This window comes from Streptomyces sp. NPDC015220 (assembly GCF_043079345.1).
Lineage (GTDB): Bacteria > Actinomycetota > Actinomycetes > Streptomycetales > Streptomycetaceae > Streptomyces.
In genome coordinates this window covers 1-113,175 of the sequence record NZ_JBIBUK010000003.1, presented here as the reverse complement: position 1 = coordinate 113,175, position 113,175 = coordinate 1, and the positions used below count along the sequence as shown (strand labels likewise).

General features: G+C 71.5%; 96 protein-coding genes, 4 tRNA genes, 2 pseudogenes and 1 riboswitch (1 of these 103 only partly in view). Of the genes and pseudogenes, 48 read left to right on the top strand and 54 right to left on the bottom strand.

Annotation, left to right across the window (positions count from 1 at the left end; genetic code table 11):
• On the bottom strand, window positions 1-1,326 hold the 5' portion of the coding sequence (locus tag ACF061_RS09665) for a DUF6049 family protein (protein WP_392266284.1). 1,107 nt of this gene lie to the left of the window's left edge; only the first 1,326 of its 2,433 coding nucleotides appear in the window; it begins with the start codon at window positions 1,324-1,326; its stop codon lies off the left edge, out of view.
• Between the two features lie 320 nt (window positions 1,327-1,646).
• On the opposite strand from ACF061_RS09665, the gene ACF061_RS09660 reads away from it, so the two are divergent.
• Window positions 1,647-3,116, top strand: coding sequence for a CCA tRNA nucleotidyltransferase (locus ACF061_RS09660; RefSeq protein ID WP_392266283.1), 1,470 nt, complete (start codon window positions 1,647-1,649; stop codon window positions 3,114-3,116).
• 122 nt (window positions 3,117-3,238) lie between these two features.
• On the opposite strand, the gene ACF061_RS09655 is transcribed toward ACF061_RS09660, so the two are convergent.
• The 4 genes from ACF061_RS09655 to ACF061_RS09640 all read right to left on the bottom strand — a co-directional run bounded on the left by ACF061_RS09655 (window position 3,239) and on the right by ACF061_RS09640 (window position 7,104).
• Window positions 3,239-3,787: a hypothetical protein gene (locus ACF061_RS09655; RefSeq protein ID WP_392266282.1), complete on the bottom strand. Its 549-nt coding sequence runs from the start codon at window positions 3,785-3,787 to the stop codon at window positions 3,239-3,241.
• 126 nt (window positions 3,788-3,913) lie between these two features.
• On the bottom strand, window positions 3,914-5,176 hold the full coding sequence (locus tag ACF061_RS09650) for an MFS transporter (RefSeq protein WP_392266281.1): 1,263 nt from the start codon (window positions 5,174-5,176) through the stop codon (window positions 3,914-3,916).
• A 117-nt stretch (window positions 5,177-5,293) separates the two neighbouring features.
• Window positions 5,294-6,376, bottom strand: coding sequence for an inositol-3-phosphate synthase (locus ACF061_RS09645; protein WP_392266280.1), 1,083 nt, complete (start codon window positions 6,374-6,376; stop codon window positions 5,294-5,296).
• A gap of 44 nt (window positions 6,377-6,420) precedes the next feature.
• Window positions 6,421-7,104 carry a PadR family transcriptional regulator gene (locus ACF061_RS09640; RefSeq protein WP_392266279.1) on the bottom strand — a complete coding sequence of 228 codons (684 nt, stop codon included), beginning with the start codon at window positions 7,102-7,104 and terminating at the stop codon, window positions 6,421-6,423.
• A gap of 398 nt (window positions 7,105-7,502) precedes the next feature.
• On the opposite strand from ACF061_RS09640, the gene ACF061_RS09635 reads away from it, so the two are divergent.
• Both ACF061_RS09635 and ACF061_RS09630 read left to right on the top strand, forming a co-directional pair.
• A complete protein-coding gene (locus tag ACF061_RS09635) occupies window positions 7,503-10,235 on the top strand; it encodes a transglycosylase domain-containing protein (RefSeq protein WP_392266278.1) in 2,733 nt (910 codons plus the stop codon).
• Between the two features lie 107 nt (window positions 10,236-10,342).
• On the top strand, window positions 10,343-11,851 hold the full coding sequence (locus tag ACF061_RS09630; protein WP_392266277.1) for a glycosyltransferase family 87 protein: 1,509 nt from the start codon (window positions 10,343-10,345) through the stop codon (window positions 11,849-11,851).
• A 71-nt stretch (window positions 11,852-11,922) separates the two neighbouring features.
• Here the strand turns inward: ACF061_RS09630 and ACF061_RS09625 are convergent, their stop codons facing one another.
• The 3 genes from ACF061_RS09625 to ACF061_RS09615 all read right to left on the bottom strand — a co-directional run bounded on the left by ACF061_RS09625 (window position 11,923) and on the right by ACF061_RS09615 (window position 14,693).
• The gene (locus ACF061_RS09625) at window positions 11,923-12,954 is read right to left on the bottom strand and encodes an alanine racemase (RefSeq protein WP_392266276.1); all 1,032 of its coding nucleotides are present in this window, start codon (window positions 12,952-12,954) and stop codon (window positions 11,923-11,925) included.
• Window positions 12,955-13,037: 83 nt separating this feature from the next.
• Window positions 13,038-14,159: a peptidoglycan bridge formation glycyltransferase FemX gene (femX, locus tag ACF061_RS09620; protein WP_392266275.1), complete on the bottom strand. Its 1,122-nt coding sequence runs from the start codon at window positions 14,157-14,159 to the stop codon at window positions 13,038-13,040.
• Between the two features lie 210 nt (window positions 14,160-14,369).
• Window positions 14,370-14,693 carry a hypothetical protein gene (locus tag ACF061_RS09615; protein WP_392266274.1) on the bottom strand — a complete coding sequence of 108 codons (324 nt, stop codon included), beginning with the start codon at window positions 14,691-14,693 and terminating at the stop codon, window positions 14,370-14,372.
• A 308-nt stretch (window positions 14,694-15,001) separates the two neighbouring features.
• Here ACF061_RS09615 and rpsF point away from each other — a divergent pair, with 308 nt between their 5' ends.
• From rpsF to rplI, 4 genes are all read left to right on the top strand, one after another.
• Window positions 15,002-15,292, top strand: coding sequence for a 30S ribosomal protein S6 (gene rpsF, locus ACF061_RS09610; protein WP_004985983.1), 291 nt, complete (start codon window positions 15,002-15,004; stop codon window positions 15,290-15,292).
• A 77-nt stretch (window positions 15,293-15,369) separates the two neighbouring features.
• Window positions 15,370-15,948 carry a single-stranded DNA-binding protein gene (locus ACF061_RS09605; protein ID WP_392266273.1) on the top strand — a complete coding sequence of 193 codons (579 nt, stop codon included), beginning with the start codon at window positions 15,370-15,372 and terminating at the stop codon, window positions 15,946-15,948.
• A 78-nt stretch (window positions 15,949-16,026) separates the two neighbouring features.
• Window positions 16,027-16,263 carry a 30S ribosomal protein S18 gene (gene rpsR / locus ACF061_RS09600; protein ID WP_003949403.1) on the top strand — a complete coding sequence of 79 codons (237 nt, stop codon included), beginning with the start codon at window positions 16,027-16,029 and terminating at the stop codon, window positions 16,261-16,263.
• An 18-nt stretch (window positions 16,264-16,281) separates the two neighbouring features.
• Window positions 16,282-16,728 carry a 50S ribosomal protein L9 gene (gene rplI, locus ACF061_RS09595; protein WP_043502361.1) on the top strand — a complete coding sequence of 149 codons (447 nt, stop codon included), beginning with the start codon at window positions 16,282-16,284 and terminating at the stop codon, window positions 16,726-16,728.
• Between the two features lie 195 nt (window positions 16,729-16,923).
• Here rplI and ACF061_RS09590 read toward each other — a convergent pair whose 3' ends face one another.
• Window positions 16,924-18,261 carry an MATE family efflux transporter gene (locus ACF061_RS09590; protein ID WP_392266272.1) on the bottom strand — a complete coding sequence of 446 codons (1,338 nt, stop codon included), beginning with the start codon at window positions 18,259-18,261 and terminating at the stop codon, window positions 16,924-16,926.
• 458 nt (window positions 18,262-18,719) lie between these two features.
• On the opposite strand from ACF061_RS09590, the gene dnaB reads away from it, so the two are divergent.
• Window positions 18,720-20,198 (top strand): replicative DNA helicase, encoded by a 1,479-nt coding sequence (gene dnaB / locus ACF061_RS09585; RefSeq protein ID WP_392266271.1) that lies wholly within the window; start codon window positions 18,720-18,722, stop codon window positions 20,196-20,198.
• A 362-nt stretch (window positions 20,199-20,560) separates the two neighbouring features.
• Complete coding sequence (locus ACF061_RS09580; protein WP_392266270.1) at window positions 20,561-21,949, top strand: serine hydrolase domain-containing protein; 1,389 nt, start codon at window positions 20,561-20,563, stop codon at window positions 21,947-21,949.
• A 66-nt stretch (window positions 21,950-22,015) separates the two neighbouring features.
• Here ACF061_RS09580 and ACF061_RS09575 read toward each other — a convergent pair whose 3' ends face one another.
• Together ACF061_RS09575 and ACF061_RS09570 are read right to left on the bottom strand one after the other, a co-directional pair.
• Window positions 22,016-22,468 (bottom strand): GNAT family N-acetyltransferase, encoded by a 453-nt coding sequence (locus ACF061_RS09575; RefSeq protein WP_392266269.1) that lies wholly within the window; start codon window positions 22,466-22,468, stop codon window positions 22,016-22,018.
• A gap of 39 nt (window positions 22,469-22,507) precedes the next feature.
• Complete coding sequence (locus ACF061_RS09570) at window positions 22,508-22,972, bottom strand: MarR family winged helix-turn-helix transcriptional regulator (RefSeq protein WP_392266268.1); 465 nt, start codon at window positions 22,970-22,972, stop codon at window positions 22,508-22,510.
• A 139-nt stretch (window positions 22,973-23,111) separates the two neighbouring features.
• Here ACF061_RS09570 and ACF061_RS09565 point away from each other — a divergent pair, with 139 nt between their 5' ends.
• Window positions 23,112-24,317, top strand: a complete 1,206-nt coding sequence (locus ACF061_RS09565; protein ID WP_392266267.1) for an MFS transporter — start codon at window positions 23,112-23,114, stop codon at window positions 24,315-24,317.
• A gap of 89 nt (window positions 24,318-24,406) precedes the next feature.
• On the top strand, window positions 24,407-24,829 hold the full coding sequence (locus tag ACF061_RS09560) for a heme-binding protein (protein WP_392266266.1): 423 nt from the start codon (window positions 24,407-24,409) through the stop codon (window positions 24,827-24,829).
• Between the two features lie 79 nt (window positions 24,830-24,908).
• On the opposite strand, the gene ACF061_RS09555 is transcribed toward ACF061_RS09560, so the two are convergent.
• The 5 genes from ACF061_RS09555 to ACF061_RS09535 all read right to left on the bottom strand — a co-directional run bounded on the left by ACF061_RS09555 (window position 24,909) and on the right by ACF061_RS09535 (window position 29,384).
• Window positions 24,909-25,775, bottom strand: a complete 867-nt coding sequence (locus ACF061_RS09555) for a GNAT family N-acetyltransferase (protein WP_392266265.1) — start codon at window positions 25,773-25,775, stop codon at window positions 24,909-24,911.
• 198 nt (window positions 25,776-25,973) lie between these two features.
• Complete coding sequence (locus ACF061_RS09550) at window positions 25,974-26,456, bottom strand: NUDIX domain-containing protein (RefSeq protein WP_392266264.1); 483 nt, start codon at window positions 26,454-26,456, stop codon at window positions 25,974-25,976.
• An 87-nt stretch (window positions 26,457-26,543) separates the two neighbouring features.
• A complete protein-coding gene (locus tag ACF061_RS09545) occupies window positions 26,544-27,449 on the bottom strand; it encodes a LysR family transcriptional regulator (RefSeq protein ID WP_392266263.1) in 906 nt (301 codons plus the stop codon).
• Between the two features lie 282 nt (window positions 27,450-27,731).
• Window positions 27,732-28,907, bottom strand: a complete 1,176-nt coding sequence (locus tag ACF061_RS09540; RefSeq protein WP_392266262.1) for a cystathionine gamma-lyase — start codon at window positions 28,905-28,907, stop codon at window positions 27,732-27,734.
• 99 nt (window positions 28,908-29,006) lie between these two features.
• Window positions 29,007-29,384 (bottom strand): phage holin family protein, encoded by a 378-nt coding sequence (locus ACF061_RS09535; RefSeq protein WP_392266261.1) that lies wholly within the window; start codon window positions 29,382-29,384, stop codon window positions 29,007-29,009.
• A gap of 48 nt (window positions 29,385-29,432) precedes the next feature.
• On the opposite strand from ACF061_RS09535, the gene ACF061_RS09530 reads away from it, so the two are divergent.
• From ACF061_RS09530 to ACF061_RS09515, 4 genes are all read left to right on the top strand, one after another.
• Window positions 29,433-29,750, top strand: a complete 318-nt coding sequence (locus ACF061_RS09530) for a cupin domain-containing protein (RefSeq protein ID WP_392266260.1) — start codon at window positions 29,433-29,435, stop codon at window positions 29,748-29,750.
• Between the two features lie 146 nt (window positions 29,751-29,896).
• Entirely contained in the window at window positions 29,897-30,109 is a 213-nt protein-coding gene (locus ACF061_RS09525) for a DUF5326 family protein (protein ID WP_392266259.1), read from the top strand.
• Between the two features lie 194 nt (window positions 30,110-30,303).
• Window positions 30,304-31,203 (top strand): IclR family transcriptional regulator, encoded by a 900-nt coding sequence (locus ACF061_RS09520; protein WP_392266258.1) that lies wholly within the window; start codon window positions 30,304-30,306, stop codon window positions 31,201-31,203.
• Between the two features lie 98 nt (window positions 31,204-31,301).
• Window positions 31,302-31,739, top strand: coding sequence for an SsgA family sporulation/cell division regulator (locus ACF061_RS09515; RefSeq protein WP_392266627.1), 438 nt, complete (start codon window positions 31,302-31,304; stop codon window positions 31,737-31,739).
• 90 nt (window positions 31,740-31,829) lie between these two features.
• Here the strand turns inward: ACF061_RS09515 and ACF061_RS09510 are convergent, their stop codons facing one another.
• Window positions 31,830-33,227, bottom strand: coding sequence for a YibE/F family protein (locus ACF061_RS09510; RefSeq protein WP_392266257.1), 1,398 nt, complete (start codon window positions 33,225-33,227; stop codon window positions 31,830-31,832).
• A 71-nt stretch (window positions 33,228-33,298) separates the two neighbouring features.
• Window positions 33,299-33,476: riboswitch (TPP riboswitch) on the top strand.
• Here ACF061_RS09510 and thiC point away from each other — a divergent pair.
• On the top strand, window positions 33,469-35,292 hold the full coding sequence (gene thiC, locus ACF061_RS09505) for a phosphomethylpyrimidine synthase ThiC (RefSeq protein ID WP_392266256.1): 1,824 nt from the start codon (window positions 33,469-33,471) through the stop codon (window positions 35,290-35,292). It overlaps the preceding riboswitch by 8 nt.
• A gap of 130 nt (window positions 35,293-35,422) precedes the next feature.
• Here the strand turns inward: thiC and ACF061_RS09500 are convergent, their stop codons facing one another.
• From ACF061_RS09500 to ACF061_RS09490, 3 genes are all read right to left on the bottom strand, one after another.
• Entirely contained in the window at window positions 35,423-36,277 is an 855-nt protein-coding gene (locus ACF061_RS09500; RefSeq protein ID WP_392266255.1) for a hypothetical protein, read from the bottom strand.
• Between the two features lie 182 nt (window positions 36,278-36,459).
• Complete coding sequence (locus ACF061_RS09495) at window positions 36,460-37,575, bottom strand: metallophosphoesterase (RefSeq protein ID WP_392266254.1); 1,116 nt, start codon at window positions 37,573-37,575, stop codon at window positions 36,460-36,462.
• A gap of 183 nt (window positions 37,576-37,758) precedes the next feature.
• The gene (locus ACF061_RS09490) at window positions 37,759-38,871 is read right to left on the bottom strand and encodes a LacI family DNA-binding transcriptional regulator (RefSeq protein ID WP_392266253.1); all 1,113 of its coding nucleotides are present in this window, start codon (window positions 38,869-38,871) and stop codon (window positions 37,759-37,761) included.
• A 425-nt stretch (window positions 38,872-39,296) separates the two neighbouring features.
• On the opposite strand from ACF061_RS09490, the gene hisC reads away from it, so the two are divergent.
• Entirely contained in the window at window positions 39,297-40,376 is a 1,080-nt protein-coding gene (gene hisC, locus ACF061_RS09485) for a histidinol-phosphate transaminase (RefSeq protein ID WP_392266252.1), read from the top strand.
• Between the two features lie 70 nt (window positions 40,377-40,446).
• Here hisC and ACF061_RS09480 read toward each other — a convergent pair whose 3' ends face one another.
• Window positions 40,447-40,821, bottom strand: a complete 375-nt coding sequence (locus ACF061_RS09480; protein WP_392266251.1) for a cyclophilin-like fold protein — start codon at window positions 40,819-40,821, stop codon at window positions 40,447-40,449.
• A 211-nt stretch (window positions 40,822-41,032) separates the two neighbouring features.
• Between ACF061_RS09480 and ACF061_RS09475 the strand changes: the two genes are divergently transcribed.
• The 3 genes from ACF061_RS09475 to cydD are packed head-to-tail and all read left to right on the top strand — an operon-like array spanning window position 41,033 to window position 47,119.
• Window positions 41,033-42,541 (top strand): cytochrome ubiquinol oxidase subunit I, encoded by a 1,509-nt coding sequence (locus tag ACF061_RS09475; protein ID WP_392266250.1) that lies wholly within the window; start codon window positions 41,033-41,035, stop codon window positions 42,539-42,541.
• A gap of 18 nt (window positions 42,542-42,559) precedes the next feature.
• Window positions 42,560-43,564: a cytochrome d ubiquinol oxidase subunit II gene (gene cydB, locus ACF061_RS09470; protein WP_392266249.1), complete on the top strand. Its 1,005-nt coding sequence runs from the start codon at window positions 42,560-42,562 to the stop codon at window positions 43,562-43,564.
• A 51-nt stretch (window positions 43,565-43,615) separates the two neighbouring features.
• Window positions 43,616-47,119 carry a thiol reductant ABC exporter subunit CydD gene (gene cydD, locus ACF061_RS09465; RefSeq protein ID WP_392266248.1) on the top strand — a complete coding sequence of 1,168 codons (3,504 nt, stop codon included), beginning with the start codon at window positions 43,616-43,618 and terminating at the stop codon, window positions 47,117-47,119.
• A gap of 91 nt (window positions 47,120-47,210) precedes the next feature.
• Here the strand turns inward: cydD and ACF061_RS09460 are convergent, their stop codons facing one another.
• The 5 genes from ACF061_RS09460 to ACF061_RS09440 all read right to left on the bottom strand — a co-directional run bounded on the left by ACF061_RS09460 (window position 47,211) and on the right by ACF061_RS09440 (window position 52,073).
• On the bottom strand, window positions 47,211-48,137 hold the full coding sequence (locus ACF061_RS09460) for an HAD-IIB family hydrolase (protein ID WP_392266247.1): 927 nt from the start codon (window positions 48,135-48,137) through the stop codon (window positions 47,211-47,213).
• A 57-nt stretch (window positions 48,138-48,194) separates the two neighbouring features.
• On the bottom strand, window positions 48,195-49,097 hold the full coding sequence (locus ACF061_RS09455) for an LLM class flavin-dependent oxidoreductase (RefSeq protein WP_392266246.1): 903 nt from the start codon (window positions 49,095-49,097) through the stop codon (window positions 48,195-48,197).
• A 41-nt stretch (window positions 49,098-49,138) separates the two neighbouring features.
• Window positions 49,139-49,600, bottom strand: coding sequence for a hypothetical protein (locus ACF061_RS09450; protein ID WP_392266245.1), 462 nt, complete (start codon window positions 49,598-49,600; stop codon window positions 49,139-49,141).
• A 12-nt stretch (window positions 49,601-49,612) separates the two neighbouring features.
• Window positions 49,613-50,161, bottom strand: coding sequence for an RNA 2'-phosphotransferase (locus ACF061_RS09445; protein WP_392266244.1), 549 nt, complete (start codon window positions 50,159-50,161; stop codon window positions 49,613-49,615).
• A gap of 154 nt (window positions 50,162-50,315) precedes the next feature.
• On the bottom strand, window positions 50,316-52,073 hold the full coding sequence (locus ACF061_RS09440) for an SDR family oxidoreductase (RefSeq protein ID WP_392266243.1): 1,758 nt from the start codon (window positions 52,071-52,073) through the stop codon (window positions 50,316-50,318).
• Window positions 52,074-52,356: 283 nt separating this feature from the next.
• On the opposite strand from ACF061_RS09440, the gene ACF061_RS09435 reads away from it, so the two are divergent.
• The 6 genes from ACF061_RS09435 (at window position 52,357) to ACF061_RS09410 (ending at window position 56,666) form a co-directional block, all read left to right on the top strand.
• On the top strand, window positions 52,357-53,331 hold the full coding sequence (locus tag ACF061_RS09435; protein ID WP_392266626.1) for an ABC transporter ATP-binding protein: 975 nt from the start codon (window positions 52,357-52,359) through the stop codon (window positions 53,329-53,331).
• The gene (locus ACF061_RS09430) at window positions 53,321-54,238 is read left to right on the top strand and encodes an ABC transporter permease (RefSeq protein ID WP_392266242.1); all 918 of its coding nucleotides are present in this window, start codon (window positions 53,321-53,323) and stop codon (window positions 54,236-54,238) included. The genes ACF061_RS09435 and ACF061_RS09430 overlap by 11 nt, the downstream gene beginning before the upstream one ends.
• Window positions 54,239-54,290: 52 nt before the next feature.
• On the top strand, window positions 54,291-55,202 hold the full coding sequence (locus tag ACF061_RS09425) for an ABC transporter ATP-binding protein (RefSeq protein ID WP_392266241.1): 912 nt from the start codon (window positions 54,291-54,293) through the stop codon (window positions 55,200-55,202).
• A gap of 10 nt (window positions 55,203-55,212) precedes the next feature.
• Window positions 55,213-55,932, top strand: a complete 720-nt coding sequence (locus ACF061_RS09420) for an ABC transporter permease subunit (protein ID WP_392266240.1) — start codon at window positions 55,213-55,215, stop codon at window positions 55,930-55,932.
• 104 nt (window positions 55,933-56,036) lie between these two features.
• Window positions 56,037-56,279: a hypothetical protein gene (locus ACF061_RS09415; protein ID WP_392266239.1), complete on the top strand. Its 243-nt coding sequence runs from the start codon at window positions 56,037-56,039 to the stop codon at window positions 56,277-56,279.
• Window positions 56,280-56,581: 302 nt separating this feature from the next.
• A tRNA-Gln gene (locus ACF061_RS09410) sits at window positions 56,582-56,666 on the top strand.
• Between the two features lie 38 nt (window positions 56,667-56,704).
• On the opposite strand, the gene ACF061_RS09405 is transcribed toward ACF061_RS09410, so the two are convergent.
• From ACF061_RS09405 to ACF061_RS09365, 9 genes are all read right to left on the bottom strand, one after another.
• Window positions 56,705-57,541, bottom strand: a complete 837-nt coding sequence (locus tag ACF061_RS09405; RefSeq protein ID WP_392266238.1) for an HAD family hydrolase — start codon at window positions 57,539-57,541, stop codon at window positions 56,705-56,707.
• Window positions 57,538-58,815 carry a serine--tRNA ligase gene (serS, locus tag ACF061_RS09400; RefSeq protein ID WP_392266237.1) on the bottom strand — a complete coding sequence of 426 codons (1,278 nt, stop codon included), beginning with the start codon at window positions 58,813-58,815 and terminating at the stop codon, window positions 57,538-57,540. The genes ACF061_RS09405 and serS overlap by 4 nt, the downstream gene beginning before the upstream one ends.
• Window positions 58,816-59,365: 550 nt before the next feature.
• Complete coding sequence (gene pheA, locus ACF061_RS09395) at window positions 59,366-60,298, bottom strand: prephenate dehydratase (RefSeq protein WP_392266236.1); 933 nt, start codon at window positions 60,296-60,298, stop codon at window positions 59,366-59,368.
• Between the two features lie 79 nt (window positions 60,299-60,377).
• Window positions 60,378-61,661 (bottom strand): iron uptake transporter deferrochelatase/peroxidase subunit, encoded by a 1,284-nt coding sequence (efeB, locus tag ACF061_RS09390; RefSeq protein ID WP_392266235.1) that lies wholly within the window; start codon window positions 61,659-61,661, stop codon window positions 60,378-60,380.
• A gap of 7 nt (window positions 61,662-61,668) precedes the next feature.
• Window positions 61,669-63,669, bottom strand: coding sequence for a copper resistance CopC/CopD family protein (locus tag ACF061_RS09385; RefSeq protein ID WP_392266234.1), 2,001 nt, complete (start codon window positions 63,667-63,669; stop codon window positions 61,669-61,671).
• A gap of 13 nt (window positions 63,670-63,682) precedes the next feature.
• Complete coding sequence (locus ACF061_RS09380; RefSeq protein ID WP_392266233.1) at window positions 63,683-64,174, bottom strand: copper chaperone PCu(A)C; 492 nt, start codon at window positions 64,172-64,174, stop codon at window positions 63,683-63,685.
• Complete coding sequence (locus tag ACF061_RS09375) at window positions 64,171-64,818, bottom strand: SCO family protein (RefSeq protein ID WP_392266232.1); 648 nt, start codon at window positions 64,816-64,818, stop codon at window positions 64,171-64,173. Before ACF061_RS09375 ends, ACF061_RS09380 begins: the two co-directional genes overlap by 4 nt.
• Window positions 64,819-64,908: 90 nt before the next feature.
• Window positions 64,909-65,631, bottom strand: a complete 723-nt coding sequence (locus ACF061_RS09370; RefSeq protein ID WP_392266231.1) for a YcnI family protein — start codon at window positions 65,629-65,631, stop codon at window positions 64,909-64,911.
• Between the two features lie 178 nt (window positions 65,632-65,809).
• Window positions 65,810-66,685 (bottom strand): hypothetical protein, encoded by an 876-nt coding sequence (locus tag ACF061_RS09365; RefSeq protein WP_392266230.1) that lies wholly within the window; start codon window positions 66,683-66,685, stop codon window positions 65,810-65,812.
• 245 nt (window positions 66,686-66,930) lie between these two features.
• On the opposite strand from ACF061_RS09365, the gene ACF061_RS09360 reads away from it, so the two are divergent.
• Window positions 66,931-67,377: an ATP-binding protein gene (locus ACF061_RS09360; protein ID WP_392266229.1), complete on the top strand. Its 447-nt coding sequence runs from the start codon at window positions 66,931-66,933 to the stop codon at window positions 67,375-67,377.
• Window positions 67,378-67,498: 121 nt separating this feature from the next.
• Here the strand turns inward: ACF061_RS09360 and ACF061_RS09355 are convergent, their stop codons facing one another.
• The 3 genes from ACF061_RS09355 to ACF061_RS09345 all read right to left on the bottom strand — a co-directional run bounded on the left by ACF061_RS09355 (window position 67,499) and on the right by ACF061_RS09345 (window position 72,076).
• Window positions 67,499-68,863 carry a PLP-dependent aminotransferase family protein gene (locus tag ACF061_RS09355; protein WP_392266228.1) on the bottom strand — a complete coding sequence of 455 codons (1,365 nt, stop codon included), beginning with the start codon at window positions 68,861-68,863 and terminating at the stop codon, window positions 67,499-67,501.
• Window positions 68,864-68,965: 102 nt separating this feature from the next.
• Window positions 68,966-70,429 (bottom strand): aminopeptidase P family protein, encoded by a 1,464-nt coding sequence (locus ACF061_RS09350; protein ID WP_392266227.1) that lies wholly within the window; start codon window positions 70,427-70,429, stop codon window positions 68,966-68,968.
• A gap of 99 nt (window positions 70,430-70,528) precedes the next feature.
• Window positions 70,529-72,076, bottom strand: a complete 1,548-nt coding sequence (locus ACF061_RS09345) for a PP2C family protein-serine/threonine phosphatase (protein WP_392266226.1) — start codon at window positions 72,074-72,076, stop codon at window positions 70,529-70,531.
• A gap of 502 nt (window positions 72,077-72,578) precedes the next feature.
• On the opposite strand from ACF061_RS09345, the gene ACF061_RS09340 reads away from it, so the two are divergent.
• Together ACF061_RS09340 and ACF061_RS09335 are read left to right on the top strand one after the other, a co-directional pair.
• Complete coding sequence (locus tag ACF061_RS09340) at window positions 72,579-73,244, top strand: bifunctional DNA primase/polymerase (protein ID WP_392266225.1); 666 nt, start codon at window positions 72,579-72,581, stop codon at window positions 73,242-73,244.
• Window positions 73,245-73,299: 55 nt separating this feature from the next.
• Window positions 73,300-73,908, top strand: coding sequence for a hypothetical protein (locus ACF061_RS09335; protein ID WP_392266224.1), 609 nt, complete (start codon window positions 73,300-73,302; stop codon window positions 73,906-73,908).
• A 276-nt stretch (window positions 73,909-74,184) separates the two neighbouring features.
• On the opposite strand, the gene ACF061_RS09330 is transcribed toward ACF061_RS09335, so the two are convergent.
• The 3 genes from ACF061_RS09330 to ACF061_RS09320 all read right to left on the bottom strand — a co-directional run bounded on the left by ACF061_RS09330 (window position 74,185) and on the right by ACF061_RS09320 (window position 77,243).
• A complete protein-coding gene (locus ACF061_RS09330; RefSeq protein WP_392266223.1) occupies window positions 74,185-75,150 on the bottom strand; it encodes a DUF5926 family protein in 966 nt (321 codons plus the stop codon).
• A gap of 455 nt (window positions 75,151-75,605) precedes the next feature.
• Window positions 75,606-76,157, bottom strand: a complete 552-nt coding sequence (locus ACF061_RS09325) for an ATP-binding protein (protein WP_392266222.1) — start codon at window positions 76,155-76,157, stop codon at window positions 75,606-75,608.
• Window positions 76,158-76,415: 258 nt separating this feature from the next.
• A complete protein-coding gene (locus ACF061_RS09320) occupies window positions 76,416-77,243 on the bottom strand; it encodes a glycerophosphodiester phosphodiesterase (RefSeq protein ID WP_392266221.1) in 828 nt (275 codons plus the stop codon).
• 260 nt (window positions 77,244-77,503) lie between these two features.
• Here ACF061_RS09320 and ACF061_RS09315 point away from each other — a divergent pair, with 260 nt between their 5' ends.
• Window positions 77,504-79,012, top strand: coding sequence for a S1C family serine protease (locus tag ACF061_RS09315; protein ID WP_392266220.1), 1,509 nt, complete (start codon window positions 77,504-77,506; stop codon window positions 79,010-79,012).
• Window positions 79,013-79,197: 185 nt separating this feature from the next.
• On the opposite strand, the gene ACF061_RS09310 is transcribed toward ACF061_RS09315, so the two are convergent.
• The 4 genes from ACF061_RS09310 to ACF061_RS09295 form a co-directional block, all read right to left on the bottom strand.
• Window positions 79,198-80,031: an HAD family hydrolase gene (locus ACF061_RS09310; RefSeq protein WP_392266219.1), complete on the bottom strand. Its 834-nt coding sequence runs from the start codon at window positions 80,029-80,031 to the stop codon at window positions 79,198-79,200.
• Window positions 80,028-80,486, bottom strand: coding sequence for a hypothetical protein (locus ACF061_RS09305; protein ID WP_392266218.1), 459 nt, complete (start codon window positions 80,484-80,486; stop codon window positions 80,028-80,030). The genes ACF061_RS09310 and ACF061_RS09305 overlap by 4 nt, the downstream gene beginning before the upstream one ends.
• Before the next feature lie 180 nt (window positions 80,487-80,666).
• Window positions 80,667-81,401, bottom strand: a complete 735-nt coding sequence (locus ACF061_RS09300) for an SDR family oxidoreductase (RefSeq protein ID WP_392266217.1) — start codon at window positions 81,399-81,401, stop codon at window positions 80,667-80,669.
• Entirely contained in the window at window positions 81,398-82,096 is a 699-nt protein-coding gene (locus ACF061_RS09295) for a phosphoribosylaminoimidazolesuccinocarboxamide synthase (protein WP_392266216.1), read from the bottom strand. The genes ACF061_RS09300 and ACF061_RS09295 overlap by 4 nt, the downstream gene beginning before the upstream one ends.
• A gap of 186 nt (window positions 82,097-82,282) precedes the next feature.
• Between ACF061_RS09295 and ACF061_RS09290 the strand changes: the two genes are divergently transcribed.
• The 6 genes from ACF061_RS09290 to ACF061_RS09265 all read left to right on the top strand — a co-directional run bounded on the left by ACF061_RS09290 (window position 82,283) and on the right by ACF061_RS09265 (window position 87,224).
• On the top strand, window positions 82,283-82,678 hold the full coding sequence (locus ACF061_RS09290) for a hypothetical protein (RefSeq protein ID WP_392266215.1): 396 nt from the start codon (window positions 82,283-82,285) through the stop codon (window positions 82,676-82,678).
• 43 nt (window positions 82,679-82,721) lie between these two features.
• On the top strand, window positions 82,722-83,258 hold the full coding sequence (folE, locus tag ACF061_RS09285) for a GTP cyclohydrolase I (protein WP_392266214.1): 537 nt from the start codon (window positions 82,722-82,724) through the stop codon (window positions 83,256-83,258).
• Window positions 83,259-83,373: 115 nt separating this feature from the next.
• On the top strand, window positions 83,374-83,991 hold the full coding sequence (locus tag ACF061_RS09280; protein ID WP_392266213.1) for an NUDIX hydrolase: 618 nt from the start codon (window positions 83,374-83,376) through the stop codon (window positions 83,989-83,991).
• A gap of 118 nt (window positions 83,992-84,109) precedes the next feature.
• Window positions 84,110-85,678 carry an MFS transporter gene (locus ACF061_RS09275; RefSeq protein WP_392266212.1) on the top strand — a complete coding sequence of 523 codons (1,569 nt, stop codon included), beginning with the start codon at window positions 84,110-84,112 and terminating at the stop codon, window positions 85,676-85,678.
• Window positions 85,679-85,997: 319 nt separating this feature from the next.
• Entirely contained in the window at window positions 85,998-86,756 is a 759-nt protein-coding gene (locus ACF061_RS09270; protein WP_392266625.1) for a BTAD domain-containing putative transcriptional regulator, read from the top strand.
• A 383-nt stretch (window positions 86,757-87,139) separates the two neighbouring features.
• Window positions 87,140-87,224: transfer RNA gene (locus tag ACF061_RS09265), tRNA-Ser, on the top strand.
• A gap of 152 nt (window positions 87,225-87,376) precedes the next feature.
• Here the strand turns inward: ACF061_RS09265 and ACF061_RS09260 are convergent.
• A pseudogene (locus ACF061_RS09260) lies at window positions 87,377-87,493 on the bottom strand (GntR family transcriptional regulator); the annotation flags it as partial.
• A gap of 50 nt (window positions 87,494-87,543) precedes the next feature.
• A pseudogene (locus ACF061_RS09255) lies at window positions 87,544-87,744 on the bottom strand (DNA primase); the annotation flags it as partial.
• Window positions 87,745-88,196: 452 nt separating this feature from the next.
• Here ACF061_RS09255 and ACF061_RS09250 point away from each other — a divergent pair.
• The 3 genes from ACF061_RS09250 to ACF061_RS09240 all read left to right on the top strand — a co-directional run bounded on the left by ACF061_RS09250 (window position 88,197) and on the right by ACF061_RS09240 (window position 91,469).
• Window positions 88,197-88,508, top strand: a complete 312-nt coding sequence (locus ACF061_RS09250; protein WP_392266211.1) for a hypothetical protein — start codon at window positions 88,197-88,199, stop codon at window positions 88,506-88,508.
• Between the two features lie 339 nt (window positions 88,509-88,847).
• The gene (locus tag ACF061_RS09245) at window positions 88,848-89,405 is read left to right on the top strand and encodes a SigE family RNA polymerase sigma factor (protein WP_392266210.1); all 558 of its coding nucleotides are present in this window, start codon (window positions 88,848-88,850) and stop codon (window positions 89,403-89,405) included.
• A 387-nt stretch (window positions 89,406-89,792) separates the two neighbouring features.
• On the top strand, window positions 89,793-91,469 hold the full coding sequence (locus tag ACF061_RS09240) for a long-chain fatty acid--CoA ligase (protein WP_392266209.1): 1,677 nt from the start codon (window positions 89,793-89,795) through the stop codon (window positions 91,467-91,469).
• Window positions 91,470-91,637: 168 nt separating this feature from the next.
• Here the strand turns inward: ACF061_RS09240 and ACF061_RS09235 are convergent, their stop codons facing one another.
• Window positions 91,638-92,927: an MFS transporter gene (locus tag ACF061_RS09235; protein WP_392266208.1), complete on the bottom strand. Its 1,290-nt coding sequence runs from the start codon at window positions 92,925-92,927 to the stop codon at window positions 91,638-91,640.
• A 176-nt stretch (window positions 92,928-93,103) separates the two neighbouring features.
• Here ACF061_RS09235 and ACF061_RS09230 point away from each other — a divergent pair, with 176 nt between their 5' ends.
• A complete protein-coding gene (locus ACF061_RS09230) occupies window positions 93,104-93,682 on the top strand; it encodes a TetR family transcriptional regulator (RefSeq protein WP_392266207.1) in 579 nt (192 codons plus the stop codon).
• Between the two features lie 59 nt (window positions 93,683-93,741).
• Here ACF061_RS09230 and ACF061_RS09225 read toward each other — a convergent pair whose 3' ends face one another.
• Entirely contained in the window at window positions 93,742-98,400 is a 4,659-nt protein-coding gene (locus tag ACF061_RS09225) for a PAS domain-containing protein (protein ID WP_392266206.1), read from the bottom strand.
• A 341-nt stretch (window positions 98,401-98,741) separates the two neighbouring features.
• Window positions 98,742-99,239 (bottom strand): SSI family serine proteinase inhibitor, encoded by a 498-nt coding sequence (locus tag ACF061_RS09220; protein ID WP_392266205.1) that lies wholly within the window; start codon window positions 99,237-99,239, stop codon window positions 98,742-98,744.
• 173 nt (window positions 99,240-99,412) lie between these two features.
• Here ACF061_RS09220 and ACF061_RS09215 point away from each other — a divergent pair.
• Window positions 99,413-99,503 (top strand) — tRNA-Ser (locus ACF061_RS09215).
• Window positions 99,504-99,781: 278 nt separating this feature from the next.
• A tRNA-Arg gene (locus tag ACF061_RS09210) sits at window positions 99,782-99,854 on the top strand.
• A 495-nt stretch (window positions 99,855-100,349) separates the two neighbouring features.
• Here ACF061_RS09210 and ACF061_RS09205 read toward each other — a convergent pair.
• The 3 genes from ACF061_RS09205 to ACF061_RS09195 form a co-directional block, all read right to left on the bottom strand.
• Window positions 100,350-101,450, bottom strand: coding sequence for a CU044_5270 family protein (locus ACF061_RS09205; protein WP_392266204.1), 1,101 nt, complete (start codon window positions 101,448-101,450; stop codon window positions 100,350-100,352).
• On the bottom strand, window positions 101,450-102,115 hold the full coding sequence (locus ACF061_RS09200; protein WP_392266203.1) for an RNA polymerase sigma factor: 666 nt from the start codon (window positions 102,113-102,115) through the stop codon (window positions 101,450-101,452). The genes ACF061_RS09205 and ACF061_RS09200 overlap by 1 nt, the downstream gene beginning before the upstream one ends.
• 388 nt (window positions 102,116-102,503) lie before the next feature.
• Complete coding sequence (locus tag ACF061_RS09195) at window positions 102,504-103,253, bottom strand: hypothetical protein (RefSeq protein WP_392266202.1); 750 nt, start codon at window positions 103,251-103,253, stop codon at window positions 102,504-102,506.
• Window positions 103,254-103,864: 611 nt separating this feature from the next.
• Between ACF061_RS09195 and ACF061_RS09190 the strand changes: the two genes are divergently transcribed.
• The 5 genes from ACF061_RS09190 to ACF061_RS09170 all read left to right on the top strand — a co-directional run bounded on the left by ACF061_RS09190 (window position 103,865) and on the right by ACF061_RS09170 (window position 111,394).
• The gene (locus ACF061_RS09190) at window positions 103,865-104,737 is read left to right on the top strand and encodes a DUF2797 domain-containing protein (RefSeq protein ID WP_392266201.1); all 873 of its coding nucleotides are present in this window, start codon (window positions 103,865-103,867) and stop codon (window positions 104,735-104,737) included.
• 114 nt (window positions 104,738-104,851) lie between these two features.
• The gene (locus tag ACF061_RS09185; protein ID WP_392266200.1) at window positions 104,852-105,592 is read left to right on the top strand and encodes a response regulator transcription factor; all 741 of its coding nucleotides are present in this window, start codon (window positions 104,852-104,854) and stop codon (window positions 105,590-105,592) included.
• Window positions 105,589-107,289: a sensor histidine kinase gene (locus tag ACF061_RS09180; RefSeq protein WP_392266199.1), complete on the top strand. Its 1,701-nt coding sequence runs from the start codon at window positions 105,589-105,591 to the stop codon at window positions 107,287-107,289. The genes ACF061_RS09185 and ACF061_RS09180 overlap by 4 nt, the downstream gene beginning before the upstream one ends.
• A 14-nt stretch (window positions 107,290-107,303) precedes the next feature.
• Window positions 107,304-108,887: a glycosyltransferase gene (locus ACF061_RS09175; protein ID WP_392266198.1), complete on the top strand. Its 1,584-nt coding sequence runs from the start codon at window positions 107,304-107,306 to the stop codon at window positions 108,885-108,887.
• Complete coding sequence (locus ACF061_RS09170; RefSeq protein ID WP_392266197.1) at window positions 108,884-111,394, top strand: glycosyltransferase family 39 protein; 2,511 nt, start codon at window positions 108,884-108,886, stop codon at window positions 111,392-111,394. Before ACF061_RS09175 ends, ACF061_RS09170 begins: the two co-directional genes overlap by 4 nt.
• 168 nt (window positions 111,395-111,562) lie before the next feature.
• Here ACF061_RS09170 and ACF061_RS09165 read toward each other — a convergent pair whose 3' ends face one another.
• The gene (locus ACF061_RS09165) at window positions 111,563-112,033 is read right to left on the bottom strand and encodes a PPOX class F420-dependent oxidoreductase (RefSeq protein ID WP_392266196.1); all 471 of its coding nucleotides are present in this window, start codon (window positions 112,031-112,033) and stop codon (window positions 111,563-111,565) included.
• A 233-nt stretch (window positions 112,034-112,266) separates the two neighbouring features.
• Here ACF061_RS09165 and ACF061_RS09160 point away from each other — a divergent pair, with 233 nt between their 5' ends.
• Entirely contained in the window at window positions 112,267-112,989 is a 723-nt protein-coding gene (locus ACF061_RS09160) for a GAF and ANTAR domain-containing protein (RefSeq protein ID WP_392266195.1), read from the top strand.
• Window positions 112,990-113,175: the final 186 nt, after the last annotated feature.

Genomic DNA, 113,175 nt, shown 5'->3' with positions numbered 1-113,175 from the left:
CCGCTGCACAGCGAGCGTGGCGGCGCCGGCCCGGGTCATGTCGCCCTCGAACGCCGTCGAGAGCCGCGCGTCCGCGACGACCGCCGTGGTGCCTGAGCCGATCGGGCGGGCGGCGGACGGCGTGTAGGTCAGTCCGTCGGACTCCTGGAGGCTGTCACTGCGCGCGATGACCTTGTCGGCGCCCGCGGAGGTGGCGACCCGGACGATGGACGGGTCGACGGCGCCGTCGACCGGCCAGGCGAAATCCGTGTCCGGTTTCACGTGGAGCACGGTCTCCACGGTGCTGGCGGCGACGTCGGTGGCGTCCTTGAGCTGGCTCAGCGAACCGGTGACGCTCGTGCCGTTGTGGGCGAGGGAGGCCAGGTCCGGGTCGGCGAACGGCAGGGTCACGACCTCCTTGCCCGCCACCGCCTGCTGCAGCTCGGCCAGCCACTGCTTGGCCACCGCCTGATGGGTGCCGGCGACGGGGTTCGTGTCGCCGTCCGTCCGGACGCGGTAGTTGCGTGTCATGGCGTCGACGGAGGCCAGCAGGTCAGGGTCGATCACCCAGGTCACGTCGAGGTCCTTGCCCAGCGACAGCATCCGCTCCAGCCGGCCGCCGGGGGCGAGGTCCTTGGCGAGGTCGTCGTTGAGGAAGACCGGGACCTGCTGCGTGCCGGGGCCTGTCTCCGCGGTCATGTGCGCGGTGGAGACGAGCGGCCACAGATAGGTCGTCCTGGTCTTCGTGCTCGCGTCGTCGGGCTGCCACGGCAGGAACGTGTGCTGGATGCCCAGCACCTGCTCCCAGGGTTCGGAGGACGTCTGGCCCGACAGCGAGACGGAGAACTCGTAGACGCCGTTCGAGCCGAGGTTCAGCTTGCCGACCGGCACGGCGATGCTGAAACGCTGGGCGACGCCGGGCGCGAGCCGGCCGAATTCCTGGACGTACTTGCCGCCGACCTCCGAGCCGTCGGTGCCCGGGTCGAAATCGGTGCGCCGGGCGATGTCGTCGATGGCGGAGCGGGTGTCCAGTTCCTGTCCCACCCGCAGACCCACGTGGGCGTCGGTGACCGCTTGCCGGCCGTTGTTCACCACCGTGCCCGAGACGGTCAGGGTGTCCCCGTCCGAGGGGGCGCTGGGGCTGAACGAGTCGAGGGACACGGCCACCGTGCGCGAGCCGGAGGCAGCCCGGAGCGCGTCCTGGCCGGTGGCGTGGGCGGCCGGCGCGGCGGACAGCTGGAGCAGGCCGGCCAGCAGAGGCGCGCCGGCGAGCAGTGCCCCGGTGCGCCGCAGCAGGCGGCGGGCAGGTGAGGGAGTGGTCCCCTGGAAGTCTGCCGCCTCGGCCACGCGCTCGCCCGTCCCTCGTCGTCAGTGGTCGTCGGAATGTGCGTCCACGCATGGTAACGATGTGCGCGGAGGGGAAGTGCCACGGAGGCGGGCCACAAGATCGTCCGATGGGCGCCGACGCCCTGGATGTACATGTATCCGGGACGCTGTTCGGTAGGTCACATAACGGCGACTTGCGTGATATTGGAGTGGTCTGGAAGGGGCCGGAAAAGACCGCCGTGGGCGTTCGGAGGAAAGGCCGTACGGGTGCTGGGGCGGGCCGGTTCGGCGGCCCTGGTGACGAAGCGGCCGGCGGCCCGGGCCACGTACCCTCTTCTGTTGTGCCGAATGCCAACGAAGACACTCCCCCTGCCCTGAGCCAGGTGCAGCAGCGCGCGGTGACCGAACTGCTGCGAGTGGCCCCTGTCGCCGACGACCTCGCGCGCCGATTCCAGGAGGCCGGGTTCTCGCTCGCCCTGGTCGGCGGCTCGGTCCGGGACGCGCTGCTCGGCCGGCTCGGCAACGACCTGGACTTCACGACCGACGCCCGTCCCGAGGACGTACTGAAGATCATGCGGCCGTGGGCGGACGCGGTGTGGGACGTCGGGATCGCCTTCGGCACCGTCGGCGCGCAGAAGCAGGCCCACGTCGAAGGGGCCGACCGATGCTTCCAGATCGAGGTGACCACCTACCGGTCCGAGGCCTACGACCGCACCTCCCGTAAGCCCGAGGTGGCGTACGGTGACTCGATCGAGGAGGACCTCGTCCGGCGCGACTTCACCGTCAACGCGATGGCGGTGGCGCTGCCGGAGAAGACCTTCATCGACCCGCACCGGGGCCTGGAGGACCTGGCGGCACGAGTACTGCGGACCCCGGGCACTCCTGAGGAGTCCTTCTCCGACGACCCGCTGCGCATGATGCGGGCCGCGCGGTTCGCCGCTCAGCTCGACTTCGAGGTCGCACCCGAGGTCGTCACGGCGATGAAGGAGATGGCCGGCCGTATCGAGATCGTCTCGGCCGAGCGGGTCCGGGACGAGCTGAACAAGCTGATCCTCTCCGCGCACCCGCGCAAGGGGTTGACGCTGCTCGTCGAGACGGGCCTGGCGGACCGGGTGCTGCCCGAGCTGCCCGCTCTGCGCCTGGAGCGCGATGAGCACCACCGGCACAAGGACGTCTACGACCACACGCTGATCGTCCTGGAGCAGGCGATCGCCCTGGAGGAGAACGGCCCCGACCTCGCCCTCCGGCTGTCCGCACTGCTGCACGACATCGGCAAGCCGCGTACCCGCCGCTTCGAGACGGACGGCCGGGTCTCCTTCCACCACCACGAGGTGGTCGGCGCGAAGATGACCAAGAAGCGTATGACGGCCCTGAAGTACTCCAACGAGCTGGTGAAGGACGTCTCGCGGCTGGTCGAGCTGCACCTGCGCTTCCACGGGTACGGCACGGGCGAGTGGACCGACTCCGCCGTCCGCCGTTATGTCCGCGACGCGGGACCTCTCCTCGACCGCCTCCACAAGCTGACCCGTTCCGACTGCACCACGCGGAACAAGCGCAAGGCTGCCGCGCTGTCCCGCGCGTACGACGGGCTGGAGGAGCGCATCGTCCAGCTCCAGGAGCGGGAGGAGCTCGACGCGATCCGGCCGGACCTCGACGGCAACCAGATCATGGAGATCCTGGACGTCAAGCCCGGTCCGGCCGTCGGCCGCGCCTACAAGCACATGCTGGAGCTCCGTCTGGAGAACGGCCCCATGGGACATGAGGCCGCGGTGTCGGCCCTCAGGGAATGGTGGGCCGAGCAGCAGAGCTGATGCCGCCCTCGGGGTCGTGTTTCACGTGAAACACGACCCCGAGGGGCGGAGAACCGACCCAGGCATGCCGAAGGGCGATGTTTCACGTGAAACATCGCCCTTCGGCATGAGCGGAGCGCGGCCTACTTGGTTTCCTTCAGGCAGAGCACGACATCGTGGCCGCCGCCGTACTGGACGTAGGAGATCGTCGCGTCAGCGACGGTCTTGCACTTGTCCTGGTCGGTGGAACCGTCGAACTTCTGCACCACCTTGTACTGGGACTTGTCCGACGAGCAGTCGACGTCCTTGAGGTCGGCCTTGGTCATGGTGCCGTCGTTGTGCATGCAGGAGCCCACCGAGGTGGTCTCCGCGTCGTCGCGGCTCAGGAACCAGCCAAGTCCCAGGGCGCCGCCGAACTTCACCAGACCGATGATGACGGCGACGACGATGCCGCCGACGATGCGCAGTGCCTTCTTCCCCCCGCGCTTCGCGGGTGCGGGCGGCGGCGGAGCCGTCGCGCCCTGCTGCTGCGGGAAGGGGGCGTACGGCTGCCGGGGCGGGTACGGCTGCTGAGGGGGGTAGGGCTGCTGCGCCACCCCCGGCTGACCCGGCTGCTGCCCCATGGGAGCGGTGGGCGCCTGGCCGTACGGATTCTGGCCGTACGGGCCCTGGGGTGGCGGCGGAGTGGTCACTTGGGGGTCCCCCTGGAACATAGACGCGATGGCGCGAACGGAGTGTCGAAATAAGACGCACGTAAGCTACAGGCCCCCACTGACAACCCTGTAACTCAGGAAAGGTCTGTGTCACTGATGTGACACTCACAGGCGCGCATAGCGGGCAATAGCCGTCGCAACCGCTCCGTAGACAACGGCGACCATCACCACCAGCGTGGCCGAGCGGCCGTCCGGCGGCAGCATCAGGGCGGCGACGGCGGCGGCACCGACGAAGGCGATGTTGAACAGGACGTCGTAGAGGGAGAAGATCCGGCCGCGAAAGCCGTCCTCGACCGCGGACTGCACGACCGTGTCGGTGGCGATCTTGGCGGCCTGGGTGGCCAGTCCCAGGACGAAGGCCGCGACCAGCAGCGGGCCGGCCGCGAACGGCAGGCCGAGGGAGGGTTCGAGGACCGCGGCGGAGCCCGCGCACACCACGATCCAGCGGGCGGGACCGAGCCGGCCCGCCGCCCAGGGCGTCACCAGTGCCGCCACGAAGAATCCGGCGCCGGAGAAGCCCAGCGCCAGTCCGAGCAGGCGCAGCCCGGCACCGGTGCTCGATGTCAGACCGTAGCGGCACAGCATCAGCACCATCACGGTCAGCGCGCCGTAGCAGAACCGCATCGCCGTCATGGCGGCCAGCGCTCGGGCGGCCCTGCGACGCGTCGGCGCCATGAGGTGCCGGACGCCCGCCGTCAGATCGCGTGCGGTGCCGGTCAGCGCGGCGCCCAGCCGTGGCTGGGCCGACCACCGGTCGGGGCCGAGCAGGTCCGGGGCCATGAGCAGCGAGACGAGGGCCGAGCACAGGTAGAGGGCGGCGCCCAGCAGCACCACGGCCGCGTCGGAGTCGGCTCCGGCCAGGCGTACGACGAAGGCGAGACCGCCGCCCCCGAACGCGGCCAGGGAGCCCGCGGTCGGTGACAAGGAGTTGGCCATCACCAGCCGCTCGTCGTCGACCACCCGGGGCAGTGCGGCGGACAGACCGGAGAGGACGAAGCGGTTGACCGCGGTGACGCACAGCGCGGAGACGTAGAACAGCCAGCCTGCGGCGCCGCCCACCATCAGCGTCGCCGTGGCGGCCGCCATCGCCGCGCGCGCCAGATTGCCGTAGAGGAACACCTGACGGCGCCGCCAGCGGTCCAGCAGGACGCCTGCGAACGGGCCGACCAGGGAGTACGGCAGCAGCAGCACCGCCATCGCGGAGGCGACCGCGGTGGCCGAGGCCTGGCGCTCCGGGGAGAAGACGACGTAGGTGGCCAGCGCGACCTGGTAGACGCCGTCGGCTCCCTGGGACAGCAGCCGCACGGCGAGCAGACGCCGGAAACCCCGCAGGCGCAGCAGGATGCGCAGGTCACGGACGACGGCCATGGGGCACAGCCTCACATACGCGAGGCAGGGCCTCACATACGGGAGGGCCCCCGGTCGCACACACGGTGCGCCCGGGGGCCCGACAGCCCTGGCAGGAGCGGTTTGAGAAGCGGTTCGTCAGCGCTCGACGTCGCCGCGGATGAACTTCTCGACGTTCTCCCGGGCCTCGTCGTCGAAGTACTGCACCGGCGGGGACTTCATGAAGTACGAGGACGCGGACAGGATCGGGCCGCCGATGCCGCGGTCCTTGGCGATCTTCGCGGCGCGCAGCGCGTCGATGATCACGCCGGCGGAGTTCGGGGAGTCCCAGACCTCGAGCTTGTACTCCAGGTTCAGCGGGACGTCGCCGAACGCGCGGCCCTCGAGGCGGACGTAGGCCCACTTGCGGTCGTCGAGCCAGGCCACGTAGTCGGACGGGCCGATGTGGACGTTCTTCTCGCCGAGGTCCCGGTCGGGGATCTGGGAGGTGACGGCCTGCGTCTTGGAGATCTTCTTGGACTCCAGGCGCTCGCGCTCGAGCATGTTCTTGAAGTCCATGTTGCCGCCGACGTTCAGCTGCATGGTGCGGTCCAGGATGACACCGCGGTCCTCGAACAGCTTCGCCATGACGCGGTGCGTGATGGTGGCGCCGACCTGCGACTTGATGTCGTCGCCGACGATCGGGACGCCCGCCTCGGTGAACTTGTCCGCCCACTCCTTGGTGCCGGCGATGAAGACGGGAAGGGCGTTGACGAAGGCGACCTTGGCGTCGATGGCGCACTGGGCGTAGAACTTCGCCGCGTCCTCGGAGCCCACGGGCAGGTAGCAGACCAGGACGTCGACCTGCTTGTCCTTGAGGATCTGGACGACGTCGACCGGCTCCTCGGCGGACTCCTCGATGGTCTGGCGGTAGTACTTGCCGAGACCGTCCAGGGTGTGGCCGCGCTGGACCGTCACACCGGTGGAGGGGACGTCGCAGATCTTGATGGTGTTGTTCTCGGAGGCGCCGATGGCGTCGGCGAGGTCCAGACCGACCTTCTTCGCGTCGACGTCGAAGGCGGCGACGAACTCGACGTCACGCACGTGGTAGTCGCCGAACTGCACGTGCATGAGGCCCGGCACCCTGGACGCCGGGTCGGCGTCCTTGTAGTACTCGACGCCCTGCACCAGCGATGCGGCGCAGTTGCCCACGCCGACGATGGCTACGCGAACCGAACCCATTCCGGTTGCTCCCTGTGTGTACTCGGTGAAGCCCTGACGGGGCATCACGTGGCGGTGTCTTCGGGCGTATCCGGCCGGGGCGGCTCCCCGGACCGGGGCAGGCCGCCCGTCGCTCCAGATGTGGTGTCCTGCTGAGCGGTCCCCCCGGCCGAGGACCCCTTGAGGTCCCGTCCGGCCCGCTCACTCTCGATGAGCTCGTTCAGCCAGCGCACTTCGCGCTCCACGGACTCCATCCCATGGCGCTGGAGCTCGAGGGTGTAGTCGTCGAGGCGTTCCCTGGTGCGCGTGAGGGAGGCGCGCATCTTCTCCAGACGCTCCTCCAGCCGGCTGCGGCGGCCCTCGAGCACGCGCATGCGCACATCACGCGACGTCTGCCCGAAGAAGGCGAAACGCGCGGCGAAGTGCTCGTCGTCGTAGGCGTCGGGGCCGGTCTGGGAGAGCAGCTCCTCGAAGTGCTCCTTACCTTCCGCCGTCAGCCGGTAGACGATCTTGGCGCGGCGCCCCGCGAGCGGAGCGGCGAGGGCGTCCTCGGCGGTGTTCCCCGGTTCCTCCGTCAACCAGCCGTTCAGGACCAGCGTCTTGAGGCAGGGATAGAGCGTCCCGTAGCTGAACGCGCGGAACACTCCCAGTGACGTATTGAGTCGTTTGCGCAGCTCGTAGCCGTGCATCGGGGACTCGCGGAGCAGGCCGAGTACGGCGAACTCGAGGATCCCGGAACGCCGGCCCATCGTCGCCTCCTCTCTGCCGCGACCCGGTGGTGACAGATGCCACTCCGGGTGCCGTGACGGTCTTTATGTCGCGCTGATGTATCGACTCGATACATCACGACGATAGAACGGCTATCCGCATGCGACAAGAGGGGGTGTGGTGAACGGGATCACATCCCTGTCTCGGTGGAGTCAAGTTGCCTGATTTGGGATGAACTTCGGGGCACGGCAGGTTTGGCCGGTGCGTAGTCTGTGCGCCATGCACACCACCGGGAACCGAGTGACGCCTGGGGACGTCCTCGTCCCTGGTGCAGTACGGGTGAATGCGCGACCGACCACATCCGTACTTCGGGGGGACCGGAAACCAGCCGCCGTTTCCAGGCGCGCAAGGGTGCGCCTGCCCGAGGAGTAGTCGTTCGATGAGCGAGCACCGTCGCAAACCGCAGCAGCCGCAGGGAGGCGGACGTGCCGCGGCCCGACGCGGTCCCTCCGGTTCGTCCTCCGGCCGCCGTGCGGCACCGCGAGGCGCCACCGGGTCACCCGCCGACTCCCACGGGTCCGGTTCCTATGGAGCGGGCTCGTACGGCACAGGTGGTGAGGAGCGTCCGTACGGCGGGCGTGCCGAGGCCCGCAGGGCGGCGCAGAGGAACGGCGGCCGACGCAGAGGGGTCGACGCCGGCGGTCCCGGTGGCCCGAACCGTCCCGGTCGCGGCAGGGGCCGCACGGCGCCTGCAGGCAAGAAGCGCTTCATCGACTACCCGCGCGCGGGGAAGTACGGCTGGCGCCGCTGGATGCCCTCCTGGAAGCTGGCGACGAGCCTGGCCATCGGCTTCGTAGGCAGCCTGGTGGCGGTCGCGGGTGTCGGATACGCGATGGTGAGCGTGCCGGACGTCGCCCAGACGGCGACCGCTCAGAACAACGTGTACTACTGGTCGGACAGCAGCGAGATGGTGCGGACCGGCGGTGAGATCAACCGCCAGATCATCAACTACTCGGACATCCCGGCGGAGATGCGGTACGCCGTCATCTCGCAGGAGAACAAGACCTTCGAGACCGACAGCGGCATCGACCCGAAGGGCATCGCGCGCGCCGTCTTCAACATGGCGCGGGGCGGACAGACGCAGGGTGGATCGACCATCACCCAGCAGTACGTCAAGAACGCGATGCTGAACGACCAGTCGCAGACCGTCTCCCGCAAGTTCAAGGAGATCTTCGTCGCGATCAAGGTCGGCGCCGAGGTCCCCAAGGACGAGATCATGGCCGGGTACCTCAACTCCGCCTACTACGGTCGCGGGGCCTACGGCCTCCAGGCGGCGTCCCGCGCGTACTTCAACAAGGACGCCAAGCACCTGAACCCCGGCGAGTGTGCCTTCCTGGCGGCGACGCTCAAGGGCGCCACGTACTACGACCCCGCGGGCGCCACCTCCATCGACCCCTCCGCGACCGCCCAGGCCAACACCAAGCGGGTCCGGCTGCAGATGCAGGACACGCTCGACAAGATGGTCGAGTACGGGCACCTGAGCGCCGCCGAGCGGGCCAAGTACACCGGGCTTCCCAAGTGGAAGAACCCGCGGTCGAACACCCGGCTGAGCGGCCAGGTCGGCTATCTCGTCGACCTCGCCAAGGCCTACATCATCCACAACACGACCATCACCGCGGACGACCTGCAACGAGGCGGCTACCAGATCCACACGACCTTCGACAAGAAGAAGGTCAGCGAGCTGGAGGCGGCCGTCAAGAAGGTCCAGAAGGCCAACATCAAGCCCAAACAGCGCCCGAAGTACGACACCCACGTCCAGTTCGGCGGCGCGTCCGTGAACCCGGGCACCGGTGCCATCGAGGCCATCTACGGCGGTGAGGACGCCACCAAGCACTTCACCAACAACGCCGACGCCACCGGTGCCCAGGTCGGTTCGACGTTCAAGCCGTTCGTCCTGGCGGCGGCCATGCGGGACGGAGTCCGCGATCCGCACGGAGTCGCGACGCAGACACAGGGCGAACGTACTCAGGTCTCGCCCAAGAGCCGCTTCAGCGGCGAGAACGAGCTCAAGATCAAGAACTACGACGGGACGGTCTGGAAGAACGAGAAGGGCGAGGAGTGGCTGCAGACCAACGACGGCCTCAAGTCCTACGGCTCTCCGCCCAACTACATGATCGACCTTCGTGAGGCGATGCGGGAGTCGGTGAACTCCGCCTTCGTGCAGCTCGGCATGGACGTGGGCCTGGACAAGGTCAAGGCGGCGGCGCTGGACGCGGGTCTGAAGTCGGACAGCCTGACCGGCACCACCTACCCGTCGTTCTCGATCGGCATTTCCGACCCCAGCGCCATCCGCATGGCCGGCGCGTACGCGACCTTCGCCGCCAGCGGCAAGCAGAACGAGCCGTTCTCGGTCACCTTCGTCGAGAGCAAGGACGGCCGCGTGTACGACCACAAGGGCGCCACCGAGCAGGCCTTCACCGCGAAGGTGGCCGACAACGTGACCGACGTCCTGAAGACCGTCGTCGAGAAGGGCACGGGCACCAACGCCAAGCTGCCGGGGCGCGACGTGGCCGGCAAGACCGGAACCACGGACGGCAACCGGTCCGCCTGGTTCGTCGGCTACACCCCGCAGCTGTCCACCGCGATCAGCATGTTCCGGCTCGACGACAACGCGAACAGCAAGTCCCGCGAGTTCCTGAAGATGTACGGAACAGGTGGCCAGGACAAGATCCACGGTGCCTCGTTCCCGGCCGAGATCTGGCACGACTACATGCTGCAGGCGCTGCAGGGCCAGCCGGCGAAGCAGTTCCCGACCCCCGAGCCCATCGGTGAGATCGTCAACGCCGCGCCCAGCCCCACCCCCACTCCCACGCCCACCAGGACCCAGGAGTCCTCCAGCCCGACGCCGACGCCGACGCCGAGCGCGACGCAGCCCAGCCCGACCCCCACGCCCACCCAGACGACCTGCGGTTTCTTCGGCTGCGGCGACAACGGCGGGGAGACGGGCGACAACGGCGGCAACGCCGCGGACGGCGGCACGGGCGGAGGCTTCCCGTCGCCGTCCCCCTCCGGCACGAACGGCAATGGGAACGGCAACGGGAACGGCAACGGAGGTCAGGGCACCAGCCGGGGCAGCGGCAACGGGGGATGGTTCGGAACCACCGGAAACTAGCCCCAGCGCCAACCGACGAGGGCGTTTCACGTGAAACGTGGGCCGCCGCACCCACCGGGTGCGGCGGCCCACGGCGTGTTCACGGGCACGTACGGCAGGATGTCCGCATGCCCAGTGCTGAATCGACGCAAGCGAGCGTGCACGAGCCCGGCCCGGTGCTGCCGACCAGGGAGGACAAGGTCGCCGCGGCCGCCAGCGAGCTGATCGGCGGCCCGGTCGGACGCCGCGCGCTGCTCGGGACGTCCTGGTGGACCCCGGTGCGCGTCGTCGTGCTCGTCACGATCGGCATGTTCGCCCTCGGCCTGGTCCAGAAGGCGCCCTGCTACCAGGGCTCCTGGTTCTTCGGCGCGAGCTCGCAGTACACCAAGGCCTGCTACTCGGACATCCCGCACCTCTACCAGGGACGCGGCTTCGCCGACGGCCTGATCCCCTACTTCGACAAGCTCTCCGGGGACATGCCGTACCTCGAGTACCCGGTGCTCACCGGTGTGTTCATGGAGGTGGCCTCCTGGCTGACCCCGCACAGCGGCAGCATCCAGCACCAGGAACAGTGGTACTGGATGGTCAACGCCGGGATGCTGATGGTGTGCGCGGCCGTCATCGCCGTCTGTGTGACGCGGACACACGCCCGGCGGCCGTGGGACGGCCTGCTGGTCGCTCTGGCCCCCGCCTTCGCGCTGACCGCGACCATCAACTGGGACCTGCTCGCGGTCGCCCTGACGGCCGCCGCGATGTTGATGTGGTCCCGTGGCCGCTCGCTCGCCTTCGGCGTGCTGATCGGACTCGCCACGGCCGCCAAGCTCTACCCGGTCCTCCTGCTGGGACCACTGCTGGTGCTGTGCTGGCGTGCGGGCCGATGGCGGGAGTTCGGCAGGGCGCTGGGCGGTGCGGTCGTCGCCTGGCTGGTCGTGAACCTGCCGGTGATGGCCTTCGCGACCGACGGCTGGTGGCAGTTCTACCGGTTCAGCCATGAACGGGGCATCGACTTCGGCTCGTTCTGGCTGATCTGGGCCCAGAACTCGAGCGACCCGCCCAGCACCGACTTCGTGAACACCGTGGCCACACTGCTGGTGGTGCTCTGCTGCCTCGGCATCGCGGCGCTCACCTTCACCGCCCCGCGCCGGCCGCGCTTCGCCCAGCTCGCCTTTCTGATCGTGGCGGCCTTCGTCCTCACCAACAAGGTCTACTCGCCGCAGTACGTCCTGTGGCTGGTCCCGCTGGCCGCGCTGGCCCGCCCGAAGTGGCGGGACTTCCTGATCTGGCAGGCCTGCGAGACGGCGTACTTCCTCGGGATCTGGATGTATCTCGCGTACACGACCAGCGGTGACGCCCACAAGGGCCTGCCGACCGACGGCTACCACTGGGTGATCGCCGCGCACCTGGCGGGGACGCTGTACCTGTGCGCGGTCGTGGTGCGCGACATCCTCGTGCCGGAACGGGACGTGGTGCGCAGCGCCGGGGCCGACGACCCCTCGGGCGGTGTGCTGGACGGCGCCGAGGACGTCTTCGTTCTCGGCGCAGCGGCCCGGCCGCCGCGCGACGCGGTCCCCTTCGAAGGAGCGGCGGCGGGCTGGGCCGGCCGGCCCGATGCCGCTGCCGAAGACCGTTCGCTCTGAGCGAACACGGCTCGAAGGGCATGCGAAAGGCCGTACCCGGCGGGTACGGCCTTTCGCACGGGAGGGAGGACTCAGCGGTCCAGGATCCGGTCGAACTGCGTGGTGGTGTGCCGCAGATGGGCCACCAGCTCGTCGCCGACCGTCGGCTCCGGGGCGTCGGAGGGCACGAACAGGATCGACACCTGCATGTGCGGCGGCTCGGCGAACCAGCGCTGCTTGCCGCCCCAGACGAACGGGGACAGGTTGCGGTTCACCGTGGCGAGGCCGGCCCGGGCGACGCCCTTGGCGCGCGGCATGACGCCGTGCAGCGCCTTGGGGGCCTCCAGTCCCACACCGTGGGACGTGCCGCCCGCCACGACCACCAGGAAGCCGTCCGACGCCGCCTTCTGCTGCCGGTAGCCGAAACGGTCGCCCTTGGCCACGCGCGTGACGTCCAGGACCGCGCCGCGGTACTCGGTGGCCTCGTGGTCGCCGAGCCACAGCCGGGTGCCGATGCGGGCGCGGAAGCGGGTCTGCGGGAACTGCTGCTGCAGCCGGGCGAGTTCCTCGGCCTTGAGGTGACTGACGAACATGGTGTGCAGCGGCAGCCGGGCCGCGCGCAGCCGGTCCATCCAGCCGATGACCTCCTCGACGGCGTCCGAGCCGTCGGTGCGGTCCAGCGGCAGGTGGATGGCGAAGCCTTCCAGACGGACGTTCTCGATGGCGGCGTGCAGCTGGGGCAGCTCCTGCTCGCTGACGCCGTGCCGCTTCATCGAGGACATCACCTCGATGACGACACGGGCGCCGACGAGGCCGTAGACCCCGTCGATCGACGACACCGAGCGGATCACCCGGTCGGGCAGCGGCACGGGCTCCTCGCCGCGCCGGTAGGGCGTCAGCACCAGCAGGTCACCGCCGAACCAGTCCTTGATCCGGGCGGCTTCGTACGTCGTGCCGACGGCCAGGACGTCCGAGCCCAGCCGGGTGGCCTCCTCCGCCAGCCGCTCGTGCCCGAAGCCGTAGCCGTTGCCCTTGCAGACCGGGACCAGCCCCGGGAACTGCTCCTGGACGTGCTTGTGGTGCGCCCGCCAGCGCGCGGTGTCGACGTAGAGCGTGAGCGCCATGGCCGGACCTGGAACCTTTCTGGTTGCTGCGGTGTGTCAGGGGTGTGGGAACTGTCGCCGGGGTCGGGGCGAGGGGGCCCGGGTCAGCGCCGCGACATGTAGATGTCGAGCGCCTTGTGGAGCAGCTTGTTCAGCGGGAAGTCCCACTCGCCGAGGTACTCGGCGGCCTGCCCGCCGGTGCCGACCTTGAACTGGATCAGACCGAAGAGGTGGTCGGTCTCGTCCAGCGAGTCGGAGATGCCGCGCAGGTCGTAGACGGTGGCGCCGAGGGCGTAGGCGTCGCGCAGCATCCGCCACTGCATCGCGTTCGAGGGCCGGACCTCCCGGCCGATGTTGTCGGAGGCCCCGTAGGAGTACCAGACGTGCCCGCCGACGATGAGCATCGTCGCCGCGGACAGGTTCACCCCGTTGTGCCGGGCGAAGTACAGCCGCATGCGGTTGGGGTCCTCGGTGTTGAGGGCCGACCACATGCGCTGGAAGTACGAGAGCGGGCGCGGCCGGAAGTGGTCGCGCACAGCCGTGATCTCGTACAGCCGCTGCCATTCCTCGAGGTCGTAGTAGCCGCCCTGGACGACCTCGACACCGGCCTTCTCGGCCTTCTTGATGTTGCGCCGCCAGAGCTGGTTGAAGTTCTTGTGCACCTCTTCCAGGGACCGGTTGGCCAGCGGCACCTGGTAGACGTAGCGGGGCTGGACGTCGCCGAAGCCGGCGCCCCCGTCCTCGCCCTGCTGCCAGCCCATACGGCGCAGCTTGTCGGCGACCTCGAAGGCGCGGGGCTCGATGAAGTCCGCCTCCAGATCGCGCAGCCGCTTGACGTCCGCGTCCTGGATGCCGCGCTTGATGGTCTCGGCGTTCCAGCGCCTGATGATCACCGGGGGGCCCATCTTCACCGAGAAGGCGCCCTGCTGCTTGAGGTGCGCCAGCATCGGCTGGATCCAGTCGTCGAGGTTCGGAGCGAACCAGTTGATGACCGGACCCTCGGGCAGATAGGCGAGGTACCGCTTGATCTTGGGCAGCTGGCGGTACAGGACGAGGCCCGCGCCGACCATCTCGCCGGTGCGGTCGTCGAACCAGCCGAGGTTTTCCGAGCGCCACTCCGCCTTGACGTCCGCCCAGGCCGGAACCTGCATGTGACTCGCCGCCGGCAGGCTCTGGATGTAGGCCAGATGCTGCTCTCGACTGATGGTCCTCAGGGTCAGGGTCATTCGGGGCGCTCCTCGGGCTGGCGTGTCCCCATGGGTTCAGGGGCTCCGGCTCTCGCGCGAAGCCTACTGTGCCGGGGGAGCGCGCAGACTGGCCGCACGCAACCCTCGTCCCGGCCGGTCGACCGCCAGGGCGTCCTCCGGCGGGCACGGGCGGCGTCCGGGCCGTACGGCGGACGCCGCCCGTGCGGTGGGTCTGCGGTACGGCCGGCGTCAGCCGAAGACACCGCCGAAGGGGCCGCCGTGCCACATGCCGAGGAAGAAGCCGATCGCGGCGGCGCCCAGGCCGAGGATCAGCCCGAAACGCTGGCGCGTCGTCACCGAGATCCACTGGCCGTACGCGCCGGTGAGGATGCCGACCAGGCCGGTCCAGGAACTCAGCAGGTGCAGGCCGGGAGCGGTGAGTCCGGTGATGAACGCGGTCAGGCCCAGCGCCAGGGTCACCATGAGCAGGGTGTCCTGGAGCGGGTGGGGCTTGCCGTCCGTGGCGAAGAGTCCGCCACTGGCGGTGGTGTTCGGTCGCATCGTCTGTGCCATGGGCACCTCCTGCGAAAGGCGGCGCATAGTAGCGCCGTGTACACCCGAGGTGTCCAGATTGCCGGGACCGACACCTCGATTTCAACCGGAAGCGGGGGTGCGGGTACTCTGTACCGTCTGCACCCGTGTCTGCCGTCCAGATCCGCCGTCCAGGCGGAGCGCAGGACAGTCCGGTGATTCCGCCGGCCGACCCCGCTTGTCAGTGCCGGCTGTTTTACTGGCGAACGGCGAACACGGATGCGTACGCATAACAACCCTCCTGCCACGGAACGACCGTGGCCGCTGAGTCCAAAGGAGGTGGGTTCCACATGCGTCACTACGAGGTGATGGTCATCCTCGACCCCGATCTCGAGGAGCGCGCTGTCTCCCCGCTGATCGAGAACTTCCTTTCTGTCGTCCGTGACGGTGGCGGAAAGGTCGAGAAGGTCGACACCTGGGGCCGTCGTCGTCTCTCGTACGAGATCAAGAAGAAGCCCGAGGGCATCTACTCGGTCATCGACCTGCAGGCCGAGCCTGCGGTCGTCAAGGAGCTCGACCGCCAGATGAACCTGAACGAGTCGGTCCTCCGGACCAAGGTCCTCCGCCCCGAGACCCACTGAGCCCTCCCGCTCAGCTGATCTCGGGATTCGAGTAGCAACCAAGCAGCCAGAGCAGCAAACCCGCCGAGAGGTTCCCCATGGCAGGCGAGACCGTCATCACGGTCGTCGGCAATCTTGTCGACGACCCCGAGCTGCGCTTCACCCCCTCCGGTGCGGCGGTCGCGAAGTTCCGCGTCGCGTCCACGCCCCGCACCTTCGACCGCCAGACGAACGAGTGGAAGGACGGCGAGAGCCTCTTCCTCACCTGCTCGGTCTGGCGTCAGGCGGCGGAGAACGTCGCCGAGTCGCTCCAGCGAGGCATGCGCGTCATCGTGCAGGGCCGACTGAAGCAGCGGTCCTACGAGGACCGTGAGGGCGTCAAGCGCACGGTCTACGAGCTGGACGTCGAGGAAGTCGGCGCCAGCCTGCGCAGCGCCACGGCCAAGGTCACCAAGACCGGCGGCCGCGGTGGCCAGGGCGGCTACGGCGGCGGTGGCGGCCAGCAGCAGGGTGGCGGCGGCTGGGGCGGCGGCCCCGGCGGTGGCCAGCAGGGTGGCGGTGCTCCCGCCGACGACCCGTGGGCGACCGGCGCTCCTGCCGGTGGCCAGCAGGGTGGCGGCGGCTGGGGCGGCGGCTCCGGCGGCGGTGGCGGCTACTCGGACGAGCCTCCCTTCTAGACCTCGTTCCGGTTCCCGGACCGGGTCGGGTCGAGGGCGGGTCGTACCCACACTTCTTGATCACACAGGAGAAACACCATGGCGAAGCCGCCTGTGCGCAAGCCTAAGAAGAAGGTCTGCGCTTTCTGCAAGGACAAGGTCACGTACGTGGACTACAAGGACACGAACATGCTGCGGAAGTTCATTTCCGACCGCGGCAAGATCCGTGCCCGCCGCGTGACCGGCAACTGCACGCAGCACCAGCGTGACGTCGCCACGGCCGTCAAGAACAGCCGTGAGATGGCGCTGCTGCCCTACACCTCCACCGCGCGCTAAGGGAAGGGTGAGCCATTCATGAAGATCATCCTTACCCACGAGGTGTCCGGTCTCGGTGCCGCCGGCGACGTCGTCGACGTCAAGGACGGTTACGCCCGCAACTACCTGATCCCGCGGAAGTTCGCTATCCGCTGGACCAAGGGTGGCGAGAAGGACGTCGAGCAGATCCGTCGTGCTCGCAAGATCCACGAGATCCAGACCATCGAGCAGGCCAACCAGGTCAAGGCCCAGCTCGAGGGCGTGAAGGTCCGTCTGGCCGTCCGCTCCGGCGACGCCGGCCGTCTCTTCGGTTCCGTCACGCCGGCCGACGTCGCCTCGGCGATCAAGGCCGCTGGTGGTCCGGAGGTCGACAAGCGTCGCATCGAGCTGGGTGCGCCGATCAAGACCCTGGGCGCTCACGAGACGTCCGTGCGTCTGCACCCCGAGGTTGCCGCCAAGGTCAACATCGAGGTCGTCGCGGCCTGATCGCCGTGCTCGGCTGCAGCAGCTGAGAGAGGGGCCGCACCCGGTGGGGTGCGGCCCCTCTTCGTGTCCCGGGCGGGTCGGAGTCAGGTGCACGTGGCAGCACGTTTCACGTGAAACAGCGTGGCTGCGGTCGGCGTCTTACGGGGAACGATGCGAAGCGACGGTGCACGAGGCGAGGCCGTGCGGCTCTGCCGCTCAACGCGTCGCGCCCGTGACCAGCCAGCGGCCCGAACGGGCACGCAGCCACAGAGTGAGCATGCGTACGGCCATCATCAGCGTCATCGCTCCCCACAGGGCGGTCAGACCACCGCCGAGCACGGGCACCGCGAGTGCGGCCGGAGTGAAGACCGCCAGGGTGATCAGCATGGCCCCGGCCAGATAGGGGCCATCGCCCGCACCCATCAGCACGCCGTCGAGGACGAAGACGACACCGCAGATCGGCTGGGAGAGCGCCACGACCAGCAGCGCCGGCAGAGCGGTGTCCTTCACCGTGGAGTCGCCGGTGAACAGCGGCAGGAACACCGGACGCGACACGATCACCAGGAGCCCGAGGAGGACCCCGACCGCGATGCCCCACTGCATCATGCGGCGGCAGACTCCACGGGCACCCTCGGTGTCCCCGGCGCCCAGGAAGCGTCCGATGATGGCCTGCCCGGCGATCGCGATGGCGTCGAGCGCGAAAGCCAGCAGAGACCACAGGGACAGGATGATCTGATGCGCGGCGATGTCCGCGTCACCGAGGCGCGCGGCGACCGCTGTGGCGATCATCAGGATGGCCCGCAGGGAGAGCGTACGGACCAGCAGGGGGATGCCGGCCTGCGCGGACGTTCTGATGCCGGCGGCGTCCGGCCGGAGGGAGGCGCCGTGTCTGCGGGCTCCGCGGACGACCACGGTGAGGTAGACGGCGGCCATGCCGCACTGGGCGATGACGGTGCCCCAGGCGGAGCCGGCCACGCCGAGCCCGGCGCCGTAGACGAGGCCGGCGTTGAGGCCGGCGTTGACGATGAAGCCGGCGACGGCGACGTAGAGCGGCGTCCTCGTGTCCTGCAGTCCGCGCAGGACGCCGGTCGCGGCGAGCACGACGAGCATGGCGGGGATGCCGAGGGAGGAGATGCGCAGGTACGTCGTCGCGTACGGAGCGGCCGTGTCCGAGGCGCCGAAGAGGTCCACCAGGCCGGGCGCGGCGGGAAGGGCGACCGCGATGACGACGCCGCCGAGCACCAGCGCCAGCCAGACGCCGTCCATGCCCTGTCGGATGGCGGCTCGGAGATCACCCGCGCCGACGCGCCGGGCGACGGCGGCAGTGGTGGCGTAGGCGAGGAAGACGAAGACGCTGACAGCCGTCGTCAGCAGGGCCGAGGCGACTCCGAGTCCGGCGAGTTGAGCCGTGCCGAGATGGCCGACGATCGCGCTGTCGGCCATCACGAAGAGCGGCTCGGCGACGAGCGCGCCGAAGGCCGGGACGGCCAGCGCGGCGATCTCTCGGTCGTGCTGTCGCCGCGGGTCCGGACGGCGTGCGGGGGCCTGTGTCATGGGCATCAATCTAGTCGTCCACAGGTAAGTGATGCAATGCGATATAGACCCTTACTGTGCGTCTTGGCCTGCGCACGTGTGCGCATCGTTCGAAGCGAACTCGGCCCGAGTGGCGAAGTTTTTCTTCTGCACAAGCGGTGGACGGGAAAGCAGCAGGTCAGAGGGGTCTTGTGGAAAGCGGCGAGGGCTTGTTCACAGTGCTGTCCACCGGGTCGTGCACAGGTTTCGCCGAGTTCTCCACAGCATCGGGCCGCTCGTCCACATGGCCTGTGGATAACCAGATTGGCTGACGGTGCCCGGGGGCCTACCGTGGTCCGGCGCCTGCTCCGTCGACCGGATTCCAAACCGTCGCAAACCGACCTGTCGGAAGCGGAGTCGGGCTTCCCGATTTGTCAGTGCCGTGCCGTAGAAAAGAGGGCACGGCGAGGTCCGCTCGGCGGACGGGAGGAGGTGGCTCGGTGAGCATTTCCGAGCCCTTGGACGACCCGTGGGCCGACAGCGGGCCCAGCGATCGTCTGCCCGCCTCCCGGCGGCGCCCCGACGGCGGCCGCGGCCGGGACGAGCAGCACGACCGCGGCGGGGACAACGGGACCTGGGACGGCGGGGGCTCGTCCTTCGAGCGTGTCCCGCCGCAGGACCTCGACGCGGAGCAGTCCGTCCTCGGCGGCATGCTCCTGTCCAAGGACGCCATCGCCGACGTCGTCGAGATCCTCAAGGGCCACGACTTCTACAAGCCGGCGCACGAGACGATCTACCAGGCGATCCTCGACGTCTACGCCAAGGGTGAGCCGGCCGACCCCATCACCATCGCCGCCGAGCTCACCAAGCGCGGCGAGATCAACAAGGTGGGTGGCGCTTCCTACCTGCACTCACTGGTGCAGACCGTGCCCACGGCGGCGAACGCCGCGTACTACGCGGAGATCGTCCACGAACGGGCGGTGCTGCGCCGCCTGGTCGAGGCCGGCACTCGCATCACCCAGATGGGGTACGCCGCCGACGACGACGTCGACGAGATCGTCAACCGCGCCCAGGCCGAGATCTACGCGGTCACCGAGCAGCGCACCAGCGAGGACTACCTGCCGCTGGGCGACATCATGGAGGGCGCGCTCGACGAGATCGAGGCCATCGGTTCGCGCAGTGGGGAGATGACCGGTGTGCCCACCGGCTTCACCGACTTCGACTCCCTGACGAACGGTCTGCACCCCGGCCAGATGATCGTCATCGCCGCTCGCCCCGCGATGGGCAAGTCGACGCTCGCGCTGGACTTCGCACGGGCCGCTTCGATCAAGCACAACCTGCCCAGCGTCATCTTCTCGCTGGAAATGGGCCGCAACGAGATCGCGATGCGTCTGCTGTCGGCGGAGGCCCGCGTCGCCCTGCACCACATGCGCTCGGGCACGATGACCGACGAGGACTGGACGCGGCTGGCCCGCCGGATGCCCGACGTCTCCGCCGCCCCGCTCTACATCGACGACTCCCCGAACCTGTCGATGATGGAGATCCGCGCCAAGTGCCGGCGCCTGAAGCAGCGCAACGACCTCAAACTGGTCGTCATCGACTACCTCCAGCTGATGCAGTCCGGCGGTTCCAAGCGCGCCGAGAGCCGCCAGCAGGAGGTCTCGGACATGTCCCGGAACCTCAAGCTGCTCGCCAAGGAGCTGGAGATCCCGGTCATCGCGCTCTCCCAGCTCAACCGCGGACCCGAGCAGCGCACCGACAAGAAGCCGATGGTCTCCGACCTGCGTGAGTCCGGGTCCATCGAGCAGGACGCCGACATGGTCATCCTGCTCCACCGTGAGGACGCCTACGAGAAGGAGTCGCCGCGCGCCGGCGAGGCGGACCTGATCGTCGCCAAGCACCGAAACGGCCCGACCGCCACGATCACGGTCGCCTTCCAGGGCCACTACTCGAGATTCGTGGACATGGCGCAGACCTGACCGTCCCTGCCACGTGTCGCCGAGCTCTGACGCACGCCGGATCAGGATCGGACACGACACGGAGCTGAAACGGGCAGGCCGTGACTGACCGTCACGCTTACCTGTGAAGCAGGGAAGTCGTCTCGCCGTCAGCGTGTCGACGAGGGCGCTGGGCCGTGGGCGGCAGGCACTCGGCGAGCAGGTCCACGATGTCGCGCCAGGCCCGCCCCGCGTGCTGGGGGTGGAGCCCGGTCGGGCCGGCCGTCACCTCCGGCCGATGGATGGCTCTGGTCCTGGTGGAGTACATCGCCCCGGACCGCCGGCCGTCCCCACGTCGGTGAAATCGGTTCGACGTGTGCGGGAGGACCGGATGGACTGGGGGCATGACGACGACTTCTCAGGACGAACTGCTGCCCGGCACGCGCCGGGCTCTGTCGCACCGGATCGCCGTGGCCCAGACGGAAGGGCGGGCGCCCTCGCTCGTCGCGGCGGTCGTGCGGGACGGGCGAACGGTGTGGCAGGGCGGGCGGACATCGGTGGCCGGTCACGCGCCGGACGAGAACACCCAGTACCGCATCGGTTCGATCACCAAGACCTTCACCGCCGTACTCGTCCTCCGGTTGCGGGACGAGGGCGTACTCGACCTCGGGGATCCGCTGGAGAAGCATCTGCCCGGCACCGGTGCCGGGGAGGCCACGATCGCCGAGTTGCTGGCGCACACCGGCGGCCTGGCCGCCGAGTCGCCCGCACCCTGGTGGGAGCGAACGCCCGGGAGCCTGCGCCCCGGACTCGCCGACGTACTGGGCGAACAACCGCTGCGGCATCCGGTCGGCCGGCGGTTCCACTACTCCAACCCCGGTTACACGCTGCTGGGCGCGCTCGTCGAGAAGCTGCGCGACGCTCCGTGGGAGGACGTGCTTCGGCGGGAGGTGCTCGAGCCTCTGGGGCTGCACCGCACCAGCGCACAGCCCTGTGCGCCGCACGCGGGCGGCTGGGCGGTGCACCCCTGGGCCGACGTGATGCTGCCCGAACCCGTGGAGGACCTCGGCCGGATGGCTCCGGCCGGACAGCTGTGGTCCACCACGGGGGACCTGGCCCGGTTCGCGGCCTTCCTCGCGCGGGGCGACGACCGTGTCCTGAGCGTCGAGTCGCTGCGGGAGATGCGTACTCCGTCGGCTCCGCCCGAAGGGGCAGACGTGGTGGCCGGATACGCGTACGGGCTGGGGCTGGAGTCGAGGCGGTCGGGCGAGCGGCTGCTCGTGGGGCACTCGGGCTCGCTGCCGGGCTTCCTCGCCTCCCTCACCATCGCGCTGGAGGACGACGTGGCCGCCGTGGTGCTGGCCAACTGCACCTCCGGCGTGTCACCGGCCGCCGTGGGCGCCGACCTGGTGCGCATCGTCGCCGACGCCGAACCGCGGATTCCGGAGCCCTGGCGGCCGTTGCGGGCCGTCGAGCCCTCGGTGCTGGAGCTGGTGGGGCAGTGGTACTGGGGGACGCACGGCTTCGGTCTTCGGCTGACCACCGACGGGTTGCTGTCCCTGGAGCCGCTCACCGGCAACGGGCGTGGGTCGCGGTTCCGGGCGAACGGCGACGGCACCTGGACGGGGCTGGAGGGGTACTACGCGGGAGAGCCGCTGAGGGCCGTACGGCGGGCCGACGGTTCCGTGGACCACCTGGACCTCGGATCGTTCGTGTTCACCCGTCAGCCGTACGACGAGGGCTCTTCGGTACCCGGCGGTGTGGACCCGGAGGGATGGCGCGGTATCGGGTAGGGCCCGGGGGCACCAAGAGGCTGATGGGCCGTTTCACGTGAAACGGCCCCCGCACGGCCCCCGCGTTCACAGGGACAGCTTGAAGCCCACGTGGGACGCCTCGAACCCCAGCCGCTCGTAGAAGCGGTGGGCGTCGGTGCGTGTGCTGTCCGACGTGAGCTGTACCAGTCGGCATCCCGCCCGCCGGGACGCGTCGATCGCCCACTCGATGAGCTGCGTGCCCAGGCCGCTGCCGCGCTCGTCGGTGTGGATGCGCACGGCTTCGATGATCGACCGGGTGGCTCCGCGCCGGGACAGCCCGGGAATGACGGAGAGCTGGAGTGTTCCGACGATCCGGCCCTCCCGCACGGCGACCACCAGTTGCTGGTTCGGGTCGGCGCTGAGGCGTTCCAGCGCGGCCAGATACGGCGCGAGGTCGTCCGGCGACTCACGCCGGGCGCCCAGCGGGTCGTCGGCGAGCATCGCGACGATGGCGGGCACGTCGTCCGCGACAGCGGTGCGTATGTCGAGATCTCCCATACCCGGCACCCTATGCGCGGCGGCCGGCCCGGTAGGCGATCACACGGAAGCCGGCTCGTGCGGCGACTCGACGACCCGGACCAGGGGCGCCAGCTCCGGGTTCTTCGCGGCCTCGTCGAGTGCCTCCCGCAGGGCTGCGTCGTTGGTCGGCCGGGCTTCCTCCAGGAGCGTGAGGCCGGCCGCGGTGACGTTGGTGTAGATGCCGCGGCGGTCGGTGGGGCAGAGGTACCGCTCGAGCAGACCCCGGTCCTCGAGCCGGGTGACGAGCCGGGTCGTGGCGCTCTGGCTGAGGACGACCGCGTCGGCGACCTGCTTCATCTGAAGATGGCCGCCCTCGTCGTCGTGCTGACGGCTGAGCACGTCGAGCAGCGAGTACTCGCGGACGCTCAGGTCGTGCTTCGCCTGCAGGGCGCGCTCGATGTGCGCCTCGAGCCTCCCGTGCAGCAGCGAGAGGGCGCACCAGCCCTGGGCGAGGGCGGTGAGCGAGGGGTCCGTCGCTGTCATGGGCGTTTCCTCCATCCCGTGGGGCTGCTAACAGGATAGAGCAACGGCGCAATAGACAGCGGTTGCATTAGCCCGCGCTTGCAATTATTGTTCAAGCTGTTTAGGCGCATCAGCAATCGTCTGGGAAGGGTTGTCCCCCATGCCTCTCGCGCTTCTGGCCCTCGCGATCGGGGCCTTCGGAATCGGCACGACCGAGTTCGTGATCATGGGGTTGCTCCCCGAGGTCGCGAGTGACTTCGGGGTCTCCATCCCCACGGCCGGTCTGCTGGTGACCGGCTACGCGCTGGGCGTCATGTTCGGTGCCCCGCTGATGACCGCGCTCGGCACCAGGATCTCCCGCAAGCGGATGCTGATGCTGCTGATGGGGCTCTTCATCGCCGGGAACCTGCTCTCGGCGCTGGCTCCCGTCTTCTCGGTCATGCTGATCGGTCGTGTGGTCGCGTCACTGGCCCATGGCGCGTTCTTCGGCATCGGCTCGGTGGTGGCGGCCGAACTGGTCGCCCCGGAGAAGCGGGCCGGCGCCATCGCGATGATGTTCACCGGACTGACGGTCGCCAACGTCGTGGGCGTCCCGCTCGGCACGCTGGTCGGCCAGTCCGCCGGATGGCGCGTCACCTTCGGCGTCGTCGCCGGACTCGGTGTGGTCGGCCTTGTCGGCATCGCTCGGCTGGTCCCCGAACTGCCCAGGCCGCAAGGCGTGCACCTGCGGCACGAGATGGCCGCTCTGAAGAACGCCCAAGTGCTGCTGGCCATGGCGATGACCGTCCTCGGCTTCGGCGGGGTCTTCGCGGCCGTCACCTACATCGCTCCGATGATGACCCGCGTCGCCGGTTTCTCCGAGGGCTCCGTCACCTGGCTGCTGGTCCTCTTCGGCCTGGGCATGGTCGCCGGCAACCTCGTCGGCGGCAAGTTCGCCGACCGGGCCCTGATGCCCATGCTGTACGTCTCGCTGAGCGCCCTGGCCGTCGTCCTCGCGCTCTTCACCCTCACCGCGCACGACAAGGTCGCGGCGGCCGTCACCATCGTTCTGATCGGCGCCCTGGGCTTCGCGACCGTACCGCCCCTGCAGAAGCGCGTCCTGGACCAGGCGCACGGCGCTCCGACACTGGCCTCGGCCCTCAACATCGGCGCCTTCAACCTCGGCAACGCCCTCTCCGCCTGGCTGGGCGGCATCGTGATCGCGGCCGGCTTCGGCTACACCGCGCCCAACTGGGTCGGCGCCGTCCTCGCGGCAGGAGCCCTGGTCCTCGCCATCCTCTCCGCCGCGCTGGAACGCCGGGACAGCACCGCCGGCACGTCCCTCGCCGCCGCCCCGGTGGAGCAGCCGACTCCCGTCCGGCACTGATCCGGCACCGGACGGCGCGGACCCGGGGAAGCACCCCGCCCCGTCCCGCCCCGAACTGCCCGTAACACCCTTTTCGAGGAGAACCCCCCATGAGCACCACCACCGCCGCGGTACCGCTGACCACCCAGGAGGCCGAGGCCCTGGTCACCGCGGCCCGGCGTGCGGCCGAGGCCGCCGGCGTCGCGGTCAGCGTGACCGTACTGGACGCGGGCGGGCACCTGCTCGCCTTCCGCCGTGACGACCGGGCCGTCCTCATCTCCGGAGAGACGAGCACCCGCAAGGCCTACACCGCCCTCCAGCTGGATGCCGCCACCGCCGACCTCGTGGCCGCCGTGCAGCCGGGAGGCTCCTTCCACACCCTGCCCACCGCGCTCGACCGGCCGCTCCTGTTCATCGCGGGCGGTGTGCCCGTGCGGCGTGACGGCCGTCTGATCGGCGCCGTCGGTGTGGGCGGCGGCGCACCGGAGCAGGACCACGGCTTCGCCGTCGCCGCGGTGGAGACGCTCGCCTGACGAAGTCCCCCGACGATGCGCGCCGGTCCCTTCGGAGGTGGAAGGGACCGGCGTTCACGCTCTCGGGAGCGCCGGTCGCTCAGCCGGCCGCCACGGTCAGCGGAGCGAACCGGCGGGTCCAGTCCCCGGGCAGCTCCGGGGCGCCGTACATCATGACGGAGTTGAACGCGATGGACCTCAGACCGCGTTGTTTCACCCAGTCCAGCAGTTCTCCGTGGCGTACGTCGATGTCGGTGCGCAGCGGGCGGTCGGTGCGGGCGGCGATGGCGGTGACGAGGGCCTTGGCGGTCCTGGTGTCCCTGGCGATCAGCGGGCCCACGACATGGGTGTCCATGTTGGGCCAGGCCGCCGTGTAGCCGATGATCCGGCCGCTGTCCTCGGCGACCAGCAACTGGTCGGCGAACGCGGGCAGCCGGGTGATCAGGGGAGTGCGGTCGGAGCCGAACACCTCCTCGTCCAGTTCGAGGATGCGGGTGAGGTCCTCGGCGGTGGCCGCCCTCGTGGCGACGGGAGACCGTGCCTCCTCCGACGTGAAACGGCCGAGCACCATCTCCGCCCGGCCGGTGACCTTGAAGCCGAGTTCCTCGTACAGCGGCCGGCCATGGGGCGTCGCGTGCAGGGTCAGCGGTGTGGTGCCCATCCGCGAGACGACATGACGCATCAACCGGCGTCCGACGCCCTGACGGGCGTGCCGCTCGGCGACCAGGACCATGCCGATGGCGCCCAGATCAGGACGGTCCCGCGGACCGTACTCGGTGACGACGCAGGCGGCCACGAGTCCTCCGTCCGGATCGTCGATGCCGTATCCCGTCCCGGCGGTGAGGAGGAAGTTCCACTTGTGCTCTTCGCGCTGCCACCCCCGGTTCTCGGACAGGTCCGCACAGGCGGTGCGATCGCGGAGCGTCAGGCGGCGGATGGGCAGGGCGGCAGGGGAAGGAGTCGACACGCAGGTCAGGCTGTCCGACCGGCACCGTCGGCGTCCACCCGTTTCAGGAGAGACGTACGTGCTTTTGGTCATGCCGTGAGCGCTTCCACAGCCTGCGGGCAGGTGCAGGGTGTTTCACGTGAAACACCGAGGGGCGCCGTTGCGGCCATGGTCCCCCGAGAGACCCGCGCAGGCGCGGGGTCCGTCGCTGCCCTGCCGTCAGCCGAGGTCCGGGGCGTGCATGGCCCGGACGCCCTCGATGTTGCCGTCCAGGTAGTGCCGCAGTGACAACGGCACGAGATGGACCGAGGCGATGCCGACCCGGGTGAACGGCACACGCACGATCTCGTACTCGCCGACGGGTTCCTCCACTTCGGGGCCGTGCCGTAGGGAAGGGTCCATCGACTCCAGACGGCAGACGAAGAAGTGCTGCACCTTGACGCCGGTCGCACCACCGTCCGCACCGATGTGCTCCACGGTGTCCACGAAGCAGGGCACCACATCGGTGATCTTGGCGCCGAGCTCTTCGTGCACCTCCCGGTGCAAGGCCTCGATGACGCTGGTGTCCCCCGGCTCGACCCCGCCACCGGGAGTGACCCAGTAGGGATCGACACCGGGCTTGGTGCGTTTGATCAGAATCAGGTCGTCACCGTCGAGCAGAACGGCGCGGGCGGTGCGCTTGACCACGGGTCGGACGGTCATGGGAGAAATGTGGCCCAGCCGGTTCCACGTGAAACATCGTGAATCGTCACCGGACGAGTTCGGTGTGCGACGGCCCCGGAGGAAGGCTCAGCACCAGTGGGAGGCCGCGCGCAGCAGCCACTCGTGGGCCCGCGCTATGTGCGGCATCGCCAGCGTGCCGGTGCGCACCACCAGGAAGTATGTGCGCAGGGGCGGAACCGCCGGCTCATGAAGGGCCACCACGTCCCCCCGCGCCAGTGCGGGGGCGCACAGATAGCGAGGAAGCACCGCGAGCCCGGCACCCGCCGCCGCACAGGCGAGGACCGCGCGCAGATCGGGGACGATCACGGTCCCGGCCGCGCTGGGCCGGGAGTCGAAGACCGAGGTCCAGTAGCGGGAGACGAAGGGCATCGACTCGTGGACCTCGATCACGGGGATGTTCCTCGGGACCAGCCCTCCTTTGGCCCGCGGCCGCCCGGAACCGGTTTCCCCGGCCCAGCGCGGGGCGGCGACCAGGACGTGCTCCTCGTCGCAGAGCGGAGCGGCCGTGAGCAGACGGCCGCGCGGCCGGACGGTTCCGATGGCCAGGTCATGGTGGCCGGCGGACAGCCCGTCCAGGACTTCCTCGGCGTTCCCGAACGAGGCGCGCAGGGCGAAGCCCTGTCCGTCCTCGCCGGTCAGCGCGGTCAGCGCGGGCAGCGCCCGTTCGGCGGTGAACTCGGGTGGCCCCGCCAGATGCAGGGTGCGCACGGAGGACTCGTCGTCGAGGCCCGACTCGGTGATCTCCACCAGGGCGTCGAGGTGCGGCGCGGCCTTGTGGGCGAGTTCGTCACCGATGGACGTCGGTGTCACACCACGGGCCTGGCGCAGGAACAAGGGGCGGCCGAGCTGCCGCTCCAGTGTGCGGATCTGCGAGGTGACGGCCGGCTGGGACAGGCCGAGCAGCGCCGCCGCGCGGGTGAAGGAACCCGCCCGGTGCACGGTCACGAACGTACGAAGCAACGCCAGGTCCACGGCCCGACCTCCCTCCCGGCGCCCCTGGGGCCTTTGGTACGGATCAGGCCGGATCCGCGGACGAGACCCTGGCCCCGGTCCTGTGGGCCGCGCTCAACTATAAATATGTCGATAGGTCTCTGTCGCTACCGTGATTGGACACTGACGACGAGTCAATTAGCCTTGTCCAGGCGGTTCTTCGTGCGGTTCTTCGTACGGAGCCGAGGGCGGTCCGAGCCACGAGGGGGGAGGCTTGGACCGTCCGCCGTCCGCGGCCAGGCCGGTCCGGCCACGCGGAGGCGGTCAGTCCGCCGATGTGTCCAGCGCGCTCAGTACGTCGGCCAGCAGATCCGCCGGGTCCTCGGCGCCGACGGACATCCGGATGAAGCCCTCCGGCACCGCGTCGCCGCCCCAGCGCCCGCGCCGCTCGGCCGTGGAGCGCACTCCGCCGAAGCTCGTCGCATCGTCCACGAGCCGCAGCGCGTCGAGGAAGCGCTCGGCCCGCGCGCGTGTGGGCAGCGTGAAGGACACCACGCACCCATAGCGCCGCATCTGCCGCGAGGCGACTTCGTGCGAGGGGTCTTCGGGCAGTCCCGGGTAGCGCAGCCCCGTCACCTCGGGGCGCTCCCGCAGCGCCTCGGCGAGCGCCAGTGCGGAGGCGTTCTGCCGCTCCACGCGCAGCTGCAGGGTGGCGATCGAGCGATGCGCGAGCCAGGCCTCCATCGGTCCGGGGATCGCTCCGACGATCTTGCGCCAGCGGCGTACGGCCGCCATGGCCCCGCTGTCACGGCCGGTGACGTACCCCAGCAGGACGTCGCCGTGCCCGGTGAGCTGCTTGGTGCCACTGGCCACCGAGAAGTCCGCGCCGAGCTCCAGCGGCCGCTGCCCCAGCGGCGTCGCGAGTGTGTTGTCGACGGCGACCAGGGCGCCCCGCGCGTGCGCCGCACCGACCAGCCGTCGGATGTCGCACACGTCGAGCCCCGGGTTCGAGGGGGACTCGATCCACAGCAGTCGGGCGCCGTCCAGCACGTCGAGCTGGGCGTCCCCGCCGGTCGGCGCGGTGCGCACCTCGATGCCGTACGCCTCCAGCTGGGTGCGCACCAGCGGCAGGGCCTGGTAGCCGTCGCCGGGGAGGACCACGGCGTCGCCGGCGCGCAGCTGGGAGAAGAGCACCGAGGAGATGGCGGCCATGCCGGAGGCGAACACCAGCGTCTCGGCGTCGTCCCGGCCGGGCGCCTCCAGCTCGCCGATGGCGCGCTCCAGCAGCGTCCAGGTGGGGTTCTCGTCCCGGCCGTAGGTGTAGGGCCCCGTCGGGTCGCCCGGCAGATGGAAGTGGGCGGCGAAGACCGGTCCGGGAAGCGTCGGCTCGTGCTTGACCGGCTCGGGGAGACCGGCCCGCACCGCGCGCGTGCCGTCACCGGCGCGGACTCCGCTCTCCTGTCGCGTGCCGTCCGTGTTGTCCGCAGCGGAATCGCTCATGCCGCCCGTCCTTCCCGTGCTCTCGTTCTGCGGCGATCAGGCCCTGACTCGCCGCCTCCAGCCTCTCAGAGCGTGTCACCGCGCCGTGTGGTCGGTCGCTCAGTCCTCGTCCGGCAGGACCATGTGCAGTGCCCAGGAGACGACCGAGATGATCAGACCGCCGATGACAGCGGTCCAGAAGCCCTCGACGTGGAAGCTCAGCTGGAGCTTGCCGCTGACCCATGAGGTCAGCAGCAGCATCAGCGCGTTGACGACCAGGGTGATCAGACCGAGCGTGAGGATGAACAGCGGGAAGGTCAGCACCTTCACGACCGGCTTGACCAGGAAGTTCACCAGACCGAAGACCAGGGCGACCACGATCAGCGTGCCGGCCTCCTTCGCCGTGTTGTCGCCGGTCAGGGTGATCTTGTCGAGCAGCCAGACGGCGACCGCCAGGGCACCCGCGTTGGCGATCGTCTTGACTACGAAATTCTTCATGTGTCTGATCGTGGCAGACGAGATCGACGACGAACACGGGCGAGGGCGATGAAGGCATTCCGGCTGGACGAACTGGAGGCGGAGCGAGCCGCCAACGAGGGCGCCTACCTTCAGTTCCTGCGGGAGCGGAACGTGTCGGTGGGCCTGTACGCGCTCGACGCGGGCGACCACGACCCCCAGCAGCCGCACGGCCAGGACGAGGTGTACTTCGTGGTGAGCGGCCGTGCCTCGATCACGGTCGGCCTGGAGACGACCGAGGTGGCCCGGGGCAGTGTGGTCTACGTGCCGGCCGGCGTCGCTCACAAGTTCCATCACATCAGCGAGGATCTGCGGGTCCTGGTGGTGTTCTCTCCGCCGGAAGCCTGAGGCGTCGTCTCAGGGTTCCCTAGGGGGACGGTCAGGGGAGGACAAGGGACGCGGACGGCCCGCCGGGCCCTTGGCCCGGCCTAGCATCGGGTGCAGGACATCGACGGGACCCGGCACAGCGCGGGCGAGAGGTAAGGACGAGGGCAATGCGAGAGATCTTCGCTGGTCTGCCGTGGTGGGTGAAGTGGGTCGCGGTGCCGGTCATCGCCCTAGTCGTCTTCGGTGGGCTGATGGTGACCGTGGTCCACTTCGTGATCAGCCTGCTGTTCAAGCTGCTGGTCTTCGTGGCCCTGGTCGGCGGACTGATCTACATCGTTCGGAAGTTCATGTCGAGCTCGTCCTCGCGCAGCGACTGGTGAGCGCCGCGGGACACCGGTGACCGGTAACGGAAACCACCGGTTCCCTCGCGGGAGGGAAGTTTTCCGGACAAGCCGCCGGTGAGCGGTGACAGGCGGATAGGGTCCGGAGATCGACGCGGGGCCGGCCCCGCGGGCGGCGTACCCCCTCCCGTGTTTCCCGCACGGGCTGCCCCCACGCGCTACGGGAGTGACCCTTGGCCACGGTTGACACCGCACCCGCAGAACGGCCCGCGCCCCCCGCGCCCCGGGTGCCGTCCCGCTCCATGGCGCTGCCCGCGCAACCGCGCTCCGCACCCGCGGTGGACCGGACCCGCCCCAGAGTGCCGGAGCAGCCCCCGGCCCGGACCGCGCAGACCCTGATCGGATCGGTACAGCGCGCGATGCGGCTGCTGGAGACCGTCGCGGGGCATGAGCACGGGGCCCCCGCCAAGCAACTCGCCCGCGAGACGGGGCTCGCCCTGCCCACCGCCTACCACCTGCTGCGCACCCTCGTGCACGAGGGCTATCTGTACCGGGACAAGGGGCTGTTCTTCCTCGGTGAGGCGGCCGAGCGGCTGAGCAGCGGCGGGGCGGCGCAGAAACGTCGCAGCACGATCGCCGACACGCTCGCACAATGGCGGGATTCGATCGGTGCCCCGGTGTACTACGCCATGTACCGCGACGGCGAGATCGAGGTCATGTGCGTCTCCGACACCCCGGGCACTCCGGCCGCCGAGGAGTGGGCCAGTTTCCGGGAGACCGGTCACGCGCACGCCATCGGCCAGTGCCTGCTGTCCCAGTTGGACGAGGGCGCCCGCCGGGACCACCTCGCCCGCCATCCCGTGCGGTCCCTCACCCCGTACACGGTCCGTGATGAGCACACCCTGCTGCGCCGTGTGGACCGGGTGGGGAGGATGCAGCCGGTGACGGAGCACCAGGAGTACGCCCTGGGGACGGTCTGCGCGGCCGTTCCCCTCACGATGGGCGCCACGGCGGTCACGATGGCCCTGTCGCTCCCCGCTCACCAGGCCGGCCGGCTGCTGCCCGCCGCGCGCCAGTTGCAGATCGAGGTGGGTCGGCGGGTCGGCTCCCTCGCGCTCGCTATCAGTATCTGAAAACTCACTCCTTGTGATCCGGTGTGTACTTTCAGCAAGATGCCTCAAGTGTCACTTGGATGATTCCCGGCCAGTCGACGGCAGATGACGGGGTAGCGATGCGCGAGTCCGTGCAGGCAGAGGTCATGATGAGCTTTCTCGTGTCCGAGGAACTCTCCTTCCGCATTCCGGTGGAGCTGCGGTATGAGAGCAGCGATCCCTATGCCGTGCGGCTGACCTTCCATCTGCCCGGTGACGCCCCGGTGACCTGGGCCTTCGGCCGTGAGCTGCTGATCGACGGGGTGGGTGCGCCGTGCGGGGACGGCGATGTGCGCATCTCACCCGCCGACAGCGACTCGCTCAGCGAGGTGCTGATCCGGCTTCAGGTCGGCAGCGACCGGGCGCTGTTCCGGTCCTCCACGGCCCCGCTGGTGGCCTTCCTCGACCGCACGGACAAGTTGGTGCCGCTGGGGCAGGAAGGTTCCCTGGCCGACTTCGACGCTCACCTCGACGAGGCGCTGGACCGCATTCTGGCGGAGGAGCAGAGCGCGGGCTGAAGCGTTTCGGCAGCGGGGCGCACGCGGTGGCTTCTGGCACACCGGGTGGCCCGGGGACGCGGATCGGCGCCATCCCGCTCCGAGGTCCGGTCACCGCTTGCGACGTCTTCCCCTCCCGCCGCGCGTCGGAGCGGGCACGCCCCCCGTGGCCCGCGCCGGTCCCGGGCGGTCGGCCGAGACCACGAGCGCCGCGAGGGCCGTGGTGACCGGCACCGAGGCGACCAGACCGATCGAGCCCACCAGCGTGCGCACGATCTCCTCCGCCACCAGCTCACTGTTGGCGACGGTCGCCACATCGCTCCGCGCGATGGAGAAGAGCAGCAGCAGGGGCAGCGCGGCTCCGGCGTACGCGAGAACGAGCGTGTTGACGACGGATGCGATGTGGTCGCGCCCGATGCGGATACCCGCCCGGTACAACCCGCGGCGGCCCATCGCCGGGTTGGCCTCGTGCAGCTCCCAGACCGCCGAGGTCTGTGTCACCGTCACGTCGTCGAGGACGCCGAGTGAGCCGATGATGACCCCGGCCAGCAGCAGACCGCTCATGTCGATCGACGGATACAGGCCGTGGATCAGACCGGTGCTGTCGTCGGTGTTGCCGGTGAGCGCGGCCCAGCCGATGAACAGCGAGCCCAGGATGCCGATCAGGACCAGGGAGATCAGTGTGCCCAGCACCGCCACCGAGGTCCGGGCAGACAGGCCGTGACACATGTAGAGCGCGATCAGCATGATCGCGCTCGATCCCACCACGGCGACGACCAGGGGATTGGAGCCCTGGAGGATCGCGGGCAGGATGAACAGGTTCAGGACCAGGAAACTGATGGCCAGGGCGACCAGCGCCATGACGCCTCGGATCCGCCCCACGACCACGACGGCCAGTGCGAAGACACCGGCCAGCAGTGCCACGGGGAATCGCCGGTTGACGTCGGTGACCGAGTACTGCAGTTCTCTCGGCGCGGAGGGCTCGTAGGCGACCACCACCTCCTCGTCCTGGTGCAACTGCCGTGTCTGGTCGGGCTGCACGACCTCGGTGAACGTCCGTCCCCTGTCCTTGCCGCTGTCGACGCGGATCGTCGCCTTCTTGCAGGTGCCGGGCGTCCGTTCCGGTGCGGAGCCGTCCCCGGGGGCGGACGCGTCGTCGGCCGGCATGCCACCGGAGGCGTTCACCGACTTGCAGCTCACCTCCACCACCCGGGTGACCGTGGCCTGTTGGGTCTGCCGGTCGAAACCCACGCCGGTGCGCTCGTGCGACGGGGCGCCGCCGGGCCAGAGCACGGCCAGCCCGACCACCACCGCTGCGGCGAAGGGGATCAGGACGGCGGCGATGACTTTGCGCAGGTGTTTCGAGGCCGGGGCGGCCGGTCCGTGGCCGTGACCGTGCGAGTGGCCGTGGCCGGCCCCCTGCTCGGGCACGTGTTCCTGCCCGCTCCCGGCGGCGAGGCCGGGCCCCGGTTCGGGCGGCGGATGGGGGGACTGCTGTGTCGCGCTCACCGCCCGATCATCGCAAGAACGGCGGGGGCCCACTGTTCACCGCGCCACGAATGACGCTAGCGTGGAGGCACCTTTGCACACGCGGGAGCTCGGAGCACCGGGCTGAGAGGGCGCTGACCTTCGTCTTCGCCGTGTTTCACGTGGAACGAGCGATGTTCCACGGGATACGACGGCAGACGGGAACCGCTGCGTCGACCGCCGAACCTGTTACCGGGTAATGCCGGCGTAGGGAGTAGGTCTGATGACCAACAAGGACGCACGCACGCCTGCCTCCACACAGCTGTCCAGCGACGGGGAGCAGATCGCTCCCCGCGGGGAGGCCGGGAAGTCGATCGGCTGGCACAAGGCGTACGTCGAGGGCACACGCCCCGACCTGCGCGTGCCGGTTCGTCAGGTGCACCTCACCAACGGGCAGTCGGTCACGCTGTACGACACGTCGGGCCCGTACACCGATCCGCTCGTCGAGACCGACGTCCGCAGGGGGCTGCCGCCGCTGCGGGAGAACTGGATCATCGCCCGCGGCGACACGGAGGAGTACGCGGGCCGTCCCGTCCGACCCGAGGACGACGGGATCAAGCACACCTCGCCGCGCGGCGGCCTGCGCAATCTGGACGCGGTGTTCCCGGGGCGGCCGCGACAGCCGCGTCGTGGCCGGGACGGCGGCGCGGTGACACAGCTCGCCTACGCGCGCCGCGGGGAGATCACGCCGGAGATGGAGTTCGTCGCGGTCCGGGAGAACGTCGCTCCCGAGGTCGTCCGCGAGGAGATCGCGGCGGGCCGCGCGGTGCTGCCGGCGAACGTCAACCACCCGGAGATCGAGCCGATGATCATCGGTAAGCGGTTCCTGGTGAAGGTCAACGCCAACATCGGCAACTCCGCGGTGACCTCCTCCATCGAGGAGGAGGTGGAGAAGATGACCTGGGCCACCCGGTGGGGCGCCGACACGGTCATGGACCTCTCCACCGGCCGCAACATCCACACCACCCGGGAGTGGGTGCTGCGCAACTCCCCCGTCCCCATCGGAACGGTTCCGCTCTACCAGGCCCTGGAGAAGGTCGACGGCAGGGCCGAGGAGCTGACCTGGGAGATCTACAAGGACACGGTCATCGAGCAGGCCGAACAGGGTGTGGACTACATGACGGTCCACGCCGGCGTCCGCCTCCCCTACGTCCCGCTGACGGCGAACCGCAAGACCGGCATCGTCTCGCGCGGCGGATCCATCATGGCGGCCTGGTGCCTCGCGCACCACAAGGAGTCGTTCCTGTACGAGAACTTCGAGGAGCTCTGCGAGATCCTCGCCGCCTACGACGTCACGTACTCCCTCGGTGACGGCCTCAGGCCCGGTTCGATCGCGGACGCCAACGACGAGGCGCAGTTCGCGGAGTTGCGGACGCTCGGGGAACTCAACCGGATCGCGAAGCGGTTCGACGTACAGACGATGATCGAGGGGCCGGGACACGTCCCCATGCACAAGATCAAGGAGAACATCGACCTTCAGCAGGAGATCTGCGACGAGGCCCCGTTCTACACGCTCGGCCCGCTGACCACGGACGTCGCCCCGGCGTACGACCACATCACCTCCGGCATCGGCGCCGCGATGATCGCCTGGTGGGGCACGGCCATGCTCTGTTACGTCACCCCCAAGGAGCACTTGGGCCTGCCCAACCGGGACGACGTCAAGACCGGGGTGATCACCTACAAGATCGCCGCGCATGCGGCCGATCTGGCCAAGGGACACCCGGGCGCGCAGGAGTGGGACGACGCTCTGTCCGACGCCCGTTTCGAGTTCCGGTGGGAGGATCAGTTCAATCTCGCACTGGACCCCGACACGGCGCGGGAGTTCCACGACGAGACCCTCCCGGCGGAACCCGCCAAGACGGCCCATTTCTGCTCGATGTGCGGTCCGAAGTTCTGTTCGATGAAGATCAGTCAGAGCATCACGGAACGGTTCGGCGGCACGGCTGCCGAAGGGGCGTCGCCCGAGGAGATCGCCGAGGGGATGCTCCAGAAGTCGAAGGAGTTCGCCGCGAGCGGGAACAGGGTGTACCTGCCGCTGGCCGACTGATCGGTCCGGGACGCCATTTCGTTCCGGCGGACCTCGCCGGTCCGGGGTGCCGCTCAGGCATCCCGGACCAGCCGGTGCCGCACGGACCCGCCGGGGAGGGCCGGCGGCCGGTGCGGCTTCCGGTGGCCGCTCACTCCGGCTGGTGCTCCGGACCGCCGAAGTCCGGACTGGTGAAGTCGGGGCTGGTGAAGCGCGGACGGGAGTGCGGGGCTCCGTCGTGGGGGCTGCTGAAGCCAGGACGGTCGTAACCGAGGCGCGGGATGCGGTCACCCGGCGCGGCCGGGCCCGGGCGACGCGGTGCCGCGGAGCCGGGATCGGCGAGCGCCTCGCGCAGGAACGGCAGGATGCCGCGCTCGAGCAGGGCGTCGTGCCAGGCGTCCCGTGCCCGGCCGAGTTCCTCGCCGAGTTCGCCGTAGCGGGCGGGCTCGGGCGAGGGGTGGTTGCGCAGGGCGGTGAGCAGCAGCCCGGTGCCGGCGACGACGATCGCGGCCGCGGTCATGACGCCGAACACCCACCCCGCCGTGATCATGGTCCGGGAGAAGGCGGGCGCCGGGTCGAGCATCTTCAACAGATAGCCGACGAGAAGGAACAGGGCCGCCGCGATCCCGGCGAGGACCGGGGCGAGGACCGCGACGACGGCGCCCGCGCCCGCGCCGGTGGTCACGCCCATGACGGCGGAGCGGTCCGGCGAGGCCGGGTCCGTCTCCACGGCACCGGCCTCACCGGCGTACGAGGGGACGGCCGGAACCGGCCGTCGCAGTTCCTCGCGGACCTTCACGTAGTGGTGGTACTCGGTGGCGGCGGCCGCCGTGATCAGAGCGGTGGCGCCGAGGGCCATGGTGCGCAGTTGTTCGGTGTTGAGCCGCTGTCCGACAGCGGCGAGTTCCGGGCGGTGTGGGGCGGAGCGCAGCGCCTCATCGAGGACCCGCGCGAAATCCTGGCGGTCCTCGTTCAGCAGGTACTGCGGAACGCTGTTCATGTGCATCCCCCGATGCTCCGTAGGGCTTGGGGCTCGCATGGCGGCGAGCCGTCGGGCAGAAACGGAGGGGAGCCTGCTACGGATAAACCGATGGTAGAGCCGTGACGGCGCGCGGTGACAGGGGGTTTCCACAAATTGGGGGTGGACCCGCGCGGCCGTGCCGGCTCAGGGGATCGTGCGTCGAACGGTCAGTTGTCCAGCGGCAGTTGCTGGACCAGCAGCTTCCCTGCCATGGTCACGCCGCCGTCCATCGCGATGGCCAGTCCGTCGGCGTAGACGTGCGGGCCCGCCACCACCGGACCCGTCGACTCGTCGCCGTCCTCGGAGCCGACTTCGCCCAGCAGGTAGGGGATCGGGCTGTGGCCGTGGACGATGCGGGTGCCGCCGTACGTGTCGAGCAGGGAGCGCACGGCGTCGGCGCCGCCCTCGTCGCGGAAGGAGAAGCGCTTGGTGAACTTGCGGAACAGGTCCCACACCTCGTCCGCGTCGTTGCGCGTCAGCGCCTCGCGGACGTTGTCGTTGACCTCTTCGATCGAGTCGCCGTAGTCGAGATAGGCGGTGGTGTCGGAGTGGACGAGCAGGTAGCCGTCGACCTCCTCGACCGCGTCCAGGCGGGCCATCCACTGCAGGTGGTGGTCCTGGAGGCGGTCCATGTCGGACTTCTGGCCGCCGTTGAGCAGCCATGCCGCCTGGAAGGTGGCGGTGCCCGCGCCCGAGTTGACGGGTGTGTCGCCGAACCGCCGGGCGCCGAGCAGCAGCAGTTCGTGGTTGCCCATGAGGGCCTTGCAGTACCCACCGGCGGCGGCCGCCTCGGCGGACAGGCGCATCACCAGGTCGATGACGCCGATGCCGTCCGGGCCGCGGTCGGTGAAGTCACCGAGGAACCACAGCCGGGCGGTGCCCGCGCACCAGTGGCCGGCGGAGTCGACGAGCCCCTGCTCCTGGAGGGCGGCGACCAGCTGGTCGAGATAGCCGTGCACGTCCCCGACGACGAAGAGCGGGCCGGGTCCGGTGGCGGGCTGCGGGACCGGTGCGGGGACCGGGTCCACGGACGCCTGGAGCGTGTCACCCCGTTTGATGACCGGCAGATCGCGCTCCGTCGGCGTGTACCCGTCCTCGGGGTACCCCTCCGCGGCCACCGGGTAGCCGCCCTCGGTCGGTGGCACGGGCTCGACCGCGTGGCTGCCCTGGGCGTACGGGCCGGTCTCGTTCATGTACGCGGGCACTCGGAAGTCACGCAACGTCGCCGTCCGCTCCACATCGGGTCCCTGACCGGCCCCCTGAGTCATCGACCCCTCCACCATCGCGCCGCATCTGCACCGCTTCGGACTGCCTGGTCGCAGCGGCCCGCGGTGTCGTGGGCCCATCATAGGAACGCGGATCGCGCCGTGTGATGACCCAGGGGTGGTGAATCGGAGCAGGAGTCACGTTCGCTGCGGCTTTCGCCCCGATTGGGCCGTCTTCGGCGGTCCCGCGACCGGCTGTCCCTACTGTTCCTCCGGTGCGCGTGGCGGGCTTACGGTCGTGCGCGGCGGGCGCCGCTGGGACGAGGTGCGCACGATCAGCTCGGTCGGTATGACCTGCTCGACCGGGTGGTCCGACTCGACTCCCTCGATCGCGTCGATCAGGAGCTGGATGACCGCCGTGCCGATGCGGCGCGGCTTCAGGGAGAGCGTGGTGATGGGCGGCTCGGTGTTGGCGTACACCGTGGACTCGCTGCAGCACACCAGGAGCAGGTCCTCGGGGACGCGCAGTCCGTAGCGGCGGGCGGCGGCGAGCAGGTCGGTGCCGTTCGGGTCGAACAGTCCGTAGACGGCGTCGGGCCGGTCGGGTCGGGCCAGCAGCCGGTCGGCGGCGACGGCGCCGGCGCACGGGTCGTGGGCGGGGTAGGCCTCGTAGACCGGATCCTGGCCGACGAGCTCGCACCAGCGCAGGTAGGCGGTGGTCGACAGATGGGTGTACGTGTCCGTCGTGGTGCCGGTGAGCAGGCCGATGCGGCGGGCGCCGGCCTCGGCGAGGTGGTCGAGGATGTCCAGCACCGCGGCCTCGTGGTCGTTGTCGACCCAGGCGGTGACCGGCAGCGAGCCGACCGGGCGGCCGTCGCTGACCACGGGTAAGCCCTGTCGGACCAGTTCGCTGACGACCGGGTCCTGGTCGGAGGGGTCGATGACGACCGTGCCGTCCAGCGCCACGTTCGACCACACGTCGTGGCGCGAGGTCGCGGGGAGGATGACGAGGGCGTAGCCCCGGGCGAGCGCGGCCGAGGTGGCCGCCCGGGCCATCTCGGCGAAGTACGCGAACTCGGTGAAGGTGAAAGGTTCATCCCCGTACGTGGTCACGGTCAGGCCGATGAGGCCCGATTTGCCGGTACGGAGGGTGCGGGCGGCGGCCGAGGGGCGGTACCCCAGTCGGTCGGCGACCTCGCGGACATGGCGGCGGGTGGCGTCCGGGAGCCGGCCCTTGCCGTTGAGGGCGTCGGAGACGGTCGTGATGGAGACTCCGGCGGCGGCGGCCACGTCTCTGATGCCCGCCCGGCCCGGCCGGCTGCCTCGGCGTGAGGTATCCGCGCGGCTCACCTGGTGCTTCCCTGCTGCTGTCATGGCGAGCCGATAGTAGGGCTCATGCGACGGGGGAGCGCGGACGCATATGCATGCGTTGACAGGCACGTTTCTGCATGGTCGCTTCGCTTAAACCACCTTGGAAAAGAAGGTAGTTGTACGATTCAGAGGTAGGACGTGATGCGAGGGCGGGCGTAGGCCTGCCGAGTCTTCGAGGTCTCGAAGAGGTCTCAACTCACCTTCACGAGGGATGCGCGCCACGGCGTGAATCACCGGCGCGTAGATATATGTGTGGCGCGCCCCCCAAATCGTACATATTCGTACAGTGATGCCGCTGTTGCCGCTGTGGCAGGTGAGGTTCTCGGTCCTCCGGCGCGAGTGATGGCCGCAGACCCATACGCAGCGGCGTCCAATCCTCATAAAGTGTGGAGTATTGGAAGCCGGTGGTGGTCACGAGGAGGACTGCGGTGAGCGAGACGAACCCGAAGCTGCGTGCCGAGCTGGAGGGTATCCCCACCTACAAGCCGGGAAAGCCCGCGGCGGCCGACGGCCCGGCGGCGTACAAGTTGTCCTCCAACGAGAATCCCTACCCGCCGCTGCCGGGCGTCATGGAGACGGTGACGGCTGCCGCCTGCTCCTTCAACCGGTACCCGGACATGGCGTGCACCGCCCTGACGAACGAGCTGGCCGAGCGTTTCGGGGTGCCGGCCTCCCACGTGGCGACCGGCACCGGTTCCGTCGGCGTCGCCCAGCAGCTGGTCCAGGCCACCAGCGGCCCCGGCGACGAGGTCATCTACGCCTGGCGCTCCTTCGAGGCCTACCCGATCGTCACGCAGATCAGCGGCGCGACCTCGGTGCAGGTGCCGCTGACGCCGGGTGATGTGCACGACCTGGACGCGATGGCGGACGCGATCACCGACCGCACCCGCCTGATCTTCGTCTGCAACCCCAACAACCCGACCGGCACGGTGGTGCGCCGGGCCGAGCTCGAACGCTTCCTCGACAGGGTGCCCCGCGATGTGCTGGTCGTGCTGGACGAGGCCTACCGCGAGTTCATCCGCGACACCGAGGTGCCGGACGGTGTGGCGCTGTACCGGGACCGCCCCAATGTCTGCGTGCTGCGCACGTTCTCCAAGGCCTATGGCCTGGCCGGGCTGCGGGTGGGCTTCGCGATCGCCCATGAGCCGGTGGCGGCCGCGCTGCGCAAGACCGCGGTGCCGTTCGGTGTGAGCCAGCTGGCGCAGGAGGCGGCGATCGCCTCGCTGCGGGCGGAGGACGAACTGCTGGGCCGGGTCGGCTCGCTGGTGTGCGAGCGCACGCGCGTGGTCGACGCGCTGCGCGCGCAGGGCTGGACGGTGCCCGAGACGCAGGCCAATTTCGTCTGGCTGCGGCTGGGGGAGCGCACGGTCGCCTTCGCCGAGGCATGTGAGCGGGCGGGCGTGGTGGTGCGGCCGTTCCCGGGTGAGGGTGTACGGGTGACCGTCGGGGAGACCGAGGCGAACGACATCTTCCTGAAGGCGACGGAGGCGTTCCCCAGGGAGGTGTGAGTAGCCTTCCGGTCTTTCGGGGCCTGTCCGGCGGTGCGGTCTTTCACGACCCGGTCCGCCGGGCGGGCCCTCAGTCGTTCACGAGCTCCACGCGGACGGGGTCGCCGTCGCGTACCGTCGCCAGCCGGCGGGGGTCGCCGTCGATCCGGCCGAGGACGTTGCACGGGCTGGCGAGACGGCACTCGGCGCCCCGTGAGATCGGCGTGGGCCCGTAGGGGAGGGCCAGGGCGTCGCCGTCGGTCCAGAAGGCGACCGTGCCGGGCTCGACGATCTGCCGGGCGTCCGTTTCACGTGGAACGTGGAGACCGGTGTCGAAGTAGACCTCCTCGCCCCATGTGTGAGCGGCGGAGACCAGTGGCAGCGCCTCGGCGAGCGCCCGGGTGGTCGGGGTGTCGTCGAGCTGCGCGGTGAGGTGGCCGGCGGGCCAGGAGACGCGTATCTGCATGGCGTGCAATTCAACAAGTTGTTGAAGTTCTTGCCAAGGGGCTGACGCGGCGGAGAAGGGGGGACCCCCGGTGCCGCGTCGAAAATCGGTACGTCATAATTGCTTGTGAATGTGAACGCGTTCACAAGCGAGTCCGATTGCTGCCCTGTTGTGCGGGACGTACCAGGGCAAACCGCCGCCGTGACCACGGCGACGTAAGGAGAGTGACGACGTGAACCTGGCTTTGGCGCCGGAGACACTGGCGCGCTGGCAGTTCGGCATCACGACCGTCTACCACTTCCTGTTCGTCCCCCTGACGATCTCGCTGGCCGCCCTCACGGCCGGGTTGCAGACGGCCTGGGTGCGCACGGAGAAGGAGAAGTACCTCAGGGCGACCAAGTTCTGGGGCAAGCTCTTCCTGATCAACATCGCCATGGGGGTGGTCACCGGCATCGTGCAGGAGTTCCAGTTCGGCATGAACTGGTCGGACTACTCCCGCTTCGTCGGTGACATCTTCGGGGCTCCGCTCGCCTTCGAGGCCCTGATCGCGTTCTTCTTCGAGTCCACCTTCATCGGCCTGTGGATCTTCGGCTGGGACAAGCTGCCCAAGAGGATCCACCTGGCCTGCATCTGGATGGTGTCGCTCGGCACGATCCTGTCGGCGTACTTCATCCTCGCGGCCAACTCCTGGATGCAGCACCCCGTCGGTTACCGGATCAACAAGGCCAAGGGCCGGGCCGAACTCACCGACTTCTGGGCGGTCCTGACCCAGAACACCGCACTCACTCAGGCCTTCCACACCCTCTCCGCGGCCTTCCTGACCGGTGGCGCCTTCATGGTCGGCATCGCCGCCTACCACCTCGCCCGCAAGAAGCACGTGGGGACGATGAAGACCTCCCTGCGGCTCGGCCTGATCACGGTGGTCATAGCCGGCCTGCTCACCGCGATCAGCGGTGACACCCTCGGCAAGGTCATGTTCAAGCAGCAGCCGATGAAGATGGCCTCCGCCGAGGCGCTGTGGGACGGCCAGGAGCCGGCGCCGTTCTCGATCTTCGCCTACGGCAACGTGGAGAAGGGCCACAACTCGGTTGCCATCGAGATCCCCGGTCTGCTGTCCTTCCTGGCCGACGACAGCTTCAGCTCCTACGTCCCCGGCATCAACGACGTCAACAAGGCCGAGCAGCAGAAGTTCGGGCCCGGCGACTACCGGCCCAACATCCCCGTCACGTTCTGGGGCTTCCGCTGGATGATCGGGTTCGGCATGGCGTCCTTCGCGATCGGCATGGCCGGACTCTGGCTCACCCGCAAGAAGTTCCTGCTGCCGCAGCACCTGCGCGTGGGCGAGGACGAGGTGCCCCACCTGGTCCTGTTCAGGAACAAGGCGCTCGGTCCGCAACTGACGAAGTGGTACTGGCGAATCGCCGTCTGGACGCTGGCCTTCCCGCTGATCGCCAACTCCTGGGGCTGGATCTTCACCGAGATGGGCCGCCAGCCATGGGCCGTCTACGGCGTCCTGCAGACCCGGCAGGCGGTCTCCCCCGGCGTCTCGCAGGGCGAGGTCATCACCTCCATCGCCGTCTTCACGGCGCTCTACGCCATCCTCGCCGTCGTCGAGGTGAAGCTGCTCGTGAAGTACGTCAAGGCCGGCCCGCCCGAGCTCACGGAGGCCGACCTCAACCCGCCCACCAAGATCGGCGGCGACCTCCGTGACGCCGACAAGCCGATGGCCTTCTCGTACTAGGCCGAGGGAGGCACAGTCATGGAACTGCACGACGTCTGGTTCGTCCTCATCGCCGTCCTGTGGACCGGCTACTTCTTCCTGGAGGGCTTCGACTTCGGGGTCGGCGTCCTCACCAAGCTGCTCGCCCGGAACCGGCCCGAGAAGCGGGTGCTGATCAACACCATCGGCCCCGTCTGGGACGGCAACGAGGTCTGGCTGCTCTCCGCGGGCGGCGCCACCTTCGCCGCCTTCCCCGAGTGGTACGCCACGCTCTTCTCCGGCTTCTACCTGCCGCTGCTGGCCATCCTGGTCTGCCTGATCGTGCGGGGTGTCGCCTTCGAGTACCGGGCCAAGCGGCCCGAGGAGAAGTGGCAGCGCAACTGGGAGACCGCGATCTTCTGGTGCTCGCTGATTCCCGCGTTCCTGTGGGGTGTCGCCTTCGGCAACATCGTGCGGGGCGTGAAGATCGACCGGAACCTGGAGTACGTCGGCAGCCTCGGCGATCTCCTTAACCCGTACGCGCTCCTCGGCGGTCTGGTCACCCTGACACTGTTCACCTTCCACGGCGCGGTGTTCACCGCCCTGAAGACCATCGGGGACATTCGGGAGCGGGCGCGGAAACTGGCCCTGCGCGTGGGGCTGGTCGCGGCCGTCGTGGCCCTCGGCTTCCTGCTGTGGACCCAGGCCGACACGGGCAACGGCCGCAGCCTGGTGGCGCTGGTCGTGGCTGTCGTCGCTCTGGTCGCCGCGCTGGTGGCGAACCAGGCCGGACGGGAGGGATGGTCGTTCGCGCTGTCCGGCGTCACCATCGTGGCCGCCGTGGCCATGCTCTTCCTGTCGCTCTTCCCGAACGTCATGCCGTCCACGCTGGACGCGAACTGGAACCTGACCGTCACCAACGCCTCGTCCAGCCCGTACACCCTGAAGATCATGACCTGGTGCGCGGGGATCGCCACCCCGATCGTGCTGCTCTACCAGGGATGGACGTACTGGGTGTTCCGCAAGCGGATCGGCACTCAGCACATAGCCGAAGCCGCGCACTGAGTCCGGCAGGGGTGTGTTTCACGTGAAACACGCCCCTTGGACCCGAAGGGCATGTCTCACGTGAAACCGATCGATCCGCGACTGCTGCGCTACGCCCGGGCCACCCGGCTCTTCCTGCTGGCCGTCGTCGGCCTCGGTGCCCTCGGCGCGGGCCTGTCGATCGCGCAGGCCATGCTCATCGCCGAGACCGTGGTCGGCGCCTTCCAACACGGTATGACGGCCGGCGAACTCCGCACTCCACTACTGCTGTTGGTGGCTGTCGCCTGCGGTCGTGCGCTGGTGTCCTGGCTCACCGAGCTGGCCGCCCACCGGGCGAGCGCGGCGGTGAAGTCCGAGTTGCGTGGACGGCTGCTGGCGCGAGCGGCGGCCCTGGGACCCGGCTGGCTGAGCGGGCAGCGGACCGGCTCGCTGGTCACGCTGGCCACGCGCGGAGTCGACGCCCTGGACGACTACTTCTCGCGCTATCTGCCGCAGCTGGGACTCGCGGTGGTCGTCCCGGTGGCGGTGCTGGCGCGGATCGTGACCGAGGACTGGGTGTCCGCGGCCATCATCGTCGGCACCCTGCCGCTCATCCCCGTCTTCATGATGCTGATCGGCTGGGCCACGCAGTCGCGCATGGACCGCCAGTGGCGGCTGCTGTCCCGGCTGTCCGGGCACTTCCTGGACGTGGTCGCGGGACTGCCGACCCTGAAGGTGTTCGGCCGGGCCAAGGCACAGGCGGAGTCGATCCGGCGGATCACCGGCGAGTACCGGCAGGCGACCCTGCGGACCCTGCGGATAGCCTTCCTGTCCTCCTTCGCCCTGGAACTGCTGGCCACGCTGTCGGTGGCCCTGGTCGCCGTGACGATCGGCATGCGGCTCGTGAACGGCGACACGGACCTCTACGTCGGCCTGGTCATCCTCGTGCTCGCGCCGGAGGCCTATCTGCCACTGCGCCAGGTGGGCGCCCAGTACCACGCGGCGGCGGAGGGACTGGCCGCCGCGGAGGAGATCTTCGCCGTCCTGGAGACACCGGTGCCGGCGACCGGCACCGGCGCCGTGCCCACGGGAACGCTCACCTTCGAAGGCGTGAGCGTCCGCTATCCCGGACGGTCGGCCAACGCGGTGACGGAGGCGTCCTTCGCCGTGGAGCCGGGGGAGACGGTCGCGATCGTCGGGCCGAGCGGCGCGGGCAAGTCGACGCTCCTGAACGTTCTGCTGGGCTTCGTCCGGCCCACCGCGGGGCGGGTGCGGATCGGCGGGGCCGACCTCGCCGATCTCGACCCGTCGCAGTGGCGCTCGTGCATCGCCTGGGTGCCGCAGCGCCCGCACCTGTACGCCGGGACGATCGCCGAGAACGTCCGGCTGGCTCGGCCCGAGGCGGACGACACCGCCGTCCGTGGCGCGCTGGCCGACGCCGGAGCGCTGGACTTCGTGGACGCCCTGCCGGACGGGGTGGACACCCGGCTCGGAGAGGACGGCGCCGGGCTGTCGGCCGGACAGCGGCAGCGGCTCGCGCTCGCCCGTGCCTTCCTCGCCGACCGGCCCGTCCTGTTGCTCGACGAACCGACCGCCGCGCTGGACGGGGCGACCGAGGCCGACATCGTGGCGACGGTGCGGCGGCTGTCCGCCGGACGGACCGTGCTGCTCGTGGTCCACCGGCCGGCACTGCTGGCGGCTGCGGACCGGGTGGTGCGGCTCGACGGCACCGGGTCACCGCGGCCCGTACGCCCCGCGGTGGGCGCGCCCGCGACCCGCTCCGCCGGGGCGGAGCCGGGGGACGACTCCGTGAGCGCCGAGCCCGAGGCCGGACCCGTGACGGCCACCGGCAGTGTCCTCACCCGGGTCCGCGCGATGTCCGGCCCCCGCCGAGGTCGCCTGGCCCTCGCCCTGCTGCTCGGCAGCCTCGCACTGGGCAGTGCGGTCGGACTGATGGCCACCTCCGGATGGCTCATCTCGCGGGCATCGCAGCATCCCCCCGTGCTGTACCTCATGGTGGCCGTGACGGCGACCCGGACCTTCGGCATCGGCCGGGCCGTCTTCAGGTACGCGGAAAGGCTCGTGTCCCACGACGCGGTGCTGCGGATGCTGGCCGACACCCGCGTCGCCGTCTACCGACGGCTGGAGCGGCTGACGCCCGCGGGACTGCGCCGGGTCCGCCGGGGTGATCTCCTGACCCGGCTCGTGGCCGACGTGGACGCGTTGCAGGACTACTGGCTCCGCTGGCTGCTGCCCGCCGGCGCGGCACTGACCGTCTCCGCCGCCTCCATCGGGTTCACGGCCTGGCTGCTGCCCGAGGCCGGTGTGGTGCTCGCCGTCGGGCTGCTCGCGGCCGGAGCCGGTGTCCCCTTGGTCACCGGCGCCGTCGCACGACGCGCCGAGCACCGGCTGGCCCCAGCCCGTGGGGCCCTGGCGACCCGGGTGACCGACCTCCTCACCGGGACCGCCGAGCTGACCGTCGCGGGCGCGCTGCCCGACCGCGCCGCCCGGGCGCGGAGGGCGGACACCGCGCTCACCCGGATCGCCTCGCGCACGGCCACCGCCACCGCCCTCGGCGACGGCCTCACCGCACTGGTCTCGGGGCTGACCGTCGCGGCGGCGGCGCTGGTCGGTGCCCGTGCCGTCGCCGACGGCCGACTCGGCGGCGTGGCCATGGCCGTCGTCGTCCTCACCCCGCTGGCCGCCTTCGAGGCGGTCCTCGGAATGCCGCTCGCCGTCCAGTACCGGCAACGGGTGCGCCGCAGCGCGGAACGCGTCCACGAGGTCCTCGACGCGCCCGAGCCCGTCCGTGAGCCGGAGCGGCCCCGCCAGGCGCCCGCAGCGCCGTTCCCGCTCACCGTCAAGGGGCTCACGGCCCGGCACGCCGGGCAGGACCGCGATGCGCTCGCCGGTCTCGATCTGACGATGGAAGAGGGGCACAGGGTCGCCGTCGTCGGACCGTCCGGGTCAGGCAAGACGACACTCGCCCAGGTGCTGCTGCGGTTCCTCGACGTTAGGGCGGGCGCCTACACCCTCGGCGGGGTCGACGCCCGGTCCCTGGACGGCGACGACGTACGGCGGATCGTCGGGCTGTGCGCCCAGGACGCCCATCTCTTCGACAGCTCGGTGCGCGAGAACCTGCTGCTCGCGAAGAAGGGCGCGACCGAGACGGAACTGCGCGACGCTCTTGCGCGGGCCCGGCTGCTGGACTGGGCCGACGCCCTGCCCGACGGGCTCGACACGCTGGTCGGCGAGCACGGGGCGCGGCTGTCCGGAGGGCAGCGACAGCGGCTGGCCCTGGCCCGGGCGCTGCTCGCCGACTTCCCGGTCCTCGTCCTCGACGAGCCCGCCGAGCACCTCGACCTGCCCACCGCCGACGCGCTCACCGCGGACCTGCTGGCCGCCACCGAGGGTCGTACGACCCTGCTCATCACTCACCGGCTGGCCGGGCTGGAAGCGGTGGACGAGGTGATCGTCCTGGACGAGGGGCGGGTGCTCCAGCGAGGGACGTTCGCGGAGCTGGCCGCCCTGCCCGGACCGCTGCGCCGGATGCTCGAACGCGAGGCCGCGGCGGAGCGACTGGTCGGGGCGCGCTGACGGGACCGGCCGCACGGCCGGCCCGACGCCGGTGGCCCGGCCGTCCCGCCCCCTCCTCGGGAAGCGGGCCGCCGTTACTTCCGCGCGACCGTCACGGCCGCTCCCCCAGGATCCGCTCGATCACCACGGCGACACCGTCCTCGTTGTTGGGAGCCGTGCGCCCGGTGGCCGCGGCGACGGCGGCCGGGTGCGCGTTGCCCATGGCGTACGACCGGCCGGCCCAGGTGAGCATCTCGACGTCGTTCGGCATGTCACCGAAGGCGACGACCTCCTCGTGCGAGATGCCCCGATCGGCACAGCACAGGGCGAGCGTGCTGGCCTTGGAGACGCCGGGTCCGCTGATCTCCAGCAGGGCGCTGGGACTGGAGCGCGTGATGGTGACGCGTTCACCGACGGCGAGGCGGGCTGCGGTGAGGAAGCCGTCGGGGTCGAGCGTCGGGTGGTGAGCGAGGATCTTCAGGATCGGGTGCTCGGCGACGGCGCCGCCCGGCCCCAGTAGCTCCTCGGCGGGTGCGAGCGCGTCCGGTGCCTCCATGTGCAGCTTCGGGTACTCCGGCTCCTGGTGGAAGCCGTACGTCTGCTCGACCGCGAAGACCGTGCCCGGCGCCGCCGCGCGCACCAGTCGCACGGCGTCCAGCGCGTGCTCCCGGGCCAGCTCCCGCACCTTCACGAAGCGGTGGGCGCCGGGGCCGCCGTGCAGATCGACCACCGCGGCGCCGTTGCCGCAGATCGCCAGGCCGTGGCCGTGCACATGGTCGGCGACGACGTCCATCCAGCGGGCCGGACGGCCGGTGACGAAGAAGACCTCGATGCCGGCCTCCTCCGCGGCGGCGAGGGCCGCGACGGTGCGGGGGGACACGGACTTGTCGTCGCGCAGCAGGGTTCCGTCGAGGTCAGTGGCGATCAGCCGCGGGGGAACGATCGGGGCGCCTCCCTGCCCGAGCGAGGTCGAGAGCTGAGGGGGGGCCGGGGTCTCGGGCTTTCGAGTCGCTGAGGTCACCGCGTCATTGTCCCGCATACCCCGCACGGGCGTGCGGGACCGCGCACATTTGAGGCATCGCCTCGGTCACGTCCGCTACGCGAGCTGACCGGGTGCCTCCATGGCGATCCGCTCGAAGACCTTCTCGTCCGCCGCGAAGTCCGAGTCCGGGATCGGCCAGTGGATCACGATCTCGGTGAACCCGAGCTCCTGGTGCCGGCCGGCGAAGTCGACGAACGCGTCGAGCGACTCCAGCGGTCGCCCGCGGTCCGGGGTGAAGCCGGTGAGCAGGATCTTGTCGAGCCCGGAGACGTCACGGCCGATCGAGGCGCAGGCCTCGGCGAGCTTTTCCCCCTGCCCGCGAAGGGCCTGGACCGACTGCTCCGGCGTGCCGGTCTCGAACAGCTTGGGATCGCCGGTGGTCACCCATGCCTGCCCGTACCGCGCGGCGAGCCGCAGGCCGCGCGGACCGGTGGCGGCCACCGCGAACGGCAGCCGGGGACGCTGCACACAGCCGGGGATGCCGCGCGCCTCGTGCGCCGAGTAGAACTCGCCCTGGTACGTCACCGTGTCCTCGGTGAGCAGCCGGTCGAGCAGCGGAACGAACTCGGCGAGGCGGTCGGCGCGCTCTCGCGGGGTCCAGGGCTGCTGTCCGAGCACGGTGGCGTCGAAGCCGGTGCCGCCCGCGCCGATGCCGAGCGTGATCCTGCCGCCCGAGATGTCGTCGAGCGAGATCAGTTCCTTGGCGAGGGTGACAGGGTGCCGGAAGTTCGGCGAGGTCACCAGGGTGCCCAGGCGCATGCGCTCGGTAGCCGTCGCGGCGGCGGTCAGCGTCGGTACGGCACCGAACCACGGGCCGTCCCGGAAGGAGCGCCAGGACAGGTGGTCGTAGGTGTAGGCGGCGTGGAAGCCCAACTGCTCGGCCCGGGTCCATGCCGCACCGCCGCCCTCGTGCCAGCGGCGGTGCGGAAGGATCACGGTGCTCAGACGCAGACTCATGGCCCCGAGCGTACGGGCCGCCGGTGTTCCACGTGAAACAGTCACCGCACCTGACCGCTGAGCCACGAAGTGAGGCCGATCATCGGCACGGGCTCCTTGTAGGTGCGGTCGCCGGGCAGTGGCACGACCAGGCGGTAGCCGGGCGGGAAGCGCCGACCCCTCACGAAGGCCCTGCCGTCCAGTACGGAGCGGAGGAAGGCCGGAACGTCGTCCCGGGGAAGGTCGGGGAACTCGACGCCCTCGACGCTGATCAGCGCGTCGTCCTCCGGGTAGAGCCGCACGGTCATACGGGGAAGCCCGCCGAACTCGACGAACGCCTCGTGCGGGAGCGAGCCGTCCGGGTCGGTGGTGACCCCGACGCCCGCGGCGCTCCGGCGTGAGGTCTGATCGGCGCCGATGTCATGGGTCACCTCGATCTCACGCGCGTACTCGGCGGCGATGGCGCGGCAGACGGTGACGGCGGCCTCGGTGGACGAGAGGTGGCGGTCCATGCCGTCGATCATGCCGGACCGGTGTCAGTGGCCCGGGGAGAACCGCAGGTACCGGGGTGGTACCGCCTTCGTCAGCCACACGCCGTTGGCGCTGACGTGGAAGACATGGCCGTCGCGGTGCATGGCGGAGGCGTCCACCGAAAGCACGACCGGACGTCCCCGGCGGGCGCCGACACGGGTCGCGGTCTCCCGGTCGGCCGACAGGTGCACATCGTGCCGGTTCATGGGGCGCAGGCCCTCGGCGCGGATCGACTCCACGTTGCGGGCCACGGTCCCGTGGTAGAGGTACGGCGGCGGAGTCGCCGGCGGAAGCCCGAGGTCGACGTCGACGCTGTGCCCCTGACTGGCGCGGATCCGGGTCCCGTCGATCGCGAAACGGCGTTTGTCGTTGGTGGCGACCACGTGGGCCAGCTCGTCGCGGGTGAGCCGGAAGCCGTGGGCGGCCGCCGCCGCGATCAGTGCGTCGATCGCGACCCAGCCGCCCTCGTCGAGCGTGAGCCCGATTCTTCCGGGCTGGTGGCGCAGGTGCCGTGAGAGGTACTTCGACACCTTCACGGCGCGTCTTTCGTGCATGCCACCAGCGTGCCGGGAGAGACGTGCGTCACGCATGCCTTTTTCGGTCCGGAGGTTTGATCCACAACCAAGTGGAGTTATCCACAGGATAGGGCGCGATTCTGTGGACAACTGGCCGCCGGAGCGGGTGGTTCCGCCGGGATCGGCCGCCGGCTCAGAGCCGCGGCTCCACTCGCGCGAGCCTGCGCAGGGCCCGCGGGGCGAAGCGGGACATCGTGTGGAGGACGCGGGCCTCGACGGTCACCGGCACCACGGCCTCGTCGCGCACGACCGCGCGCAGGATGGCGTCGGCGACCTTCTCCGGCGGGTAGTTGCGCAGCCCGTACAGGCGGGCCGTGCGCTTCTGGCGGCGCTTCTCCTCCGCCGCGTCGACGCCCGCGAAGTGCGCCGAGGAGGTGATGCCGGTGTTGACGAAGCCGGGACAGACCGCGGTGACGCCGATCCCGCGCCCGGCCAGCTCCGCGCGCAGGCACTCGCTGAGCATGAGCACCGCCGCCTTCGAGGTGCTGTAGGCGGACAGGGTCCGGGAGGGCTGGTAGGCCGCCGCGGAGGCGGTGTTGACGATGTGGCCGCCCTGTCCGCGCTCGGCCATCTGCCCGCCGAAGAGCCGGCAGCCGTGGATCACCCCCCACAGGTTGACGTCGAGGACCTTCTTCCAGTCCTCCGGGGTGTGGTCGAGGAACGAGCCCGCCATGCCAATGCCGGCGTTGTTCACCAGGACGTCCACCACGCCGTACTCGGCGGCGACCTTCTCCGCGAGCTTTTCCATGGCCCGTCCGTCGGAGACGTCCACCGGCTCGGCCCACGCGGCCGGTGCGCCGAGCGGCCGGCACAGTTCGGCCGTGCGGGCGGCGGCCTCGGCGTCCCGGTCGACGGCCACCACCCGCGCACCGGCCTCGGCGAAGGCGAGCGCCGTGGCCCGTCCGATACCGCCGCCCGCGCCGGTGACCAGCACGAGCTGCCCGGCGAAGCGGTCGGCGTGTTTCCCGGTGGCGGTGGGCATCGGCCGTCCGCCCTCGGTGGCGGTCACGAACTCGCCGATCCACGCGGCCAGCTGGTCGGGCCGGGTGCGCGGTACCCAGTGCCGTGCGGGCAGCGTGCGGCGCACCAGTCGCGGGACCCAGTGCTCCAGGTCGTCGTAGAGCCGCTCGGACAGGAACGCGTCGGCCACCGGTGTGATGAGCTGCACGGGCGCGTGTGCGTGGGCGTCCGGCCGCGGCCTGCGCAGCCGGGCCCGTACGTTGTCCCGGTACAGCCAGGCGCCGTGCGCCGCGTCCCGGGGCAGGGACGAGGTCGGGTAGTCGTCGCCGGGCACCTTCTCGACGCGCCGGAGGATCTTCGGCCAGCTTCTACCCAGCGGACCGCGCCAGGCCAGCTCGGGCAGGACGGGCGTGTGCAGCAGGTAGACGTACCAGGACTTGGCGCCCTGGCCGAGCACCTGGCCGACCCGGCGGGGTGTGGGGCGCTTGACGCGCCCGGCGATCCAGTGGCCGAAGTGGTCGAGCGACGGGCCGGACATGGACGTGAAGGAGGCGATCCGGCCCTTGGCGCGGTCGACGGTGACGAACTCCCAGGACTGCACCGAGCCCCAGTCGTGGCCGACCAGGTGCACCGGCCGGTCCGGACTGACGGCGTCCGCGACCGCCAGGAAGTCGTCCGTGAGCTTCTCGAGGGTGAAGCCGCCGCGCAGCGGCCGCGGTGCGGTGGAGCGGCCGTGGCCCCGGACGTCGTACAGGACGACGTGGAAGCGGCCGGCGAGGCGCTCGGCCACCTCGGACCAGACCTCCTTGCTGTCCGGGTAGCCGTGTACCAGGACGACCGTCGGCCGGCTCGGATCGCCCAGCTCGGCCACGCACAGCTCGACCCCGCCGCTCTGTACCCGGCGTTCCCGTGCGCCCTTCAACGGCGTCACGCGCGTCACCTCTCCTCCGCCCAGCGCCGCGGTCGCGACGCGTCGTCGTCCGGTCAGAAGGCGATGGCCGGCCACGGGACACCCGCCCGCGCGGCGGCCTCGGCGACTGTGACACTTGTTAGACTGAACGTCAATAGGGTGGCCGGGAGCCGCGGTTCCCCAGGTCGCGCGAGACTTCGGGCGGGCGACCCCTAGGGTCTCGTAGTACTGAAGTCTGACGTCAGGACAGCTCTGGGGTCTGACGACTTGCGTGGTGCGCGTCACTACTGTCGAAGACGTGACTGTGATCGCGACCGAAAGCCTGAGCAAGCGGTTCCCCCGGGTGACCGCGCTTGACCGGCTCTCCGTGGACGTCGGACCCGGTGTGACCGGTCTCGTCGGCGCCAACGGGGCCGGCAAGTCCACACTGATCAAGATCCTGCTGGGTCTGTCCCCCGCCACCGAGGGCCGTGCCGAGGTGCTCGGCCTGGACGTCGCCACCGAGGGCGGCGCCATCCGCGAGCGCGTCGGCTACATGCCGGAGCACGACTGCCTGCCGCCGGACGTCTCGGCCACCGAGTTCGTCGTCCACATGGCGCGCATGTCCGGCCTGCCGCCCACCGCCGCGCGCGAGCGCACCGCGGACACCCTGCGCCACGTCGGTCTGTACGAGGAGCGCTACCGCCCCATCGGCGGCTACTCCACCGGCATGAAGCAGCGCGTCAAGCTCGCCCAGGCCCTGGTGCACGACCCGCAGCTGGTCTTCCTCGACGAGCCGACCAACGGCCTCGACCCGGTCGGCCGCGACGAGATGCTCGGCCTGATCCGCCGCATCCACACCGACTTCGGCATATCGGTCCTGGTCACCTCCCACCTGCTGGGCGAGCTCGAGCGCACCTGCGACCACGTCGTCGTCGTCGACGGCGGCAAGCTCCTGCGCTCCAGCTCCACCACCGACTTCACCCAGACCACCACGACCCTCGCGATCGAGGTCACCGACAGCGACGAGCACCCGGACGGCACCCGCGCGGTGCGCGACGCGCTCCACGCGCGCGGAGTGCGGACCGAGGACGGCGCCGGCCTGCCGGGCGCGGGGCACGTGCTGCTGCTCACCGCGCGGAGCGAGGAGACCTACGACCTGGTGCGGGACGTGATCGCGGACCTGGGCCTCGGCCTGGTGCGCATGGAGCAGCGGCGGCACCACATCTCGGAGGTCTTCCGGGACGAGGAAGAACAGCGCGACGGACAGCGCAAGGAGGCGGTCGGCCATGGCGGTTGAGCAGCCCATGCGGTCACCGGTCCCCCCGTCGGGTGACCAGACCCGCATCCACAACATCGGCTACCGCAACTACGACGGCCCCCGGCTCGGCCGCGCCTACGCCCGCCGCTCGCTGTACTCGCAGTCCCTGCGCGGCGCCTACGGCCTCGGCCGCTCGGTCAAGTCCAAGGTGCTGCCGATGCTGTTGTTCGTGGTGATGTGCGTGCCCGCGGCCATCATGGTCGCCGTGGCGGTCGCCACCAAGGCCAAGGACCTGCCCGTCGACTACACGCGCTACGCCATCATCATGCAGGGCGTCATCAGCCTGTACGTCGCCTCGCAGGCGCCCCAGTCCGTCTCGCGCGACCTGCGGTTCAAGACCGTGCCGCTGTACTTCTCACGGCCCATCGAGAGCGCCGACTACGTGCGCGCCAAGTACGCGGCGCTGGCGTCGGCGCTGTTCGTCCTGACCGCCGCGCCGCTGCTCGTCCTCTACGTCGGCGCGCTGCTGGCCAAGCTCGACTTCGCCGACCAGACCAAGGGATTCGCCGAGGGACTCGTCTCCGTGGCACTGCTCTCACTGCTCTTCGCCGGCATCGGCCTGGTGATCGCCGCCGTCACACCACGCCGCGGCTTCGGCATAGCCGCCGTGATCGCCGTACTGGTCATCTCCTACGGCGCGGTCTCCACGCTGGAGGCCATCGCCGACGCCCAGAACAACACCGGGGCCATCCCCTGGATCGGCCTGTTCTCGCCGGTCACCCTCATCGACGGGGTGCAGACCGCCTTCCTCGGCGCGACCTCCTCGGCACCCGGCTCGGCCGGCCCCGGGAGCGGACAGGGCATCGTCTACGTCCTCGTCGTCCTCGGGATCATCGCCGCCGCCTACGGCCTCCTGCTGCGCCGCTACAAGAAGGTGGGACTGTGACCACGCCCGGCCCGTCGCCCGCCACCGCCCTTCCAAGGAACGGGTTGCGCCCATGAGCACTCTCTCCATCGACCACGTCTCCCGCTGGTTCGGCAACGTGGTCGCCGTCAACGACGTCACCATGACGATCGGTCCCGGCGTCACCGGACTGCTCGGTCCCAACGGGGCCGGGAAGTCCACGCTGATCAACATGATGGGCGGCTTCCTCGCCCCCTCGACGGGCTCCGTCACCCTCGACGGGCAGCCGGTGTGGCGCAACGAGCAGATCTACCGGCACATCGGCGTCGTCCCGGAGCGGGAGGCGATGTACGACTTCCTCACCGGCCACGAGTTCGTCGTCGCCAACGCCGAGCTGCACGGCCTCGGCGCCAAGGCGGCACAGAGGGCACTGGCCACGGTCGAGATGGAGTACGCGCAGGACCGCAAGATCTCCACGTACTCCAAGGGCATGCGGCAGCGGGTGAAGATGGCCAGCGCCCTCGTGCACGATCCCTCGCTGCTCCTGCTCGACGAGCCGTTCAACGGCATGGACCCGCGCCAGCGCATGCAGCTGATGGACCTGTTGCGGCGCATGGGCGACGAGGGTCGCACCGTCCTGTTCTCCTCCCACATCCTGGAGGAGGTCGAACAGCTCGCCTGGCACATCGAGGTCGTCGTCGCCGGGCGGCACGCGGCCAGCGGCGACTTCCGCAAGATCCGCCGCCTGATGACCGACCGCCCGCACCGCTACCTGGTGCGCTCCAGCGACGACCGCGCCCTCGCGGCCGCGCTGATCGCCGACCCGTCGACGTCCGGCATCGAGGTGGACCTCGCCGAGGGGGCGCTGCGCATCCAGGCCGTCGACTTCGGCCGGTTCACGACCCTTCTGCCGCGCGTCGCCCGGGACCACGGCATCCGGCTGCACACGGTCTCGCCGTCCGACGAGTCCCTCGAGTCCGTCTTCTCGTACCTGGTCGCGGCGTAGGAGGCCCAAGATGTACGACCCCACAGTCGCCCGCCTCACCTACCGGGCCCTGCTAGGCCGCCGCCGGGCCCTCATCCTCGGCGCGCTGCCGCTGCTGCTGATCGTGATCTCCGTGGTGGTCCGCGCCCTCACCGGCGCCGACGACCAGACGGCGGTGAACGTCCTGGGCGGGTTCGCGCTCGCCACCATGGTGCCGATCATCGGCGTCATCGCCGGCACCGGCGCGATCGGCCCGGAGATCGACGACGGCTCGGTGGTGTACCTGCTGTCCAAGCCGCTGAAGCGGCCGGTGATCATCTCCACCAAGCTGATCGTGGCCATCGGCGTCACCATGGTGTTCTCGGCGGTGCCGACTCTGATCGCGGGGCTGATCCTCAACGGCAACGGGCAGCAGGTGGCCGTGGCCTACACGGTCGCCGCGCTCGTCGCCTCCATCGCCTACGCGGCCCTCTTCCTGCTGCTGGGCACGGTCTCCCGGCACGCGGTGGTCCTCGGCCTCGTCTACGCGCTGGTCTGGGAGGCGCTGTTCGGTTCCCTGGTGCCCGGCGCGCGCACGCTCAGCATCCAGCAGTGGGCGCTGGCCGTGGCACACGACGTGGCCGGCGGCGACCTGGTGACCTCCGACGTCGGGCTGACGACGGCGTCGGTGCTGCTGGTGGCGGTGACCACGCTGGCGACCTGGTACGCCGGGCGGAAACTGCGCGCCCTGACCCTCGCCGGCGAGGAGTGAGGGCCGAACGCCTTCGGCGGGAGGGCTGACCCGTCCGCCCTTGACGGAGGTTTCACCTCCACCCGCGCACACTGGGCGGCACGGACGACCGGGAGGACGGAGACATGGCGGACACGACACCGGAAGACGGCGGGCCGGAGGGCGCCGCCGGGAGCGGGTGGGACGACGTCGTCCTGGACGCCGGCTTCATACGGGCCGCCGAGACCGCCGAGCCGTCCGCCCGCGCCCGGATGCTCGCCGCCCGCTGGCGCCGCGAGCGGCCCGAGCCGCAGCCGTGGCGCTCCGACGAACCGCCCGCGGGATGGTTCTTCAGCAAGGTGCGCCGACGCAGGTGGCGTCGGCGCTGACCGGTCCGCCGGCGCGCCCGGCGCCGACGGCCGTGGCGGGAGGGGCGCCCGGCAATTCGGTGGCCTCGCGGACGGCGGGGCGGCACAGTGGTCGGGTCCGCGGCGCCGGGTCGAGCCGGCGCCATGTTCCGGGAGAGGAGCTGGGCGATGTCCATGCACGGCAGTACGCCGAGCTCCCGACCGGGCAGCCCGCGGCGGGCTCGGGAGTGACCACCCGCTCCGTCGAGCCCGCTCCGCCCGGGGGAGCTGCCCGGGGCGGCCGCTTCGAGCACGCGATCCGCTGTCGCGTGGGCCGCCCACCCGGAGGATCGGCCGAGTGGTAAGGCACAGGCCCTTGAAGCCGTGGTCGGGGTCATCCCCGCGCACGTTCGATCCGCGCATCCTCCGCGCGGTCCGAAGGCCCGGCTCGGTTCCAGAGCCCGGCCTCAGCCCAGCAGCCGCTCCAGTACGACGGCTATGCCGTCCTCCTCGTTGGAGGCCGTCACCTCGTCGGCGACCGCCTTCAGCTCCTGGTGGGCGTTGGCCATGGCCACGCCGCGGGAGGCCCAGGCGAACATCGGGATGTCGTTGGGCATGTCGCCGAAGGCGAGCGTGTCGACCGCCTTGGCGCCCAGCCGCCGCGCCGCGAGCGAGAGCCCCGTGGCCTTCGACAGTCCGAGGGGGAGGAGCTCCACCACGCCCTCGCCGGCCATGGTGACCGACACGAAGCCGCCCGCGGTCCGGTGGGCCACCTCGGCCAGCTCGTCGTCCGAGAGGGTCGGGTGCTGGATGTAGATCTTGTTGAGGGGAGCGCTCCACAGGTCCGACGCGTCCGTGAACGGAGTGGCCGGCAGCTTTCCCGTGAGGGCGTATCCGGGACCCACCAGCACATCGCCGTCGAGTCCGTCCCGGCTCGCCGCCAGGTACAGCGGGCCGGTCTCCGCCTCGATCTTGGCCAGGGCGACACCGGCCAGCCGCCGGTCCAGGGTCACCGAGGTCAGCAGACGGTGCTCGCCGGCGTCGTACACCTGGGCGCCCTGGCCGCAGACCGCGAGGCCCCGGTAGCCCAGGTCGTCGAGTATGTGCCGGGTCCAGGGCACCGCGCGACCCGTCACCACCAGGTGCGCGGCGCCCGCCGCGGTGGCCGCCGTGAGCGCTTCACGGGTGCGCGCCGAGACCGACCCGTCGGAGCGCAGCAGCGTTCCGTCCAGGTCGGTCGCGATCAGTCGGTACGGGAGGCCGCCGGACAGGTCGCCGGCGGCCGTCGGAGCGGTGGCGGTCACTTGGCCACCGGCTCCAGGACCTCCCGGCCGCCGAGGTAGGGCCGCAGCACCTCGGGCACGCGCACGGAGCCGTCGGCCTGCTGGTGGTTCTCCAGGATGGCGACGATGGTGCGCGGCACGGCGCACAGCGTGCCGTTGAGCGTGGCCAGCGGCTTGACCTGCTTGCCGTCGCGGACGCGGATCGAGAGTCGCCGGGACTGGAACTCGGTGCAGTCGGAGGTCGAGGTCAGCTCGCGGTACTTGCCCTGGGTCGGGATCCACGCCTCGCAGTCGAACTTGCGCGCAGCGGAGGCGCCCAGGTCGCCCGAGGCGACGTCGATGACCCGGAACGGCAGTTCCAGCGACGTCAGCCACTGCTTCTCCCACTCCAGCAGCCGCTGGTGCTCCGCCTGCGAGTCCCCGGGCGCGACGTACGAGAACATCTCGACCTTGTCGAACTGGTGCACGCGGAAGATGCCGCGGGTGTCCTTGCCGTGCGAGCCGGCCTCGCGGCGGAAGCACGGCGAGAAGCCCGCGTAGCGCAGCGGCAGGCGCTCGGCGTCGATGATCTCGTCCATGTGGTACGCCGCCAGCGCCACCTCGGACGTACCGACCAGGTAGAGGTCGTCCTTGTCGAGGTGGTAGACGTCCTGGGCGGCCTGGCCGAGGAAGCCGGTGCCCGCCATCGACTGCGGGCGCACCAGCGCCGGGGTCAGCATCGGGGTGAAGCCGGCGGCGGTGGCCTGGGCGATGGCCGCGTTCACCAGCGCGAACTCCAGCAGCGCGCCGACACCGGTGAGGAAGTAGAAGCGCGAGCCGGAGACCTTGGCGCCGCGCTCCACGTCGATCGCGCCGAGGAGCTGGCCGAGCTCCAGGTGGTCCTTGGGTTCGAAGCCCTCGGCGGTGAAGTCGCGGATCGTGCCGTGCGTCTCCAGCGTGGCGAAGTCCTCCTCGCCGCCGACCGGCACGTCGGGGTGGACGAGGTTGCCGAGCTGGAGCAGCAGCCCCTGGGTCTCGGCGTCGGCCTCGTCGCGTTCGGCGTCCGCCGCCTTGACGTCGGCGGCCAGCCGGCTCGCCTTCTTCAGCAGTTCGGCCTTCTCGTCGCCGGCGGCCTTGGGGATGAGCTTGCCCAGTGCCTTCTGCTCGGCGCGAAGCTCGTCGAAGCGGACGCCGGACGACCTGCGCCGCTCGTCGGCGGACAGGATGGAGTCGACGAGCGCGACGTCCTCTCCACGGGCGCGCTGGGAGGCGCGCGCACGGTCGGGGTCCTCACGGAGCAGGCGAAGGTCAATCACGCGGTCAAGGCTACCGGTGCCGCGTTCCGGATCACGACCAGGTATTCCGAGCCGTGCCCCGCGCGGCCGTGCACCTCGGGGGGAGGAATTGCGACGCTGTGTCAATAACGTGAGTCCCGCTCCCCGGATGGAGGCAGGTGGCGGATGCCTGGTTGACTGGATTTCCTTGTGGGACAGGCGACTTGGCCATCCGGTTGTCCACAGGGATCCACGCCTCCGGAAGAGTTGTCCACAGGCTGTGTGGAAGGTCTGTGGACTCAGGAATTGATCACCCGCAAAGCGGCGGCCGGAAGGAAGAATTCCTGGCCCAAACCGGCCCGACGGCCACTTTCGGGTGGAAAAGGGTCGCCCCAAAAGATGAACCAAGGGAAACGAGTGGACGAAGGGTGGCTCGTGGACCGGTGGCCCCGCCGAGGGGTCCCAGGGCGATTTGTCGACTGAGTCCCGCCTCCCTGTCGACTTGTCCCCAGGTCGATCGAGGGGCCTGTGGATAACTTCTGTGGATAACTGAGATCCGCAGGTAGGACCGGCCCCCTGCGGGCAGGACTGGCTAGAAACGGCCGTCCTGGCAGCGCGTCACCCAGTCCGCGGCCGCCATGAACTCCTCGTCCGAGGTGCCCATGAACGGGGGGCGCACGTCGGCCACGCCGATGTCCGCGCGCGGGTACGAGCCGAGGAACCGCACCTGTAGGCAGAGCCGCTTGAGTCCCATCAGGGCCTCGGCCATCCGGCGGTCGGCGATGTGCCCCTCGGCGTCGACGCAGAAGCAGTAGTTGCCGATGCCGGCGCCCGTCGGACGGGACTGCAGCAGCATGAGGTTGATGCCACGGGTGGCGAACTCGCCCAGCAGATCACGCAGCCCGCCGGGATGGTCGGCGCGCTGCCACAGGACCACGGAGGTCTTGTCCGCACCGCTCGGAGCGGCGGGCCGCGCGGGCCGGCCGACCAGGACGAACCGGGTCTGCGCGTTCTCCGCGTCGTGGATCTCCGTCTCCAGGGCCTCCAGGCCGTACCGGGCGGCCGCGAACTCGCCCGCGAAGGCGGCGTCGTAGCGGCCCTCCTGGACCAGACGGGCGCCGTCCGCGTTGGAGGCGGCGGACTCCCAGACGGCGTCCGGCAGGTTCGCCTTGAGCCAGTTGCGCACCTGCGGCTGGGCGGCCGGGTGGGCGGTGACCGTCTTGATGTCGGACAGCTTCGTTCCCGGCCTGACCAGCAGGGCGAAGGTGATCGACAGCAGCACCTCGCGGTAGATCATCAGCGGCTGACCGGCGACCAGTTCGTCGAGGGTCGTGGTGATGCCGCCCTCGACGGAGTTCTCGATCGGCACGAACGCGGCCTCGGCCTCCTGGTTGCGGACCGCGTCCAGCGCGGACTGCACGGACACGTACGGGACGAGTTCCCGGGTGGCCGTCTCGGGAAGCGTGCGCAGGGCGACTTCGGTGAAGGTGCCCTCGGGACCGAGATACGCGTAGCTCGCTGGCATGACCTCACCCTAATGGCCGCGAGGGGACTCGGCCCCCGCGTCTCATGATCGCCCCTCGGCCGGGTGAACCTCCCGGACCTCAGCCCTCCAGCAGCCGCTGGCCCACGTACTCGCCCTTCGCCGCCCCGCCCGGCACCGCGAAGAGCCCGCTGGCCTCGTGCCGGACGTACTGGGACAGGGCGTCGCCGCGGTCCAGCTTGCGCTGCACCGGCACGAAGCCGCGCAGCGGATCGGCCTGCCAGCAGATGAACAGCAGGCCCGCGTCCGGGACACCGCCGGCGTCGAAGCCGTCGTGGTAGGAGAAGGGGCGCCGCAGCATGGCCGCGCCCCCGTTCTGGTCGGGCCGGGTGATGCGGGCGTGGGCGTTGACCGGCACGACGTAGGAGCCGTCCTCGCCCGTCTTCTCCAGGTCCATCTCGGTCGTCTCGGTGCCCCCGCTGAGCGGCGCGCCGTCGGACTTGCGGCGCCCCATGACGTTCTCCTGCTGGGTGAGCGACAGCTTCTCCCAGTCGTCCAGGAGCATGCGGATGCGGCGTACGACCACGTAGGAGCCGTTCGCCATCCAGCCCGGGTCCCCGTCGGCGGGGACGAAGACACGCCGGTCGAAGTCGGCGTCGCCCGGCCGCGGGTTGTGGGTGCCGTCGACCTGCCCCATCAGGTTGCGGGCCGTCCTGGGCCGCGCGGTGGCGCCCGGGGAGCGGTTGAAGCCGTTCATCTGCCAGCGGAGACGGGCGGCGCCGCCCGCGTCCTTCTGGACGGCGCGCAGGGCGTGGAAGGCGACCAGCGCGTCGTCGGCGCCGATCTGCACCCACAGGTCGCCGTCGCTGCGGGCCCTGTCGAGCCGGTCGGAGGAGAAGGCGGGCAGCGGGTCGAGGGCGGCCGGGCGCTGCTTGAGCAGTCCGGTCCGGTCGAAGAAGCTGTGCCCGAAGCCGAAGGTGATCGTCAGAGAGGAGGGGCCCGCGTCCCGGGCGACCTCCGTGTCGCCGTGCGCGGCCGGCTCGCCCGCCATCAGCCGCTCGGCCGTTGCCGACCAGCGGCGCAGCAGCGCGGCGGCCTCCTTGCGGCCCGCGCCGGCCGCCAGGTCGAAGGCGGCCAGGTGGCCTTGGGCCTGAAGGCCTTCGGTGATGCCGGGCTGATGTTTCCCGTGAAACACCGCCCGGTCGGAGCCGAGCGCGGTGAGCGGCGTGGCACCGGCGGGCGCCGCCGCGTACCCGATGCCGGCGCCCGCGGCGCCCAGGACGAGACCGGTGGCGCCGGCCGTGCCGAGCAGCCGCCGGCGCGACAGAACGGTCCCGGTGGCGGTCTCCGCCTTCCGGGGGTCGGGCACGGTGGGCCGGGATTCCTGGGTGGTCCGGTCGGTCATGGTGGGTTCAGCCGATCTGCGCGTTCTTGGTGACGGTCACCTGGTCGATGTCGGAGGTCCGCACGGTCACGGCGACCTTCCAGTCGCCCGCCATGGGAATCTGCACTCCGCTCGCCGCCCAGTGCCCGGTGGTGATGCGGTCGGGGGCCACCGGGAGCGGCCCGATCCCCTTCGCGGTCAGCGTGAAGGCGACCTTGACCTCGGGCACGTCGATGGCCCGCCCGTCGGGCCGCTGCACATAGAGGTGCAGCTCGTTGCCGCCCACGCGCGCGGGGTCGATGTCGAGCCGCACGACGCCCTTGCCGCTCTGCCCGCCGGTGTCGAACGGCATGTCGAGGGTGACGGCTCCCGCGGCGGGGGCCGACGAGGAGGACGGGGACGACGCGGCGGCCCTGGCCTCCTGCTCCGTGCGCCCCGGCTCGGTCTGGGTCAGCACGGTGGTGACGGCGAGGAGCACGACGGCGACGCCCGCCTCCGCCAGCACCGAGCGGCGCAGCCCGAACCGGTTGGGGTCGGCGTCGCGCAGCCGCTTGTTCCGGGCCGCGTCCACGGCGGCCCGCTGCCGGGCGAGCTGGGCGGCCCGCCGGGTGTCCTCGTCGGCCGGAGCCTTCCCGCCCGCCGCGTCCAGCCGCGCGCCCGTGGGTTCATGCCGCCCGGCGGGTTCCGCCGCGTCGGTCGCGGCACCGGGCTCCGGGCTGCCCTTGATACCGGCCTTCGCCTCGCCCTCGGTGCGGTCCTCGGCGCCGTCCTCGGTCCGTGCCCCGGCCGGGTCGGCCACCGACCGGGCCAGTCGTCCGGTCCAGCGCCGGGAGGCCCAGGCGATCCCGACGAGCAGCAACACCAGCGCGATCTTGGCCAGGAGGAGCTGCCCGTAGCGCGTTCCGGTCAGCGCGGACCAGGAGCCGAGCTGACGCCAGGACTGGTAGGCGCCGGTGGCCACCAGCGCGAGGACGGAGCCGAAGGCGACACGGGAGAAGCGGCGTACGGCGAAGGACTCGACCGGGGTGTCCGCGGGCGCCCGGTAGAGCGCGACCAGGAGTGTGGCCAGCCCGCCGAGCCAGGCGGCCACGGCCAGCAGGTGGACGACGTCGACGGGCATGGCGATGCCCGGCTGGAGTCCGACCGAGGCGTGCTCGGCCATCGACCAGCTGGCGGCGAGCCCGGCGGCGACCACGGTCCCGCCGATCGCGAGCCCGAAGGTCAGGTCCCGCTTCTCCGCGTCCTCGCGCTTCTCGTACGCCCCGAAGAGCACCGCGACGAAGAGCGCCGCGGCGGCGAGCAGCAGCAGCCGGGAGACGAGGGCGGCCCCCGTCTTGGTCTGCAGTACCTGTCCCAGGAGGTCCAGGTCGACGATGTCGCCGACCTTGCCGGAGGTGGTGTAGGAGCCGCGCAGGAGCAGCAGGGCGAGCGTGGCGGCGGTCAGCGCGAGCCAGCCGGAGACGACGAGCCGCTGCACGGCCCGCACCCCGGCGCCGCGCTGCCAGCAGGCCAGCACGAAGGCGGCGCCGCCGGCCAGGACGATGAAGCCGGCGTACGACACGTAGCGGCCGAGCCCGTACAGCAGGCCGACGACTCCGCCGCCCGCCTCCTGGCCGCCGACCGCGACCGAGGTCTTGGAGGGCGCGCCGACGGAGAAGGTGTAGGCGCCTGCGACGGGGTGGCTGTCGGCGGAGACCACCTGGTAGGCGACGGTGTAGGTGCCCTTGGCCAGGCCGCCGCGCAGTCGCACGGAGTAGGTGGTTCCGCCGGCGTTGTACGGCTTCCCGGCGTCGACGCGCTCGCCCTCGGGGTCGAGCACGCGCAGCGAGTCGTCGCTCATCGCGACCTCCTCGGAGAAGGTCAGCGACACCTGGGCGGGTGCCTCGGCGACCACCACCCCCTGCCGGGGGTCGCTGCCGGTCAGCGCGGCGTGCGCGGAGGCCGGTCCGGCGGCGGCCAGGAGCAGCCCGGTGACGGCCAGGAGCAGCAGCGCCAGGGTCCGGACGCGGGGGGTGATGGTCTGCGTCAAGGTGGTCCCTCCCTCAGTGGCCGGTCGCGGGGTTGTACGTCGCCGACTTCACCGGCATCTCGACCCGGAGGTCGCCCGACTTGGCGAAGTGCAGTTCGACGGAGACCGTCTGGCCCTGTTCGGGCCTGTGCTTGAGCCCGTCGAACATCAGGTGGTTGCCACCGCTTCCGAACACGAGGCGGCCGTGGGCGGGCACGGTGAGGCGCCCGGCCTCGCGCATCGTCCCGCCGACGGTCTGGTGCACGGTGACGGAGCCGGCGGCATCGCTGGTGACCGAGGTCAGCTCGTCCTCCGCGTCACCCTTGTTGACGATCGTCAGGAAGCCGGCCGCCATGGAGTCCGAGACCGGCCGGGGCATGTAGGGGGAGCTGACGGACAGCTTCGCCTTCCCGTCGGAGCCGGAGTCGTTGCCGGACGCGGAGGCCGATCCACCGCACCCCGTCAGCAGAACCGTTCCGGCCAGGGCGCCCGCCAGCAGCGCGGCCGCGGCCGCCGGACGCCTCACGGGTTCTCCCCCTTGATGATCCTGGGGAGGTCCTTGGTGTAGTCGTCGACGGTCGTCTCCTCGCCGTAGACCACGTAGCCGTCGTCGGTCTTCGGCGAGAAGGCGACCACCTGGGTGCCGTGCACCGAGACGAGCTTGCCGTTCTTGTCCTTACTGGTCGGCTCGATGGCGATGCCGACACTGCGCGCACCGGCCTGGATGGTGGCGAAGTCACCGGTCAGGCCGACGAACTGAGGGTCGATGCCGTTGAGCCACTTGCCGAGCTCGGCCGGGGTGTCACGGGCGGGGTCGGTGGTGACGAACACCACCCGCAGCTTGTCCTGCTGGGCCTTGGGCAGGGCCTTCTTGGCGACCGCGAGGTTGTTCATCGTCAGCGGGCAGATGTCGGGGCAGTGGGTGTAGCCGAAGTAGATCAGTGTGGGCCGGCCGGCGGTCTCCTTGCGGAGGTCGTACTTCTTGCCGTGCGTGTCGGTGAGCACCAGGTCGGGCTTCTCGAACGGCTGGTCGAGGACCGTCCCGGCCTTCTGCGAGGTCTGCTCGGCGACCACGTTGGCGGGCTTGTCGCTCCCCCCGCTGCCGCAGGCGGAGAGGGTCATCGTGGCGGCGGCCAGCAGCGCCGCGGCGGCGAACGTCTTCTTGCGCATAGAAAAATGTCCCAGATGTGAGAAATCCGGCGCGCACCGGGGTCGTACGCAAGAGTCGCACGACCCCGGAGCGCGCAGCGGACCGACAGGTCAGGCGGCGGTCCGCCGGCGGCCGGCGAGGACGCCGAACGCCACACCCGCCACGCCGACGACGATGCCCACGACGCCGAGGACGCGGGCGGTGGTGTCGCTGCCGGAGGCGGGCTCGGAGGCGGTGGCGTCCTTGGCGGCGGTGGCGTCCTTGGCCGGCGCGTCGCCGTCGGCCGCCGCGGCCAGCTGCAGCGTGGGCGCCGGGTTGTCGGGCTCGGCCTGCCCCTTCTGCTGCACCTCGATCCAGCGGACGACCGCGTTGTCGGAGTACGTCTGCAGCGCCTTGAAGACGAGCTGGTCGGTGTCCTCGGGCAGCGCGCCGATGGAGACCGGGAACTTCTGGAAGTACCCCGGCTCCACGCCCTTGCCGTCGGCGGTCCAGGTGACCTTGGTGACCGCCTCGGAGATCTTCTCGCCGTGCGTCTGCAGGGGCTTGGCCAGCTTGGACTTGGTGACCTGGATCTTCCAGCCGGTCATCGGCTGCGGCATCACCGAGGCGAGCGGGTGGTCGGTCGGGAAGTTGACCTCGAGCTTGGTGGTGGAGGCGTCGTCGCGCTCGTTGGGGACCTTGAAGTCGACGACCGTGTAGCCGCCCTTGGCGGGCGTGGATTCCGGCTGCACGCTGACGTGCGCGAACGCGGGGACGGACAGGGCGAGGACGGCGCCGCCGGCGAGGGCGCCGACGGTGGCGAGACGAGAGGTACCGCGGCTGATGGCCTTCATGGCGATGAGCACTCCACTTCAGTGGGTTCCGGTGATGAGGAGGAGTACGCGTGCGCGGGGCGGCCGGATCGTGCCGGGCCGCCCGGTGAACGGGCACACGCGCGTGCCGCACGACGGCGGCCGCTCCCTCGGGCGGAACCCGCTTCGCGGGCTCGGTCGGGGCGCTGGTCGCGTCGTGTCAGGCAGCGAGGACGAGGGCGGCGGCCGGCGGGCCGCGGCGGATCACCGTGTGCTGGAGTGCGGTGGTGGAGGGCATCGGTGCCGCGGAGTCCGCGGTCCGCGAGAAGCGCGGGCCGGTCCGGGGCGCCGTGGGCAGACCGACGCGGAGAGCGCGTACCAGCGCGAGCGCCCCGCGCAGGGACCGCATGAGCGCTCCCTCGGCGACTCCGTGCGCCGACAGTCCGATCAGCCGCAGCAGGGCGAGGTCGCCGCGGCGCAGCAGCCAGCCCGCGGCGAGGGCGGCGAGCACATGGCCGAGCAGCATGGGCAGGGACGGCAGCAGCGAGGCCGCCGAACCGGCCGTGGACAGGGCGTCCGCCGGCTGGTGCGCGGTGCTGCCCGGTCCCGGGGCGGGCCCGTCGTAGAGGTGCGCGTCGACGAGGATCCGGTAGGCGTGGGCCGGGCTGATCGCCGCGGCGGTGCCGCCGCACACGTACCGCGTGGCCCGTTCCACGAGCGCGGCGTCGGACAGGTGGTGCAGGTGACTCATCGAGCCCATGGAGCCCATCGACCCCGTCGAGCCCATGGACATCGCGCCGGACGCCGGGCCCCCCGCGCCGTGCTGCCCCATACCGAACAGCGTGTGCAGCGCGGTCTGGCCGACCGCGAGCAGCCCCGCGATCCCCGGCAGCGACCGCGTACGCCCGGCGAGCGGCGCCACGACGACGAACGACCCCAGGAATCCCACACCCAGCGTCCACGGCGGAACCGTGGCGCAGGAGGCCAGTGTGTGACCGGCCGCGGCCAGCACGACGCAGACCGCGGCGAACACCGCGGCCCGCAGCATGCGCAGATCGCGTCCGGCGGGCACCGCGCGCGAGTGGGGGGCAGTCATGGCGGGCTCATCATCCCACCGTCCCACCACGCGCCGTGCGGCAGGTCCGCGAAATGCGGTACGTCCGAAAGGTTGTTTTCCGTGTCCGCCGGCCGCGCATACCCCGATTCCGGCCCGCGCATACCCCGATTCCGTGTCCGTCACATCCGCCGAACGGATGGACCGGCGACGACTCCGTGCTTACGTTCGGGCGCTCGGGGCAATACGTAACGGTATGTCGAGCCGCGGCCGGGAGGCTGGAGAGCATGAGCATCTGGTGGTCACTCCATCTTCGGCGTGACGCTGCGAGTGTGCCGCTCGCCCGGCGGCTGCTGCTCGGCACCATGGAGACCGCGGGCGTCGACCCCGACGTCTCCTACGACCTGTCCGTGGCCCTGAGCGAGGCCTGCGCCAACGCGGTGGAGCACGGCGGCGACACCGACTCCTGCGAGGCCTACCGCGTCACCGCCTACCTCGACGGGGAGAAGTGCCGCATCGAGGTGACCGACGTGGGCCCGGGCTTCCCCTCCGGCGTACGCCACGCCCCGGCGCGCCCCGCGCACGCCGAGGCCGAACACGGCCGCGGCCTGTGCCTCATCCAGGAACTCGCCGACCACGTCCACTTCGGCAACAAGCCGGGGCGAGGCGGTGCGGTGGTGAGCTTCGACAAGGTCCTCAAGTGGCGCGCGGACGCACCGCTGATGGCGGTGTAGGGCCCGGCGTCCGTCCCCTTCCGCTCCACCGGGCCGCCGGGGGTCCCAGCGCCCCCGACGAGCCGACTCACGGACCGTCACGTCCTGCCGGACGAAGCGCACCGCCGCGGCCGAACCGCGCTCACGCCCCGTCCAGGACCTTCGCCAGCACGTCCAGCGCCTCCGGGTAGACCCGCTCCCTGGGCGTCCCGTAGCCCACGACCAGGCCCTGCGGCCGTCCCGCGCCCGGAGTGTGCCAGTGCTCGCCCAGCCGGCCGAGCGCCAGGCCCTCCGCCTCCGCACGGGCCAGTGCCTCCTCCTCGTCGGCGACGTCGACCAGGGCGTGCAGCCCGGCGGCGATCCCACGCACCCGGCGGGAGCCCAGCCGGTCCAGGAGCTGGTCCCGGCGGCGCCGGTAGCGCAGCCGGCACGCGCGGATGTGCCGGTCGTAGGCGTGGCTGTCGATGAGCTCGGCGAGTGCCAGCTGCCCGATGGTCTCGGTGTGGTGGTCGCTGTGCAGTTTGGCGTCGGCGACCGCGTCGACCAGGTGCGGCGGCAGCACCATCCAGCCCAGCCGCAGCGCCGGACCGAGGGTCTTGGACGCGGTGCCGAGATAGGCGACGTGACCGGGCGCCATTCCCTGGAGCGCGCCGACGGGCTGGCGGTCGTAGCGGAACTCGCCGTCGTAGTCGTCCTCGACGATCAGCGCGCCACGCGCGCGTGCCCAGTCGGTCAGCGCCCGCCGCCGTTCGGGCCGCAGGGTCACGCCCGTCGGGTACTGGTGCGCCGGGGTGACGACGACGGCCCGCTCCTCGCCCAGGTCCTGCGCGCACACGCCGCGTTCGTCGACCTCGACCGGCACCACCTGTCCGCCGTTGCGCCGCACCACCTCCCGGTGGAAGGGCAGCCCGGGATCCTCCATGGCGACGGCGGCGCCGTCCAGCACACGGGTGAGGAGCGCGAGTCCCTGCACGTACCCGGAGGTGATCACGATCCGTTCCGGCGGGGCGACGACCCCGCGGGCCCGCCCCAGGTAGCCAGAGAGCGCGGTGCGCAGCTCGATCCGGCCGCGCGGATCACCGTAGTCGTACGCCAGTGAGGGCGCCGTCGCGATGGCGCGGCGCAGTGCCCGCAGCCATGCCGCCGCGGGGAACGCCCCGACGTCCGGGCTGCCGGGACGCAGGTCGAACCGGGGCGCTCGCGCGCGTGCCGCCGCGTCCGGCTCATCGGTGTCGACCGTCGGCAGTGCGGCGACCTGGGTCCCCGAGCCCTGCCGGGCGGTCAGATAACCCTCTGCGACGAGCTGGTCGTAGGCGGCCTTCGCGGTGCCCCGCGAGATGCCGAGCTCGTCGGCGAGCCGCCGGGTCGCCGGCAGCCGGGTCCCCGGCGACAGCCGCCCGTCCCGCACGGCGTCCCTGAGCGCCTTCTCCAGTCCCGCCCGGCGGCCTGCCGCCGCGTCCGGTTCCAGATGCAGGTCCACCCCGACACCGGACCAGAAGTCGTCCACGAGAACCCTCCCCCTAGGCACGTGAATCCACCCCGTGCCGGGCCACGTGTCCCGGCACGGCGAGGCCGGGCACCCCGCGGGTACCCGGCCGTCGCGTTCGTGTCAGCCCTTCAGCGACGCCATCCAGGCCTCGACCTCGTCGGAGCGGCGCGGCAGGCCCGCCGAGAGGTTACGGTTGCCGTCCTCGGTGACGAGGATGTCGTCCTCGATGCGGACACCGATGCCGCGGTACTCCTCCGGGACCGTCAGGTCGTCCGCCTGGAAGTACAGGCCCGGCTCGACGGTGAGCACCATGCCCGGCTCCAGCGTGCCGTCCACGTAGGTCTCGGTGCGCGCGGCGGCGCAGTCGTGGACGTCCATGCCGAGCATGTGGCCGGTGCCGTGCAGGGTCCAGCGGCGCTGCAGACCGAGTTCCAGCACCCGCTCGACCGGGCCCTCGACCAGGCCCCACTCGACGAGCTTCTCGGTGAGCACGCGCTGGGCGGCGTCGTGGAAGGCGCGGTGCTTGGCGCCCGGCCTGACCGCCGCGATACCGGCCTCCTGGGCCTCGTACACGGCGTCGTAGATCTTCTTCTGGATCTCGCTGTAGCGGCCGTTGACGGGCAGGGTGCGCGTGACGTCGGCCGTGTAGAGGGTGTGCGTCTCCACGCCCGCGTCCAGCAGGAGCAGGTCGCCGGAGCGGACCGGGCCGTCGTTGCGCACCCAGTGCAGTGTGCAGGCGTGCGGGCCGGAGGCGGCGATGGTGCCGTAGCCCACGTCGTTGCCCTCCACGCGCGCACGGAGGAAGAAGGTTCCCTCGATGTAGCGCTCGCTGGTGGCCTGAGCCTTGTCGAGGACCTTCACCACGTCCTCGAAGCCGCGCACGGTGGAGTCGACGGCCTTCTGCAGCTCGCCGATCTCGAACTCGTCCTTGACCAGGCGGGCCTCGGAGAGGAAGACGCGCAGCTCCTCGTCGCGCTCGGCGGTGACCTTGTCGGTCAGGGCCGCCTCGACGCCGGCGTCGTAGCCGCGCACGACGCGCACCGGGCCGGTGGCCTCGCGCAGCCGGTCCGGCAGCTCGCGCACGTCCGCGGTGGAGATGCCGTGCAGCCGTTCGGCCTCGGTCAGGGAGTGGCGGCGGCCGACCCACAGTTCGCCCTGGCCGGACAGCCAGAACTCGCCGTCCGCGCGGTTGGACCGGGGCAGCAGGTAGAGCGTCGCCCGGTGGCCGTCCGCGGTGGGCTCCAGGACCAGGACGCCGTCCTCGGTCTGGTTGCCGGTGAGGTAGGCGTACTCCACCGACGACCGGAAGGGGTACTCGGTGTCGTTGGAGCGGGTCTTGAGATTGCCGGCGGGGATCACCAGGCGCTCGCCGGGGAAACGCGCGGACAGCGCGGCGCGGCGGCGGGCGGTGTGCTCCGCCTGCTCGACCGGCTCCAGGTCGTGCTGCTCGGTGTCGGCCCAGCCCGACTTCATGTTCTCGCCAAGCTCGTCGGACACGCCCGAGTAGAGGCCGTTCTTACGCTGCTTGGTCGGTTGTTCGGACTCGGTCTCCGGGGTCTCCGGGCTGGTGAGCTCCTCCGACACGGTCTTCCTCCTAGGTGCGGCACTGGACCACCCCCATCGTACGGTCGTACGGAAGGGGGTCCGAGGGAGAAGCACCCATTACCGGTGGTGCCCGGACCGCTACGCGAAGCGGGCCGCCAGCAGCACCACGTCCTCCGCGCCGTCGGTCATGTCCAGGCCGTCCGGCAGCACCGTGCGCAGCACGTGGTCGGCGACCGCCGCGGGGTCGTGGCGCAGCGCGCGCGGGACGGCGGCGGCCGCCGCGTGCAGCCGGGCGAAGGCGCGGTCGACGGGGTCGCCGGTGCGGTGCAGCAGCCCGTCGGTGTAGAGCAGCACCGTCTCGCCGGCCGCCACCTGGAACTCCACGCTCGGCGCCTCCCAGCACGCGAGCATGCCCAGCGGCGCGGAGACGGACGTCTCCACGAACTGCGTGCGCCGTTCACCGACCAGCAGGGGCGGGCTGTGCCCGGCGCCGGCCAGGGTGACCCGGCGCAGCGCGGGCTCGCAGTAGGCGAACAGGGCGGTGGCGGAGCGGGCGGGCTCGGCCAGCCGCAGCAGCAGTTCGAGGTCGGAGAGGACGGCGACCGGGTCCTCGCCCTCCATCACCGCGTACGCCCGCAGCGACGCCCGCAGTCGGCCCATCGCGGCGACCGCGCCGGGTCCGGAGCCGGTGACCGCGCCGACCGAGAGGCCGAGCGCGGCGTCGGGCAGGCAGATCGCGTCGTACCAGTCCCCGCCACCGCGCGGGCCGGTGCGGTGCCGGACGGCGAGCTGGACGCCGGGGACCCGGGGCAGCCGGGAGGGCAGCAGTTCCTCGTGGATCGTCGCCATGCGCGCGCGGGTGCGTTCGCCGTCGAGCAGGCGTGCCAGGTGCTCGGTGGCGAAGCGGGCGTAGAGGCGGGCGAGGTGGCGCTGCCGCTCGGCCGGCTCGGCGGGCTCGTCGTAGAGCCAGACGGCGGCACCGAGGCGGCCGGCGGTCCCGGTGGACAGGGGCAGCGCGTAACCGGCGGCGTAGCCGAGGCGGGCGGCCACCTCGCGGTGACGGGGGTCGAGACCCTCCTCGGCGAACAGGTCGGGGCACAGGACCTCGCCCGCGCCGCCGGGCGGCCCGGCGGCGGGGCCCAGGAGTCTGCCGTAGGGCATGGCGTCGCGCGGGACGGTCTCGATGTGGCCGAGGTCGGCACGGGCCAGGCCCAGGCCGACCGTGGTGTCGGGGCCGAGGCCGTCGGCGGGTTCCAGCACGACGAGTCCGCGCCGGGCGCCCACGAGGGCGGCACCGGCGCGCAGCAGTTCCGTCAGGGCGGCGTCGAGCCCGTTGGTGCGGGCCAGCCGCTCGGTCAGCTCGTGGAGGGTGGTGAGGTCGGAGACCCAGCCCGCGAGCCGGTCCTGGAGGAGGGCGCCCGGTGGGTTGTGGGCGTGCGGGGAGTCGCCACAGTTCGGGGCGGTGACCGGCGGGGTACCCGGGGCTGATGGCACGGGCGAGACAGTGTGTGCGGGTGCGGGAACCGTTGAATCGATTCCGGCCACTTTCGAGGGGTGAGGAGCGTTCATGGCGTCCGGCTTCCCGGCCGGTGCGTACTGCTCAAAAGCATCGCAAACCCCCATGTCATTCTGCGCCGCCGGCAGTGTCTCCACATGTACACGCACTCGTGAGGGGATGTCCAGCATTGTCCTGCCGGGATTACTGGTGTCAGAGGGCCTTGCGTGGTCTTCATCCAGACCCCTTGCGCAATGGCGAACTTGGCTTGAAACTGCCTCGGGTGAAGGCCTATTGCGGTCGACTGGGTTTGCTCCACAGAGCGTCACAGCGGTCGTGATGGGTACGTACTCGGAGAAGGCCAGGGGTGGTTGGGAACCGCCCGGAACCTGGCGACGGACCCGGGCGTCCTATCCACCGACGACCGTGCCCCATCCTCGCGTGATGGCGGCGGAGAGCAGAACGCGCGACGGCAGAACGCCAGGCTCCGCCACCCCACGACACGCCCATGCTCCCGGTAGACGCAGTATGGACGGGGCTGCCGCGGAGGCAGCCAGTGCTCGAACCAGAGGGGTTCCCCGTGCCGTGCGGCAGGGGTGTGATGCGCCAACAGGTACGCACAGTGAAGTGATCGACACATGGTGTGATGTGACCACGGTGTTGCCAGCGGTGCAACGGAAAGGACGAGCGCTCATGCGCGAGATCCCCGGAAGGCGACGCAGGCTCCTGTCCCGGCGCGGTGACGGGGGGCCTGAGCAGATCAGCGCGGCCCTGACCTTCGCGGCCCAGTGGCGGTGGCCCGTACTCCCGGGTGTGGCACCGGATCCGCGGCGGCCGGGCCGGTGCTGCTGCCCCGACCCGGAGTGCACCGTGCCCGGCGCGCACCCCTTCGACCCGGGTCTCCTGGCGGCCACCACGGACGCCCGGATGGTGCGCTGGTGGTGGACCAACCGGCCCACTGCGCCGATCGTCCTGGCCACCGGCGGCAAGGCCCCCTGTGCGGTGAGCCTGCCGGCCCTCGCGGCCGCCCGTGCGCTGGTCGCGCTGGACCGCGCCGGCATGCGGCTCGGCCCCGTAGTCGCCTCGCCCACGCGCTGGTCGATCCTCGTCAGGCCGTACTCGATGGAGCAGCTCGGCGAATTGCTCCACGCCAAGGACTTCGTGCCCGGCTCGCTCCGGTTCCACGGCGAGGGCGGCTACCTCGCCCTGCCTCCCTCCGGGACGGGTGCCGGGCAGATCAGGTGGGAGCGCGCTCCGCTGCCCGGGTCCGCCGCCCCCTGGGTCCCCGACGTGGAGGCCGTCGTGGACGCCGTCGTGGAGGCCCTCACTCGTACGGGTGTGAGCGCGCCCGAGTTGTAGGAGGCGCCGGGCGCGCGTGAACCAGGGTGCCCGTTCTGGTCGTTATCGTCCCCTCATGCTGCGTCAGTCCGAGGAACACGGAGGCCGCTCGCCGCTGCGCGGCGGGCCGGACCCCCGACGAGTCCGCCTGCTCGCCCTCGCCGGCGTCGTGGCGTGCGCCGCCGTGCTGCCGCTGACCGTGGCGTCCGCGGGTCAGGTGGGCGACCAGGACCCCGCGCCCGCACGGTCCGCCGTGCGCTCCCCGCCGCTCGGCGACGACGGGGCGCCCCCGGCCGCGCCGCGTCGCTCCACCCCGCTGCTGCTCGGCCTGGGGCTGGCCACCGCCGCCCGCTGCGGCCCGGAGGTCGCCTCGCCGGAGGGCGTGGAGGCGCAGACCTGTGTGCTGAGCCAGGGCGAGGAGACCTGGGCGCGCGCCTACTACCGCAACGCGACCGGCGAGCCCCTGGACGCCGCCCTGACCCTCATGGGTCCCGGCGACCGCACCGTACGGGCGCGCTGTGCGCCTCAGAGCGACGACGAACCCCAGACCTGCGAGACACCCCGCGAACACACCCGAGGAGCGCCGGCCGGCTACACGGCCGTCGCGGAGTTCGCCCGGCCGGGCGGACAGGGCTCGCTGCTTCTCCGCTCGGGCAGCAACTCACCTGCATCGCAGGGCAGTTGACGGGCGGTTGATGCGGCGCTGCGCTCGGTGAGCGACTGCGCGCATGAAAAGACCCGGTTGCTGGCGACGGGGGATGCACCAGCAACCGGGCTAATGGCACCGTAACAAGAGATCGGCGGTTCGCAAATTCGATCTCGGCTTTCCGGTCACCGCGGAGGTGGCCTTTCCGGACACCGACTCGCCTGGGCAGGTGGGGGAGTTGTGACTGGAGTCACTTGTTCCGCGGGGCGGGGTCCGGCTGACCGGTCGGTCAGCCGGACCTCTGGAACCGACCGGTCAGCTGAGGGTGACCTGCCGGTTGGTCAGGCCGCCGCGGGCCCGCCGCTCGTCCGGGGTCAGCGGCGCGTCGGCGGCCAGTGCGGCGGCCAGCCGCTCGGCGAACTCGGCGGCCGGCTTCTCCACGTCCTGGGCGCCGACCTCGCTGGGCAGGTCCCAGACCGGCACGGTCAGGCCGTGGGCGCGGAAGGAGCCGACGAGGCGGGTGCCCTCGCCGAGACCGGACCGGCCCGCGGCGTGCAGCCGCGCGAGAGCGTCCAGCAGGTCCTCCTCCGGGTGCGGCATGACCCAGCGCAGGTGGTTCTTCTCCGGGGTCCGGCACCAGTAGGCCGCGTCGACGCCCTCCAGGCGGACGGTCGGGATGGCCGCGGCGTTGGCGCGCTCCAGGGAGGCGGTGACCTCCGGCGTCGCGTGCTCCGCGTCCGGGACCCAGAACTCGAAGCCCTCGTGCACCACCGGCTCGAAGGAGGACTCGGGGTCGAGCAGGTCCTGCAGCCGCGGCCCCTCGGCCGGAGCGCGGCGGCCCTGCACCGGAGTGCCGGGTTCGGCCTCCAGCGCGCGCTGGAGGGTGTCGGCGAGGTCGCGGCTGATGTCACCGGAGGGCGTGTCGTTCTGCAGGCCGATCAGCACCGAGCCGTCGTCGCGGCGCAGCGCCGGCCAGGCCATCGGCAGCACCGTGGCGAGGGTGACCGACGGGACTCCCTCGGGCAGGGCCTCCCTGAGCGTCAGCTCCACGGTCGCGGCGGGGACGAGCTCGCGCAGCGCCACCCAGTCGCACTCGCCGGGAAGCCCCTCGAACGGCCGTTGCACCAGCTCGGTCACCGCGTGCGCGGCGGCCCGGCCGTGGCAGGCCTTGTAGCGCCGGCCGCTGCCACAGGGGCACGGCTCGCGGGCGCCGACCACCGGGATCTCTCCGTCCGTGAGCTGCGGGCGCTTGGCCTTCGTCTGGGGTCGCTTCTTGGCCATCTGGGTGTCTCCCGGTTACGGCTCGTCTCGTACGGGCGGGAGCCTAGTCGTTCACACCGTCGACGACGGGAAGCTGTGGACAACACCGGGAATGTGGATACCGGAATCACGGAGTGAGGGGACACGCGAGTCACGGGGAAGGAGGTGCGGTGGTCGCCGGGAACGGGCGGACGGGCGAGGCGGCGGCGGACGCCGTGGCGAGGGACGGCGCCGAAGCGGCCCGCGGTGGGGAGCCGTCGCGCCGCGCGGGCGGCATGCGCGCGGACACATGGACGTACCCCGCCCGAAGCCCTGCCGGAGGCGGGCGCGTCCGGTGGTGCGGACACCGCGTGCTCGGGCGCGCCCGTCGGACGCGACGTGCGCTGGGCCGCCCGGTGGTGCGGACGCGACGTGCGCGGGGCCGCCCCGTGGTGCGGACGCCACGCCACCGGGCGCGCCCGGTGGCGTGCGCCGCGTCAGTCGAGGTCGTCGAAGGCGTCCGCGAAGCTCAGCTCGGGCAGCGCCGCCACCGGCGGGGCGGTGATCCGGGCGGCGAAGTCGTCGCGGCGGTGACCGGCGTCCGGGTCGTGCACGTCGTCGTGGACCACCACCCACACGGTGACCTCGCCGCGGACGTCGTCCCGCACCCCCCAGTCGTCGCAGAGCGCGGAGATGATGTTCAGCCCGCGGCCGCCGTGCGCCGAGACCGAAGGGGTGGCCGGGGCCGGCCGGGTCGGGCCGCCGCCGTCCGTCACCTCGACGACCAGCCGGCCGCACGCGTCCACGCGCCAGGCGGCCCGGACGTCGCCGTCGCCGGCCAGGGCGCCGTCCAGCGGCCGGCCGTGCCGACAGGCGTTGCTCAATAGTTCGGAAAGGATCAGTACGGCGTCGTCGATGACCGATTCCGCCACACCACCCCTGCGCAGCTGATCGCGCATCCGGTGCCTTGCTTCCCCCACGCCCGCAGGGCCATGGGGTACGGCCATGCTCGACGACGTGGGCACCTCCTGTGCCACCACCAACGCCACCCCCGAGACCTCCTTCGCCCCACGCCACGGTGTGGATGCCCCATTGGCCTGAACCGGAAACCGGACCCTCCACGGCCGACGACGCACTCACGACGATCGAACACGCACCGAACGCGCCGGAGCACTCCCCGTCATCGCATGGCTGGAACTTTTCGGTGTGGCCGAAATTGGAGGATTGCCTCAGCCGACCGTCCCGGTCAAGGCCCGCAACCGATCGGCGGCCGATCAGTGGCCCGCCCGTTGCCGACGGGCGGCCGGTCAGCGGCCGAGCCGGCGCAGCACCGCGAGCGGACGGTTGGTGATGATGGCGTCGACACCCAGCTCGACGCAGAGATCGACGTCCTCGGGTTCGTTCACTGTCCACACATGCACCTGGTGACCGGTCCGCCTCAGCCGCTCGACGTACGCCGGATGGCCGCGCACGATGCGGATCGACGGGCCGGCGATCGGGACCCCCACCGGCAGCCGCCCGTCGCGGAGCCGGGGCGAGACGAACTGCATCAGATAGACCGTCGGCAGCGTCGGCGAGGCCGCCCGCACCCGGTGCAGCGAGCGCGCCGAGAAGCTCATCACACGCACCGGCGACTCGGCCGCGGTGGCCGGGGCGTCCAGGCCGAACCGGTTCAGGAGCGCCAGCAGCCGCTCCTCGACCTGTCCGGCCCACCGGGTGGGGTGCTTGGTCTCGATGGCGAGCTCCACCCGCCGCCCGGCGTCGGCGACGAGTTCGAGCAGCCGCTCCAGGGTGAGGACGGAGGTGTCCTCGGGGTCCTCGGGCCGCACCTCCCAGTCCGGCTCCTCGTCCCGGCCCCGCCAGGAGGCCCGGGTCCGCCACGCGCCGAAGTCCAGGGCGGCGAGATCGGCCAGCTCCAGGGCCGATACCGCGCCGCGGCCGTTCGACGTACGGTTGACGCGGCGGTCGTGCACGCACACGAGATGACCGTCGGCGGTCAGGCGCACATCGCACTCGAGAGCGTCCGCGCCGTCCTCGATCGCCTTCCGGTAGGCGGCCAGCGTGTGCTCCGGGGCCGCCTCGGAGGCTCCGCGGTGGGCGACGACTTGAGGGTGGTCCTGCCGTGCGTGGGTCACCGCGTCATGGTGCCACCGCGGCGGGGTACGCGGTGCGGCGACCGGGTGGCGATGATATGTCCCTTTCATGCGGGATGACCTGTAATAAGGAATGGTGTCGGACCCACAGCGACGGCTTATGGTGCTCTGACGGCCCGTGGGAAAAGCTGACGACATACAGATGTCCGTGCACAGCTGAAGCACGCCGGGTCGTCGGCAGGCGTGAGCGAGCGTGACCGAGTGCGACCGACAACAACAGCCGTGGATCGAGGAGAAGAGCTGTGAGCACCGAGAACGAGGGCAACGAGGTACCCCCGGCCCCGTCCGCACCCCCCGTGCCGGTGGAACCTTCCGCAGCTTCCCCGCAGCCGCCCGCCCCGCAGAGCGCTCCCACGCCCCCGCCCCCCAGCACGCCCCCGCACCTGTCGGGCGCCCCGCGGCAGGAGGCGCCGGCCGGCCGGCCCGGCGCCGGTCCCCAGGCCGGAGTCCCCGCGGGGGCCCCCGGCGGAGCCGACGCTCCCGTCCCGGGCTACGGCAGTTCGCCGGCCGACGGCTCCTGGCCGCCCCCGCCCCCCGTCACGCCCGCGTACGCGGACGGCGGCCCCGGCGCGGGTTCCGGTGCCGGCTCCGGCTGGGGAGCGACGTACCAGGAGCCCGCGCCGAAGCCGCGCGGCCGCCGTGGCGGCCTGGTCGCCGCGGTCCTGGTGGCCGCGCTGGTCGCCGGCGGCCTGGGCGGCGGCCTCGGCTACACCCTGGCCAAGAACGACGACAGCGGCTCCACCACGGTCGCCGCCTCCGACACCGGCGCCTCGCAGGTCAAGCGCGACCCGAACTCCGTCGCGGGCGTGGCCGCCAAGGCGCTGCCGAGCACAGTCACCATCGAGGCCGAGAGCACCAACGGCCAGGGCGGCACCGGCACCGGCTTCGTGTTCGACACCCAGGGTCACATCGTCACCAACAACCACGTGGTCGCCGATGCCGTCGACGGCGGCAAGCTCACCGCCACGTTCCCCAGCGGCAAGAAGTACGACGCCGAGATCGTCGGCCACGCCCAGGGCTACGACGTCGCCGTCATCAAGCTGAAGAACGCCCCCTCGGACCTGAAGCCGCTCGCCCTCGGCGATTCCGACAAGGTCGCCGTCGGCGACGAGACCATCGCCATCGGCGCGCCCTTCGGGCTGTCGAACACGGTGACGACGGGCATCATCAGCGCCAAGAACCGCCCCGTGGCCTCCAGCGACGGCAGCGCCGAGAGCAAGGCGTCCTACATGAGCGCCCTGCAGACGGACGCCTCCATCAATCCGGGCAACTCCGGCGGCCCGCTCCTCGACGAGCGAGGAGCCGTCATCGGCATCAACTCGGCGATCCAGTCCTCGAGCAGCGGTGGCCTCGGCAGCTCCGGTCAGTCCGGTTCGATCGGCCTGGGCTTCGCCATCCCGATCAACCAGGCCAAGTACGTCGCCCAGCAGCTCATCAAGACCGGCAAGCCGGTCTACGCGAAGATCGGCGCGTCGGTCTCCCTGGAGGAGAGCTCGGGCGGTGCGAAGATCACCGACCAGGGCGTCGGCGGAGCGGCGTCGGTCGAGTCGGGCGGCCCCGCGGCCAAGGCCGGCCTGAAGGCCGGTGACGTCATCACCAAGCTCGACGGCACGGTGATCGACTCCGGCCCCACCCTCATCGGTGAGATCTGGACCCACAAGCCGGGCGACAAGGTCACGGTCACCTACAAGCGCGGTGGCGGCGAGCACACCACCCAGGTCACGCTCGGCTCCCGCGCCGGCGACAACTGACCCCACGCGCGCCTGCCGGGCCGCCGCTCCCGTCCGGGAGGGGCCTCCCGGAACCGTGCCGCCCCTCCCCCGCGGGGAGGCGGCCCGGGGAGGTGGCCGTCGTCCCCCTCGGTCCCGTCCGGCACACCGCGGACGCTTCGGTTCGGCCGGGACGCGGGCCGGCCCGCGGGTCGCGGCGGTGCCCCTTACCGTCCGGAGCGCGGCAGTTCACTGTCCGCGCCGCACACCATCGCGAGAAGGTCCGCCACTCCTTCCTCGTCGTTGCTCGGCAGGATGAGATCGGCGGCACGGCGCACGTCGCGGTGCGCGTTGGCCACCGCGGCGGCGAGCCCGGCGGCGCGCAGCATCGGCAGGTCGTTCGGCATGTCCCCGACGGCGACCGTGGCGGTGAGCCGCAGTCGGTGGTGAGCGGCCAGCCAGCGCAGCGACGTGCCCTTGTCCACCCCGTCCAGGGACATCTCCAGGAAGTACGGGGTGGAACAGGTGGCCGCGAGCCCGTCACCGGGATCGACGAGCACGTCGGCGAGCGCGTGGGCCGGTATGGCGGGGTGAACGGCCAGAATCTTCACCACCCGGTCGTCCGAGGCCGGGCCCGCGACCGCGTCGGGGACGACTTCGTGCGGCCAGCAGTCGGGAACCAGAGCGGCGAAGCCCTCCTCCAGGAAGAGGCCCCGGAGCGTGTCCACTCCCAGAACGACGTCCGGCAGCCGCCCCCGCAGCCGCCGCAGCACGAAGCCGGCCCGGTCTCCGGCGAAGCCCCGGCACATCAGGACCCGGCCGCTGGGCACCTCGGCGATGACCGCCCCGTTGCTGCAGCCCATCAGCCCCGCCGAGCCGAGTTCGCGGCTGACGGCCAGGGCGTCGCGCAGCGGTCTGCCCGTCACGCACACGACCGGTACGCGGCAGGCGGCCGCCCCGTCGAGAGCCCTGCGGGTCACCGGTCCGACGGCGCCCGCGCTGTTGAGGAGCGTGCCGTCGAGATCGGCGCAGACCAGCCGGGCACGGTCCGGTGCGGTCACGGGCCGATCCGCTCGGTGCGGCCGAGCCCGCCGGCGACGGGTATCCGCAGTCTGAGCCGGGTGGCCCTGCTTCCCGCCAGCCGCAGCTCGACCCGGCCCGTCCGCTCCAGACGCTGTTCGGCGGGCGCCTGGATCAGCGCGATCCAGATCCAGTTGCTGTCCGTGTCCAGCAGCCAGGGGATCGCGCCGGGCGAGGCGTCCACCGGTGGACCGGCACGCCTGGCCGGGGGGACGATCCCGACGAGGATCGGAGGGATGTCGAGGATGTCCACGTCGACGGGGCGTCCGCTGCGGTCCAGCGAGATCCACACCCGCGACGAGAAACTGACCTGGGTGTCATGGGACGGCGGGACGTCCGGCGCGACCTCGTCGGCCGCGACGTGGAGCAGGCCCACCCCGAGGTCCCAACTGACGCTGGTCCGTGTACCGGTGCCGGTGATCGTGTGCTCGCTCATGCCCTTCCTTCCGGGCGGCGCCGTGCCCGGGCCCGCCCTCGCCTCGTGAGCGAAGCCGTGCGGCGGCACACGGCGTGCGCCAAGGGTCCGAGGGGTGCGCGGTCGGCGGACGCCGACCGCTGGACGATTGCCGGTGCTGTGACCGGAACGGTGAGCCGGTGAACCCTTCCGGCCGCGGCGCTAGACGGCCTGGAGCCGGTCGAGACCGTGCAGGGCCGGGCAGTCGGTGATGCGCGCCGGTCTGAGTTCGATCTCGCCGACCGCGGTGTCCTCCGGTGCCTCCAGCACCCAGCGCACGGTCTCGGCGACCGAGGAGACGGCCATCTTCAGCGGGGAGTCGTCACCGGGGAGGTTGGCGATGGCTCCCGGGCTGACGAGGGTGGTGCACACGCCGTGCACGCGTTCTTCCAGCAGCAGTACCTCGGCGACCGCCTTGAGCGCCGCCTTGGTCGCGCAGTACGCGGCCCCGCCCTCGAAGAACCGGCTGCCCGCGTGACTCCCCATCAGGACGACTCGGCCCCGGCTCGCGCGCAGATGCGGCAGAGCCGCCTGGACCAGGGCGATCGCCGAGGTCAGATTGACGTCGATCGCCTCCTGCCAGCGTGCCAGGGGCAACGAGGAGAGGGCGCCGAGCGAGCGCTCGACCCCGTTGACGACCACGGCGTCCAGACCGCCGGCCGCCGTGACCGCCTGGTCCACCGCCGAACCCACTTTCTCGGGGTGCCTGAGGTCGCAGTGGACCTCTCGGAGCCAGGGCAGTCGCGCCGGTGTGCGGCTCAGCGCGCACACGTCCCAGCCCGCCGCGTTCAACGTCTCCGCGATGGCCCGGCCGGTGCCCCGGTTGGCACCGGTCAGCAGCACCGTACGCCCGGTCCGGCCGGGGGAAGCGGTGGCAGCGCCCGACGGGGCGGTCATCCGCCGATCCTTCGGACCAGACCGGACCACGCCGCGACGAGCGCGGCCTCGTCGGCGCCCTGCCGGAACAGGTCCTTGTCCAGGGGCCGACCGGATTCGTCCCGCAGCCGCATGCAGTCCGGTGATATCTCCGAGTTGATCACCGGGACACCGTCCGGGCCCACCCCGATCACCAGGCAGAAGTCCCAGAGATCGAGTGGCGCCAGCCAGCTCCGCAGGCTCTCGTTGGTCGACAGTGCGCACTGCCGGAACGCGTCGACGTCGACGCCGGTCGCCCGCAGGTAGTCCTCGCCGATGGGCTGGTCCTCCGGATCGGTCCGGTAGTCGAACTTCACCACCGGAGGATCGAAGCGGTGCCCTTCCGGGAAGAGCCCCGGGTACTTGCGAAGCGTCGATCCCGTGGCGATGTTCTTCACGATGACCTCGTACGGCGGGGCCGGGACGAAATCGGCCCGGTAGGTGATGTCCCCGAGCCGCTCCCGGAATACCGTCCGGACGCCCTTATCGGCCAGACGGGCGGCCGCCACCTCATAGAAGTCGAGACGTAACCTGGCGGTCTCTGGAAATAGCTCGTCCCGATCGTACGTATAGCTCCGAAGGCTCGGTATCAGCTCTATGTCGCAGGTTCCGTCGTCGTTTTTCCACAGCTTCTTGCTGCGGCCTTCGATGTCGGGATCCGTCAAGTGGTTCGCCATCGTCGCCTCCGGTACTCGGCTTTGTCGCCGAACTGCTCGGTGCATGGCGAAGCTACAACAGCGGGAACACGCCGGTCCACGGCCGACCGGTAAATGTACGAGATCTGTACAGGAATTGAAGCCGGCTGGGGCAACCTGTCGGAGGTACTCGATCAAGGTACCTCAGCCAGGAGGTGGCAGCAGGAGATGGGACACACCGAGCAGGGGCCGGGCGGCTGGGACATCCCGGACGAGTTGCGCGGCAAGGTGGCCGGCCGGCATTACGGAACCGCCGGCACGAAGCTGCTGTTCGAGGACGACAGAACGCGGGTCTGGCTTTTGGAGCTGGCTCCCGGAGAGGCCAGCGAATGGCATGAGCACCCGTGGGACTACGTGTTCGTGGTCGACAGTCCCGGCCAGGTGCGACTCGAGTACGAGGACGGTGAGATAGAGGACCAGGACGATTTCCTGGGGCAGGTCGTGCACCGCCGTCGTGGCAAGCCGCACCGCCTGGTCAACAGGAGCGACCACTTCTACCGGAACGTCGTCATCGAGTTCCTGGGGCAGCCGCCGCCGAAGGGCTGGCCGCAAATAGGCCAGTGAATCAGAGCAGAATTCGAGAATTCCGTCGATCAGGAGGGGTTGAATGAGCTCCATCGCAGAGTGGCTCGAGGAAAACGTCACGACCGACAAGCGCGCGCTCGACTGGTACCGGGAGCCGGAGTGCGAGCCCCGTATCGTCCGGGCGTACCGCGAACTGCTGAGCGGCTACGAGATCGACACGTCGAAGATCCTCAAGACCACCGTCGAGGTCGAGGGGGAGCACGCCGGCGTGGTCCGCGTGCACGACATCAACTACTACTCGATCTGCGCCCACCACTTCCTGCCGTTCTTCGGGAAGGTGGCGATCTCGTACGTGCCCGGTGACCGGATCCTCGGCCTGGGCAAGTTCCCGCGGCTGGTGCAGGCGTTCAGCCGCAGGTTCCAGATCCAGGAGCACCTCGTGAAGGACATCGCCGAGGAGATCATGGACTCGGGCGGCGCCCGCGCTGCGCGGGTGGTCTCCACCGGCCGTCACATGTGCATGTGCAGCAGGGGGCCGTCCGACCAGACGGCGATCACCGACACCTCCTACGTCACCGGTGACAAGGAACTGTTCACCCGGTACGGCCTGGACGCCTGACGGGCCGTCCGTTCCTCGGCACAACGGCTCCGGGTGGCAGGCGCGTCGCGCTCCTGCCACCCAGAGCCGTGTCCCCGGGCGGGAGCCCGGGCAACTCGGACGTGACAGGGGAGACATGAAACTGGACTTCCTCCCGCCGGGCGCCCTGACCGACGGTGTTCTGCACCAGTACTGCCTGCGCTGCCACAGCGATCAGGTCGAGTGGCGCACCGACGGCGGCAGGCGCCACGCCGTGTGCCGCTCCTGCGGAAGCGACGCGGAGCGTGCGCTGGTCCTGGATCCCTCGGTCCGGTGGTGGACGGACGCCGAGGGCGAGTACTGGCACGAAACGGCGGGCGTGTTCCTGTGCGACGCGCGCGGCCGACTGCTCTTCTTCGACCGCACGGCGTTCCCTTTCGGCCTGACCGTCCCCGCGGGGCATGTGGAACCCCAGGAGTCTCCGGGGGAGGCGGCGGCGCGTGAGCTGGAGGAGGAGACCGGCATCGTCTGCGGCGGTCTGGAGCACGTGGCGCGGACACCGATCCCCGGTGACGGCTGCCGCCGTGGTGCCGACGCCCATCTGTGGCACGTCTACCGGTCGGCCGACGCGGTCGAGGCGGACACCGCGGTGGAACTCGGCCCGGAAGGCACCACCGCGGTGTGGCTCACGCCGGACGAGGCGCTTGACCGCCCGCTCACGTATGCGGTGAAACACCTTCTCGCCCATTACAAAGACGTGTTCACCGCTTCCTGAGTTGGCTTGTTTGCCGCCGGGTTGGTTGACCCGGAAATCACGGCACCTAGGATCTTCTGGGGCCATCACCACGGCGCCGCTGTTCGGTGAACGCAGGAGAACGAGAGGACAGTCATCCGTGCGCATCGATGGGGCAGCGCGGGCCGGTCTGCGGGAGTGGATCGGCCTGGCGGTTCTCGCCCTGCCAACCATGCTCATCGGTATCGACATGACCGTGCTGCACCTGGCGACTCCGTACCTCAGTGAGGAATTGAATCCCAGCAGTACGGAACTGCTGTGGATCGTCGACATCTACGGATTCTTCGTCGCCGGTTTCCTCGCCACCATGGGGACGCTGGGCGACCGAATGGGCCGGCGCAGGATTTTGCTGATCGGCGCCGCCGCATTCGCCGTCGCCTCGTTGCTGGCCGCCTTCGCCTCCTCCGTCCTGATGCTCATCGCCGCGCGTGCGCTGCTGGGAATCGCCGGAGCGACGCTGATGCCGTCCACCCTTTCGCTGATCAGCAACATGTTCCGGGACGCGGGCCAACGGCGGGTCGCGATCGCCGTGTGGATGACCAATTTCAGCATCGGCGGCATGATCGGCCCGCTGATCGGCGGTGCGCTGCTGGAGCACTTCTGGTACGGCTCGGTGTTCCTGCTCGGGGTGCCGGTGGGCGTCGTACTGCTGATCTGCGGCCCGCTGCTGCTGCCGGAGTACCGCGATCCGAACGCCGGCCGACTGGACCCCGCCAGCGTCGGGCTGTCCATCGCCGTGGTGCTGCTGGTGGTCTACGGCTTCAAGCAGACGGCCCAGGAAGGTGTGCACGGGCTGCCGCTGCTGAGCGTCGCCGTGGGCCTCGCCCTGGGCGTCGTGTTCGTGCGCAGACAGCTGAGGCTGAGCGACCCCATGCTCGATCTGCGGCTCTTCTCGCGCCCGGCTTTCGGAGTGTCACTGGGCGGACAGACCATGGGGCTCTTCGTGGTGACCGGGACGCAGTTCCTGGTCCTGCAGTACCTCCAACTGGTGCTGGGGCTGTCCCCGCTGAAGGCCGGGCTCTGGGCGCTGCCCGCGATGACGGCCGGGGTGGTGGGCACGCTGCTGGCCCCTGTCGTGGCCAATCGCACGAGCCCCGGAGCCGTCATGGCGTGGGGGTTCTTCCTGTCCGTACCGGGACTCGTACTGATCACCCAGGTCGGCACGGACTCCGGACCGGCCCTGGCGGTCACCGGATTCTCCATCGCGTCCTTCGGGGTGCAGGCGGCGCTCGCGCTCACCAACGACGTGATCATCAGCAGTGCTCCGCCCGAACGCGCCGGCAATGCCTCGGGCGTGGGTGAGACGGGCGCCGAGCTGGGCAACGCTCTGGGAGTGGCGGTCGTGGGCTCCGTCGCCGCGGCCGTGTACCGCTCCCAGATGGACGGTCTTCCACGAGGCGTCAGCCCCAAACTCGCCGACGCCGCCCGTGCCACCCTGGGCGGCGCCGCCGACGTGGCCGGCCGGTTGCCCGGACGGGCCGGCGGCGAGCTGCTCACGCTCGCCCGGTCGGCGTTCACGGACGGAATGCACGTGGCGGCGCTGGTCGACGTGGGCGTCCTGCTGATCCTGGGCGCGGCGAGTCTGACCCTGCTGCGCGGACGTGCCGGACGCCGCGATCCGGAAGAGTCCGGAGCAGAGCTGCCGGACGCCGTTCCCGGCGGTCGGTAGCGCCGGCTCGTCCGGGATCAACGGCTTTCCGGCGTGGCCGCACGGACGATCTTCTGCGATTCGGTGATCTTTCGCCATTCGGTGACCTCGCTGAGTGGTGCCCTTGTTTCCTCCTTCTTCTCGGCCTGATGCCCGAAGGTCCCCTTGATGTTTTCCCCTGGGTGAGCCCTTGTGGACAGGCGTTTTATTTATCGTGCTTGGGTAGAAAAGGAGCCGAACGAAAATAATCGCTCAGGATCGCTCATGATCGCTCGGCGAGAGGAGACGGGGAGTGCAGTTCAAGATCTTCGGTTCTGTCGAGGCGTTGACGGACAGTGGGATGCCCATCAGGATCGGAGGGCCCCGCCAGAAAGTCGTACTGGCCACTCTTCTGCTGGGGTCCAATCGTGTGGTGACGGTCGATCGCCTGGTGGAATCGTCCTGGTGGAAAGAGCCTCCGCCGTCCGCGGCGGTCAACATACGCGGGCATGTGGCCGGGCTCCGCAAAATGCTCCGAAAGGCCGGGGAGTCAGTGGACCGGTTATCCACGCACAGTGGTGGATACGTTCTGGAGGTTGCCCCCGGTGAACTCGATCTCCACCTTTTCATGAACGAACTGCAAAGCGGCAGCGATGCCATGCGGGGCGGAGAGCCGGAGCGGGCGGCGGGGCACTTCGTCAGGGCCCTGCAGGTCTGGAAGGGGAACCCCCTGGAAGGGATGGCCGTGGGACCGGCCCTCCAAGGGGAGCTGGAGAGACTGGAGGAGCTCCGGCTGCTCGTCATCGAGCACTGCGCGCAGGTGCGCCTCGAAATGGGCCAGTCGGACGCCCTCGTACCGGAGCTGCGCTCCCTGACCCGGCAGCACCCGTTCCGGGAACGGCTCTGGGAAATGCTGATCATCGCCCTCCACCGCATGGGCCGGCAGGCGGACGCCCTCGCCGCCTACACGAGGGTCCGCCGCACTCTCGCGGACGAGTTGGGCATCGACCCGTCGGACCGCCTGCGGTACCTCGAGGAGCAGATCCTGCGCGGCGATCCGGACATGCGCGTCCCCGCGGTGGCCGCACAGCCGCTGGTCTGCTTCCCCCAGAGCTCGTGACCGCCGACGCCCCCCTGCCGCGCGTACGGGTGGGAAAGTCGCCATGGACCAGTGCGGGACCGCGGATCCGTGAGGAGGCCCGGCGCCCGCGATCCCCCGTCCGTTTCGGGCAGAAGTTCGATCCCCTCGCTCGCCGGCGGCCGTCAGGACCGCCCGACCCGCCGATCCGCCCCGGAAGACACCGGCCCTGATACGCCGGGCGCGATCACCGGCTCCGGGACAGAACTCACCGGGCCGACCGCGCACACGCCGGTCCGCGCACCCGACGGTGACCATGGCGAGGCCGAGGACGAGGCCGGTGGACCCCGCGTGAACCACACCCCCACGATCCGCTCCGTTCCCGGTACGCTGTACCCGCTCCGACCCTGGTGGACGGGGCAGGAGGTGGGTTGCCCGAGCGGCCTAAGGGAACGGTCTTGAAAACCGTCGTGGCGCGAGTCACCGTGGGTTCAAATCCCACACCCACCGCGTAGTAGCGGCCCCTGACCAGCACGTATGATCAGGGGCCGTTGTGCTGCGCGCCGCCCGCCCGGCACCGTGTCTCCCCGTCGTCTCCCGCTCGATCGGGCACGAAAGGGGCACGGCTCCGAAGGTTGCGAGGGCCGCGCGCCTACCGCCGGCTACCGGTTGATCGGAACCTCGTAGACGATCTCGCAGTGAGCGGCGGGCACCACGATGTCCGCGGTCCCGACGGGCCGCCCCTGGTCGCTGTAGTGCGTCCGTCGGATGTGCGTCACTCGAAGTGATCACTGGTGACGGAGGCTGCCCTGTGCCCGATTCAGGAGTGAGCTGCGTCGTGGACGCCGTGCCCGAAGCGGCCGCACTCGCCGTGGCAGGGCGGGCGGCCGGGGCCGGGGTCGTCGCGGTGCGGGGAGCGCAGGGCCGGGAGTTTCGTCCGGGAGAGGGGGATGACGGCCAGGCCGTTCTCCGCTGCTGACAGGGCGTGCGCGATGGCCAGTGTCGTGGCCTGCCGGTCGGTGGTGGCCATGCTTCATCGTCGTATGTATGTTCGAAAATGGGAAGAGCGGGGCGGGCGGCGCGCCCGGGGGCGTCGGCCCGACGGCTTTCGGCGCCCTTCCGGTGGACTCCGGCAGGAACGCTTCAGCTCTTGCGGTGACCGGGCGGGACGGCACCGTTCCGACCTTCGGCCCGGGGCCGCGGCGCCGGAAAACGTGACGGGAGGGGTTTACCGGGCCGCTCTCACGCTTGCGTGGGAATCGGGGGCTCCGGGGTGGTACACCGGCATCCGGTGGGCAACTCTGATCCCGCGACGTCGTGAGGAACCGTCCGGGCGGTCGGCCAACTGCCCGGGTGCAAGCCGTGGTTCGTGCCGCGTCGGCTCGGCCCCGCTGCTCGGGGCCGCTCGCGGCACCGACCTCCGTGGCTTCACGTGCGGCCGGCAAGGCAGCCGGTCGTACCCCCTCTTACTGGAGGAGCAATATGGCAAGCATCCGTACCGCCCGCGTTCTCGCCGCCGTCACCGCCGTCCCTCTCGCCGCCGCCCTCTTCACCGGCGTCGCGGCCGCGGACAACGGCGGCTTCGCGGGCAACGGATCGAACGCGGGTGCCGCGAGCGTCGCCGGCAGCGGCGTCGGCCACGACAACAAGGGCAACTCGTCCACCACTCAGCAGCAGGCGGTCGGCGCCGGCGCCTCGAACCAGAGCAACACCGCTCAGGTCAACGGTTCGGCGTTCACGACCGTCCAGCAGGGCAACAGGAACGTCGCCGTCGACTTCTCCCCCCTCTGGTGAGCCGGGCGGGGCCGGCGCGCGTTGTGGGGACCGGCCGGCCCCGGACCTGGTGAATGTGCTTGTGGGGACGTGACACCCGACCGCGCGGCAGTGCTCAGGCACTGTCGCGCGGTCGTGCGAGGTGCTGGGTGGGGTGCCGTGCGGCACGTCGAGGGGCGCGGAGGGGAAGGGAAGTGTCGTGATCCCGCCCCGGCGTGCCCGGGAGAACCCGCAGTACCCGGCTCCCCCTCGTCCACCCTCAGGAGGTGGGGCCCGCCCTACCCCTACAACCTGAGGGGGACGCCGCTTAGGGACCTGCGGGCGATCCGCCCCGGGTGGTGCCGCTCCTAGCGTGGAGGCATGACCACACCCGTCTGCACCAACGCGTCGACCGCCGCCGTACCGGCGACGCACAGCGTGGTGTATCCGTCGTTCGCCTCGTACATGCGGGCACGCCAGCCGGTGCTGCTGCGTGCCGCACGGTCGCTGACCGCGAACCCGAGCGACGCGGAGGACCTGCTGCAGACCGCGCTCACCAAGACCTACGTCGCGTGGGAGCGGATCGAGGACCACCGGGCGCTGGACGGCTACGTCCGCCGCGCGCTGCTGAACACCCGTACCTCGCAGTGGCGCAAGCGCAAGGTGGAGGAGTTCGCCTGCGACGAACTGCCCGAGCCGGATCCCGCGCCCGGCGCGGCCGACCCGGCGGAGCAGCAGGCGCTGCGCGACGCCATGTGGCGGGCCATCGCGAAGCTGCCCGCCCGGCAGCGGGCGATGGTCGTCCTCAGGTACTACGAGGACCTTTCCGAGTCCCAGACGGCCGAGGTGCTCGGCGTGTCCGTGGGCACGGTGAAGTCGGCGGTCTCGCGGGCGCTCGGCAAACTGCGCGAGGACCCCGAGCTGGCGCTCACCCGCTGAGTCGGCGCCCGCCCGCTGAGTCGGCGCCTTCCGTACGGCGAGCCAGGGGCCGTCCGCACGCCGGCCGTCTTCCGCCCGTACCTCCACCGCACACGACGGGGCGAACAAGGCCGCCGGTCCGCACACGCAGCCCGCACCTCCACCGCTCACCGCGGAGTGAGCGATGAGCCGCCCGGACTGCGACAGATGCGCCGCCCGCGCGTCGACCGGGTGCCCGAAGGAGAGAGGAGCCGTCCGCCGCCCGCAGGCCGACCGGCCGCCGTCTCCCGCCGTCCGCCGTCCGCGCGACGACCGTGCGGAAGGTTACGTGATCGATCCCCCCGGTCCTAGTGACATACCGCGCGGTATGTGCGCAGAATCAGCGCAACCCCTACTACCGCGTAGGCAATGCCGCCCCGGGAGGACGCCGTGCTGAGCACCATGCAGGACGTACCGCTGACAGTCACCCGCATCCTCCAGCACGGAGCGCGGGTGCACGGGCGGTCCCAGATCGTCACCTGGACCGGTGAGGGCGAGCCGCAGCGGCGCAGCTTCGCCGAGGCGGGCACGCGCGCGGTACAGCTGGCGAACGCCCTCCGGGACGAACTCGGCGTCCGGGGCGACGACCGGGTCGCGACGCTGATGTGGAACAACGCCGAGCACGTCGAGGCGTACTTCGCGATCCCCGCCATGGGAGCGGTGCTGCACACGCTCAACCTCCGCCTGCCCGCCGATCAGCTGGCCTGGATCGTCAACCACGCGGCCGACCGCGTGATCATCCTCAACGGCTCCGTGATCCCCCTGCTCGCCCCGCTGCTGCCGCACCTGGAGACGGTCGAGCACATCGTCGTCTCCGGCCCCGGGGACCGCTCCCCGCTCCACGGCGCCCGGGCGCGGGTGCACGACTACGAGGAGCTGATCGCGGGCAGGCCCACCACCTACGACTGGCCCGAGCTGGACGAACGCCAGGCCGCCGCCATGTGCTACACCTCCGGCACCACGGGCGATCCCAAGGGCGTGGTCTACAGCCACCGTTCGATCTACCTGCACTCCATGCAGGTCAACATGGCCCAGTCCATGGGGCTGACCGACCAGGACACCTCGCTCGTGGTGGTTCCGCAGTTCCATGTCAACGCGTGGGGCCTGCCGCACGCCACGTTCATGACCGGTGTGAGCATGCTGATGCCGGACCGGTTCCTCCAGCCCGCCCCGCTCGCCGAGATGATCGAACGCGAGCGACCGACCCACGCCGCAGCCGTGCCCACCATCTGGCAGGGCCTGCTCGCCGAGCTGACCGTCCGCCCCCGGGACACCTCCTGCCTGACCCAGGTCAGCATCGGCGGATCGGCCTGTCCTCCCTCCCTCATGGAGGCCTTCGACGAGCTCGGCATGCGGGTCTACCACGCCTGGGGGATGACCGAGACCTCCCCCCTCGGCACGGTGGCCCGCCCGCCGGTGTACGCGGTCGGCACCGACGAGGAGTTCGCCTACCGCCTCACCCAGGGTCGCTTCCCGGCCGGTGTCGAGGCCCGCCTGACCGGCCCGGGCGGCGAACGCCTCCCCTGGGACGGCGAGTCGGCCGGCGAGCTGGAGGTGCGCGGGCCATGGATCGCCGGCGCCTACTACAACGGCCCCGACGCGGAACCGCTGCGCCCGGCCGACAGGTTCAGCGAGGACGGCTGGCTGAAGACCGGGGACGTGGGCACGATCAGCCCGGACGGCTTCCTCACCCTGACCGACCGCGCCAAGGACGTCATCAAGTCCGGTGGCGAGTGGATCTCCTCGGTCGACCTGGAGAACGCCCTGATGTCCCACCCGGACGTCGCGGAGGCCGCCGTCGTCGCCGTCCCCGACGACAAGTGGGGCGAGCGTCCGCTGGCCACCGTCGTCCTCAAGGAGGGCGCCACCGCCGGCTTCGAGGCCCTGCGCGCCTTCCTCGCGGAGGAGGGGAAGATCGCCCGGTGGCAGCTGCCGGAGCGCTGGACGATCATCGAGGCGGTGCCGAAGACCAGCGTCGGCAAGTTCGACAAGAAGGTGCTGCGCAGGCGGTACGCGGCCGGCGAGCTGGACGTCACCCGGTTCTGAGGGGAGCCGGTCACGCCCGGGATCCGGTTCCGGGCGTGACCCGGTTCCGGGCCTGATCCGGCTGTGGGTGCCGCCGGGTTCGGGGTATTTGTCGTCCGGACCTGGACGCCGGCGTTCCCGCCCCCGCTCCCGCGCCGAGGCGGCCGGACGAGGCCGCTCCCGTGGGCGTCACCGTCGTACGGCCGTCGCCGTCCAGCCCAGGACCAGCCACACCGCCGCCACCGCGCACACCCCGGACCAGCCCCAGTGGGCGAAGGCGGGGCCGGCCACCGAAGAGGCGAGGGCGGCGCCCGCGAAGCCGGAGACGACGTAGGCGGTGTTGGCGGTCGCCGGGGTGGAGGTGGTGGTCAGGGCGAGCGTCTGGTTGGCGACGTGGGAGGCGACCAGGGCCGCGTGGATCGCGACGGCGGCCACGGACAGTGCCGCCATCCGCTGCCCGCCCAGCCAGAACAGCGGCACCGACACGGCGGCCAGGACGTACGCGGACCGTACGACCTTGGCCGCGCCGAACCGGTCGACCAGGCCACCGGCGAGCGGGGCCACCGCGCCGGCGGCGAGTCCGAAGAGCCCGAACAGACCGGCGGTCGCCGTCGACAGGCCGTACGGCCGGTCCGTCAGCAGCAGCGCGAGCGAGGTCCACAGCGCGCTCCAGGCGCCGAACATGCCGGCCTGACGCAGGCACGCGCGCCACAGGTCGGGCGAGTGCCGGACGAGTCCGGGCAGCGCGACGACGCCGGACAGCAGGGGACCGGTGCCGCGGCGGCGCTCCGCCGGCAGGGCGGCCGCGGTCGCCAGCCCGAGCACGAGGGTCAGCGCCGCCGCTCCCGCGAACACCCAGCGCCAGCCGTACGCCTGGCCGACCAGTCCGCCGAGCACCCGGGCGGCGACGATGCCGGTGAACAGGCCCGCGATCACGGCGGCGACATGCCGGGCGCGGCGGTCGGCCCGGGCGCGCTCGGCGACCATCGGGACGAGCAGTTGCGGGACCACGGTCGTGGCGGAGGCGACGAACACGGCCACCGCGAGGGCGGCGGTGCCGGGCGCGGTCGCGGCGACGACGAGCGCCGCGACCGTCGCCAGGGACAACGCGGCCACCAGCGGGCGCCGGTTCACCCGGTCGCCGAGCGGGGCGAAGAACAGCAGGCCGGTGGCGTACCCGAACTGCGCCACCGAGGCGATCCAGGCCACGGCGGAGGGCGCCGAGCCGAAGTCGTGGGCGATGAGCGGGAGCAGCGGGGCCGCGAGGTAGATGTTGCCGGCGGTGACCGCGGTGCACAGGGCTATGAGGGCCAGGAAGGCAGTGGGACTCAGGCCGGTACGGCGGCCGGGAGGTTCGGGGAGGTGATCCCCGCGGGGGTCGGTGACCGTCCTGTCGGCGGGTTCGGTGGCGGTGACCGTCCCGGCGGTGTCGGCGAGGTCGGTGGCCGTGGCGGGTCCGGCGGTGGATGACGACTGCATGGGCTGCGGGCCTCCGATGCGTTCGTGGGTGTGTATGGGGAGGGGCGTGCGGGGGCCGGGTCCGCGGGCCGCGAGCACTGCCAACCAACTGGTTGGTTGAAGCGAGGAACAGTCTGCGGCGGCGATGCATTCCCTGTCAACCAAATGGTTGGTTGCTAGCGCGCTACCCTGTCCCCATGGCAGTGAGGGACCCCGAGGCCACCAAGGCCCGGATCTTCGAGGCGGCGGTCGCCGAGTTCGCCCGGCACGGGATCGCGGGCGCCCGGATCGACCGCATCGCGAGCGAGGCCAAGGCCAACAAACAGCTGATCTACGCCTACTTCGGCAACAAGGCGCAGCTGTTCTCCCACGTCCTGGGCCGCTGCATGGTCGATCTCGCGGCTGCCGTCCCGGTCGACGCGGACGACATCGAGGGCTGGGTCGACCGGCTGCTCGACTACCACGCGGCCCACCCCGAACTCCTGCGCCTGCTGTTCTGGGAGGGCATCGAGTACGGCGCCGCCGAGCTGCCCGACGAGGCCGAACGCCAGGACCACTACGGCCGCAAGGTCGCCGCGATCCAGGACGGCCAGGACCGGGGCGTCATCAGCGACGCGATCCCCGCCCGGGACTTGATGTTCCTGCTGGTCGCGCTGGCCGACTGGGCCGTCGTCGTCCCGCAGATCAAGCGCATCATGGTCGGCGCCGACGAGAGCGCCGAGGAACGGCTGCGGGCCTCCATCAAGTCGGCGGCCCGCAGACTCGTCTCGAAGTAGTCGCGAGTTGTCGCGTGCGCGGACCGGTCGAGCGGCTGCTCGGCCGGTCCGCCGACGGGTCAGTTGGTCCCGATGCGCGCCAGCAGGTCCACGATCCGTGTCTGCACCTCGGTGCTGGTGGACCGCTCCGCGAGGAACAGCACCGTCTCGCCGGAGGCCAGCCGCGGCAGGTCCGCATGGTCGACGGCGGCCGTGTAGACGACGAGCGGGGTGCGGTTGAGCTGCCCGTTCGCGCGCAGCCAGTCCAGGATCCCGGCCTGACGACGGTGCACCTGCATCAGGTCCATCACGACCAGGTTCGGCCGGAACTGCCCCGCGAGCGTCACCGCGTCGTTGTCACTCGCGGCCCGCGCCACCTGCATCCCGCGCCGTTCCAGCGTCGCGGTCAGGGCCAGCGCGATCTCCGTGTGCTCCTCCACCAGCAGGACCCGCGGGGGGTGCTGCTCGCTGTCGCGCGGCGCGAGCGCCTTCAGCAGTACGGCGGGATCGGCGCCGTAGGCCGCCTCGCGCGTCGCCTGCCCGAGCCCGGCCGTGACCAGGACCGGCACTTCCGCGGCGACCGCGGCCTGGCGCAACGACTGGAGCGCGGTGCGCGTGATCGGGCCGGTCAGCGGGTCGACGAACAGCGCGGCGGGGAAGGCCGCGATCTGTGCGTCCACCTCCTCGCGCGAGTGCACGATGACGGGCCGGTAGCCGCGGTCGCTCAGCGCCTGCTGGGTGGTCATGTCGGGGGCCGGCCAGACGAGCAGCCGGCGCGGGTTGTCCAACGGCTCCGGAGGCAGTTCGTCGTCCATCGGCCTGGGCCGCGGGGTGTCCGCGACCTCGACCGCGCCGCCCGGACCGTCCAGTGGCTCGGGGCCCTCGGCGGCGTTCTCGTCCGGGGCGCCAATGGCGTACGACCGCCCGACGCCCTCGGTGCCCGGTGCGAGCCGGGGCTGCCCGGTCGGCTCCGGCGACGGCTGCGGCTGTGTCCGCTGCTGCGGTGGTACGGGCTGCGCGGGAGTCTGCTCGGCCGGCGGGTGCGGGCGGGCGTCCTGCTCCGGCCGCTGCTCCGGGCGCGCGGCGGCCGGGTCCGGCGGCGTTCCCAGCTTGCGGCGGCGGCCGGAACCGCCGGCCGCGTGCGGGGGCGGCGTCGCCGAGGGCTGCTGCACCTGTGCGGCCTGGCGGCTGAACGGCACGCCCTGTCCGAGCGTGCGCACGCTGATCGCCCGGCCCTGCGTCGAGTTCGGGTCGACCGGCACGGCGGCCTCGGCGGGCAGCGGCTGAGCCGCCCGCGCGTCGGCGCCGCCGACCGTGGCCGGCCCGGCTGCCGGACCGCCCTGCTCGGGTGGGAGCGGGGTACCGGCGGAGGGGGTGCCGAGGGCGGGCGTACCGGCGGCGGGGGTGCCGTGCGGCGGCGTGCCAGGAGCCTGGGCCGTACCTGATCCGGGGGCCTGTGCGGGGACCGCGCCGGGGGTCCGGGCGGGGCCGGCCGGCTGCGGGGGCGCTGCCGGGGCCGGGGGCACGGGGGCGCCCGGCGGCAGCGGAGCACCGGCCGGGCCCGCCGGGGCCACTGGAGCACCGGGCGCGGCAGGCGCCGCGGCATCGCCCGGCGGTACGGGTACGGCACGGCTGTCCGGCGGCACGGGTACGCCCGCGCCGGAAGTGCCGTCGGCGCCGGGCCAGGGCTGCGCGGCCGGAAGACCGGCGGCCGGAGTCGCCTGCGCGGGGACGCCCTGGGCCGGGCCGGCGGGCGCCGGGGCGCCGGGCGTCCCGGCGCCCTGCGCGGACTCGGCCGGGAGCGGCCGGCCGGCGACCGCCTGGTCGGGAGTGGCCGGAGCGGCCGGAGCGGCCGGCGGCTGGGCGGGAACGCGGGCGGGGGGCTGCTCCGGCATCTGGGGCCGGCTGCCCGGCTGCCCGGGAGCCGTCGGAGGAACGGCCTGTCGGGGCGCCGGCGCACCGGGAACCGTTCGTCCCGCGACGCCGGGCGCCTGCTGTCCGCCCTGCTCGGGCAGGACGGAACCGCCCGGCGCCGGGATCCCCCGGCCGGCCGTTCCCTGTGGGGGGACACCGGCAGCGGGCAGCGCGTCCGGCGCCGCCGCTTCCGGCGGCTGGGCCACCGCCCGCCGCCGGCGACCGGTCGGCGAGCTCGTGGGGTGCGGCTGCGGCGGAGTGTGGTCGTCGGCCTGGTCGTGCGGTACGGCGTCGTGCCGCCCCCCGCCCGGGGCGGCGCCCTGGGCCGGAACCCGGACCTGCGGGGCCTGTGCGCCCTCGTCCGCGGGCGAGGGCCGGTCCGCCTCGGCGGGCGGCAGGGCGAAGACGGTACGCGGAGCCGCCTCCTGCGCGGCGGCACGCTCGGTCGCGGCCGCCAGGGCACGCCGGCGGCGCCCGGTCGGCTGCGCCGGCGCGGCGGGGGAGGCCGCGGGGTCCGCATCGGCCGCCGCCGCATCGGCTGCCGCCGGGAGTGCCGGGGGCAGCGCGTGGGGCTCGCCGGTCTCACGGCGGGCCCGTCGTCCCGTGGGCACGGGCACGCCCTGCGGCGGCACCGCGCCGCCCAGGCCGGAACCCGACGCCGCCGTCCCCGCGGCGTGCTCGGCCGCCGTCACCACGGCGCCCTCGGCGACCGACCCGTCCTCGGCGGGCCGTCCGCGCCGCCGTCCCGTACCGCCGGACACCTCGACGCCCGGAGCCGGACCCACGGCCGCGACGCCCGGAGCCGGACCCACGGCCGCGACGCCCGGAGCCGGACCCACGGCCGCGACGCCCGGAGCCGGACCCACGGCCGCGTCCCCGGCCGCGCCCTGGGCCGGGATCGCCGCCGGGCCCCCGGCCGCACGCCGCCTGCGCCGCCCGGTCGGCGTCGTCGGGGTGTCGTCGGTAATGGAGTCGCCCTCCGCGTCGCCCTCCAGGAACGCGTCCGTGGAGGACCGCCGGGCCCGCCGCCGGCCGCCGGCCGGGGCCTGCGCGGTCAGCGCGACCTCCGCGGACACCGGAGTGCCGTCGCCCGGTCCCGCGTCCACGGCGGCGGGCGCCGGATCCTGGGTGTACTCCGGGGCGTGGTCGGCGGCGACGGCACCGGCTCCGCCGCCGATGGGCACCTCGAGGACGTACGCGCTGCCGCTCATCCCGGGGACCTCGTGGGTCTGCAGCACGCCGCCGTGCGCCCGGACGATCCCGCGCACGATCGGCTCGTGCACCGGGTCTCCCCCGGCGTACGGCCCGCGCACCTCGATCCGAACCACCGCGCCGCGCTGCGCGGCCGCCACCACGACGGTGTTGTCCATGTAACCGCCCGTCGACACGGGCGCGTTGCCGGTGGCGTCCACGCCCGCCACGTCCGCGACGAGGTGCGCGAGCGCGGTGGCCAGGCGCCGCGGGTCGACCTCGGCCTCGATGGGCGGCGCGTGCACGGCGAACTGCACCCGGCCGGGCCCGACGAGCTCGACGGCCCCGTCGATCCCGGCGGCGACGACCGCGTCGAGCATCACCTTGGTACGGGTGATGTCCTCGCTGCCGACGTCGAGGCGCTGGTAGCCGAGGACGTTGTCGATGAGGGTGGTGATCCGCGAGTAGCCGGCGGACAGGTGGTGCAGGACCTGGTTGGCCTCGGGCCACAGCTGGCCGGCGTCGTCGGCGGCGAGGGCGGCCAGTTCCCGGCGCAGTTCGTCGAGGGGCCCGCGCAGGGAGTCGCCCAGCAGGGTCAGCAACTGCTCGTGCCGGGCGGCGAGTGCCTCGTAACGGTCCTTCTCGCGCTCGCCGAGCGCGGCGTACCGGTCCTCGTTCGCGGCGAGTTCCTCCGCGTGCCGTTCGGCGAGCTCCTCGGTCTCGGTGACGTGTCGCTGGCGCAGGGCGGTGAGCTCGGAGGCGTGCTCCTCGGCCAGCCGTTCGAGCTCCGCCGCGTGCCGCTCCTCGGCGGCGGCCTTCTCGTCCACGAGGGCGTCGAACGGACGCCGGTCGGTGAAGGTCATCACCGCGCCGACGAGCTGGTCACCGTCCCGGACGGGCGCGGTGGTCAGGTCGACGGGCACCTTGTCCTCGGCCTTGGACCACAGCACCTGCCCGCGCACCCGGTGCTTGCGCCCGGAGCGCAGGGTGTCGGCGAGCGGCGACTCGTCGTACGGGAAGGGCGAGCCGTCGGCGCGCGAGTGGAGTACCAAGGTGTGCAGTTCCCGGCCGCCGAGCTCGCCGGCCCGGTAGCCCAGGATCTGGGCGGCGGCGGGGTTGACGAGCACGATCCGCCCGTCGGTGTCGGTGCCCACGACACCCTCGGAGGCGGCCCGCAGGATCATCTCGGTCTGCCGCTGCGAACGGGCCAGTTCGGCCTCGGTGTCGACGGTGCCGGACAGGTCGCGGACGACCAGCATCAGCAGTTCGTCACCGGTGTAGCCGGAGGCGTCGTAGGCCTGCTGGCCGTTCTGCAGATTCGCGCTAGTGACCTCGACCGGGAACTCTGTGCCGTCGGTCCGCCGGGCGACCATCCGGGTCGGCTTGGTCCGCCCGAGCGGGTCGATGTGGTCCGGCCGGCGCATGGAGCCGGGGATGAGCTTGGAGTCGAACTGCGGCAGCAGGTCGAGCAGTCCCCGCCCCACCAGTGCCGTCCCCGGGGTCTCGAACGCCTCCAGGGCGATGGTGTTGGCGTTGACGACCGTCCCGTTGGCGTTGACCAGCACCAATGCGTCGGGCAGCGCGTCGAGTATGGCAGCGAGGCGAGCAGCGCCTCGGGATGGCCTGCTGCTCACGAGACGCTTCCTCCCTGTTACCGCACCTTGCCCACCGCGGGGGCCATCTTGCCAACCGGCCCGCGGCGTGTCACGCGAGGGAGTCTAAGCGCTGAGGTTGCGCCCGCGATGCCGGATGAGAGGGAGGTCGCACGACGAGGTGACGATCCGCCCGTGACCACGCGGTTCCGCTTCGCGGCCCCGTCGCCGGCTCTTCGCCCGGCCTTCGCACGGCCTTGGCACGACCTTTACGGACTCCGGGCCCGGGCGTTTCACGGACTCCGGGCCCGGCGCTTCACCGACTCCGGGCCCGCGCGCTCAACGGACTCCGGGCCCGCACGGTCCGGGCGTCCCGGGAGAGCTCAGGAGCCGAGGCCGGGCAGGAGCGGCACGAGGCGGTCCCAGCGGTCGATCTCGCAGCCGTTGGCGCGGCTGTACGAGGCGTCGACCGGGCGTCCCGCCCAGGTGCCGGTGACCCGGGCGGTGGCCGGGCCGCCGTACTCCAGGGTGCAGACGCTGCCGTCCGGCACCGGTGCGAAGGAGTCCCGGCCCCAGCGGGTGCCGCGGTCGAGCACACCGCAGGCGCCGCGCACATCCGGGTGACTGCCGCCGCCGGGGTGGCAGTACAGCTCGTGCGTCCCGTCCCGGTCGCCGCCCGCGTGCCGCACGGTGACGGTGAGGTGGTCGCCGGACCGGTCCTCGTCACGGGCCGGCGGCGGCGCGGCGGCGGAGGCCGCGGCGGTACCGGCGAGCAGCGCCGTGAGCGCGGCGGCGGAGACGGAAGCGCCGAGGAGGAGCCGGCGCGTGGACCGGAGCGCGGCGGGGCGCCGGGGGGAGGACGGGGAGCTGACCTGCATCATGCCCGGACCAACGCGGCGGCTCCCGGGAGGTTGCGCCACGTCCGACACCGAGGGCCCAGGGCTTTGCCCTGGGCCCCGCCCGCCTAGTACCGTGGGTGGCGATTGGTGGCACGCCGGTTGTCTGTGTCATCATCTGCACGCACCACTCGCGCGCTCGCGGGAGAGGTTGTGCTGGAGGCGTCGCCTAGTCCGGTCTATGGCGCCGCACTGCTAATGCGGTTTGGGCCTTAAAGCCCATCGAGGGTTCAAATCCCTCCGCCTCCGCGCGTGATCACGAAGCCCCGGTCCATCGGACCGGGGCTTCGTCGTCGTCGGTCGTGACTTCGTCGTCGCCCCCTCGGCCGGGACGTCGTCGTTTTCCGGTCTCCAGGCCCCGCCCCGGAGCCTCGCCATCGACCCCCGCTTCTGCGCCCCGGACGCGTTTTCGCAGGTCACAAGGGGTTTGGGGAATGGATTTCACATGACGGCGGCAGTCATGTAATGTTCTTCCTGTCGCCGCGAGCGGGCCGAAAGGACCGGGAGCGAAGACGAAAACAGAACAAGCACTCGTAGCTTAACGGATAGAGCATCTGACTACGGATCAGAAGGTTGCAGGTTCGAATCCTGCCGAGTGCACACAGTTCAGAAGCCCCGCCGGTTCAACCGGCGGGGCTTCTGGCATCAGCGGGTGACGCCAGCGCACACGTTGGGCAGTCGGACGACGTGAAGGCATCCGATGACAAGATCTTGTCCAGATCCTCGCCCGGCGCGTCGTCCATCCGATCCGCGACCGCGCGCAGCCTCGTCCCCGTTGCATGCGCGTAGGTGCCCAGCGTCGTCGTGATCGTGCTGTGCCCCGGTGTCCCGTGATCGTCCGCGCGGCGGCCTCCTGAGCCGGCAGCGGCGACGCGCGGGTGTGGCGCAGGTCGTGGAAGCGGACCTCGCGGACGCCGGACCGGACGCGCAGCGTCCTCGAAGGAGCTGCTCGGGTTGCGCGGCCCGGAGGGGGGGGCCGTTCCTCGCAGTGGGGACGAGGCCGCGCCCCGTCACCTGTGCTCGGCGCGCCTGGCGGGGGCGGAGAGCGACCGGTGCCGGGGCGCGCGGCCACGCCCCGGCGGCTCCCCGTCGGGATCAGGTCGTCGTCGACGACTTACCGGCCGACGACTTACCGGCCGACGGCTTCTCGCGGAGGGCGTTGACGACCGCGCGCTCCAGGACCGCCGACTCGTTGATCAGGGTGCCCTTCTTGCCCATGGAGGTGTCCCTGCTGAGGTAGCTCCGTTCGCCCAGGTACTCCAGGGTGGTCGAGTCGAAGATCCAGGTGGTGCGGTCACCGGTGCGGGTGTTGTCGCGGGCCACGCCGATCCCGTGCCGGCCGGCCGCGTCCACCGCGTCGGCGTCCACGGTCACGCCGGGGATCTTCGCCGCGGCCTTGTAGAAGGCCGCCGCGGTCTTCGGCGGCATCACCGTCTCCCGCAGCAGCTCACCGATGGTGTCAAAGGTGTCCTGGGCCTGGTTCCGGTCCGCGGCCGGGGTGTCGCGCTCGTCCTGGTCCCGGGTGATCTCGGTGGTGAGCCGTCGGAGCAGGGCGTCGGGGTCGGTGGGCAGGGAGGCCAGCCACTTGTACGTCGGCCGGCTGAGGCCTGCCGGGTAGCCGACGGCGGGCTCGCCGTCCGGGACGCCGACCTCGATCGGGTAGTACGAGCCGTCCTGGTGGATCAGGCCGACATCGATCACCGGTCCTGCCTTCTGCGACATCCAGACCTCACGCTCGCGGGGCCCGGTCAGCTTCACCGGGCCGCCGAACTTGCCCTCGTTCTCGGCCTGCAGTGTCTTGACGTACACGAACTGGTCATCGGCGACCTTCTGTTCGTCCTGCTTCGCGGCGACCGAGGCGATCCGGTCGAGCAGCACGGCCGCGCCACGCGGGGCCGTGGCCTGGGAACGCGTGCCCGCGGCGGACGGTGCCGGGGCGCTGTCCCGGCCGGTGGCGGCGAGCGTGGTCAGCAGCACCCCGCCCAGGGCCAGTCCGGCGGCGGGCAGCAGAACGGCGGGGCGCAGGAGCCGGGGGCGGGTGGGGGCGCGGTCGCCGTCCTGGTCGATCAGACGCATCAGGGTGTCCTTGTGGTGGAGGTGACGACCAGGGGGCAGGTCCCGTTCGGCCGGGGCCGGCAGCAGCCGGGCCAGTTCCTCGCGTTCGGCCCGCTCGGGGCCGGAGGGACGGTCGTTCATCAGGCTTCCTCCTGGATGGGCAGGGCCACGAACGCGGCCCTGCTCTCTACCTCTCCGCGGCCGGGGCGGGGTTCCCTCCCGGACCGGACCGGTTCTCCGGGGCGGGTTTCCCGCGCGGACCCGCCCGGCGTCCGGCCGAGTTCCTCGTCGGTGAGCCGGCGCAGCCGGGTACGGGCACGGGACAGCCGCGACCGCACGGTGCCCACCGGGACGCCCAGGGCCTCGGCGGCCTCGGCGTAGTCCAGCCCGGACCAGACGCAGAGGGCCAGCACCTCGAGTTCCGGGCGGCGGAGTTCTCCCAGCGCCTGCCGGACCGCGGCGAGCCGCCGCGCGTCGTCGACGCGTCCGGCCGTGGCGTCCGCGATGTCCGCCACCAGTTCCGGGGAGGGGCGGCGGGCCAGGAAGGCCAGGCGCCGCCTGATACCGCGGTTGCTGTTGCGTGCCTTGTTGGTGGCGATCCCGAGCAACCACGGCCGCAGCGAGCCGCCCTCCGGGTCGATGGCGTGACGGGTGCGCCAGGCCGCCAGGAAAGTCTCGGACAGCACCTCCTCGGCCGTCGACCAGTCGCCCGACAGCCGGTAGGCGTGGTTGTAGACCTCCCGCGCGTATTCCTCGTAGAGCGCGGTGAACGCCTCGTGGTCGCCCGCACTGATCCGTGCGCGCATGCGCTCCCGATCTCCCTGTTCATCACATCTCACACCCCCTACCTCTCCGACCGGGCCGAGGAGTTCCCGTGACCCGCGCCACACCATGAGACCGCGAGTCGCGCGCTCGACGAGCCAGGAGCGGGTCGCCGGGGCCGCGACGGGCGCTGACAGTCAGTGGCAGCGTCATATGTGACGGCAGTTCTGACGGCGACGACAGCACATGGACACGGCTGATCACGGGCCCTGGCTGACGCGGTCGCCGTACTCCGCTGCTGTACGACCTCGAAACGATCAGAGGCCCCGGATCTCTCCGGGGCCTCTGATCTGTGCGCGCTCGGCGGGATTCGAACCCGCGACCTTCTGATCCGCGGGGCCGGCAGCACGGTGGGAGGAAAAACCTCCCGGTCTAGAAGCCGCTGGCCGAGTAGCAGCTGACGGTTCCGCCGATGTACGTGTCCGCCGAGTTGCTGGGGTCTTCGTCGAGGTGCACGGCGAAGGGAGCGCCGGTGAGGTTGGCCGACAGGGTGACGTAGGTGTCGAAGGGCAGGAGCTTGCTGGCCGCCGGGGCGTTGGTCTGGAGGACCTTCACGCGGCGCGAGCCCGTGAAACCGTGGATGCGGCCCATCCTGAGGCTGGTGGAGCGGCAGGTGGTGTTGCGAGTGGTCGCGAAGAGGTCCATGGCGTCGTCCGTGGTGATCTTCGCGTCGTAGGCCAGGAGCCGGTTGCCGACACCGATGGTGCCGGACGAGTACTTCTTCGGGAAGAACTTGCTGATGCTGATGTTGCTGTAGGCGTAGAGCCAGTGACCGCGGTACGTGAGGGTCTGGTTCTTGGAGTTCAGGACGAGGATGCGGTAGCCCCACCTGCCCTGGGTCGGGGCGGTGGTGGTCACGGAACCCTTGCCGTTGACGGCCTTCAGGGTGTTGATCGTCTTGTAGGTGTGGCTGCTGCCCGTTTCGCGTCGGAGCTCGACATGGCTGCCCTTGGGCAGGTTGGCGAGCGAGTAGTTGATCGTCACCTTCGAGCTCGCGTCGACTCGCGCGCCCTTGCCGAAGGCGAAATTGACGCTGGGGGTGGTCGCCGCGTCAGCGGCCGGGGCCGCGAGGACGGGAAGCAGTGTGGCGGCGGCAAGCGCCAGACCCGTACGGAACCGCACGATTCTCCCTGTGGTGAATGTGTGTAGCTTGTGAGTAGATCTCGTAAGTAGATCTTGAAGGCGAAGTGAATCAAAGGCTTCTGTGGTTCGGCAATGCTCCGCATCCGGAGCAGTTGGCATGTCGGGTTCCAGCGGGACGTGTGCGCTCGAAGCGCGTGGCGGAAGAGGCTGCCCGACCCCGCGGCCCGGAGGGGCGAAGGTGCGGAGCCTGCCGAGTGCACACGGGCCGGAGGCCCCGGAGCGAGCCGGGGCCTCCGGCATCTCAGAAGGTGTACGGCGGTGAAGTACGGCTACCGCGTCAACCGGTACCGCCCATCGCGTCGGACGGCGTGACGATCGCGGCCCGCGCCGTGGACGGGGACGGGCGGGCGAGGGTGGTTCCGCGGCTCACCGCTGATGATGTCCCGGGCGCCGTCCTCGGGCGAAGCCGGCGCGAAGACCGGCCGACGGCGAACGGCGGACCGGCTCCGCGTGCCGCCGCGTCCCGAAGCCGTCCGCGTTCCGAGGCTGCCCGCGCCCCCGAGACCGTCCGTTCGCCGGAGGCCCTCCGTTCGCCGGAGGCCGTCCGCCCGCCGGGACGTTGTCAGCGGCGGCTCGTAGGCTCGGGAGAGATGACACGGGTATGGCGGTGTTCGGGGCTGCGGTGGTCGGCGGACGGCCCGGTGCTGAGGTGGGAGGGCGGGCGGTCGAGCGCGCTGCCGTGGGGGAAGCGGGTGTCCTTCGGGGTCGCCGAGGGGGGAGTGCGGACCTGTGTGGGAGCGCGGGGGCACGCCTGTCCGGCCCGGACCGCCGTGCCGGGGCGGAGCACGGGGGCGCGGTGCGAGGAGTGCGCGCGGCTGGACCGGGCCCACTCGGTGGCCGCCGACACGATCGCGGACGATCCACGGCCGTACCACGTGTATCTGGCGTGGTTCGGGCCCGGCCTGACCAAGGTGGGGATCACGGCCGTCGAGCGGGGGTCCGCACGGCTGCTGGAACAGGGCGCCGTCTGCTTCAGCTGGCTCGGCGCCGGGCCGCTGATGGCCGCACGCCGCACCGAGGAACTGCTGCGCGCCGCGCTCGGCGTCCCCGACCGGATCCCGTACGCGCACAAGCGGGTCGTACGGTCAGCGCTGCCGGCGAGTCCGGTGGAGCGGGCCGCCGAGATCCGGGAGCTGCACGCCCGGGCCGCCGCGCTTCCCGGCTGGCCGGAGTCGCTGGCGAAGGCGCCGTGCCGGCCCGTCGATCACACGGCCGCGTTCGGACTGGACGGGACGGCGGCGGCCGTCGGCGAGGTGAGCCGGCTGGTCGCGGGCGGGGACGTGAGCGGTGAGCTGGTCGCCGCCGCCGGGCCGGACCTGCACCTGGCGGCCGCGGGCGGAGCCGTCGTGCTCGACACACGGCTCATGGCCGGCTGGGGGCTCGGCCCGGCGGGGAGCGCCGGGATCACGGTGCCGGTGAGGGAGTTCGGGGAGGCGGCGGGGGTGCAGGACGGGCTGTTCTGACCGTCACCGCCCATGCGCTTGCAGGGTGTTGCCTGAGAGAAGCCTGTGCGTTTCTCAGGGAAATCACAGATTCGTGAAAGCGTGCTCTCAGAGCGTGCCGACATGGTGTGGACCATGACCACGACCTCGCCCCAGGGGCGCACCGAACTGCTGAGGCCGGACGGGAGCCCCGTCCGGGTGCTTGTGGTGGACGACGAGCTGTCGATCACCGAACTGCTGTCCATGGCCCTGCGATACGAGGGCTGGCAGATACGCAGTGCGGCAGACGGGCAGGGCGCCGTGCAGACCGCGCGCGAGTTCCGGCCGGACGCCGTCGTCCTCGACATGATGCTGCCCGACATGGACGGACTCGCCGTCCTCGGACGGCTGCGCCGGGAGCTCCCCGACGTGCCCGTCCTGTTCCTGACCGCCAAGGACGCCGTCGAGGACAGGATCGCCGGGCTCACCGCGGGCGGCGACGACTACGTGACCAAGCCGTTCAGCCTGGAGGAGGTCGTCGCCCGGCTGCGCGGGCTCATCCGGCGCTCGGGCGCCGCCGACCGGCGGTCCGACTCCGTGCTCGTCGTCGGCGACCTCACCCTGGACGAGGACAGTCACGAGGTGTCGCGCGGCGGCGACAACATCCACCTCACCGCCACCGAGTTCGAGCTGCTGAGGTTCCTCATGCGCAACCCACGGCGCGTGCTCAGCAAGGCGCAGATCCTGGACCGCGTCTGGTCGTACGACTTCGGCGGACAGGCCAACGTCGTCGAGCTCTACATCTCCTATCTGCGACGCAAGATCGACGCCGGGCGGGAGCCGATGATCCACACCCGGCGCGGCGCCGGTTACCTGATCAAGCCCGCGACGTCATGAGCGGGCGGCGGCGGACGCGGACGCAGCGGCGAGCGACCAAACCGCGCACGCTGCGGACGCGGCTCGTCGTCGCGTCCGTGGTGCTGATCGCCGTGGTGTGCGCGGTGATCGGCACGGTGACGACGCTGGCACTGCGGTCCCACCTGTACCAGCAGCTCGGCGGCCAGCTCGACGAGGTCGCGTCCCGCGCGTCCGGCCGGTTCGGCCCCCCGGGACAGCCCGGCAAGGACGCGGCCGCCGGCCCGTACCGGGAGCTCGCGCGGATCAAACTCACCGACTTCGTGACCAAGGGGCCGCAGCCGAGCGGCACGACGATCGCGGCCAGGGTGGAGGACGGGCGGATCACCGAAGCCCGGCGCGGCCAGAAGTCCCAGTCCGACTTCCAGATGAGCGCCAAGGAACTGACCGGGGACCAGCTGGCCGCACTCGCCTCCGTCCGGCAGGCCGACGGGGCCCGGGAGACCGTCGACCTCCCCGGTCTGGGACGGTACTTCGCCGAGTACCGGTCGGGCCCCAACGGCAGTTACTACGTCGCCGTCCCGACCAGCGGTGTGGACGGCACCGTGAACACGCTCATCCTGGTCGAGGCCAGCGTCACCGCCGCCGGCCTGACAGCCGCCTTCCTGGCCGGCTCCGTTCTCGTCGGGGTCGCCACCCGCCCGCTCCGCCGCGTCGCCGCCACCGCCACCCGGGTCTCCGAGCTTCCCCTGCACACCGGCGAGGTGAACCTCCCGGAACGCGTCCCGGAGTCGGAGACCGACCCGCACACCGAGGTCGGCCAGGTCGGCGCGGCGCTCAACCGCATGCTCGACCACGTCCACGGCGCCCTGCACGCCCGGCAGCGGAGCGAGACGCGGGTACGGCAGTTCGTCGCGGACGCCAGTCACGAACTGCGCACGCCGCTCGCCTCCATCCGCGGGTACGCCGAGCTCACCCGGCGCGGGCGCGAGCAGGTCGGCCCGGACACCCGGCACGCGCTGGGCCGGATCGAGTCCGAGGCCGGGCGGATGACCCTGCTCGTGGAGGACCTGCTGCTGCTGGCCCGGCTGGACGCGGGCCGGCCGCTGCGGTTCGAGCACACCGATCTCGTACCGCTCGTCGTGGACACCGTCAGCGACGCGCGGGCGGCCGGGCGGGACCACAACTGGCGGCTCGACCTGCCCGACGAACCCGCTCCCGTGTCGGCGGACGCGGCACGGCTGCAACAGGTGCTCGTCAACCTCCTGGCCAACGCCCGGACGCACACACCGCCCGGCACCACCGTCACCGCACGCGTGCAGCGGCGCGGCCCGTGGCTGTGCGTGGACGTCGAGGACGACGGGCAGGGCATCCCGGCGGAGTTGCTGCCACACGTGTTCGAACGCTTCGCCCGGGGCGACTCGGCCCGCTCCCGCGCCACCGGCTCGACGGGGCTCGGACTCGCCATCGTGCAGGCCGTGGCGACCGCGCACGGCGGCGCCGTCACCGTCGAGAGCGTGCCCGGCCGGACCGTGTTCACCGTCCACCTGCCCGCGCTCCACCCGGCGGCGCCCCTCCCTGCCCAGGCCCCGGCGCCCGTTCCCGTCCAGGCCCCGGCGCCCGCCCCGGACGCGGCTGCCGTCCCCGCCCCGGCACCGGTCCTCGCCCGGCATCCGGCCGCACCCGCGCACTCACAGGCCCGGCACAGCGTCACCACACGGACGAGACAGGGCCGTTGAGAAAAGTCGGTGTCATGCGAACCGACTCTTCTCCCGGCACCCTGCCGACGCGGGAGCACCTCCCGGCCGGCGACGCCGGTACGCCTGTCCTGGACGTAGTGGTACCCGTCTACAACGAGGAGAAGGACCTCCGGCCCTGCGTGCTCAGGCTGCACGAGCACCTCACACGCACCTTCCCGTACGCGTTCCGCATCACGATCGCGGACAACGCGTCCACGGACAGCACCCCGGAGGTGGCCGCGCGGCTGGCGGCGGAGATACCCGAGGTCGACAACTTCCGGCTGGAGCAGAAGGGCCGGGGCCGCGCCCTGCGGACCGTGTGGTCGGCCTCCGGGGCGCCGATCCTCGCCTACATGGACGTGGATCTGTCGACCGACCTCAACGCGCTGCTGCCGCTGGTGGCGCCGCTGATCTCCGGCCACTCCGACCTGGCCATCGGCTCGCGTCTCGCCCGCAGCTCGCGCGTGGTGCGCGGAGCCAAGCGGGAGTTCATCTCCCGCACCTACAACCTCATCCTGCGCGGCTCGCTCCAGGCCCGCTTCTCCGACGCGCAGTGCGGCTTCAAGGCGATCCGGCGGGACGTCGCCCAGGTGCTGCTGCCGCTGGTGGAGGACACCGGCTGGTTCTTCGACACCGAGATGCTGGTGCTCGCCGAGCGGGCGGGCCTGCGCATCCACGAGGTGCCGGTCGACTGGGTCGACGACCCGGACTCCACGGTGCACATCGTGCGGACGGCGACCGAGGACCTCAAGGGGGTGTGGCGGGTGGGCAAGGCCCTGGCCACCGGCTCGCTGCCCCTGGACCGGCTCACCCGCCCCTTCGGCGACGACCCCCGGGACCGCGAGATCCAGGACGTGCCCGGCGGGCTGGCCCGCCAGCTGGTCGGGTTCTGCGTCGTCGGCGTCCTGTCCACCCTCTTCTACCTGCTGCTCTACAGCCTCTTCCGGCAGTTCGCCGGTTCCCAGGCCGCCAACGCGCTCGCCCTGCTGCTCTCGGCGGTCGCCAACACCGCCGCCAACCGGAGGCTGACCTTCGGCGTGCGAGGCCGCGGCGGCGCCGTCCGGCACCAGGCGCAGGGCCTGGTCGTCTTCGCCATCGGCCTCGCCCTGACCAGTGGCTCGCTGGCCGCCCTGAGCGCGGCGACCAGCAGCCCGGCGCACTCCACCGAGCTCGCGGTGCTGATCGCCGCCAACCTCGCGGCCACCGTGCTGCGCTTCCTGCTCTTCCGGGCCTGGGTCTTCCCGGACCGCCAGGACCAGCCGTCCACCGAGGCGTCCGGCCCGTCGCGCCCGTCCGCGCCGTCGCCGGCGTACGCCTCCGGCGGCCCGTTCCCGGGCCCCGGCACCCTGCCGCAGCAGCCGACGGCGCCCCGCGCCCCGTACGACGACGCCACCGCACGCGACACCACCGTGTACCGGGGACCGGCGGGCGCCGGCTGCGTCCACGCCGGCTCCTTCCAGGGCGACTCCGCACTCGACGGCTCCGCTCACCACGGCTCGCCGTCGCGTGCCGACGGCGCCGCGCAGACCAGGGGGGACGCGACCGTGCGGGTGCAGCCGACGCGTCCCGACGACACCGATCCGAGGGACCTCCGATGACCACTGAGCACGACCGGACGAGCCGACGGGAAGCCGCGGGGCCCTCGTCCTGGGGACCGCCCCGGACCGCTCCCCCGGCGGCCACCATGACCCCGTCCTTCCCGGACACGCCCCCGTCCTCCCCGGACACGCCCTCGTCCTCCCCGGACACGCCCACGGTCTCCTCCCCGGACACGCACCCGCCCGCGCCCGCTGCGGCGCCGACGGTCACGCGCCCGTCCGCGGCTTCCGTGCCTCCCGTACCTCACGAGCCGCCGCGGACCGAGGTCGCCGACCCGCCGGCGCATTGCCCCGCCCCCGCCCCCGTGCCGGGAGCCGGTGAGCCGAAGGAGCCCCTCGCCCGCCGACTGTGGCGCGGCCGGCCCGGGGACCCGCGCTGGGCCCGCCCCGCCTTCCTCGCCCTGCTGCTCGCCACCGGCCTGCTCTACCTCTACGACCTGAGCGCCTCGGGTTACGCCAACTCCTTCTACTCGGCGGCCGTCCAGGCGGGCAGCACGTCCTGGAAGGCGTTCTTCTTCGGCTCGCTGGACGCGGGCAACGCCATCACCGTCGACAAGCCCCCGGCCTCGCTGTGGCCGATGGCGCTCTCGGTACGGATCTTCGGACTGAACTCGTGGGCGATCCTCGTCCCCGAGGTGATCATGGCCGTCCTCACGGTCGGCGTGGTGTACGCGGCCGTGCGCCGACGGTTCAGCCCCGCGGCCGGTCTGATCGCCGGCGCGGTGCTGGCGCTGACGCCCGTCGCCGCGCTGATGTTCCGCTTCAACAACCCGGACGCGCTGCTCGCGCTGCTGATGGCGCTCACCGTCCTCTTCGTGGTCCGCGGCCTGGAGGACGGCCGTACCAAGTGGCTGCTGTGGGCGGGTGTCGCGGTCGGCTTCGCCTTTCTGACGAAGACCCTCCAGGCCTTCCTGATCCTTCCCGCGCTCGCCGTGGTGTACGGGGTCTGCGCGCCCGTCCGGCTGAGGAAGCGGCTGGTCCAGCTCGCGCTCGCGACGGCGGCGATCGTCGTCTCCGGCGGCTGGTGGGTGGCGGTAGCCGAGCTGTGGCCGGCCTCCTCGCGGCCGTACATCGGCGGCTCGCAGAGCAACAGCTTCCTCGAACTGACCTTCGGCTACAACGGCCTCGGCCGGATCAACGGCGACGAGACCGGCAGCGTGGGCGGCGGTGGCGGCCCGGGCGGCGGCACGGGCCGCTGGGGCGAGACCGGCTGGGACCGGATGTTCAACTCCGAGATCGGCGGCCAGGTCTCCTGGCTGCTCCCGGCCGCGCTGATCCTGCTGGTCGCCGGGCTCGTCCTGACCAGGAGGGCCAGCCGCACCGACCTCGTCCGCGGGTCCTTCCTCGCCTGGGGCGGTTCGCTGGTGATGACCGCGGCCGTCTTCAGCTACATGGCGGGCATCTTCCACCAGTACTACACGGTGGCCCTCGCGCCCTACATCGCCGCCGTCGTCGGCATGGGCGTGACCGTCCTGTGGGAGGAGCGGTCCAGGCTGTGGGCGTCGCTCACCCTGGCCGGCGCCGTCACGGCGACCGCGGCCTGGGGCTACGTCCTGCTCCACCGCACCCCCTCCTACCTGCCCTGGCTGAAGTGGCTGGTCCTGGTCGGCGGACTCACCGCGGCCCTCGGCCTGATCTTCTCCGCCCGGCTGGGCCGCCGGCTCGCGCTCGCCGCGGTGGCGGTGGCCGCCGTGGCCTGCCTGGCCGGTCCCACCGCGTACACGCTGAGCACGGTGGACTCCGCGCACACGGGCTCCATCCCGACGGCCGGTCCGGCGGGCGCGAGCACGATGGGCTTCGGCGGCCGGGGCGGCTTCCCCGGCGGGCGCGGCATGCGCGGCGGCTTCGGCGGCGGCATGCCGGGCCAGAACGGCCAGGGTCAGCAGAACGGCCAGGGGCAGCAGAACGGCCAGGGGCAGCAGAACGGCCAGGGGCAGCAGAACGGCAACGGCTCCCCGGGAGGCGGCACGGGCAACGGCTTCCCGGGCGGCGGCACCGGTGGCTTCCCCGGCGGGGGCATGCCCGGCCAGAACGGCCAGGGGCAGCAGAACGGCCAGAACGGCCAGAACGGCGGCGCCGGCTTCCCCGGCGGCGGCCGGATGGGCGAGGTCGGCCGGACGGGTGGCATGGGCGGTCTGCTGGACGGCGCCCAGGTCGGTGCGGCGGCCAAGAAGCTGCTGGAGCAGGACGCGTCCGAGTACACCTGGGTCGCCGCGTCCATCGGCTCCCAGAACGCGGCCAGTTACCAGCTCGCCACCGGCGACCCGGTGATGGCGATCGGCGGCTTCAACGGCACCGACCCCTCGCCGACCCTGGCCCAGTTCAAGAAGTACGTCGCCGAGGGGAGGATCCACTACTTCGTCGCGGGCGGCGGGATGGGAGGCGGCATGGGCGGCAGCGGCAACGGCACCGCCGCGCAGATCACCTCTTGGGTGGAGAAGAACTTCAAGGAGGTGACGGCCGGTTCGGCCACCTTCTACGACCTCACCCGGCAGAGCGCCGGCTGAGGCCCGGCGAAGTACGGCGCGGGACGTCGCAGGCGGTGGCCCGTCGGGCCACCGCCTCGGCGCGGTCCGGGCAGGCCCGGCCGCCGTCCCCGCGAGTCGCCCGCGCACCGGACCCTCGTACCGGACCCGCGCGCCGCGGCCGTCGGGACGACGGCGCCCGGAGGGCGGCTACTCGCCGCTCACCAGCCGCGCGGGGAACCCGCCCGTCGCCACCGGCCCCCATCGCTCCGGCGTGATCCGGATGACCGACTTGCCCTGCCTGAGCATGGCCGACCGGTACTCGTCCCAGTCGGGGTGCTCGCCGGAGATGTTGCGGTAGTACTCGACGAGCGGCTCGACGGACTCCGGTGCGTCGACGACCTCGGCGGCGCCGTCGACCTGCACCCAGGGACCGTTCCACTCGTCGCTCAGCACGACCACGCTCACCCGCGCGTCCCGCTTGGCGTTGCGGGTCTTGGCCCGCTCCGGGTAGGTGGAGACCACGATCCGTCCGGAGTCGTCCACGCCGCAGGTCAGCGGCGAGGCCTGCGGGCTGCCGTCGGAGCGCCGGGTCAGCAGCAGGGCACGGTGGCGGGGCCGTACGAAGTCCAGCAGTTCGTCCAGCGAGACACGGGTGTTGGTCGCGATGTTCGGTGCCATGCCGCCCACCCTAGGCCCGACCGGGAGCCGGCGGCAGCAGTGAAGGCGGTCCCCGCCGTGCCTACCACCGCGCGGGTCACCCAAGGGTCTCGTCCGGCGTCGGTGCGCGGGCTGGAGGCCGACCGTCCACCAGGCGGGAAACCGGGAGGAGGGACGAGATAAGGTTCTGTTCGTCCTGTGCTCGCAGTCGGGAATGTGCTGCGGAGCTCTCCTGCGCACGGCCATGGCCGTGCATGCCGAAGAGGTTCGTGGTGCCTGCGTCCGACTTTTCTGAATTGCCCCATTTTTCGGGGAACATCGAGCTGGCCGAAGCCCTGACGATGGCGGCTCGGCAACTGCACGACACGGACACCCCCGACAAGACCATGCACGCCGCCGTCCGGCTCGCCGTGCGTCTGCTGCCGGGCGCCGAGCACGCGGGCATCTCGGTGGTCGAACGCGACGGCCGCCGCCGTACCGTCGCCTGGACCGACGAGGTCGTACGCACCGCCGAGGGATCGGGCGCCGACCGTGCGCAGGCGCCGTACTGGGACCGGCTGTGGCACGCGCCCGTGGTGCGCGTCGCGGACAGCGAGCAGGAGGACGGTGGCGGGCCGCTGGCCGAGGCGGGGCTGCGGTCGGCACTGGCGCTGCGGCTGCGCGCCGAGAAACGGCGGCTGACGGTGCTCACCGCCTACGCCGGCAAGCCGCGCGCCTTCGACCCCGACGCCACCCGGATAGGCCGGCTGTTCACCGCGCACGTGAGCCTCGCCCTGGACTCGGCCACGGTGCGCGAGCAGCTCACCGAGGCCATGCGCACCCGGGACCTGATCGGCCAGGCCACCGGCATCCTCATGGAGCGGCTGGACATCGACGCGGCGCAGGCCTTCGACAGCCTGGTGCGCGCCTCGCAGCGGGAGAACGTCAAGCTGCGCGACCTCGCCCGCCGGATCGTCGACGCGAAGAACGCCACCTGACGGCGAGGGCGGGCCCGCGGGGTACGCGAGCCCGCCCGATGAGCGGTGGCGGCGGACGCCGTGCGAGGACGGCCGCCCGGCCGGAGAGGGATCAGGCGGCCGGGAGTGTGGTGCCCTGGACGGCCTGGATGTCGAGTTCGATCTTGAGTGTGGTGCCGATGGCGGCGATGCCGGCCTGGAGGACCT

What these genes read in the sequence shown, in the direction of transcription:
- efeB (WP_392266235.1), bottom strand. Translation starts at nt 61,661, where the DNA reads ATGACCGACCGGACCACCCAGGAATCCCGGCCCACCGTGCCCGACCCC.
- ACF061_RS09190 (WP_392266201.1), top strand. Translation starts at nt 103,865, where the DNA reads ATGACACGGGTATGGCGGTGTTCGGGGCTGCGGTGGTCGGCGGACGGC.
- ACF061_RS09365 (WP_392266230.1), bottom strand. Translation starts at nt 66,685, where the DNA reads ATGACTGCCCCCCACTCGCGCGCGGTGCCCGCCGGACGCGATCTGCGC.
- ACF061_RS09645 (WP_392266280.1), bottom strand. Translation starts at nt 6,376, where the DNA reads ATGGGTTCGGTTCGCGTAGCCATCGTCGGCGTGGGCAACTGCGCCGCA.
- ACF061_RS09480 (WP_392266251.1), bottom strand. Translation starts at nt 40,821, where the DNA reads ATGCAGATACGCGTCTCCTGGCCCGCCGGCCACCTCACCGCGCAGCTC.
- ACF061_RS09230 (WP_392266207.1), top strand. Translation starts at nt 93,104, where the DNA reads ATGGCAGTGAGGGACCCCGAGGCCACCAAGGCCCGGATCTTCGAGGCG.
- ACF061_RS09640 (WP_392266279.1), bottom strand. Translation starts at nt 7,104, where the DNA reads ATGGGCCGGCGTTCCGGGATCCTCGAGTTCGCCGTACTCGGCCTGCTC.
- ACF061_RS09240 (WP_392266209.1), top strand. Translation starts at nt 89,793, where the DNA reads ATGCCGCCCCGGGAGGACGCCGTGCTGAGCACCATGCAGGACGTACCG.
- ACF061_RS09370 (WP_392266231.1), bottom strand. Translation starts at nt 65,631, where the DNA reads ATGAAGGCCATCAGCCGCGGTACCTCTCGTCTCGCCACCGTCGGCGCC.
- ACF061_RS09175 (WP_392266198.1), top strand. Translation starts at nt 107,304, where the DNA reads ATGCGAACCGACTCTTCTCCCGGCACCCTGCCGACGCGGGAGCACCTC.
- cydD (WP_392266248.1), top strand. Translation starts at nt 43,616, where the DNA reads ATGTCTCACGTGAAACCGATCGATCCGCGACTGCTGCGCTACGCCCGG.
- ACF061_RS09570 (WP_392266268.1), bottom strand. Translation starts at nt 22,972, where the DNA reads ATGACAGCGACGGACCCCTCGCTCACCGCCCTCGCCCAGGGCTGGTGC.
- ACF061_RS09295 (WP_392266216.1), bottom strand. Translation starts at nt 82,096, where the DNA reads ATGGCGAACCACTTGACGGATCCCGACATCGAAGGCCGCAGCAAGAAG.
- ACF061_RS09445 (WP_392266244.1), bottom strand. Translation starts at nt 50,161, where the DNA reads ATGCACGAAAGACGCGCCGTGAAGGTGTCGAAGTACCTCTCACGGCAC.
- ACF061_RS09420 (WP_392266240.1), top strand. Translation starts at nt 55,213, where the DNA reads ATGTACGACCCCACAGTCGCCCGCCTCACCTACCGGGCCCTGCTAGGC.
- ACF061_RS09460 (WP_392266247.1), bottom strand. Translation starts at nt 48,137, where the DNA reads ATGCGGGACAATGACGCGGTGACCTCAGCGACTCGAAAGCCCGAGACC.
- ACF061_RS09340 (WP_392266225.1), top strand. Translation starts at nt 72,579, where the DNA reads ATGCGCGAGATCCCCGGAAGGCGACGCAGGCTCCTGTCCCGGCGCGGT.
- ACF061_RS09165 (WP_392266196.1), bottom strand. Translation starts at nt 112,033, where the DNA reads ATGGCACCGAACATCGCGACCAACACCCGTGTCTCGCTGGACGAACTG.
- femX (WP_392266275.1), bottom strand. Translation starts at nt 14,159, where the DNA reads ATGACCCTGACCCTGAGGACCATCAGTCGAGAGCAGCATCTGGCCTAC.
- cydB (WP_392266249.1), top strand. Translation starts at nt 42,560, where the DNA reads ATGGAACTGCACGACGTCTGGTTCGTCCTCATCGCCGTCCTGTGGACC.
- ACF061_RS09250 (WP_392266211.1), top strand. Translation starts at nt 88,197, where the DNA reads ATGGCAAGCATCCGTACCGCCCGCGTTCTCGCCGCCGTCACCGCCGTC.
- thiC (WP_392266256.1), top strand. Translation starts at nt 33,469, where the DNA reads ATGACCAACAAGGACGCACGCACGCCTGCCTCCACACAGCTGTCCAGC.
- ACF061_RS09540 (WP_392266262.1), bottom strand. Translation starts at nt 28,907, where the DNA reads ATGAGCGATTCCGCTGCGGACAACACGGACGGCACGCGACAGGAGAGC.
- ACF061_RS09525 (WP_392266259.1), top strand. Translation starts at nt 29,897, where the DNA reads ATGCGAGAGATCTTCGCTGGTCTGCCGTGGTGGGTGAAGTGGGTCGCG.
- folE (WP_392266214.1), top strand. Translation starts at nt 82,722, where the DNA reads ATGAGCTCCATCGCAGAGTGGCTCGAGGAAAACGTCACGACCGACAAG.
- ACF061_RS09235 (WP_392266208.1), bottom strand. Translation starts at nt 92,927, where the DNA reads ATGCAGTCGTCATCCACCGCCGGACCCGCCACGGCCACCGACCTCGCC.
- ACF061_RS09450 (WP_392266245.1), bottom strand. Translation starts at nt 49,600, where the DNA reads ATGATCGACGGCATGGACCGCCACCTCTCGTCCACCGAGGCCGCCGTC.
- ACF061_RS09200 (WP_392266203.1), bottom strand. Translation starts at nt 102,115, where the DNA reads ATGCGCGCACGGATCAGTGCGGGCGACCACGAGGCGTTCACCGCGCTC.
- ACF061_RS09300 (WP_392266217.1), bottom strand. Translation starts at nt 81,401, where the DNA reads ATGACCGCCCCGTCGGGCGCTGCCACCGCTTCCCCCGGCCGGACCGGG.
- ACF061_RS09180 (WP_392266199.1), top strand. Translation starts at nt 105,589, where the DNA reads ATGAGCGGGCGGCGGCGGACGCGGACGCAGCGGCGAGCGACCAAACCG.
- ACF061_RS09375 (WP_392266232.1), bottom strand. Translation starts at nt 64,818, where the DNA reads ATGCGCAAGAAGACGTTCGCCGCCGCGGCGCTGCTGGCCGCCGCCACG.
- ACF061_RS09430 (WP_392266242.1), top strand. Translation starts at nt 53,321, where the DNA reads ATGGCGGTTGAGCAGCCCATGCGGTCACCGGTCCCCCCGTCGGGTGAC.
- ACF061_RS09625 (WP_392266276.1), bottom strand. Translation starts at nt 12,954, where the DNA reads ATGGCGCTCACGCTCTACGTCGACACCGCGCGCTGGCGGGCGCACCAC.
- ACF061_RS09160 (WP_392266195.1), top strand. Translation starts at nt 112,267, where the DNA reads ATGCCGAAGAGGTTCGTGGTGCCTGCGTCCGACTTTTCTGAATTGCCC.
- ACF061_RS09590 (WP_392266272.1), bottom strand. Translation starts at nt 18,261, where the DNA reads ATGACACAGGCCCCCGCACGCCGTCCGGACCCGCGGCGACAGCACGAC.
- ACF061_RS09630 (WP_392266277.1), top strand. Translation starts at nt 10,343, where the DNA reads ATGCCCAGTGCTGAATCGACGCAAGCGAGCGTGCACGAGCCCGGCCCG.
- ACF061_RS09650 (WP_392266281.1), bottom strand. Translation starts at nt 5,176, where the DNA reads ATGGCCGTCGTCCGTGACCTGCGCATCCTGCTGCGCCTGCGGGGTTTC.
- rpsF (WP_004985983.1), top strand. Translation starts at nt 15,002, where the DNA reads ATGCGTCACTACGAGGTGATGGTCATCCTCGACCCCGATCTCGAGGAG.
- ACF061_RS09580 (WP_392266270.1), top strand. Translation starts at nt 20,561, where the DNA reads ATGACGACGACTTCTCAGGACGAACTGCTGCCCGGCACGCGCCGGGCT.
- ACF061_RS09575 (WP_392266269.1), bottom strand. Translation starts at nt 22,468, where the DNA reads ATGGGAGATCTCGACATACGCACCGCTGTCGCGGACGACGTGCCCGCC.
- ACF061_RS09560 (WP_392266266.1), top strand. Translation starts at nt 24,407, where the DNA reads ATGAGCACCACCACCGCCGCGGTACCGCTGACCACCCAGGAGGCCGAG.
- ACF061_RS09535 (WP_392266261.1), bottom strand. Translation starts at nt 29,384, where the DNA reads ATGAAGAATTTCGTAGTCAAGACGATCGCCAACGCGGGTGCCCTGGCG.
- ACF061_RS09605 (WP_392266273.1), top strand. Translation starts at nt 15,370, where the DNA reads ATGGCAGGCGAGACCGTCATCACGGTCGTCGGCAATCTTGTCGACGAC.
- ACF061_RS09550 (WP_392266264.1), bottom strand. Translation starts at nt 26,456, where the DNA reads ATGACCGTCCGACCCGTGGTCAAGCGCACCGCCCGCGCCGTTCTGCTC.
- ACF061_RS09530 (WP_392266260.1), top strand. Translation starts at nt 29,433, where the DNA reads ATGAAGGCATTCCGGCTGGACGAACTGGAGGCGGAGCGAGCCGCCAAC.
- ACF061_RS09425 (WP_392266241.1), top strand. Translation starts at nt 54,291, where the DNA reads ATGAGCACTCTCTCCATCGACCACGTCTCCCGCTGGTTCGGCAACGTG.
- ACF061_RS09515 (WP_392266627.1), top strand. Translation starts at nt 31,302, where the DNA reads ATGCGCGAGTCCGTGCAGGCAGAGGTCATGATGAGCTTTCTCGTGTCC.
- pheA (WP_392266236.1), bottom strand. Translation starts at nt 60,298, where the DNA reads ATGCCAGCGAGCTACGCGTATCTCGGTCCCGAGGGCACCTTCACCGAA.
- ACF061_RS09170 (WP_392266197.1), top strand. Translation starts at nt 108,884, where the DNA reads ATGACCACTGAGCACGACCGGACGAGCCGACGGGAAGCCGCGGGGCCC.
- ACF061_RS09290 (WP_392266215.1), top strand. Translation starts at nt 82,283, where the DNA reads ATGGGACACACCGAGCAGGGGCCGGGCGGCTGGGACATCCCGGACGAG.
- ACF061_RS09455 (WP_392266246.1), bottom strand. Translation starts at nt 49,097, where the DNA reads ATGAGTCTGCGTCTGAGCACCGTGATCCTTCCGCACCGCCGCTGGCAC.
- ACF061_RS09220 (WP_392266205.1), bottom strand. Translation starts at nt 99,239, where the DNA reads ATGATGCAGGTCAGCTCCCCGTCCTCCCCCCGGCGCCCCGCCGCGCTC.
- ACF061_RS09500 (WP_392266255.1), bottom strand. Translation starts at nt 36,277, where the DNA reads ATGCACATGAACAGCGTTCCGCAGTACCTGCTGAACGAGGACCGCCAG.
- ACF061_RS09565 (WP_392266267.1), top strand. Translation starts at nt 23,112, where the DNA reads ATGCCTCTCGCGCTTCTGGCCCTCGCGATCGGGGCCTTCGGAATCGGC.
- ACF061_RS09635 (WP_392266278.1), top strand. Translation starts at nt 7,503, where the DNA reads ATGAGCGAGCACCGTCGCAAACCGCAGCAGCCGCAGGGAGGCGGACGT.
- ACF061_RS09245 (WP_392266210.1), top strand. Translation starts at nt 88,848, where the DNA reads ATGACCACACCCGTCTGCACCAACGCGTCGACCGCCGCCGTACCGGCG.
- ACF061_RS09205 (WP_392266204.1), bottom strand. Translation starts at nt 101,450, where the DNA reads ATGAACGACCGTCCCTCCGGCCCCGAGCGGGCCGAACGCGAGGAACTG.
- ACF061_RS09335 (WP_392266224.1), top strand. Translation starts at nt 73,300, where the DNA reads ATGCTGCGTCAGTCCGAGGAACACGGAGGCCGCTCGCCGCTGCGCGGC.
- ACF061_RS09330 (WP_392266223.1), bottom strand. Translation starts at nt 75,150, where the DNA reads ATGGCCAAGAAGCGACCCCAGACGAAGGCCAAGCGCCCGCAGCTCACG.
- ACF061_RS09615 (WP_392266274.1), bottom strand. Translation starts at nt 14,693, where the DNA reads ATGGCACAGACGATGCGACCGAACACCACCGCCAGTGGCGGACTCTTC.
- ACF061_RS09305 (WP_392266218.1), bottom strand. Translation starts at nt 80,486, where the DNA reads ATGAGCGAGCACACGATCACCGGCACCGGTACACGGACCAGCGTCAGT.
- ACF061_RS09490 (WP_392266253.1), bottom strand. Translation starts at nt 38,871, where the DNA reads ATGACAGCAGCAGGGAAGCACCAGGTGAGCCGCGCGGATACCTCACGC.
- rplI (WP_043502361.1), top strand. Translation starts at nt 16,282, where the DNA reads ATGAAGATCATCCTTACCCACGAGGTGTCCGGTCTCGGTGCCGCCGGC.
- ACF061_RS09270 (WP_392266625.1), top strand. Translation starts at nt 85,998, where the DNA reads ATGCCCATCAGGATCGGAGGGCCCCGCCAGAAAGTCGTACTGGCCACT.
- rpsR (WP_003949403.1), top strand. Translation starts at nt 16,027, where the DNA reads ATGGCGAAGCCGCCTGTGCGCAAGCCTAAGAAGAAGGTCTGCGCTTTC.
- ACF061_RS09185 (WP_392266200.1), top strand. Translation starts at nt 104,852, where the DNA reads ATGACCACGACCTCGCCCCAGGGGCGCACCGAACTGCTGAGGCCGGAC.
- ACF061_RS09415 (WP_392266239.1), top strand. Translation starts at nt 56,037, where the DNA reads ATGGCGGACACGACACCGGAAGACGGCGGGCCGGAGGGCGCCGCCGGG.
- ACF061_RS09345 (WP_392266226.1), bottom strand. Translation starts at nt 72,076, where the DNA reads ATGCTGGACATCCCCTCACGAGTGCGTGTACATGTGGAGACACTGCCG.
- ACF061_RS09495 (WP_392266254.1), bottom strand. Translation starts at nt 37,575, where the DNA reads ATGGTGGAGGGGTCGATGACTCAGGGGGCCGGTCAGGGACCCGATGTG.
- ACF061_RS09360 (WP_392266229.1), top strand. Translation starts at nt 66,931, where the DNA reads ATGAGCATCTGGTGGTCACTCCATCTTCGGCGTGACGCTGCGAGTGTG.
- ACF061_RS09280 (WP_392266213.1), top strand. Translation starts at nt 83,374, where the DNA reads ATGAAACTGGACTTCCTCCCGCCGGGCGCCCTGACCGACGGTGTTCTG.